106 protein-coding genes and 4 tRNA genes (2 of these 110 only partly in view) are annotated in these 115,343 nt (G+C 71.6%); 61 read left to right on the forward strand and 49 right to left on the reverse strand.

From position 1 onward, the window contains the following. The 3 genes in view from IEY98_RS05915 to IEY98_RS05925 are tightly spaced (each overlapping or abutting the next) and all read left to right on the forward strand, a layout consistent with a single transcriptional unit that may run on beyond the window. Positions 1-824, forward strand: partial view of a Bug family tripartite tricarboxylate transporter substrate binding protein gene (locus IEY98_RS05915; RefSeq protein ID WP_229786622.1) — the 3' portion only. 160 nt of this gene lie to the left of the window's left edge; the window shows 824 of its 984 coding nt (coding positions 161-984); the start codon falls outside the window, past its left edge; its stop codon occupies positions 822-824. After that, positions 821-1,312 (forward strand): tripartite tricarboxylate transporter TctB family protein, encoded by a 492-nt coding sequence (locus tag IEY98_RS05920; protein ID WP_189209221.1) that lies wholly within the window; start codon positions 821-823, stop codon positions 1,310-1,312. Before IEY98_RS05915 ends, IEY98_RS05920 begins: the two co-directional genes overlap by 4 nt. Further along, entirely contained in the window at positions 1,313-2,785 is a 1,473-nt protein-coding gene (locus tag IEY98_RS05925) for a tripartite tricarboxylate transporter permease (protein ID WP_189209222.1), read from the forward strand. It abuts the gene before it with no gap. 181 nt (positions 2,786-2,966) lie between these two features. Here IEY98_RS05925 and IEY98_RS05930 read toward each other — a convergent pair whose 3' ends face one another. Next, the gene (locus IEY98_RS05930) at positions 2,967-3,155 is read right to left on the reverse strand and encodes a DUF3073 domain-containing protein (protein WP_189209223.1); all 189 of its coding nucleotides are present in this window, start codon (positions 3,153-3,155) and stop codon (positions 2,967-2,969) included. 195 nt (positions 3,156-3,350) lie between these two features. On the opposite strand from IEY98_RS05930, the gene IEY98_RS05935 reads away from it, so the two are divergent. Next, complete coding sequence (locus IEY98_RS05935; RefSeq protein WP_189209224.1) at positions 3,351-4,199, forward strand: DUF8083 family protein; 849 nt, start codon at positions 3,351-3,353, stop codon at positions 4,197-4,199. A 1-nt stretch (position 4,200) separates the two neighbouring features. On the opposite strand, the gene IEY98_RS05940 is transcribed toward IEY98_RS05935, so the two are convergent. Genes IEY98_RS05940 through IEY98_RS05960 form a run of 5 tightly spaced genes read right to left on the reverse strand, consistent with a single transcriptional unit; the run spans position 4,201 to position 8,127 of the window. Continuing rightward, positions 4,201-5,142: an asparaginase gene (locus IEY98_RS05940; protein ID WP_229786623.1), complete on the reverse strand. Its 942-nt coding sequence runs from the start codon at positions 5,140-5,142 to the stop codon at positions 4,201-4,203. Between the two features lie 17 nt (positions 5,143-5,159). Next, a complete protein-coding gene (locus IEY98_RS05945; RefSeq protein WP_189209225.1) occupies positions 5,160-5,738 on the reverse strand; it encodes an RsiG family protein in 579 nt (192 codons plus the stop codon). A 37-nt stretch (positions 5,739-5,775) separates the two neighbouring features. Then, the gene (locus IEY98_RS05950; RefSeq protein WP_189209226.1) at positions 5,776-6,618 is read right to left on the reverse strand and encodes a beta-keto acid cleavage family enzyme; all 843 of its coding nucleotides are present in this window, start codon (positions 6,616-6,618) and stop codon (positions 5,776-5,778) included. Between the two features lie 10 nt (positions 6,619-6,628). Next, complete coding sequence (ygfZ, locus tag IEY98_RS05955; RefSeq protein ID WP_229786624.1) at positions 6,629-7,732, reverse strand: CAF17-like 4Fe-4S cluster assembly/insertion protein YgfZ; 1,104 nt, start codon at positions 7,730-7,732, stop codon at positions 6,629-6,631. Continuing rightward, entirely contained in the window at positions 7,729-8,127 is a 399-nt protein-coding gene (locus IEY98_RS05960; RefSeq protein WP_189210085.1) for a Fur family transcriptional regulator, read from the reverse strand. The genes ygfZ and IEY98_RS05960 overlap by 4 nt, the downstream gene beginning before the upstream one ends. A 77-nt stretch (positions 8,128-8,204) precedes the next feature. On the opposite strand from IEY98_RS05960, the gene IEY98_RS05965 reads away from it, so the two are divergent. Beyond that, entirely contained in the window at positions 8,205-9,050 is an 846-nt protein-coding gene (locus tag IEY98_RS05965) for an aminodeoxychorismate lyase (RefSeq protein WP_189209227.1), read from the forward strand. Here IEY98_RS05965 and IEY98_RS05970 read toward each other — a convergent pair. The 8 genes from IEY98_RS05970 to IEY98_RS06005 form a co-directional block, all read right to left on the reverse strand. Beyond that, a complete protein-coding gene (locus tag IEY98_RS05970; protein WP_189209228.1) occupies positions 9,029-9,898 on the reverse strand; it encodes a 5-oxoprolinase subunit C family protein in 870 nt (289 codons plus the stop codon). The genes IEY98_RS05965 and IEY98_RS05970 overlap by 22 nt on opposite strands. Beyond that, positions 9,886-10,503 carry a 5-oxoprolinase subunit B family protein gene (locus tag IEY98_RS05975; protein ID WP_189209229.1) on the reverse strand — a complete coding sequence of 206 codons (618 nt, stop codon included), beginning with the start codon at positions 10,501-10,503 and terminating at the stop codon, positions 9,886-9,888. The genes IEY98_RS05970 and IEY98_RS05975 overlap by 13 nt, the downstream gene beginning before the upstream one ends. Positions 10,504-10,514: 11 nt before the next feature. Beyond that, positions 10,515-11,147 carry a heme-binding beta-barrel domain-containing protein gene (locus IEY98_RS05980; RefSeq protein WP_189209230.1) on the reverse strand — a complete coding sequence of 211 codons (633 nt, stop codon included), beginning with the start codon at positions 11,145-11,147 and terminating at the stop codon, positions 10,515-10,517. Between the two features lie 199 nt (positions 11,148-11,346). Continuing rightward, entirely contained in the window at positions 11,347-11,652 is a 306-nt protein-coding gene (locus tag IEY98_RS05985) for a DUF1416 domain-containing protein (RefSeq protein ID WP_189209231.1), read from the reverse strand. An 11-nt stretch (positions 11,653-11,663) separates the two neighbouring features. Next, on the reverse strand, positions 11,664-12,497 hold the full coding sequence (locus IEY98_RS05990; protein WP_189209232.1) for a sulfurtransferase: 834 nt from the start codon (positions 12,495-12,497) through the stop codon (positions 11,664-11,666). After that, positions 12,494-12,928, reverse strand: coding sequence for a DUF4395 domain-containing protein (locus IEY98_RS05995; protein WP_189209233.1), 435 nt, complete (start codon positions 12,926-12,928; stop codon positions 12,494-12,496). Before IEY98_RS05995 ends, IEY98_RS05990 begins: the two co-directional genes overlap by 4 nt. A 205-nt stretch (positions 12,929-13,133) precedes the next feature. Next, a complete protein-coding gene (locus tag IEY98_RS06000; RefSeq protein ID WP_189209234.1) occupies positions 13,134-13,583 on the reverse strand; it encodes a TlpA family protein disulfide reductase in 450 nt (149 codons plus the stop codon). Then, positions 13,580-14,449, reverse strand: a complete 870-nt coding sequence (locus IEY98_RS06005) for an LmeA family phospholipid-binding protein (protein WP_189209235.1) — start codon at positions 14,447-14,449, stop codon at positions 13,580-13,582. The genes IEY98_RS06000 and IEY98_RS06005 overlap by 4 nt, the downstream gene beginning before the upstream one ends. A gap of 360 nt (positions 14,450-14,809) precedes the next feature. Here IEY98_RS06005 and IEY98_RS06010 point away from each other — a divergent pair, with 360 nt between their 5' ends. From IEY98_RS06010 to phoU, 15 genes are all read left to right on the forward strand, one after another. Further along, on the forward strand, positions 14,810-15,520 hold the full coding sequence (locus IEY98_RS06010; RefSeq protein ID WP_189209236.1) for a winged helix-turn-helix transcriptional regulator: 711 nt from the start codon (positions 14,810-14,812) through the stop codon (positions 15,518-15,520). Between the two features lie 27 nt (positions 15,521-15,547). Further along, positions 15,548-16,432 (forward strand): mycothiol synthase, encoded by an 885-nt coding sequence (gene mshD, locus IEY98_RS06015; RefSeq protein ID WP_189209237.1) that lies wholly within the window; start codon positions 15,548-15,550, stop codon positions 16,430-16,432. A gap of 204 nt (positions 16,433-16,636) precedes the next feature. Continuing rightward, positions 16,637-17,767 carry a phosphate ABC transporter substrate-binding protein PstS gene (pstS, locus tag IEY98_RS06020; RefSeq protein WP_229786625.1) on the forward strand — a complete coding sequence of 377 codons (1,131 nt, stop codon included), beginning with the start codon at positions 16,637-16,639 and terminating at the stop codon, positions 17,765-17,767. Between the two features lie 100 nt (positions 17,768-17,867). Then, positions 17,868-18,821, forward strand: a complete 954-nt coding sequence (gene pstC / locus IEY98_RS06025; RefSeq protein ID WP_229786760.1) for a phosphate ABC transporter permease subunit PstC — start codon at positions 17,868-17,870, stop codon at positions 18,819-18,821. After that, on the forward strand, positions 18,818-19,729 hold the full coding sequence (gene pstA, locus IEY98_RS06030) for a phosphate ABC transporter permease PstA (protein ID WP_189209238.1): 912 nt from the start codon (positions 18,818-18,820) through the stop codon (positions 19,727-19,729). Before pstC ends, pstA begins: the two co-directional genes overlap by 4 nt. 10 nt (positions 19,730-19,739) lie before the next feature. After that, positions 19,740-20,516 carry a phosphate ABC transporter ATP-binding protein PstB gene (pstB, locus tag IEY98_RS06035; RefSeq protein ID WP_189209239.1) on the forward strand — a complete coding sequence of 259 codons (777 nt, stop codon included), beginning with the start codon at positions 19,740-19,742 and terminating at the stop codon, positions 20,514-20,516. Between the two features lie 158 nt (positions 20,517-20,674). Further along, entirely contained in the window at positions 20,675-21,061 is a 387-nt protein-coding gene (locus tag IEY98_RS06040; RefSeq protein WP_229786626.1) for a hypothetical protein, read from the forward strand. Between the two features lie 23 nt (positions 21,062-21,084). After that, positions 21,085-21,639 (forward strand): DUF3558 domain-containing protein, encoded by a 555-nt coding sequence (locus tag IEY98_RS06045; RefSeq protein ID WP_189209240.1) that lies wholly within the window; start codon positions 21,085-21,087, stop codon positions 21,637-21,639. 9 nt (positions 21,640-21,648) lie between these two features. Further along, entirely contained in the window at positions 21,649-23,046 is a 1,398-nt protein-coding gene (locus tag IEY98_RS06050) for a hypothetical protein (protein ID WP_189209241.1), read from the forward strand. After that, positions 23,046-23,795 (forward strand): ESX secretion-associated protein EspG, encoded by a 750-nt coding sequence (locus IEY98_RS06055; protein WP_189209242.1) that lies wholly within the window; start codon positions 23,046-23,048, stop codon positions 23,793-23,795. The genes IEY98_RS06050 and IEY98_RS06055 overlap by 1 nt, the downstream gene beginning before the upstream one ends. A gap of 23 nt (positions 23,796-23,818) precedes the next feature. After that, positions 23,819-24,952 (forward strand): tRNA dihydrouridine synthase DusB, encoded by a 1,134-nt coding sequence (gene dusB, locus IEY98_RS06060; RefSeq protein WP_229786627.1) that lies wholly within the window; start codon positions 23,819-23,821, stop codon positions 24,950-24,952. 1 nt (position 24,953) lies between these two features. Next, positions 24,954-25,397 (forward strand): hypothetical protein, encoded by a 444-nt coding sequence (locus IEY98_RS06065; RefSeq protein ID WP_189209243.1) that lies wholly within the window; start codon positions 24,954-24,956, stop codon positions 25,395-25,397. A 164-nt stretch (positions 25,398-25,561) separates the two neighbouring features. Then, positions 25,562-26,479: a GGDEF domain-containing protein gene (locus IEY98_RS06070; RefSeq protein ID WP_373292331.1), complete on the forward strand. Its 918-nt coding sequence runs from the start codon at positions 25,562-25,564 to the stop codon at positions 26,477-26,479. Positions 26,480-26,700: 221 nt separating this feature from the next. Continuing rightward, entirely contained in the window at positions 26,701-31,329 is a 4,629-nt protein-coding gene (locus IEY98_RS33030; protein ID WP_189209245.1) for an LCP family protein, read from the forward strand. A 73-nt stretch (positions 31,330-31,402) separates the two neighbouring features. Then, a complete protein-coding gene (gene phoU / locus IEY98_RS06080) occupies positions 31,403-32,068 on the forward strand; it encodes a phosphate signaling complex protein PhoU (RefSeq protein ID WP_189209246.1) in 666 nt (221 codons plus the stop codon). Positions 32,069-32,130: 62 nt separating this feature from the next. Here the strand turns inward: phoU and IEY98_RS06085 are convergent, their stop codons facing one another. Further along, positions 32,131-32,982 (reverse strand): hypothetical protein, encoded by an 852-nt coding sequence (locus tag IEY98_RS06085; RefSeq protein WP_189209247.1) that lies wholly within the window; start codon positions 32,980-32,982, stop codon positions 32,131-32,133. Positions 32,983-33,085: 103 nt separating this feature from the next. Here IEY98_RS06085 and IEY98_RS06090 point away from each other — a divergent pair, with 103 nt between their 5' ends. After that, a complete protein-coding gene (locus IEY98_RS06090; RefSeq protein ID WP_189209248.1) occupies positions 33,086-33,805 on the forward strand; it encodes an inositol monophosphatase family protein in 720 nt (239 codons plus the stop codon). On the opposite strand, the gene IEY98_RS06095 is transcribed toward IEY98_RS06090, so the two are convergent. Continuing rightward, entirely contained in the window at positions 33,777-34,676 is a 900-nt protein-coding gene (locus tag IEY98_RS06095; RefSeq protein WP_189209249.1) for a phosphotransferase, read from the reverse strand. The two genes, IEY98_RS06090 and IEY98_RS06095, sit on opposite strands and share 29 nt — an antisense overlap. Positions 34,677-34,789: 113 nt before the next feature. On the opposite strand from IEY98_RS06095, the gene IEY98_RS06100 reads away from it, so the two are divergent. After that, the gene (locus IEY98_RS06100; protein WP_189209250.1) at positions 34,790-36,790 is read left to right on the forward strand and encodes a DUF6541 family protein; all 2,001 of its coding nucleotides are present in this window, start codon (positions 34,790-34,792) and stop codon (positions 36,788-36,790) included. A 3-nt stretch (positions 36,791-36,793) separates the two neighbouring features. On the opposite strand, the gene IEY98_RS06105 is transcribed toward IEY98_RS06100, so the two are convergent. Genes IEY98_RS06105 through IEY98_RS06115 form a run of 3 tightly spaced genes read right to left on the reverse strand, consistent with a single transcriptional unit; the run spans position 36,794 to position 40,010 of the window. Next, complete coding sequence (locus IEY98_RS06105) at positions 36,794-37,927, reverse strand: glycosyltransferase family 4 protein (protein WP_189209251.1); 1,134 nt, start codon at positions 37,925-37,927, stop codon at positions 36,794-36,796. Positions 37,928-37,932: 5 nt separating this feature from the next. Further along, on the reverse strand, positions 37,933-38,916 hold the full coding sequence (locus IEY98_RS06110; protein ID WP_189209252.1) for a Gfo/Idh/MocA family protein: 984 nt from the start codon (positions 38,914-38,916) through the stop codon (positions 37,933-37,935). A gap of 2 nt (positions 38,917-38,918) precedes the next feature. Then, positions 38,919-40,010: a DegT/DnrJ/EryC1/StrS family aminotransferase gene (locus IEY98_RS06115; RefSeq protein WP_189209253.1), complete on the reverse strand. Its 1,092-nt coding sequence runs from the start codon at positions 40,008-40,010 to the stop codon at positions 38,919-38,921. Positions 40,011-40,134: 124 nt separating this feature from the next. Here IEY98_RS06115 and IEY98_RS06120 point away from each other — a divergent pair, with 124 nt between their 5' ends. Further along, positions 40,135-41,295 (forward strand): glycosyltransferase, encoded by a 1,161-nt coding sequence (locus tag IEY98_RS06120; RefSeq protein WP_189209254.1) that lies wholly within the window; start codon positions 40,135-40,137, stop codon positions 41,293-41,295. Positions 41,296-41,350: 55 nt separating this feature from the next. Beyond that, a complete protein-coding gene (locus IEY98_RS06125) occupies positions 41,351-42,817 on the forward strand; it encodes a lipopolysaccharide biosynthesis protein (protein ID WP_189209255.1) in 1,467 nt (488 codons plus the stop codon). Here IEY98_RS06125 and IEY98_RS06130 read toward each other — a convergent pair. The 5 genes from IEY98_RS06130 to IEY98_RS06150 all read right to left on the reverse strand — a co-directional run bounded on the left by IEY98_RS06130 (position 42,814) and on the right by IEY98_RS06150 (position 47,353). Then, positions 42,814-43,476, reverse strand: a complete 663-nt coding sequence (locus IEY98_RS06130) for a class I SAM-dependent methyltransferase (protein WP_189209256.1) — start codon at positions 43,474-43,476, stop codon at positions 42,814-42,816. The genes IEY98_RS06125 and IEY98_RS06130 overlap by 4 nt on opposite strands. Before the next feature lie 76 nt (positions 43,477-43,552). Then, complete coding sequence (locus IEY98_RS06135) at positions 43,553-44,140, reverse strand: acyltransferase (protein WP_189209257.1); 588 nt, start codon at positions 44,138-44,140, stop codon at positions 43,553-43,555. A 6-nt stretch (positions 44,141-44,146) separates the two neighbouring features. Beyond that, positions 44,147-45,217: a glycosyltransferase gene (locus tag IEY98_RS06140; protein ID WP_189209258.1), complete on the reverse strand. Its 1,071-nt coding sequence runs from the start codon at positions 45,215-45,217 to the stop codon at positions 44,147-44,149. 4 nt (positions 45,218-45,221) lie between these two features. After that, positions 45,222-46,511, reverse strand: a complete 1,290-nt coding sequence (locus tag IEY98_RS06145) for a nucleotide sugar dehydrogenase (protein WP_189209259.1) — start codon at positions 46,509-46,511, stop codon at positions 45,222-45,224. A gap of 44 nt (positions 46,512-46,555) precedes the next feature. Next, positions 46,556-47,353, reverse strand: coding sequence for an isocitrate lyase/PEP mutase family protein (locus tag IEY98_RS06150; RefSeq protein ID WP_189209260.1), 798 nt, complete (start codon positions 47,351-47,353; stop codon positions 46,556-46,558). A gap of 386 nt (positions 47,354-47,739) precedes the next feature. On the opposite strand from IEY98_RS06150, the gene IEY98_RS06155 reads away from it, so the two are divergent. Beyond that, positions 47,740-48,198: a hypothetical protein gene (locus tag IEY98_RS06155; protein WP_189209261.1), complete on the forward strand. Its 459-nt coding sequence runs from the start codon at positions 47,740-47,742 to the stop codon at positions 48,196-48,198. Positions 48,199-48,402: 204 nt separating this feature from the next. On the opposite strand, the gene IEY98_RS06160 is transcribed toward IEY98_RS06155, so the two are convergent. Together IEY98_RS06160 and IEY98_RS06165 are read right to left on the reverse strand one after the other, a co-directional pair. Next, on the reverse strand, positions 48,403-48,915 hold the full coding sequence (locus IEY98_RS06160; protein ID WP_189209262.1) for a ricin-type beta-trefoil lectin domain protein: 513 nt from the start codon (positions 48,913-48,915) through the stop codon (positions 48,403-48,405). A 121-nt stretch (positions 48,916-49,036) separates the two neighbouring features. Next, on the reverse strand, positions 49,037-49,525 hold the full coding sequence (locus tag IEY98_RS06165) for a cupin domain-containing protein (RefSeq protein ID WP_229786628.1): 489 nt from the start codon (positions 49,523-49,525) through the stop codon (positions 49,037-49,039). 75 nt (positions 49,526-49,600) lie between these two features. Here IEY98_RS06165 and IEY98_RS06170 point away from each other — a divergent pair, with 75 nt between their 5' ends. From IEY98_RS06170 to IEY98_RS06185, 4 genes are all read left to right on the forward strand, one after another. Beyond that, positions 49,601-50,047: a MarR family winged helix-turn-helix transcriptional regulator gene (locus IEY98_RS06170; RefSeq protein ID WP_189209263.1), complete on the forward strand. Its 447-nt coding sequence runs from the start codon at positions 49,601-49,603 to the stop codon at positions 50,045-50,047. A 905-nt stretch (positions 50,048-50,952) separates the two neighbouring features. Continuing rightward, positions 50,953-51,936, forward strand: a complete 984-nt coding sequence (locus IEY98_RS06175) for a hypothetical protein (protein WP_189209264.1) — start codon at positions 50,953-50,955, stop codon at positions 51,934-51,936. Next, entirely contained in the window at positions 51,929-52,435 is a 507-nt protein-coding gene (locus IEY98_RS06180; protein WP_189209265.1) for a hypothetical protein, read from the forward strand. The genes IEY98_RS06175 and IEY98_RS06180 overlap by 8 nt, the downstream gene beginning before the upstream one ends. 140 nt (positions 52,436-52,575) lie before the next feature. Continuing rightward, the gene (locus IEY98_RS06185) at positions 52,576-53,154 is read left to right on the forward strand and encodes an HD domain-containing protein (protein WP_189209266.1); all 579 of its coding nucleotides are present in this window, start codon (positions 52,576-52,578) and stop codon (positions 53,152-53,154) included. On the opposite strand, the gene IEY98_RS06190 is transcribed toward IEY98_RS06185, so the two are convergent. Beyond that, positions 53,151-53,627 (reverse strand): NUDIX hydrolase, encoded by a 477-nt coding sequence (locus tag IEY98_RS06190; protein WP_189209267.1) that lies wholly within the window; start codon positions 53,625-53,627, stop codon positions 53,151-53,153. The two genes, IEY98_RS06185 and IEY98_RS06190, sit on opposite strands and share 4 nt — an antisense overlap. Next, positions 53,628-54,464, reverse strand: a complete 837-nt coding sequence (locus IEY98_RS32420; protein ID WP_229786629.1) for an XRE family transcriptional regulator — start codon at positions 54,462-54,464, stop codon at positions 53,628-53,630. Positions 54,465-54,647: 183 nt separating this feature from the next. Between IEY98_RS32420 and IEY98_RS06200 the strand changes: the two genes are divergently transcribed. The 7 genes from IEY98_RS06200 (at position 54,648) to IEY98_RS06230 (ending at position 61,802) form a co-directional block, all read left to right on the forward strand. Beyond that, the gene (locus tag IEY98_RS06200) at positions 54,648-55,118 is read left to right on the forward strand and encodes a hypothetical protein (protein ID WP_189209268.1); all 471 of its coding nucleotides are present in this window, start codon (positions 54,648-54,650) and stop codon (positions 55,116-55,118) included. Between the two features lie 418 nt (positions 55,119-55,536). Next, complete coding sequence (locus IEY98_RS06205; protein ID WP_189209269.1) at positions 55,537-56,202, forward strand: Scr1 family TA system antitoxin-like transcriptional regulator; 666 nt, start codon at positions 55,537-55,539, stop codon at positions 56,200-56,202. Between the two features lie 449 nt (positions 56,203-56,651). Beyond that, positions 56,652-56,972, forward strand: a complete 321-nt coding sequence (locus IEY98_RS32425) for a hypothetical protein (RefSeq protein WP_229786630.1) — start codon at positions 56,652-56,654, stop codon at positions 56,970-56,972. A 378-nt stretch (positions 56,973-57,350) separates the two neighbouring features. Continuing rightward, positions 57,351-58,823 carry an FtsK/SpoIIIE domain-containing protein gene (locus IEY98_RS06215; RefSeq protein WP_189209271.1) on the forward strand — a complete coding sequence of 491 codons (1,473 nt, stop codon included), beginning with the start codon at positions 57,351-57,353 and terminating at the stop codon, positions 58,821-58,823. 2 nt (positions 58,824-58,825) lie between these two features. Further along, positions 58,826-60,427, forward strand: coding sequence for a replication initiator (locus tag IEY98_RS06220; protein ID WP_373292352.1), 1,602 nt, complete (start codon positions 58,826-58,828; stop codon positions 60,425-60,427). Between the two features lie 14 nt (positions 60,428-60,441). Next, positions 60,442-60,633, forward strand: coding sequence for a helix-turn-helix transcriptional regulator (locus IEY98_RS06225; RefSeq protein ID WP_189209272.1), 192 nt, complete (start codon positions 60,442-60,444; stop codon positions 60,631-60,633). A gap of 233 nt (positions 60,634-60,866) precedes the next feature. Further along, a complete protein-coding gene (locus IEY98_RS06230) occupies positions 60,867-61,802 on the forward strand; it encodes a site-specific integrase (protein ID WP_229786632.1) in 936 nt (311 codons plus the stop codon). A gap of 54 nt (positions 61,803-61,856) precedes the next feature. Here the strand turns inward: IEY98_RS06230 and IEY98_RS06235 are convergent. Together IEY98_RS06235 and IEY98_RS06240 are read right to left on the reverse strand one after the other, a co-directional pair. Beyond that, a tRNA-Lys gene (locus tag IEY98_RS06235) sits at positions 61,857-61,929 on the reverse strand. 11 nt (positions 61,930-61,940) lie between these two features. Beyond that, complete coding sequence (locus tag IEY98_RS06240; protein WP_189209274.1) at positions 61,941-65,336, reverse strand: indolepyruvate ferredoxin oxidoreductase family protein; 3,396 nt, start codon at positions 65,334-65,336, stop codon at positions 61,941-61,943. 137 nt (positions 65,337-65,473) lie between these two features. Between IEY98_RS06240 and IEY98_RS06245 the strand changes: the two genes are divergently transcribed. From IEY98_RS06245 to IEY98_RS06260, 4 genes are all read left to right on the forward strand, one after another. Next, a complete protein-coding gene (locus IEY98_RS06245) occupies positions 65,474-65,959 on the forward strand; it encodes an Lrp/AsnC family transcriptional regulator (RefSeq protein ID WP_189209275.1) in 486 nt (161 codons plus the stop codon). A 73-nt stretch (positions 65,960-66,032) separates the two neighbouring features. After that, entirely contained in the window at positions 66,033-66,620 is a 588-nt protein-coding gene (locus IEY98_RS06250) for a hypothetical protein (protein WP_189209276.1), read from the forward strand. Positions 66,621-66,623: 3 nt separating this feature from the next. Continuing rightward, on the forward strand, positions 66,624-68,627 hold the full coding sequence (locus IEY98_RS06255) for an SPFH domain-containing protein (RefSeq protein WP_189209277.1): 2,004 nt from the start codon (positions 66,624-66,626) through the stop codon (positions 68,625-68,627). After that, positions 68,624-73,453, forward strand: coding sequence for a DNA repair ATPase (locus IEY98_RS06260; RefSeq protein WP_189209278.1), 4,830 nt, complete (start codon positions 68,624-68,626; stop codon positions 73,451-73,453). The genes IEY98_RS06255 and IEY98_RS06260 overlap by 4 nt, the downstream gene beginning before the upstream one ends. Here IEY98_RS06260 and IEY98_RS06265 read toward each other — a convergent pair. From IEY98_RS06265 to IEY98_RS06275, 3 genes are read right to left on the reverse strand one after another with little or no spacing between them, the layout of a single operon-like run. Beyond that, a complete protein-coding gene (locus IEY98_RS06265) occupies positions 73,425-73,808 on the reverse strand; it encodes a VOC family protein (RefSeq protein ID WP_189209279.1) in 384 nt (127 codons plus the stop codon). The genes IEY98_RS06260 and IEY98_RS06265 overlap by 29 nt on opposite strands. Before the next feature lies 1 nt (position 73,809). After that, the gene (locus IEY98_RS06270; protein WP_189209280.1) at positions 73,810-74,301 is read right to left on the reverse strand and encodes a hypothetical protein; all 492 of its coding nucleotides are present in this window, start codon (positions 74,299-74,301) and stop codon (positions 73,810-73,812) included. A 50-nt stretch (positions 74,302-74,351) separates the two neighbouring features. Further along, the gene (locus IEY98_RS06275; RefSeq protein ID WP_189209281.1) at positions 74,352-75,494 is read right to left on the reverse strand and encodes an FAD-dependent oxidoreductase; all 1,143 of its coding nucleotides are present in this window, start codon (positions 75,492-75,494) and stop codon (positions 74,352-74,354) included. 53 nt (positions 75,495-75,547) lie between these two features. On the opposite strand from IEY98_RS06275, the gene IEY98_RS06280 reads away from it, so the two are divergent. Then, positions 75,548-76,114 carry a PadR family transcriptional regulator gene (locus IEY98_RS06280; RefSeq protein WP_189209282.1) on the forward strand — a complete coding sequence of 189 codons (567 nt, stop codon included), beginning with the start codon at positions 75,548-75,550 and terminating at the stop codon, positions 76,112-76,114. Here IEY98_RS06280 and IEY98_RS06285 read toward each other — a convergent pair. Further along, positions 76,111-76,773 (reverse strand): DUF5134 domain-containing protein, encoded by a 663-nt coding sequence (locus IEY98_RS06285; RefSeq protein WP_189209283.1) that lies wholly within the window; start codon positions 76,771-76,773, stop codon positions 76,111-76,113. The genes IEY98_RS06280 and IEY98_RS06285 overlap by 4 nt on opposite strands. Positions 76,774-76,893: 120 nt before the next feature. Here IEY98_RS06285 and IEY98_RS06290 point away from each other — a divergent pair, with 120 nt between their 5' ends. Continuing rightward, the gene (locus IEY98_RS06290; RefSeq protein WP_229786633.1) at positions 76,894-78,222 is read left to right on the forward strand and encodes a GlnX family signal transduction membrane protein; all 1,329 of its coding nucleotides are present in this window, start codon (positions 76,894-76,896) and stop codon (positions 78,220-78,222) included. Beyond that, on the forward strand, positions 78,219-79,187 hold the full coding sequence (locus IEY98_RS06295) for a glutamate ABC transporter substrate-binding protein (protein ID WP_189209284.1): 969 nt from the start codon (positions 78,219-78,221) through the stop codon (positions 79,185-79,187). The genes IEY98_RS06290 and IEY98_RS06295 overlap by 4 nt, the downstream gene beginning before the upstream one ends. A 341-nt stretch (positions 79,188-79,528) precedes the next feature. On the opposite strand, the gene IEY98_RS06300 is transcribed toward IEY98_RS06295, so the two are convergent. Further along, complete coding sequence (locus IEY98_RS06300; RefSeq protein WP_189209285.1) at positions 79,529-79,711, reverse strand: hypothetical protein; 183 nt, start codon at positions 79,709-79,711, stop codon at positions 79,529-79,531. Positions 79,712-80,476: 765 nt separating this feature from the next. Between IEY98_RS06300 and IEY98_RS06305 the strand changes: the two genes are divergently transcribed. Beyond that, positions 80,477-82,657 (forward strand): serine/threonine-protein kinase, encoded by a 2,181-nt coding sequence (locus IEY98_RS06305; RefSeq protein ID WP_229786634.1) that lies wholly within the window; start codon positions 80,477-80,479, stop codon positions 82,655-82,657. Between the two features lie 809 nt (positions 82,658-83,466). Further along, positions 83,467-84,168: an SDR family NAD(P)-dependent oxidoreductase gene (locus IEY98_RS06310; RefSeq protein WP_189209287.1), complete on the forward strand. Its 702-nt coding sequence runs from the start codon at positions 83,467-83,469 to the stop codon at positions 84,166-84,168. Here IEY98_RS06310 and IEY98_RS06315 read toward each other — a convergent pair. The 4 genes from IEY98_RS06315 to IEY98_RS06330 form a co-directional block, all read right to left on the reverse strand. Beyond that, entirely contained in the window at positions 84,158-85,285 is a 1,128-nt protein-coding gene (locus IEY98_RS06315; RefSeq protein WP_189209288.1) for a metallophosphoesterase, read from the reverse strand. The genes IEY98_RS06310 and IEY98_RS06315 overlap by 11 nt on opposite strands. Before the next feature lie 26 nt (positions 85,286-85,311). After that, positions 85,312-85,878: a PaaI family thioesterase gene (locus tag IEY98_RS06320; RefSeq protein WP_189209289.1), complete on the reverse strand. Its 567-nt coding sequence runs from the start codon at positions 85,876-85,878 to the stop codon at positions 85,312-85,314. Between the two features lie 19 nt (positions 85,879-85,897). After that, positions 85,898-87,160 (reverse strand): MFS transporter, encoded by a 1,263-nt coding sequence (locus IEY98_RS06325; protein ID WP_189210093.1) that lies wholly within the window; start codon positions 87,158-87,160, stop codon positions 85,898-85,900. Between the two features lie 111 nt (positions 87,161-87,271). After that, on the reverse strand, positions 87,272-88,456 hold the full coding sequence (locus IEY98_RS06330) for a L,D-transpeptidase (RefSeq protein ID WP_189209290.1): 1,185 nt from the start codon (positions 88,454-88,456) through the stop codon (positions 87,272-87,274). Between the two features lie 378 nt (positions 88,457-88,834). Between IEY98_RS06330 and IEY98_RS06335 the strand changes: the two genes are divergently transcribed. Beyond that, positions 88,835-89,038 (forward strand): cold-shock protein, encoded by a 204-nt coding sequence (locus IEY98_RS06335; protein ID WP_189209291.1) that lies wholly within the window; start codon positions 88,835-88,837, stop codon positions 89,036-89,038. 83 nt (positions 89,039-89,121) lie between these two features. Here IEY98_RS06335 and IEY98_RS06340 read toward each other — a convergent pair whose 3' ends face one another. Beyond that, positions 89,122-89,475 carry a hypothetical protein gene (locus IEY98_RS06340; protein WP_189209292.1) on the reverse strand — a complete coding sequence of 118 codons (354 nt, stop codon included), beginning with the start codon at positions 89,473-89,475 and terminating at the stop codon, positions 89,122-89,124. 588 nt (positions 89,476-90,063) lie between these two features. Between IEY98_RS06340 and IEY98_RS06345 the strand changes: the two genes are divergently transcribed. The 15 genes from IEY98_RS06345 to IEY98_RS06415 all read left to right on the forward strand — a co-directional run bounded on the left by IEY98_RS06345 (position 90,064) and on the right by IEY98_RS06415 (position 107,960). Next, positions 90,064-90,309, forward strand: a complete 246-nt coding sequence (locus tag IEY98_RS06345; RefSeq protein WP_189209293.1) for a hypothetical protein — start codon at positions 90,064-90,066, stop codon at positions 90,307-90,309. 309 nt (positions 90,310-90,618) lie between these two features. Then, positions 90,619-90,691, forward strand: a tRNA-Glu gene (locus IEY98_RS06350). Between the two features lie 14 nt (positions 90,692-90,705). Continuing rightward, positions 90,706-90,779 (forward strand) — tRNA-Asp (locus IEY98_RS06355). A 28-nt stretch (positions 90,780-90,807) separates the two neighbouring features. Continuing rightward, positions 90,808-90,881, forward strand: a tRNA-Phe gene (locus tag IEY98_RS06360). 1,021 nt (positions 90,882-91,902) lie between these two features. After that, a complete protein-coding gene (locus IEY98_RS06365; protein WP_189209294.1) occupies positions 91,903-93,417 on the forward strand; it encodes a sugar transferase in 1,515 nt (504 codons plus the stop codon). A 27-nt stretch (positions 93,418-93,444) separates the two neighbouring features. After that, positions 93,445-94,503 (forward strand): Gfo/Idh/MocA family protein, encoded by a 1,059-nt coding sequence (locus IEY98_RS06370; protein WP_189209295.1) that lies wholly within the window; start codon positions 93,445-93,447, stop codon positions 94,501-94,503. Continuing rightward, a complete protein-coding gene (locus IEY98_RS06375; protein ID WP_189209296.1) occupies positions 94,500-95,504 on the forward strand; it encodes an SDR family NAD(P)-dependent oxidoreductase in 1,005 nt (334 codons plus the stop codon). Before IEY98_RS06370 ends, IEY98_RS06375 begins: the two co-directional genes overlap by 4 nt. Further along, on the forward strand, positions 95,504-96,622 hold the full coding sequence (locus IEY98_RS06380; RefSeq protein ID WP_229786635.1) for a DegT/DnrJ/EryC1/StrS family aminotransferase: 1,119 nt from the start codon (positions 95,504-95,506) through the stop codon (positions 96,620-96,622). The genes IEY98_RS06375 and IEY98_RS06380 overlap by 1 nt, the downstream gene beginning before the upstream one ends. Further along, positions 96,619-98,658 (forward strand): glycosyltransferase, encoded by a 2,040-nt coding sequence (locus tag IEY98_RS06385; protein WP_189209297.1) that lies wholly within the window; start codon positions 96,619-96,621, stop codon positions 98,656-98,658. Before IEY98_RS06380 ends, IEY98_RS06385 begins: the two co-directional genes overlap by 4 nt. Before the next feature lie 2 nt (positions 98,659-98,660). Next, a complete protein-coding gene (gene asnB, locus IEY98_RS06390) occupies positions 98,661-100,481 on the forward strand; it encodes an asparagine synthase (glutamine-hydrolyzing) (protein ID WP_189209298.1) in 1,821 nt (606 codons plus the stop codon). Next, the gene (locus tag IEY98_RS06395; protein WP_189209299.1) at positions 100,478-101,116 is read left to right on the forward strand and encodes an acetyltransferase; all 639 of its coding nucleotides are present in this window, start codon (positions 100,478-100,480) and stop codon (positions 101,114-101,116) included. The genes asnB and IEY98_RS06395 overlap by 4 nt, the downstream gene beginning before the upstream one ends. Beyond that, positions 101,113-102,216, forward strand: coding sequence for a DegT/DnrJ/EryC1/StrS family aminotransferase (locus tag IEY98_RS06400; protein WP_189209300.1), 1,104 nt, complete (start codon positions 101,113-101,115; stop codon positions 102,214-102,216). The genes IEY98_RS06395 and IEY98_RS06400 overlap by 4 nt, the downstream gene beginning before the upstream one ends. Before the next feature lie 287 nt (positions 102,217-102,503). Next, positions 102,504-106,517, forward strand: a complete 4,014-nt coding sequence (locus tag IEY98_RS06405) for a DUF4082 domain-containing protein (protein ID WP_189209301.1) — start codon at positions 102,504-102,506, stop codon at positions 106,515-106,517. Positions 106,518-106,533: 16 nt separating this feature from the next. After that, the gene (locus IEY98_RS06410) at positions 106,534-107,577 is read left to right on the forward strand and encodes a glycosyltransferase family 2 protein (protein ID WP_189209302.1); all 1,044 of its coding nucleotides are present in this window, start codon (positions 106,534-106,536) and stop codon (positions 107,575-107,577) included. Positions 107,578-107,579: 2 nt separating this feature from the next. Further along, positions 107,580-107,960, forward strand: coding sequence for a hypothetical protein (locus tag IEY98_RS06415; protein ID WP_189209303.1), 381 nt, complete (start codon positions 107,580-107,582; stop codon positions 107,958-107,960). 21 nt (positions 107,961-107,981) lie between these two features. On the opposite strand, the gene IEY98_RS06420 is transcribed toward IEY98_RS06415, so the two are convergent. From IEY98_RS06420 to IEY98_RS06460, 9 genes are all read right to left on the reverse strand, one after another. After that, complete coding sequence (locus IEY98_RS06420; protein WP_189209304.1) at positions 107,982-108,143, reverse strand: DUF397 domain-containing protein; 162 nt, start codon at positions 108,141-108,143, stop codon at positions 107,982-107,984. Next, positions 108,106-108,981 (reverse strand): helix-turn-helix domain-containing protein, encoded by an 876-nt coding sequence (locus tag IEY98_RS06425; RefSeq protein WP_189209305.1) that lies wholly within the window; start codon positions 108,979-108,981, stop codon positions 108,106-108,108. The genes IEY98_RS06420 and IEY98_RS06425 overlap by 38 nt, the downstream gene beginning before the upstream one ends. Positions 108,982-109,087: 106 nt before the next feature. Further along, entirely contained in the window at positions 109,088-109,993 is a 906-nt protein-coding gene (locus IEY98_RS06430; protein WP_189209306.1) for a hypothetical protein, read from the reverse strand. An 8-nt stretch (positions 109,994-110,001) separates the two neighbouring features. Next, a complete protein-coding gene (locus tag IEY98_RS06435; RefSeq protein ID WP_189209307.1) occupies positions 110,002-110,487 on the reverse strand; it encodes a SigE family RNA polymerase sigma factor in 486 nt (161 codons plus the stop codon). Between the two features lie 64 nt (positions 110,488-110,551). Then, the gene (locus IEY98_RS06440; RefSeq protein WP_189209308.1) at positions 110,552-111,349 is read right to left on the reverse strand and encodes a glycosyltransferase family 2 protein; all 798 of its coding nucleotides are present in this window, start codon (positions 111,347-111,349) and stop codon (positions 110,552-110,554) included. Further along, a complete protein-coding gene (locus IEY98_RS06445) occupies positions 111,346-112,779 on the reverse strand; it encodes a lipopolysaccharide biosynthesis protein (protein WP_189209309.1) in 1,434 nt (477 codons plus the stop codon). The genes IEY98_RS06440 and IEY98_RS06445 overlap by 4 nt, the downstream gene beginning before the upstream one ends. After that, positions 112,776-114,101, reverse strand: coding sequence for an O-antigen ligase family protein (locus tag IEY98_RS06450; protein WP_189209310.1), 1,326 nt, complete (start codon positions 114,099-114,101; stop codon positions 112,776-112,778). The genes IEY98_RS06445 and IEY98_RS06450 overlap by 4 nt, the downstream gene beginning before the upstream one ends. Positions 114,102-114,104: 3 nt before the next feature. Next, positions 114,105-114,989, reverse strand: coding sequence for a YveK family protein (locus IEY98_RS06455; protein WP_189209311.1), 885 nt, complete (start codon positions 114,987-114,989; stop codon positions 114,105-114,107). Between the two features lie 106 nt (positions 114,990-115,095). Beyond that, a protein-coding gene (locus IEY98_RS06460; RefSeq protein WP_189209312.1) for a hypothetical protein crosses the window boundary here: on the reverse strand, positions 115,096-115,343 show its end. 1,363 nt of this gene lie beyond the right edge of the window; only the last 248 of its 1,611 coding nucleotides appear in the window; the start codon falls outside the window, past its right edge; its stop codon occupies positions 115,096-115,098.

Raw genomic sequence — 115,343 nt, forward strand, 5'->3', positions numbered from 1 at the left:
GCACGGCGGCCAAGGCGATGGAGGACGCCGGGCTCGCCAGCGCGGTCGAGGTGTTCAACCTGCCGGGCGCGGGCGGCACCGTCGGCCTGGGGCGGCTGGTCAACGAGCGGGGCAACGGGAAGCTCGTCATGTCGATGGGGCTGGGCGTGGTCGGCAGCGTCTACACCAACAAGTCGCCGTCGTCGCTGGCCGACACCACGCCGATCGCGAAGCTCATCGAGGAGCCCGACATCGTCGTCGTCGGGAAGGACTCGCCCTACCGGGACATCGCGGGCCTGCTCACGGCGTGGAAGGCGGACCCCGGCGGGGTGCCGGTCGGCGGGGGCTCGTCGCCCGGCGGACCCGACCACCTCGCCCCGATGCTGATGGCCAAGGCGGCCGGACTCGCGCCCAGGTCGGTCAACTACGTGCCCTTCGACGGCGGCGGCGAGCTGCTGGCCTCCGTGCTCGGCGGCAAGGTCGCCTTCGGCGTCTCCGGGGTCGGCGAGTACCGCGACCAGATCCAGGCGGGCGAGCTGCGGGTCCTCGCCGTGACCGGCCCCGAGCGCATCGCCGGGATCGACGCGCCCACCCTGCGCGAGGCGGGCCTGGACGTGTCCTTCACCAACTGGCGGGGCATCGTCGCCCCGCCCGGGATCTCCGACACCGACCGCGAGCGGCTCATCGCCGCGTTCGCCCGGCTGCACTCCTCGCCGCAGTGGCGCGACGCGCTGGCCCGCAACGGCTGGACCGACGCCTTCCAGGCCGGTCCGGGGTTCGGGGAGTTCCTGGCCGGGGAGAACCGCCGCGTCGCCGAGGTGCTGAAGGAGTTGGGGCTGGCATGACGTGGTTGCGTGAGCGGTCCGAGCTGGGCGTGTGCGCGGTGCTGGCGGTCCTCGGCGCCCTGGTGCTCGTCGACGCCCTCACCATCCCCACCGACTTCGCCACGCGCGGGCCCATCGGGCCGAAGGCGGTGCCGGTGCTCGTCGGGGCCGCGCTGCTGGTCGTGGCCGTCGTGCTGGCCCGCGACGTGCTGCGCGGCGGGCGGGGCGCGGCCGAGGGCGGCGAGGACGTCGACCTGAGCGCGCCCGGCGACTGGCGGACGGTCCTGCTGCTGTGCGGGGCGTTCCTGGCCGCCACCGCGCTCATCGGGACCGCCGGGTTCCCGGTCGCGGGCTTCGTCCTGTTCTGGGGAGCCGCGTACGCGCTCGGCAGCCGGGGGCACGTCCGCGACCCGCTGATCGCGGCCGCCGTGTCGGTGCTGACCTACGTCGTGTTCGACGTCCTGCTCGGGGTGCCGCTCCCCGGCGGCCCGCTGATGGGAGTGCTCTAGATGGACCAACTCTGGGACGGGTTCGCCACCGCGCTGACCCCCACCCACCTGCTGCTCGCCGCCGTCGGCGTCATCCTGGGCACGGCCATCGGCGTGCTGCCCGGCATCGGCCCGGCCATGGCCGTCGCGCTGCTGCTGCCGGTCACCTACGGGCTGGAGCCCACCGGGGCGTTCATCATGTTCGCGGGCATCTACTACGGCGGCATGTTCGGCGGCTCCACCACGTCCATCCTGCTCAACACCCCCGGCGAGAGCGCGGCGGTGGTGGCCGCGATCGACGGCAACCCGATGGCCAGGTCCGGCCGGGGCGCGCAGGCGCTGGCCGCGGCGGCCATCGGGCACTTCGTCGGCGGCATGGTCGGCACCACCCTGCTGGTCGTGCTGGCGCCCACGGTGGCGGGCCTGGCCGTCGGCCTCGGCGCGCCGGACTTCTTCGCGATCATGGTGCTGGCCTTCGCCGCGGTGACGACGGTGCTCGGCGACTCGCGGGTGCGCGGCGTCGCCTCGCTGCTGATCGGGCTGACGATCGGCCTGATCGGCCTGGACGAGATGACCGGCCAGCAGCGGCTGACCTTCGGCTCGCTCGAACTGGCCGACGGCATCGACGTCGTGATCGTCGCCGTCGGGCTCTTCGCGGTCGGCGAGTCGCTGTGGGTCGCCGCGCACCTGCGCCGCAACCCGGCCCGGCCGATCCCGGTGGGCACGCCCTGGCTCGGCCGCGCCGACCTGCGGCGGGCGTGGAAGCCGTGGCTGCGCGGACCGCTGATCGGGTTCCCGTTCGGCGCGCTGCCCGCTGGCGGGGCCGAGATCCCGACCTTCCTGTCCTACGCGACGGAGAAGCGGCTGTCCAAGCACCGCGACGAGTTCGGCAAGGGCGCCATCGAGGGCGTCGCCGGGCCGGAGGCGACCGCGAGCGCGTCCGCGGCGGGCACGCTGGTGTCGATGCTCACCCTCGGCCTGCCGACCACGGCGGTCGCCGCGGTCATGCTGGCGGCGTTCCAGCAGTACGGCATCCAGCCCGGCCCGCTGCTGTTTGAGCGCGAGTCGACCCTGGTGTGGGGCCTGATCGCCAGCCTGTTCGTCGGGACGGTGCTGCTGCTGGTGCTGAACCTGCCGCTGGCGCCGCTGTGGGCCAGGATGCTGCGCATCCCCCGGCCGTACCTGTACGCGGGGATCCTGTTCTTCGCGATGGTCGGCGCGTACGCCGTCAGCGGGCAGGCCGCCGACCTGCTGGTGCTGTTCGCCATCGGGGTCATCGGGCTGGTCATGCGCCGCTACGGCCTGCCGGTGCTGCCCGCCATCCTCGGCGTCATCCTCGGCCCGGCCGCCGAGCTGCAGATGCGTCGCGCGCTGCAGCTCTCGGACGGCGCGCTGACCGGCCTGGTGAACACGACGTTCTCCATCACCGTGTACGCGGTCGTCGCGCTCCTCGTGCTGTGGCCCCTGGTGCGCAAAGCGCGCTCACGGACCTGACGAGGCGTGGACTGGTCGCCGCGCCGGAGCTCGACCGGGCGCGGCGGCCACGTGCCCATCGCCAGGCCGCGCGAGCGCGCTCGGCTGAGTCGCGTCGCGAAGGCCACCCCGCCGGTCGCGGGGTGGCCTTGTCGGCATTGCGAGGGAGTCCCGGCGCCGCGGAGGGCGCCGGGGCCTTGCGTCAACGGCGGTAGTCGTCGTACCCGTCGTCGTCGTATTCGTCGGACTCGATTCGCTCGAAGTCGGAGCCGTCGCCTGGCTTGTCGCCCGACAGCTCGCGCTGCAGGGCGTCCAAGTCCATTCGATGGCTGCTGTACTTGAGCTCCCGGGCCACCTTCGTCTGCTTGGCCTTGGCTCGGCCGCGCCCCATGGCTCGACCCCCTCGCACAGGTGACGGGGCGGCCGGGGGAATCGGCGGCCCCGTAGATGTCGACAGTTGATTCCTGCTAACTACCGTACCGTGCCGAAGGGGTTCGATGCGACGCGGCTCGGTGTGCAGAACCCGACACCCCCGGACCGCCCGCCCTGGCGGGGCCCGGCGACCGGTTCATGACACGATGTGCGGGTGCCTCGACCGTTCGTCGCCTACCTGCGGGTGTACGAACCCTTGTCAGCTTTCCCGCCCGCGTCCCGTGATCGACTCCGGCACATGGCGGAGAACTCGCCGCTGGACCGGGCCGACGTGGGCGTCCACGAGCAGCTGATGTGGCTGAAGTCACAAGAGGTGGGCGCGGCCACGCGGCTGCCGGGCGAGCGCCCCGACGGCTCCCCGCTGCCCACCCGCGACGTCATGGCCGTGCGCGCCGAGTCGGGCGAGCTGCTGGTCTGCCCGCTCGACCTGCGCGCCCGCTCGGCCGCGGCGGTCGTGGGCTTCCTCTCGACGGCGGCGAACCCGCTGCGCGAGGCCACCCTGGGCGAGTCGGCCGACCGCCTGCGGCACAAGGCGGGCACCGTCCTCGCCGACATGCCCGGCGGGGCCGTCCACGTCGTGTCGACCACCTGGACCGTGCCGCTGCCGTGGTTCGTCCTGGTGCAGCCGTCCGAGCGGGTGGTCACCGGCGAGGGCGCGACCCGCACGGTCTACTGGCTGATCCCCATGCGCACCGCCCGCAAGCGCGTCCAGCGCGCCTTCGAGCTGGCCGAGGCCACCTTCGGCGAGTCCGGCCCGACCAAGGTGCTCCAGGACACCGGGCGCTGGCTGGCGCACTTCCACGAGGACTCGATGGTCGAGCTCGACTACGGCGGCCTCGTCCAGCTCATGGCCGACGACGACATCGACGCCGACACCTCGGCCGAGGACGTCAACGCCATCCTCGACGCCATCGAGCAGCCCGACCCGGGCGCCGTCGCCGAGCGCTTCGAGCGCCTGCGCGAGTTCTGGAGCGAACTGGCAGTGCGCGAGCGGATGCAGTAGCTCAGGCCAGCCCGTCCAGCAGGCCCTCGCGCAGCCGGGCCGCGCCGACCGGGACGCCGCCGCCGAGGATGTCCCGCTCGGCCTTGTCGTCGAGCTCCGGGGCGTCGTAGCCCAGGGCGCGCAGGACGCCGACCAGGATCGGGGTGCGCGGGCGCGGGGCGCCGTCGTCGATCTTCATGGCCATCGCCGTGCCGTCGGGCAGGACCATGGCGTGCACGCCCTCCGCGCCGCCCTTGACCAGCAGGCCCGGGATGGCCTGCATCAGCTCCGTGTCGTCGCGGTGGGTGCCGCCGACGAGGTGGGCGTGGGTCCGCATCGCGTCGGCCACCCGGCTCTCCAGCGTGCCGTCGGCGGCCTTGATCAGCGCCGAGTAGCCCGTGGCCAGCCCGGTCAGGGTCAGCGCGAACAGCGGGGCCCCGCAGCCGTCGACGCCGATGGTGGCGATGTCCTCGCCGGTCATCTCGGTGACGGTCGCGGCGATGGCCAGCTGGGCGGGGTGCTCGGGGTCGAGGTAGCCGATGATGTCCCAGGCCTGCTGCACGCTCGTGGCCAGCATCATCGCGTGCTTGCCCGAGCAGTTCATCGCCGCGCGGCGCTTGCCGCCGCCCGCGGCGATGACCCGGTTGCGGGCGGCCTCGTCCATCGGCCAGTCGGGCGGGCAGCCCAGGTCGGCCTCGGTGAGCCCGGCCTTGGCGAGGATGCCCAGGACCTGCCGCACGTGCTCGGGCTCGCCGCTGTGCGACCCGCAGCCGACGGCCAGGTCGGCGTCGTCGGGCAGGTCGAGGCCCGTGCGGAGCAGGCCGAGCGCCTGGAGCGGCTTGTTGCACGAGCGGGTGAAGACCGGCTCGTTGACCTCGCCCAGCGCGAGGCGGACCGTGCCGTCGGGGGCCAGCACGACGACGGAGCCCCGGTGCACCGACTCGACGAAGCCGGACCGGAGCACCTCGACCAGGACGGGGTTCAGCGCGCCTCCCCCGGGTCGGTGCGGGCGCTCTCGGCGGCCAGCAGGTCGTCCACCGACGCGGTGCCCGTGCGGTACCGGCTCGCGATCTGCTCGTTGAGCAGGTCCATCACGACCTGGACCTCGCGGCGGCGGGTGGACACCGACGCCTCCTCGGCCTCGTACGTGCGCAGGGCCAGGGCCAGCCGCTCGTCCGGCAGGGAGGCGACGTCGGAGAGGTCGGCGTCGGAGACCAGCGCCTCGACGTGGCGGCGGTGCGCCTCGGCGCGCGATGGCTCCATGTTCTGGTGGCGGCCGGACCCCATCGCCGGGCCCACGGCGTTGTCGGCGAGGATCGATGCCAGCTGCGCGACGATGGACTCCGCGCCGCCGGTCTCCCGCCTGCGCAACTCGGCCCGCACGATGTCGATCCGGCCGTGCAGGAGTCTGCGCAGGTAGGACAGGTCGGTCTCCTCCTGGGCGGCGTCATCGCGGCGGGCGCGGACCTCGGCGAGGTCCAGGCGGTCCAGATCGGCGACGTAGTCCGGGGCCAGGACCCGGTCGATGCGCCTGCGCCCACCCGGGCGGACTTCGATCACCAGGCCATCCTCCGTCAAAGAGTGCTCGATCGCCAGATCATGCCGACGCGGACGGGCGGGCCGCCACCCCCAGCAGCGTCCGTGCCTCGTCCGGCGTAACCGGCGGGCGCTGCGCGATGCGGGCCAGACCGGACGCGCGGGCCACCAGTTGGGCGTTGTCCTTGACCCGCTCACCTCGGGCGTAGTTGACGGTGTCCTCCATCCCGACGCGGACGTGGCCGCCCGCGGACAGGGCGCCGAACAACACCGGGAGAGTGGCGCGGCCCACACCCGTGGCCGAGAAGGTGGCCCCCTCGGGGATCAGCCGCAGCGCGGCGGCGAGGGTCTCGGTGTCGCCCGCCATGCCGCCCGGCACGCCCATCACCAGGTCGACGTGGACGTGGCCGCCCGAGGGCAGCCCGTGCTTGTCGAGCAGCCGGTGCAGGGTGGTCAGCTGGCCGAGGTCGAAGATCTCGTACTCCGGCAGGATCCCGCGCTCCTGCATCCGCTTGTGCAGCTCGACGATGAACCCCCAGCGGTTCATGAACACGTCGTCGCCGAAGTTGACCGTGCCCATCGAGCACGACGCCGAGTCGGGCATGGCGTCGAGCACGCGCAGCCGGTCCTCCTCCGGGTCGGTCACCGAGCCGCCGGTGGAGAGCTGGACGATCAGGCTGGTCTGCTCGCGCACCGCGGCGACGGTGTCGGTCAGCCGCTTGATGTCCAGAGTCGGCCGGGCGTCGTCGTCGCGGATGTGGATGTGGATCATGGCGGCGCCGACGCGCTCGCAGTCGCGCGCCGTCTCCACCAGTTCCTCCAGGGTCACCGGGAGGTTGGGGACATCGGCCTTGCTGTGCTCCGCCCCGGTCGGGGCGACGGTGATGAGGGTGCCGGTCGACATGGCGCCGACCCTAGCCCCGCAACCCCTGCGCGGCCGCACGCCCCGCTCCGCCGATCTCGGCCGGGACCGAGTCCGGGTCGACGGCCGCGGCCGCCGCGCCCGCCGTCAGCGGGGTCGCCGGGTCCACCGACCGCTTGAGCAGGGCCAGCGCGACCGGGCCCAGCTCGTGGTGCTGCACGGCCGAGCCGACCCGGCCCACGACCCGCTCGCCCGCCAGCACGGGGGCGCCGGTCTCGGGCAGCTCGTCGGCCGCCCCGTCGAGGTGCAGCAGGACCATCCGGCGCGGCGGGCGGCCGATGTTGTGCACCTTCGACACCGTCTCCTGGCCGCGGTAGCAGCCCTTGGCCACGTGCGCGGCCGACGGCACCCACGACACCTCGTGCGGGATGGTCTTCTCGTCGGTGTCCACGCCCATCCTCGGCCGCAGGGCCTCGACCCGCAGCGCCTCGAACGCGAGGCTGCCCATCGGGCGGGCGCCCGCGTCGGTGATCCGGGCCCACCAGTCCGCCAGGTCGGCGCGGGGCACGAGCAGGTCGGCGGCGTCCGGGCCGGGCCACGGCATCCGCCGGACCACGACCCCGTCGCGCTCGGCGGAGGCGTACTGGCCCTCGGGCGCTGGCAGGCCCAGCCGGGCCAGCACCTGCGGCGCCTCCGGGCCGACGATGGTCAGCACGGCCTTCTCCGCCGTGGCGTCGCGGGGCTCGACCTTGGACCAGAAGCGCATCTGCTCCAGGTACTCCAGCAGCGGCACCCGGCCCCCGCGCGCGCCGACCGTGGAGGCGCCCGCCTCGGTGTCCAGCCACACCACGTCGTCGACGTGGGAGAGGACCATGTGCGCGTCGACGCGGCCCTGGCTGTCCAGGATCAGCGCCTCGCTGCCCGCGCCCGCGGGCAGGGCGGAGACGTGCTGGGAGATGACCAGGTGCAGCCACGACAGCCGCTCCACGCCGGGGACGGCGATCACCTCGCGGTGCGAGCGGTCGACCACGGCCGCCGACCGGGTCGCGGTGCGCTGCTCGGCGAACGGGTCGCCGAAGTGCCACGGCACCCCGGGGTCGGCGGTCTCCTCGGGCGGGGGCACCGCGCCGGGCACGGACAGGATGGGCGAGGTCACGGTGTCTCCCTGGTGCGGTCGGTCTCCCTGGTGCAGTCGCGGCAGGTGCCCGACAGCGCGAGGTGGGCGGCGTCCAGTACGAACCCGTGCGCGTCCCGCAGTGTTCCGCACAGCTGGTCCATGACCTCCCGGGGCGACTCGTCGACCCGGCCGCAGCGGTGGCAGACCAGGTGGACGTGCTCGTGCTCGTGCAGGGAGTAGGTGGGCGCGCCGTGGCCCAGGTGCGTGTGCCGGACCAGGCCGAGCTCTTCCAGCAGCTCCAGGGTCCGGTAGATCGTGGTGATGTTGACCGACGGCGTCGTCTCCTGCACGCGCTTGCACACCTGTTCCGGTGTCGCGTGCTCCAGCGCTTGCAGGGCGTCGAGCACCAGTTGCCGCTGCGGGGTCATCCGCATGCCACGCCGGTGCAGCGTGCTGCGCAGGTCGTCCACCCCGCCGATAGTAGGCCGAGCCCGCGCGTAGGGTGCTGGGCATGCGCCTGCTCGCCCTGCCGGACGGCACCACCGCCGACCCCGACGCCCCGCACATCCGGGTGGACGACCTCGGCCTCACCCGGGGCGACGGCGTGTTCGAGACCGTGCTCGTGGTCGACGGCAGGCCCCGCGAGCTGACCGCGCACCTGGACCGGCTGGAGCGCTCGGCCCGGATGCTCGACCTGCCCGTGCCCGCGCGCGACACGCTGGAGCGGCTGTTCGCCACGGTCGTGGCCGCGTGGCCGTCGCCGGGGGAGATGGCCGTGAAGGTGGTGTGCACCCGCGGCGCGGAGTACGGCGACGGCACGCCGACGGTGTTCGCCCTGGCGTTCTCCATCGAGCCGCACACGGTCGAGCGGCGGCGGCGCGGCGCGTCCGTCGTGGTGCTGGACCGCGGGTTCGACCCGGAGGTCGTGGAGCGCGCGCCGTGGCTGCTCCTGGGCGCGAAGACCCTGTCGTACGCGGTGAACATGGCCGCCCAGCGGCACGCGGCCGCGCTCGGGGCCGACGAGGTGATCTTCCGCGCGGCCGACGGCTCGGTGCTGGAGGGCCCGACGTCGACGGTGGTCGTCGCCGAGGGCCGCACCCTGCGCACCCCGCCCGCGAGCAGCGGCATCCTGCCCGGCACCACCCAGTCCGCGCTGTTCCGCGCCGCCGAGCGGGCAGGCTGGGCGACCAAGGTCGAGCCGCTGCGCGTCGGCGAGCTGGCCGAGGCCGACGGCGTGTTCCTGGTGTCGAGCATCCGCAAGATCGTGCGCGTGCACACGCTGGACGGCGTCGTCCTGCCGGACGCGACCGCGCTGTGGTCGGAGCTGACCGGCCTCTACGAGGCCGAGTACGCCTGAAGCCGCACCCGGACACCCGGCCGGGCCTGCGCCAGCGCGGGCAGCCGGTCCGGGGGCACCACCCCGACCACCGGATAGCCGCCGGTCGTCGGGTGGTCGGCCAGGAAGACCACCGGGCGCCCGCTCGCCGGGACCTGCACCGCGCCGGTCACCACGCCCTCGCTCGGCAGCTCGCGCCCGACGAGGTCCGGGGCGCGGGTCAGCGCCGGGCCGAGCAGGCGCAGGCCGACCCGGTTGCTCTCCGGCGACACCGACCACTCCGCCGCCGCGAGCTGGGCGGCCGGGTCGGTGAACCAGTCGTCCCTCGGGCCGAGCAGCACGGGCACCGTCAGCCGGTCGCCCGCCGACAGCGGGGCCACCACGTCCGCCCCGACCGGGGGCCCGGTCACCGGGCCGAGCGGCAGGACATCGCCGGCCCGCAGCGGAGCCGGGCCGATCCCGGACAGCACGTCCGTCGACCGCGACCCCAGCTGTTCGGGCACCGCCAGGCCGCCGGAGACGGCCAGGTAGACGCGCAGACCGGACAGCGGCGTCCCCACCGCCACCTCCTGGCCTGCGCGCAGGTGCACGGGGGTGTGCGAGCCCGCGTCCCGGCCGTCCACCGACACCGGAGCCGCCGGGCCCGTCACCGCCACCGTGCACGACGCGCTCGCGCGCAGCAGCAGGCCGCCCAGGACGCACTCCACGCCCGCGGCGCCCTCCGGGTTGCCGACGAGCCGGTTCGCCAGGCGCAGGGACGGCGGGTCCAGCGCGCCCGACGGCGGCACCCCCAGGTGCGCGTTGCCGGGCCTGCCGAGGTCCTGGACCAGGGCGAGCGGGCCGGTGGCGAGCACGGTCACGGCGCGCATGACACCGCCGCGAAGCGGACGCGCAGGCCGGGGGCCAGCAGGGCGGGCGGGTCGCGGTCGGCGTCGAACAGGGCGGGCGCGTCGTCGGCCAGCCTGCCCAGCAGCCGCCACCCGCCCGGGGACGGGCGCGGGTACACCCCGGTGAACTCGCCCGCGACGCCGATCGCGCCCGAGGGCACGCGGGTGCGGGGCGAGTCGAGGCGGGGCTGGCGCAGCGGGGCAGGCAGCCCGGTCAGGTAGCCGAAGCCGGGGGCGAACCCGGTGAACGCCACCGTGTACTCCGCGCCCGCGTGCAGCGCGATCACCTCGTCCACCGACACGTCCGCCGTCGCCGCCACCAGCTCAAGGTCGGGACCGTCGTACACGGCGGGCAGGACGACGGTCTCGCCGGACGGCGGCGGCGCGGCCGAGAGATCGGCAGCGCTCAGCACGTCGGCCAGCTCGCGGGGGACGTCGGCGGCGAAGGTGACCAGCACGGTCCGGGCGGCCGGGACGAGGTCCACCACGCCGGGCAGACCCGCGAGCACGGCCCGGGCGGCGCTCACCTCGGTCAGCGAGTCCAGCTCCACCAGGACCGCGTGCGCGCCGCAGCGCCGCAGACGCACCGGCCGACGACCTAGCCGACGACGCGGCGCAGGTACGCCGAGGTGTGCGGCTGCATCGGCTGGCCCACCATGGCCCGCTCCTCGACGTAGGCGAGGTCGCCGTTGTTCACCAGGCCGTACAGCCGCTTGGCCGCGTTGACCTCCTTGGCGCTCGCCGTGCGCCCGACCAGGTCGGTGGCCAGCTCCCAGGACGTGGAGTTGCGCGGCTTGCCGTAGAAGATCTCCACCACGCCGGTCGCGTGCGAGAGCAGCAGCTCGATCGTGTCGTCCGCCATGATGCGCCACCAGCCGGACTCGCGCGCGGCCGGGCGGATGACCCTGCCGTCGTCGTCGAGCAGCCAGGTCCGGGACTCGTAGGCCAGGAACGGGCGGCCGTCGTGGGCGAAGGTGAGCTGCTGGCCGAACTTCACCGGCCCGTCGATGGTCGGGTAGACGACCTCGCCCTCGCCGCGCCACACGCCGACCAGCGGCAGCAGGCCCAGGAGGTCGTCGTGCAGGGCAGGGCCCTCGCGCAGGTTCGCGGTGTCGGCCGGGATCGGCAGGTCGTCGAACTGCGGCAGGTTGCGGTGCCGGGTCTGCTCGGCCCGCTCGGCGGCCGCCTGGATCGCGGCGTCGCCACTGCCGGGGATGGGGCCGTCGGTCATCCGCGCTGGTCGCTGAACAGCCGGTACACCACGTACGCGGCGAACCACACGGTCGCGATGCCCACCAGCACGAGAAGGCCCGTGAAGAAGATTTCCACGAAGGCAGAGGATAGTCCCCGGGAAGGCGGGCGGCCGGGCGGGCGTGGCGCAAAGCACGAGAGCCCCCAGGTGGTCCCTGGGGGCTCTCGCGGAAGAAGCGTCAGGCCACGGCGATGGCGACCGGGTGCACGCCCGGGCCGTCGGCGGACACGGTGGCCTCGCCGTTGCCGTCGCGGTGCAGGGCGCGCACGGTCCAGCTGCCGGGGGCCGCGTAGAACCGGAACACGCCGTCGGGCGAGGAGACGACCTCGGCGGTGAACTCGCCGGAGGCGTCCAGCAGCCGCACGAACGCGCCGCCGACCGGCGTGCCCGCGCTGGTCACGGTGCCGTCCAGCACGATCTCCTTGCCGGGGTCGACGTTGGCCGGAAGGGCCGCGGTCTGCTCGGGGGCTCCGCAGGAACTCATGTCTCGTCCTCTCAGCTGCCGGTCTCGACGGGCACGCCCACGAGCGAGCCGTACTCGGTCCACGAACCGTCGTAGTTCTTCACGTCCTCGTACCCGAGCAGCTCCCGCAGCACGAACCAGGTGTGCGAGGAGCGCTCGCCGATGCGGCAGTAGGCGATGGTGGCCTTGCCCTCGTCGAGGCCCGCGTCCTTGTAGAGCTCGCGCAGCTCGTCGTCGGAGCGGAAGGTGCCGTCCTCGTTGGCCGCCTTGCTCCACGGCACGTTGATCGCGCTCGGGATGTGGCCCTTGACCTGCGCCTGCTCCTGCGGCAGGTGCGCGGGGGCGGCGAGCTTGCCGGAGAACTCGTCGGGCGAGCGCACGTCCACCAGGTTCTTGGTGTTGATCGCGTCGACGACCTCGTCGCGGAAGGCGCGCAGCGCCTTGTCCTGCGGCTTGGCCGAGTAGCTCGTCTCCGGGCGGGAGGGCACCTCGGTGTCCAGCGGGCGCCCGTCGAGCTCCCACTTCTTGCGGCCGCCGTCGAGCAGCTTGACGTCCTGGTGGCCGTAGAGCTTGAAGTACCAGTAGGCGTACGCGGCGAACCAGTTGTTGTTGCCGCCGTAGAGGATCACGGTGTCGTCGTTGCCGATGCCGCGCGCGGACAGCAGCTTCTCGAAGCCCGCCTGGTCGACGAAGTCGCGGCGGACCGGGTCCTGCAGGTCCTTCTTCCAGTCGACCTTGACCGCGCCGGGGATGTGGCCCGCGTCGTAGGCGCTGGCGTCCTCATCGACCTCGACGAACACCACCCCGGGCGCGGTGAGGTTCTCCTCTGCCCACGCGGCAGAAACAAGCACGTCTTCGCGGCTCATCGGGCGGTTCCCACTTCCTTGTTAGAGAGACGGTTGATCAACAGGTACACCTGGCAGCCGAGGCAGAAGCCGAAGGCGGCGTTGAGGAAGGCGGCGGCCAGCGCCAGCGCGGTGGCCGCCATGCCGAGCACGGGGGCGCCCAGCGCGTAGCCGAGGGTCCCGGCCAGCGCGAACGCCAGGCCCACGCCCTGGGCGAAGCGCAGCGGCGCCTCGTCCTCGCGCTCCTCGGTCGGCCGGAGCCGGGGCGCGACGACGGCCCGGAACACCGGCGTCCACGGCGAGAAGCGCGGTCCGAGGATGGCGCCCACGGCGAAGACGGCGGCCTGCGCCGCGAGCAGCGGCCACCAGCCGGTGACAAGCACGGCCACCAGCACCGCGCTGGTGGCCCAGGCGGTGAAGCGGGGACCGCGCGGGTCTACGCCTGTGGGCATGGGGGGACCTCCTGACCGGGGGACGTGCGTACCGTGCGGCGTCAGGCCGCCATGGCGCGCTGTCCCCGACAAAGGCTGCTGTCGACGCGGCAGAAGTCCACCGCGCGCCGCCTGGTCAGGTACTTGGTCACGGCGGCGAGCCTACCGCCGTTCCTGGTGCTGGGAACGGCCCGTCCACAGGGTGGGACGGGCCAGCGCCGCGGGATCACCGCAGGTCGGACGCCTGCGCCGGAAGCCGCTCGCGCAGCGCCGCCAGCAGCTCGTCGCGGCGGGGCACGCCCGAGACCCGCAGGATCTCCGCGCCCGCCGGGTCGACCGCGACGGTCGTCGGGGTGCGCAGCACGGCCATCCGCCGGGCCAGCTCGGGGCGGTCGGTGAGGTCGATGTCGGCGTGCGCCAGACCGGGCGTGCGCTCGGCGAGGTCGGCCAGCAGCACGCGCGTGTGGCGGCAGGGCGCGCAGAACGTGGTGGAGAACTGGACCAGGGTGACCGCGGCCGCCGGGTCGAGCGCGGCCAGCACCTCGGCGGGCGGACCCGCCGCGTCCCGGCCAGCGGTGTCCCGGCCCGCCCTGACCCGGCCGGACCGCGCCTTGATCAACAGGCCCGCGGCCGCGGCGACCACGAGCGCGCCCAGCGCGACCAGCGCGCCCGTCATTGCTGGCCCAGCACGATGTCCTTCGCCGTGCCCTGCACGGCCAGCACGCCCGCCTCGACCTTGACCTCGGTCGGCGTGACGGCGAACGGCAGCTCGCCCGGGTCCAGCTCGACGGCGAACAGCGGCAGCACCTTCTTCTGGATGGCCGCGGGCAGCTCGGCGCTGCTGATCTTGTTCTTCAGCTCCATCCGCTTGGGCTGCACGGCGATGCCGCCGTTGTTGAGCGCGATCAGCGAGAACACGCACAGCTCGGTGTTCTGCCCGGCCACCGCCACCGTGCCGCACAGCTTGACGCCCGCGGTCTTGCCCGCGCGGTCGGCGATCTCGGCCTCGGTCTCGGTGACCTCGGCGTCCGGGTCGGCGACCAGCTCCTCGGCGGCGGGCGCGATCGTCAGGTTGGTGATGGAGGCCAGCACGGGCTGGGCGTTGGCCTGGATGGCCCGGTTCACGTCCGTGGCCTTGACCCGCAGCTGCCCGCGCACCTCGCGCACCGGCACCCCGGTCAGCGTGCCGCCGATGACGTCGGACAGCGGGGCCTGCACCCCGCGCAGCTCGGCGTGCACCTCGAGGTCGCGCAGGGTGTTCACCGGCACGCCCTGCGCGTCGACGGTCACCGACTCGTACTCGCCGGAGAAGGCCTGCAGCAGGAAGGAGAACCCGCCGATCTTCACCGCGGGGTGGTCGCGCAGGCCGAACTGCTGCTGCGCCTTCTTGGACACCTCGTGCTCGACGATCGCCGCCGCGCCGAAGTCGGCGGCCACCAGCAGACCGGCCAGCACGACCAGGGTCACCGCCGTGCGGCGCAGCGCCTTCGAGCGGCGCTTCCTCGGGGCGGCCTGGGGTGCCGGGTTGGTCATCGTGGTCATCCGCCGTCCTCTGTGCCTCGCCCACCGCGGTCGCACCCAGGGTAGTCACGGTTCGGCCGTCCGGTGGGACGACCGGGCAGGTCGCGTTACCCGGTGTTCACAAAATCATTTCGCGAGGCCGGATCGGGGCGGTAGATCTTGCGTAATCGCCGGTCGCCGCTGCGGATTTACCCCGCTGTAACATGACGCATCCGCCCTGGTCGAAGGCCGTCTGTCGGCTCGCTCAAGATGTGACAGAGACGTCACGCGGGCGACAATTGCCTTGTTCACGGTTTATTCTCCTGGGCATCGTCTTTACCGATCCCTCGCGGGACCGCACCCCAACGACGCGGAGCGGGCGCTCAACGTCAGGAGGCGTCGATGAGCCTGGATCTGCTGCTGCTCACCGCGGACCCCGAGCCGGGGTCGGTGCTCCCCTCGCTGATGCTGCTGCCGCACTCGGTGCGCACCCAGGCCCCCGAGGTCACCGCGCTGCTGGAGGCGGGCTCCCGGGACGCGGTCATCGTGGACGCGCGCACCGACCTCGCCGCCGCCAAGAGCCTGTGCAGGCTGCTGACCAGCGGCGGTGACAACGCCCCCGTCATCGCGGTGGTCAACGAGGGCGGCCTGGTCGCCATCACCGCCGACTGGCGCGTCGACGAGATCCTGCTGCCCGGCGCGGGCCCGGCCGAGGTCGACGCCCGGCTGCGGCTGCTGGGCTCGCGCGGCCCGGCGGGCGGCGTCGACGGCGCGCTGCGCCTGGGCGAGCTGGTCATCGACGAGGCGACCTACGCGGCCAAGCTGCGCGGCCGCCCGCTCGACCTCACCTACAAGGAGTTCGAGCTGCTCAAGTACCTCGCCCAGCACGCGGGCCGGGTGTTCACCCGCGCGCAGCTGCTGCAGGAGGTCTGGGGCTACGACTTCTTCGGCGGCACCCGCACCGTGGACGTGCACGTCCGGCGGCTGCGCGCCAAGCTCGGCACCGAGCACGAGCAGATGATCGGCACCGTGCGCAACGTCGGCTACAAGTTCGTCCAGCCGCCGAAGGCGGGCCAGCGCCGCGACGCCGAGGAGCGGTCCTACGCCCGGTAGTCCGATCGCGCCGGTAGTTTCGACCGCGTGGACCTGACCTGGCTCGACGAGATCGACCCCGCCCTGCTCCGGGAGTTCCTGCGCGCCGTGCGCGCCGCCGACGGCCGACCCCGCGTCGACCCCGACGCCGCGCTGCCGCACGAGTTCCGCGGCGGGCGGCACGTGGTGGCCGCCGATGGCGACCGGCTGCTCGGGTACGGCCACCTGGACACCGGGGGCGACGCCTTCGGCAGGCAGGTCGCCGAGGTCCTGGTCCACCCCGAGGCCCGCGGCCGCGGGCTGGGCACGGCCCTGGTGGCCGAGATCCGCGCGCACGCGCCCGCCGACGTCCGGTTCTGGGCGCACGGCGACCACCCGGGGGCGGCCCGGATCGCCGAGCGGCTCGGCCTGTCCCGGGTGCGCGAGCTGTGGCAGATGCGGATGGAGTTCGGCGAGCCGCTGCCCGCGCCGGTCTGGCCCGACGGCGTGTCCGTGCGGGCGTTCGTGCCCGGTCAGGACGAGGACGCCGTCGTGGCGGTCAACAAGCGCGCCTTCGACTGGCACCCCGAGCAGGGGGCGCTGACCGCGGCCGACGTCATCGCCACGGAGGCGGAGGCGTGGTTCGACCCCGCCGGGTTCTTCCTCGCCGTCGACAGCGCCGACCGGGTGCTCGGCTTCCACTGGACCAAGGTGCACCCGGACGGCGCGGGCGAGGTCTACGTCGTCGGGGTCGACCCGGCCGCGCAGGGCGGCGGGCTCGGCCGGGCGCTGACGCTGGCCGGTCTCGCCCACCTCCGGGAGCAGGGGCGACGCACCGTGATCCTGTACGTGGAGTCGGACAACGCGCCCGCCGTGGCCGTGTACCGGCGGCTCGGATTCACCCGTTCGGACGCTGACATCCAGTACGCCGCTGTCCCCCCGAATGGCGCATAGCCGATTACGTCCGGCAAACGCGCAGGTCACGAGCGGGACACGGGAAACGGCCCCGGGCGTTGACCCGGTCACATGAGCTGCCTTGTTCATGCTGCGTTCACCTCTAGAGGGGCATCCGTCCACCACTGCTGCCTAGCGTCCGGGGCGACGGCGCACAGAGCGTGACGCCGCGCCTTTCCCGATGCTCCTGCTGGAGGAACACCAGTGAAGATCAAGCGGTACGCCAACGTGCTGGGCATGGTGGCGGCAGGCGCACTGGCGCTGTCCGCCTGCGGCTCCGACGCCAACGCCCCCCAGGGCGGCGGCCAGAACTCCGGCGCCCCGGCGCCGACCGGCACCGCCCCCGTCGAGTGCGGCGGCAAGCAGGCGCTGACGGCCGAGGGCTCCTCGGCGCAGAAGGGCGCGATGGAGGCCTTCATCGCCGCCTACCGGCAGCAGTGCCAGGGCCAGCAGCTGGCCTACACCCCGTCCGGCTCCGGCAACGGCGTCAAGCAGTTCATCGCCGCCCAGGTCGACATCGGCGGCAGCGACTCCGCCCTGAAGGAGGACAAGGGCGAGGTCGAGAAGGCCGCCGAGCGCTGCGGCGGCAACCCGGCGTGGAACCTGCCGCTGGTCTTCGGCCCGATCGCCGTCGTGCACAAGGTCGAGGGCGTCACCGACCTCGCCCTCAACGGCGAGGTGCTGGCCAAGATCTTCTCCGGCGGCATCAAGAAGTGGAACGACCCGGCGATCGCCGCGCTGAACAGCGGCGTGACCCTGCCCGACACCGACATCACCGTCGTCTACCGCGCCGACGAGTCGGGCACCACCGACAACTTCCAGAAGTACCTCGTCGCCGCGGGCAAGGGCGCGTGGACCAAGGACGACGGCAAGACCTTCAACGGCGGCGTCGGCCAGGGCGCGCAGGGCTCCGCGGGTGTCGCCGAGGCCGTCGCGGCGGGCAACGGCGCCATCGGCTACGTCGAGTGGTCCTACGCCCAGGACAAGAACCTGGCCATGGCCAAGCTGGACAGCGGCTCCGGCCCGGTCGAGCTGACCGCCGAGTCCGGCGGCAAGGCCATCGACGCGGCCACCATCTCCGGCGAGGGCAACGACCTGCGCCTGGACCTGGAGGCCCTCTACGCCAGCAACGCCCCCGGCGCCTATCCGCTGGTGCTGGCGACCTACGAGATCGTGTGCTCCAAGGGCTACGACGCCGACACCACCAAGGCGGTCAAGGCGTTCCTGACCACGGCGGCCACCACCGGCCAGGCCAGCCTGGTCGAGGCGGGCTACCTGCCGCTGCCGCAGGAGTTCCAGACCAAGCTGCTGACCGCCATCAAGGCCATCGCCTGACGGCAGTGGCAGACTGCCCACACGGATAATCGGACGCCCCGCGCACCCGCCGAACGGGTGCCGGGGCGGCTCCGCGTCCACCACCTCGACGGAGGCGACGATTACATCCACCGAGCACACCCCGACCGTCACCCGGCCGGGTGACCGCATCTTCAAGGCGCTGACCGTCGGCTCCGGCGGGTTCGTCGTCGTCATGATCGCGCTGATCGGCGTGTTCCTGCTGATCCAGGCGATCCCCTCGCTCGCGCAGAACAACTCCAGCTTCCTGTTCAGCCGCTCATGGGACACCGGGGACCCGGCGAACCTGGCCTTCGGCGTGCTCGACCTGCTGCTGGTGACGGTGTTCAGCTCCGTGTTCGCGCTGGTCATCGCGATGCCGGTGTCGCTGGGCATCGCGCTGTTCCTCACCCAGTACGCGCCCAGGAACCTGGCCCGCCCCTTCGCCTACCTGGTCGACCTGCTGGCCGCGGTGCCGTCGATCATCTACGGCCTGTGGGGCGCCTACGTGCTCGCGCCCGCGCTGGAGCCCATCAGCACCTGGCTGAACGAGAACCTCGGCTGGATCCCGGTCTTCGCCGAGGGCAACACCAGCCTGGTGATCGGCCAGACCATCTTCACCGCGGGCATCGTCCTGGCGGTCATGGTGCTGCCGATCATCACCGCGATCACCCGCGAGGTGTTCGACCGCACGCCGCCCATGCAGATCGAGGGCGCGCTCGCGCTCGGCGCCACCAAGTGGGAGGTCGTGCGCACGACCGTGCTGCCCTTCGGCCGCGCGGGCTACGTCAGCGCCTCCATGCTCGGCCTCGGCCGCGCGCTCGGCGAGACCATCGCCGTCATGATCATCCTGGCCTCGACGTCGGACGTCTTCGGCTGGTCGCTGTTCGACGGCGGCGACACGATCGCCTCCAAGATCGCCCGCGCCGCCCCGGAGTTCAACGACCCGCGCGGGGCGGGCGCCTACATCGCCGCCGGTCTCGTGCTGTTCGTCCTGACGTTCGTGGTCAACGCGATCGCCCGCTCCATCGTGGCCGGGCGCAAGGAGTACCGATGACGACCGCGACCGACCTGGACCGGCCCGCAGCCCCGCCCGCCTTCCAGGAGATCACCCCCGGGCGGCGGATGAAGAACCGCGTCGCGGGCACGCTGATCACCGGCACGTTCCTGCTGGCGCTCGCCCCGCTGGTGTGGGTGCTGCTCACCGTCGTCGTCAAGGGCTTCGAGCACGTCCTGACCGCGGAGTGGTGGACGCACTCGCTCGCGGGCCTGACGTCGCGGCAGTTCGGCGGCGGCGTCTACCACGCCATCTACGGCACGCTGATCCAAGGGCTCATCTGCGCGATCATCGCGGTGCCGATCGCGATCCTGGTCGCGGTGTACCTGGTCGAGTACGGCCGGGGCAGCAGGCTCGCCCGCGCGGTGACCTTCACCGTCGACATCCTCTCCGGCGTCCCGTCGATCGTGGCCGCGCTGTTCATCTACGCCCTGTGGATCACCACGTTCGGCCTGCCGCGCAGCGCGTTCGCCGTGGCGCTCGCCTTGGTGCTGCTGATGATCCCGGTCGTGGTGCGCACCACGGAGGAACTGCTCAAGATCGTCCCGGACGAGCTGCGCGAGGCCGCGTACGCGCTGGGCATCCCCAAGTGGAAGACGATCGTCAAGATCGTCATCCCGACCGCGATGTCGGGCATCATCACCGGCATCAGCCTGGCGATCGCCCGCGTCATGGGCGAGACCGCGCCCGTGCTGGTCCTGGTCGGCTACAACTCGTTCATCAACATGGACCCGTTCGAGGGCAACATGGCCTCGCTGCCGCTGCTGATGAACTCCGAGCGGCTGACCATCAACGAGGTCGGCGAGGCGCGCGTCTGGGGCGCCGCGGTCACCCTCATCCTCATCATCACCGTGTTCAACCTGCTGGGATCGCTGATCTCGCGGATGACGTCCCTGAAGACCAAGTGAGCGGGTAACGATGGCCAAGCGCATCGAAGTCAAGGACCTGAACCTGTACTACGGCAAGTTCCACGCCGTCGACGGGGTCTCGCTGACCGTGCCCCCGCGCAGCGTCACCGCGTTCATCGGCCCGTCCGGCTGCGGCAAGTCCACCGTGCTGCGCTCGCTCAACCGCATGCACGAGGTCATCCCGGGCGCGCGCGCCGAGGGCTGCGTGCTGCTCGACGGCGAGGACATCTACGGCAGCTCCGTCGACCCGGTGTCGGTGCGGCGCACGATCGGCATGGTGTTCCAGCGCCCCAACCCGTTCCCCACGATGTCCATCAGGGACAACGTGGTCGCCGGGCTGAAGCTGGCCGGGGAGAAGGACAAGCGCAAGCTCGACGAGATCGCCGAGCGCGCGCTGCGCGGGGCCAACCTCTGGACCGAGGTCAAGGACCGGCTCAACCGCCCCGGCGGCGGCCTCTCCGGCGGTCAGCAGCAGCGGCTGTGCATCGCCAGGGCGATCGCCGTGCAGCCGGACGTGCTGCTGATGGACGAGCCCTGCTCGGCCCTGGACCCGATCTCCACCCTGGCGATCGAGGACCTGATCCAGGAGCTGAAGAAGGACTACACGATCGTGATCGTCACCCACAACATGCAGCAGGCGGCCCGGGTGAGCGACCAGACGGCGTTCTTCAACCTCGCGGGCGTCGGGCAGCCGGGTCGGCTCGTCGAGATCGACGACACCGAGCGGATCTTCTCCAACCCGGCCCAGAAGGCCACCGAGGACTACATCTCCGGCCGCTTCGGCTGATCGATCCTGCCAACGACAGGCCCCCGACTACTCCGGTCGGGGGCCTGTTCGCACTGCGCGGGAACGGGCAACCAAGTGATCACGTCTCACCCCGCGACGACCACCCAGGGTGATTGGTACGGTGCGCAGAGGGATCGGACCCGGGTCGGAGGGCAGCGATGTACGTCGACGACGCAGGCGGCGCGCGCATCGGCACCACCATCGGCGAGTCCATGGCGGGTTTCGCCGCCACCGCCCAGGAAGGCGGCTTCGCCGTCAGCGGCGAGGGCGGCGAGGCGCTCCTCAGGGCCGTCTACGCCATGGCCGACTGGGTCGACAGCCAGCGCACCTCGCTCGCCTTTCTCCAGCAGGAAGCACCGCTCGGCAGCACGCACGGCGCGATGACGATGAAGCCGTACCTGCAACAGGTCGCCTCCGACGGCGCGGGCTTCGTCACCCAGCTGGAGCAGTTCCGCGAGGCGCTGATCCAGGCCGAGCAGGGGATCAAGCAGGCGATGGCCAACTACCAGGACACCGACAAGCTCAACGCCGACAAGCTCCGCTGACCGTGAGGTGAAAGGTGCTGCCCGTGCGGACCTCCCCGCTGGTCGCCTCGCTCGCCACCGCGCTGCTGGTGGTCGGGGCCTGCGCGACGACGACGGCAGGCCAGCCGGAGTCCGCGGGCCCGGCGAGCCGGACGCAGGCGGAGCCGACGCGCGGGACGACCACCGAGCCCGCCCAGGAGACGCCCCTGGCCGCGGTCGAGCCGTGTGACCTGCTGACCGCGGCGGGACAGTCCGCGATGGCCGTGACCGGCGAGGGACAGAGCAGGAAGGTGGGCAGCGCGCGCTATTGCGAGTGGCGCGTGCGCAAGGGCAGCGTCCGCGACAGCTACACCATCTCGGTCGGCGTCTGGGAGGGCCTCAGCATCGACGGGGCCGTGTCCGAGCGCCCGGTGCGGCCCCTGCGGGTCAACTCCCGCGCGGCCGTGGAGGGCATCGGCGTCCAGGGCGGGAGCTGCTTCGTCGCCCTGGCCGTGACCGACTCCTCCCGGGTGGACGCCGCCGTCGTGGGCGACGACGGGGAGAAGCTGTGCCCGCTGGCGCTGGAACTGGCCGAACTCGTGGAGCCCGAGTTGCCCTAGGGAGTGGCGATGACCGATCCGACCCGTGACCCGAACCAGCCGCCGCACGTCGAGCGGCGGGACGCCGCGCGAACCCGCGACGAGGTGCACACCGACGCGGAGCGGCACGTCGACCGGGACATCGAGGAGTCGGGCTGGCTCATGGGGCTCGTCCGGCGGTTCAGCCGCAACAGCGAGGTCGAGCAGCGCTTCACCGAGCAGCTGGCCGCGCAGGCGGGCGACCTCGCCGCCGGGGTGTCCATGCGGACGCCGCCCGCGATGCCGTGCGCGAACTACCTGAGCTACCCGCACGCCCAGCTCAAGCCGATGGTGACCCAGGACGTCAGCCCCGAGGACGTCGGCGCCATGAGCGACCTCTACACCGAGGCCGGGAACGCCATGGTCAGGTTCCAGAACGAGGTGGCCGCGGCGATCGCGAACAGCCAGACCCAATGGGAGGGGCCCGCGGGGGACGCGGCGCGGCGGTTCCTGGCCGACACCGGCGACTGGATCGGCCAGGCGGGGCAGAGCGCGCAGTACGCGGGCACGCAGCTGGCGCTGCACTCGGCCGCGCTCGCCGAGGCGAAGAACTCGATGCCCGAGGAGCGCCCGTTCGACCTCGGCGCCGCCATGCGGGACCTGCAGGCGACCACGGACCCGCTCGCGTTCGCCACCAAGGCGGCGGGCTACCTCGACGAGTACCGGGCGAGCCAGGCCGCGCACGAGGAGGCCGCCCGCGTCGTCGGCGCGTACGACGGCAGGCTCAGCGCGGCGGCGGCCATGCCCGCGTTCGCCCCGCCGCCCGCGATGTCCGACGCCAGGAGCGACGAGCCGGTCCGCGCGCACGACGCCCGCGCGGTCGACAGGGACACCGACGTCAGCGTCAGGGACACCCAGACCGGCCCCAGCGGTGTGGAGGACGTGCCGCAGGGCCACCAGCGCGACAGTTGCACCCCGCCGTCCACGGTCACGTCCGGCCAGTCGTCGGAGGGCGGGTCCGTCCCCGCGCCGCGCGACCCGGCCTCGGCCACCGCCCCCGGACAGCGCGGCCCCGGGACCACGCCCGGCGGCTACGACCCGGGCCTGCCCGCCGGAGCGGGTCCGCTGGCCGGTCCCGTCGGGCCGAGTGGAAGCCAGCCCGCCCCGGCGCCGGTCGGCGGACCGCCGCCGCTGGGCGGTCCCGGCGGCCTTCCCGGAAGCGAGGCCGTGCGCGGCGCCGGACGCGCTCCGGCCAGCGCCCTCGCCGCCCAGCAGGCCGCGGGCCGCGCGTCCGGGGTGGGAGCGCGTACCGCGGCGGGCATGGTGGGCGCGCCCGTGGCCGGGGGCGCGGAGGACGATGAGCACGAGCGGCCGACCTACCTCGTCGAGCCCGACCCGGACGAGGTGTTCGGCGCGGGTGGGTCCGCGTCCCCGCCGGTGATCGGCTGATGGGCACGCCGTTCACCCTGTCGCTGGCCGCGGTCGACGTGCTCTCGCAGCTGCTCGGGATCACCTGCAGGCACTACCCGTTCGAGATCCCCAGCGTCGGCCAGTACGCCGAGGACCGCGCCCGCATCGCCCGCGCCGTGTTCACCGACCTGGCCCATCGCGGCCTGATGGGTCCCGATGGCCCGCATCCGCGCGTGGAGCGCGCGCTGCGGCTCCTGGCGGACCCCGACGTCGGCATCGCCGCGTCCGGCGTGCCCCGGCCCGACACGCTGCTCCGGGCGCGGGGGGCGGTGCGGGGCGACTCGGGCGTGCTCGCCGTCCAAGAAGGACAGTCGGTGCGGTTCGCCGGCGTGGGCGCGACCGGCATGGCCCGCGCCATGGTCGCCCTGCTGCCGCCCGCGGCCGCGGGCCCCGGCCAGTCCGTCCACGTCGAGCAGCCCGCCCCCGAGCAGGCCCCCGCGGGCTTCGCCACGCCCGTCCGCCCCCCGCGCACGGCCGCCCAGACCCAGCTGCGGGTCGCGGCGGGCATCCTCGAACGCCCCCGCACCGGCTTCGGCTTCTTCACCCTCACCACCCGCGACAACCTCGGCTGGATCGACACCGACGCGGGCCGCTACCTCACCCTGACCACGGCCACCGACGACGGCGCCGTGCGCGCCACCTACTCGCCCGCCGACGGCGCCCGCCTGGCCAGGCAACTCGACGAGCTCATCCGGTCGGCCCGGGACTCGGCCCCGTCCGCCCGATAGAGGCCATCGGTAACAATGGGTGGGTGACCCCGCGACTCCCGGCCCTGCGGATCGGCCCCTACCCGGTCGACCCGGCGGTCGTGCTCGCCCCGATGGCGGGGATCACCAACGTCGCCTTCCGCACCCTCTGCCGCGAGTTCGGCAGCCCGACCTCGCTGTACGTCTGCGAGATGATCACGGCGAGGGCCATCGTCGAGCGCGACGCCAAGACCATGGAGATGATCACCTTCGGGGCGGACGAGCACCCGCGCTCCATGCAGCTCTACACCGTCGACCCGGCCACCACCGCCGAGGCGGTGCGGATCATCGTCGGCGAGGACCGCGCCGACCACATCGACATGAACTTCGGCTGCCCGGTGCCCAAGGTGACCCGCAAGGGCGGCGGCGCGGCCCTGCCGTACAAGCGCGGCCTGTTCCGCAACATCGTCTCCGCCGCCGTCCGGGCAGCGGGGGACGTCCCGGTGACCGTCAAATTCCGCGTCGGGATCGACGAAGAGCACATCACCTATCTGGACGCAGGCCGCATCGCGGAGGGTGAGGGCGCGCGGGCCGTCGCGCTGCACGCGCGCACCGCCGCCCAGCGGTACTCCGGGGAGGCCGACTGGTCGCGGATCGCGCGGCTCAAGGAGGCCGTGACGTCGATCCCGGTGCTGGGCAACGGCGACATCTTCAGCGCCGCCGACGCGCTCAAGATGGTCGAGCAGACCGGCTGCGACGGGGTCGTGGTCGGCCGGGGGTGCCTCGGCAGGCCGTGGCTGTTCCGCGAGCTGCACGCCGCCTTCACCGGGGCGCCGATCCCCGACGGGCCGTCGCTGGGCGAGGTGGGCCGCATCCTCACCCGGCACGCCGAACTGCTCGCCGACCACCTCGGCGAGGACAAGGGACTGCGCGACCTGCGCAAACACATGGCCTGGTACCTGCGCGGGTTCCCGATCGGCGCGAGCCTGCGGCAGCGGTTCGCGCTGGTCTCCGGGCTGGCCGAGCTGGCCGACCTGGTGGGCGAGCTGGAGCCCGATGTGCCGTACCCGGCCGACGCCGAGGGCCCGCGCGGGCGGCAGGGCTCGCCGGGCCGGGTCGTGCTGCCCGATGGCTGGCTCGACGACCCCGAGGACACCGCGGTGCCCGTCGGGGCGGAACTGATGCATTCCGGGGGATGACGTGCGGCGATTGGCGGTGCTGGCGGCGTTCGCGGCCGCTGGCTGTTCGACGGCGGTGGCCGGGCAGCCGGTGCCCGCGGCGGGCGGCGACGAGGACGACGACCGGGTCCTCGCCTACTTCGCCGCGCTGAACGACGCGGGCGAGGAGGGGCCGGGCAGCCAGTCGGACTTCCTGCGCCGCACCCAGCACCCGGACTTCACCGACCGGTTCTGCGACCTCGACGACCTGGTCCTGCGCATGGCCCCGGTCGAGTCGACGCTGCGGCCGGACCCGCAGTGGCGGCCGGAGAAGTCGGCCAAGGCCCCCAGGGGCGAGGTCTACGTGGTCGCGGTGACGGTGACCATCCGGCGGGACAGCACCACCCTGGGGGAGCAGATCGGGTCCCAGCGGGTCGTCCTGCTCGACGGCGAGGCCTACGGCTTCTCGCCGTGTCCCGCCGAATGAGTGACACCCGAATGTCGCAGTGATCGGCCCACGGTCGGCGACGCGGCGGAGTGCCCCGCGACCGCGTATCCACCGGTAGGGGGAATTACCCCGCCCAAGCGTCCCGTCGGCTCAAGCGGACCTTCATTCCGGACGACACACTCGTACGTAGGGAGGTGACCGCGGTGTCCGCACTGGGACGAGGAGTGGCCGAGCCGGAGCCCGACCAGCGCACGGCCAACTGGCGGGACCGCAGGGTCAACGAGCCCACCGTGCCGCTGCGCCGTCCGGAGCGGCCCGAGCCCGCTGAGGCCGACCCGCCCGTCGACGCCGCCAACCTCGTCAGCCTGCACGAATCGATCGCCACCCTGCTGGCCTCGCGCGGGCAGTACCGGCAGGCCTACCAGCACCTGCGGTCCGCGCTGGACCTCATGTCGGAGCTGACCGCGCCGCCGCCGATCCCCGAGCAGTTCCGCCGCGAGGTCGACCGCCTGCGCCGCGAGCACGCCGAGGCGCAGGAGCAGAGCATCCGCGACAGCCTCACCGCCAGCTACAACCGCCGCTACCTCGACCGCAGACTCATCGAGGTCCTCGCCGAGCGCGGCGGGGCGGGCGGGCTGGCCGTGGCCCTGGTCGACCTGGACTGGTTCAAGCAGGTCAACGACACCTTCGGCCACCTCGTCGGCGACCGCGTCCTGCAGCGGGTCGTCGAACTGCTCCAGCAGGACCTTCCCGAGGGCGCCTTCTGCGCCCGCTACGGCGGCGAGGAGTTCGTCCTCGTGCTGCCCGACGTGGACGGCCCCACGGCCGTCGACGTCGCCGAGGCGGCCCGCGCGCGGGTCGAGTGCCACCCGTGGTCGACCCTCGTGCTCGGCCTGCGCGTCACCGTCAGCGTCGGCCTGGCCCACGCGCCCGCCGCGGACGTGGCGGAGGACACACCGGCATCCGCGGAGCGGCAACTTCGCGAGGCGGACGGATTGCTTTACACCGCCAAGCAATCCGGACGAAACGCCGTGGCGTACCTTTCGGGCGGCAAGCCCCACCTGGCCGGACCGGCGGCGGGCAGGCGCGCCGTCGCCCCGCCGCGCGTGGCCGCTCGCTGAGCGCGTTCGCCCGCGCCACAGTCGCCCGATCGGGGTAATCCCGTGGGCGGTTCTGCGTACGGTCTGTGGTTAATCGCCGGGCGGTGGTCGTCAGGGATCGCGGTCATCCGTACTATCGCCTCCGCGAGACTGACACGATCGGGTAAGTAACCGAGTGCGGCATCGCAACGTGTTGATAACCAACCTGCAACGCTTGACGCGGTCGTAAGGAAGGAGCCTGGGTGCCCGACGACTACGACGGCGACGGCGCCCCGCCCTCCGGCCCAGGTGGCAAGCGCCGCGCCCCCGACCCCGCCGACCAGCCCCGCCGCAGACGCCGCTCCCTCGACGACGGCGACGGCGTGAGCGTCTCGGACCTGGTCGAGCGGCACACCGCCTCCCGCGCCGACCTCCCGGCCCCCGGCCGCCGCCGCGCCGACGAGTCCCGCCACGCCGCCCCCGAGTCCCCCCGCCCGAAACGCGGCGGCGTGGAAGACCTCGGCGCCGCCATGCAGGGCCGCCGCGCCGCGGCCGAGCAGGCCGACACCCCTCCGGGCAGGCACGGCCGCAGGCAGGCCCCCGAACAGCCCCCCGGCCGCCTCCCGGACCACTCGGCCCCCGCCGCCTACCCGCAGCAGCCCTACCGCGAGTCCACCCCACCCGCCCACCGCGGCGCCCCCGACCCCACCCCCCGCGGCGCCGTCGACCCCGCCCACCGCGCGGCCGCCGAACACCACCCCCCCGCCCACCGCGCCGCCCCGGACCTGCCGTCCGCGCACCACGTGGGCCCGGACCATCAGTCGTCCGGTTACCGCGGTGCCCCGGACCTGCCGTCGGCCCATCACGTGGACCCGGACCACCAGCCGTCCGCTTACCGCAGTGCCCCGGACCAGCCGTCGGCCCACCACGTCGGTCCGGACCACCACGCGGCTGCCGAGCCCTCCCCCCGGCGCGCCCCCACCCGCCGCGCCACCCCCGACCCCCTCCCGCGTCGGGCAGGCGCCGACCCCGAGCTGCCGAACCACCGTGCCAGCGACCATCAGCCGCCGGACTACCGCGCTGGCCACGAGTCGCTGCCGCGCCGTGCCGCCGCCGACCACCAGCTGCCGGACCACCCGGCCGCCGCAGGCCCCGAGCCGCTCCCGCGCCGCCCTGGCACCGACCGCCAGCCGCCGGGCCACCGGGTTCCCGGCCACGAGTCGCTTCCGCGTCGTGCTGATGAAGACCAGCTGCCGGACCACCGGGTTCCGGGCCACGAGTCGCTTCCGCGGCGCGGTGGTGGTGACCGTCAGGTGTCGGACCACCGGGCCGCTGGGGAGCAGCCGCTCCCGCGCCGTGGTGCCGTCGACCACGAGGTGCCGGGTCACCGCGGCGTCGAGCAGCCGACCGCCCATCGGGTCGAGCCTGCCGTTCGGGACGGGTTGCCGCCCAACCCGCCGGAGGCGAACCACCGCCCGCGTCCCCGTCGTGCGCCGCGGGGGCCCGTGGTGGACCCGGTGGCGCCGCCCGTCGAGCCGGGGGGACCGCAGCGCGCGTCCATTCCCGCCGATGTCGTGCGCCAGGCCACCGGAGCCCACCGCATCCCGGCCGACGCCGGACTGGACTTCGACCAGTACGTCCCGCCCGAGCCCCCGCGCAGGCCCGCCCCACCCCGCCCGGCCCGCCCCCTCCCCGAACCCACGCGCACCGGCGACCTCCCCGAGGACGACCGCCCGAGCGCGCACTACCCCCCGCGCCACGAGCCGTTCCCGCGCGACCACCACGAGCCCCCCACCCCCGACGACCACTTCCCGGTCGACCACCGAGCCCCGGACGCGGACCGCAGGCCCTCCGGCCCCCACCCCCGCCCGACGGCCCGCCACCCCCTACCCCGCCCCACCGAAGACCACCCGGCGACCGGCAGGCACCCCCTCCCCAGCCCACCCGCGACCTTCGCCGACACCCCCCACCCGTCCCGCAGGCAACCGACCGGCCAGCACCCCCTCGCCCCCGAGGACCCAGCCTTCCCGGACGCCCCGCGCCCGGCCCGCAGGCAGCCCACGAGCCAGCCGATCGCCGCGGAGGACCCGGCCTTCGCCGACGCCCCGCGCCCGGGCCGCAGGCAGCCGACGGGCCAGCACCCGATTGCCGCTGAGGACCCGACTTTCGCCGATGGTCCGCGTCCCGGTCGTAGGCAGCCGACGGGCCAGCACCCGATCGCCCCGGAGGACCCAACCTTCGCCGACGGCCCGCGTCCTGGTCGTAGGCAGCCGACTGGCCAGCACCCGATCGCCGCTGAGGACCCAACCTTCGCCGACGGCCCGCGTCCGGGCCGTAGGCAGCCGACTGGCCAGCACCCGATCGCCGCTGAGGACCCAACCTTCGCCGACGGTCCGCGTCCGGGTCGTAGGCAGCCGACTGGCCAGCACCCCCTAGGCCCGGAGGACCCGGCTTTCGTCGAGGGGCCCCATCGTCGGCAGCCGTCCGGTCACCCGATGCCCCCCGAGGACGCCTTCGCGGACGCCCCTCGCCCGGGGCGCAGGCAGCCGACCGGTCAGCACCCGATCGCCCCGGAGGACCCGGCCTTCGCCGATGGGCCGCATCCCGGCCGTCGGCAGGGGCCGGGGCGCCCGGTGTCGGCTGAGGACTATGTGGACGGTCCCCTCCCGGGCCGTCGGCCGATTCCCGCCGAGGACGCGGCTTTCGCGGACGGTCCGCATCCCGGCCGTCGGCAGGCTCCCAGCCACCCCGTGCCCGCCGAGGACTTCGCGGACGGCCCCCAGCCCAGCCGCAGGCAGCACCCCGCCGACGACGGTTTCGGGCAGCGGAGGCCGCAGCCCCCCGGCCGGTTCCCGGCCGACGCCGAAGGACCCCACCCCTCCGGCCGGTTCCCCGTCGACGCAGATGGCCCGCAGCCTTCCGGTCGCTTCCCCATCGACACCGACGGCCCGCAGCCTTCCGGTCGCTTCCCCGTCGACGCCGACGGCCCGCAGCCGTCCGGCCGGTTCCCCGTCGACCCCGCCGCCGACATCGCCGCCAGGCTCGATGGGGAAGGCAAGCCGCGGATTCCCCGGCAGCAGCCGCCCGGGCAGTCGTCGATGCCCAACCCGGCCCACCCCGAGGAGACGCAGAAGGTCGCCCTCACCCCGCCTCCAGGCGTCTCCGCCGCCGACGCGGTCGGGATGACGACCGAGATGGAGCCGATCGGGGAGGCCACGCAGAAGCGCAGGCGGGTCGACCAGACGCTCGCGCGGTTCTCCAAGGTGCACGACGAGCTCAAGGCCGAGGAGAAGGCCAAGCGGGCCAAGCGGCGGCTGCCGTGGAACGCCGAGGACGACGAGCTCGAGGAGCAGCTCGAGGAGCTCGCCAAGCCGCCGGGCGAGGCGGGCGCCGACGCCGAGGAGAAGCCGAAGCCGAAGAAGCGCGGCCTGTTCGCCCGGGTGTTCGCGGGCACGACCGCGATCCTGGTGTTCACCGCGACCGGCGTCGGCTGGGGCTTCCTCAAGCACACCGGCGACAGCATCGACAAGGTCCGCGCCCTGGACCCGAACTCCGACGCCATCCAGAACGCCGAGGCGCAGCACGGGGACGAGAACTTCCTGCTCATCGGCTCGGACTCCCGCGAAGGCGCGGAGGCCGAGGACGGCGTCGGCGACGCGGGCCAGGTGCCCGGGGCGCGCGCGGACACCACGATGATCGCCCACGTGCCCGCCGACCGCAGCCGGGTCGTGATCGTGTCGTTCCCCCGCGACCTGGAGATCCAGCGGCCCGAATGCGAGCGGTTCGACCCCGCGACCAACGACTACACCGGCGAGACCGTGGCGGGCCAGCAGGCCGCCAAGCTGAACACCGCCTACCAGGTCGGCGGCCCGCTGTGCGCGACCAAGGTCGTGCAGGAGCTGTCCGGCCTGCGCATCACCCGCTTCATCGGCATCGACTTCCACGGCTTCAAGGACATGGTGGACGCCGTCGACGGCGTCTCCGTCTGCGTCGAGGAGCCGATGTACGACACGTACATGAAGAAGTGGATCGTGCAGAAGGCGGGCACCGCCGTCGAGCTGCGCGGCGACCAGGCGCTGGACTTCGTCCGCGCGCGGCACGTGCGCGGCGACCCGACGTCGGACTACGGGCGCATCAAGCGGCAGCAGCGCTTCCTGTCCTCCCTGCTGCGCAAGTCCATGTCCGGCCAGGTGCTGCTCGACCCGGGCAAGCTCACCGGCTTCACCGAGGCGTTCACCAAGTCCACCTTCGGCGACAACATCACCGTCGAGTCGCTGTTCTCCCTCGGCCAGTCGCTGCAGGGCCTGGAGGCCGGGCGGGTCACCTTCCTGACCGTGCCCACCGTCGGCCTGCCCAACGACCGCGGCAACGAGGAACTGCGGGTCGAGGACAACGCCGCGCTGTTCCGGGCGATCGTGAACAACCAGCCGCTGCCCGGCGAGAAGCCCGCGGAGAAGGCCGATACCCAGCAGCGCGCGCTGCCGCAGTCCTCGCCGCTGCGCGCCCGCCAGCAGCAGGTCGACCCCAAGACGCTCAAGATCCAGGTGCTCAACGGCGGCAACACCACCGGCCGGATCGCCCGCGACACCGGCGAGAAGCTCGCCGAGTACGGCTACGACGTCATGATGGTCAGCTCCGCGCCGAAGGTCGCCCACACGGTCATCTACTACGGCACGGGCAACGAGGCCGCCGCGCGCACGCTCGCCTCCTCCATCCCCGGCGTGCACCTCAAGGCCGACGCGTCGATGGGCAAGGCGCTGGTGCTGGTCATCGGCCCGGAGTACGACGGCGAGGTGGTCGCCCCCGGCACCGCCAAGGTCACCGAGCCCGAGCCGGAGAAGCTGCCGGAGGACCTGTCCGCCATCAACGGCGGAGACGTCACCTGCGCCTGATGGTCGTCATGGGTTCACCGCTCATTCACGCTCCGATAGGTGCGTCCGGCGCGGTTGCGTCTAGGCTTTGGCCATGCGCGAGGCTTACCACAGTGAACTAGGACAGCTTGCCGACCAGCTCGCCGCGATGTGCGCGATGGTCGGCGATGCGATGGAACTCGCCACGCGCGCGCTGCTGGAGACCAACCTCTCGCTGGCCGAACAGGTGATCAGCGGCGACGAGAAGATCGACGACGCGCGCTCGGCCTGCGAGGAGCACGCCTACTCGCTGCTGGCGCTGCAGGCTCCCGTCGCAACCGACCTGCGCACCGTCCTCGCGGCGATCCACGCCGCGGAGAGCCTGGAGCGGATGGGCGACCTGGCGCTGCACGTGGCCAAGGCGGCCCGGCGCAGGCACCCCAACCCGGTGCTGCCCGACGGCGTGCGGGAGAGCTTCGCCGAGATGGGCCGCATCGCCGTCAGCCTGGCCCGCGGCACGGAGTCCGTCATCCGCAGCCAGGACGTCGCCGCGGCGCGCGCCCTGGACGACGCCGACGACGAGATGGACGACCTGCACCGCGGCCTGTTCTCGGTGATCATGGCCAAGGACTGGCCGCACGGCGTCGCCGCGGCCGTGGACGTGACCCTGCTGGGCCGCTTCTACGAGCGCTACGCCGACCACGCGGTCTCCGTCGCCAAGCGCGTGGTGTTCGTGGTGACCGGCCGGATGCCGGGCGCCTCGGACGACCTGGAGCCCTAGCCCTCAAAACGACCGTGAGGCGGGGCCGGACAGCTGTCCGGCCCCGCCTCACGCGCGTTCGGCTACCAGTTCGACAGGCCGGACGGCTCGTCGCCGCACGAGCCGTCGGTGGTGTCGGTGGCGTCGGTGGTGTCGGTTATGTCGTCCATGGGCTTGAGGTCGTCGTACCAGTCCGACAGCGCCGGGTCCCCGGTGGCGTCGGCGGGGTCGTCCTCGACGGCGGAGTCCGTGGGCTCGGCGTCCTTCGGGTCCCCGTCGGTCGAGCCGGCGTCGGCGGCGGGTTCGAGGCTGGAGTACCAGTCCTCCAGCGTGGGCTCGCCGGACTCGGCGTTGTCGGCGACCGGCTCCTGCTCGGGGGTGTCGTCGCCGGGCTTGAGGTCGTCGAACCAGTCGGTCAGCGACGGGCCGTCGGCCTCGCTCGGCTGCTCGGTCGGCTCCGGCTCCTCGGTGGGAGTCGGCTCCTCGGTAGGCGTCGGCTCCTCCGTGGGAGCCGGTTCCGTGGTCGTCGGCTCCTCGGCGGGCTGCTCCGTAGGCTCCTCGGCGGGCTCCGGCTCCTCGGACGTCGCCTCCGGCGGCTGGTTCTCGAACTCGCTCTCGGGGTTGTCCACGGTCTGCGTCGGCTCGTCGGCCTGCTCCGGCTGGCCGCCCTCGCCCTTGGCGTTCCAGGTGCCCTCGCCGCTGGGGTCGTGGTAGGCGGACTCGGCCACGCCGTCGTCGTTGAGGTCGAGCAGGGCGGTGTCGGCGACGCCGTCGCCGTCGGAGTCCCACATGGCGTCGTCGTAGCGGCCGTCGCCGTCGAAGTCGACCGCGATGGCGTCGGTGGCCCCGTCCCCGTCGACGTCCACGTTGGTCTGTCCGTGGTGGACGTTCGGGTCGCCGTCGCCGGTGCCGAAGTGGTACTGGATGTCCGCCATGTCGAGGTGCCCCCTGAATTCGGTGTCCGACGGGTAGACGCGGGGCGAGCACGCCCGGTTCCGCGAGCGTAATGCACCGATCGGGGCTGTTACGGTCGTTTCCGTGGACGATGCCGCGGTCGCGGAGGCGGCGGCGGGCCGGGCGGCGGCCCTGCTCACCGCACTCCGCGCGGACAACCCGCCCGACGTGGGCGCCCTCGCCGACGCCGAGGCCAACGCCGCGATCCTGGGCATGCTCGCCGACCTGCGCCCGCGCGACGCCGTGCTCTCCGAGGAGTCCCCCGACGACCCCGCCCGCCCGCAAGCCGACCGGGTGTGGATCATCGACCCGCTCGACGGCACCCGCGAGTACGCGGCGGGCGTCCCCGAGTGGGCCGTGCACGTCGCGCTCTGGGAGCGCGGCGCGGGCATCACCGCGGCCGCCGTCGCCCTGCCCGACAGGGTCCACGTCCGCGGCGACCTCGCGGTCCCGCCCACCCGGTCCGACCTGCGGATCGTGATCAGCGCAAGCCGCCCCCCGGACGGCGTGGCCGACCTGGCCGAGCGGGTGGGCGCGCGGCTGGTCCCCATGGGCTCGGCGGGTGTCAAGACCATGGCCGTGCTGCGCGGCGACGCCGACGCCTACTTCCACACCGGCGGCCAGTGGGAGTGGGACTCCGCCGCGCCGGTCGGCGTCGCCGTGGCCGCAGGCCTGCACGCCTCCCGCGTCGACGGCTCGCCGCTGCGCTACAACCAGCCCCGCCCCTACCTGCCCGACCTGCTCGTCTGCCGCCCGGAGCTGGCCGACCGGCTGCTCACGGCCTGGGCTCGTCGAGCAGGCTGAGCAGCGTCAGCCGGGGCGCGTCGGCGAACTCCGGCGCGGCGCCAGCGGCCCGCGCCCAGGTCAGGGTCCGGGCGACGATGCCGAGCCTGCGCGCCAGCGCCAGCTCGCGGCGCAGCCGCCCGATCGGCGCGAAGTCGGTGAACTCGGCAAGGTACCGCTCGCCTGCCTCGACCGCCGCGGCCTCGCCGAGCCCGTCGCCGATCACGCTCAGCGGCAGCATCGCGGCTGCGAACGGGTGCGCGACGACGCTGTCGCCCCAGTCGTAGAACCGCGGCCCGGTCAGGACGTTGTCCGGGTGCAGGTCGTTGTGGTCCAGCGACGCGGGCAGCGCCGACGCTGCCAGCTCGGCCGCCCACTCGGCCACCCACCGCGCGGCGGTCCCGTCCGCGAACTCCGCGGGGAGTCCCCCGCCCACAACCGCGACAGCCTCAGACAGCCGCCGCGGCAACACCTCCGGCCGCATGTCGGCGACCCCGGCCGCGAGCAACCGGTCGACGTGCGGCATCAGGCGCCGCTGCATCCGCGCGTACGCCACCAGAGCGTCCCCGAGCCCCGACACGTCCCCCAACGACGCCCCGCCGTCAGGCAACACCACCCACCCGCGCTCCGCGTCCACGGCCAGCGGTTCGAGCACCGACTCGGGCACGACCTCGTGCAACACCAGGTAAAGGCCCGCCTCGAACGCCGTCTCCGCCCCGGAAGCCTTGAGCCACACCCGCCCCGCGCTCGTCTCGGCGCACAGCACGGTCGCCCACGGCCGCACCCTCGGCTGCTCGACCTCCCCACACCGCACGACCCCCCGCCGCGCGAGCGCGTCGTCCAACCACGCCACCGCCTCCGCCCGCCATCCCGCGGTCGACCACTCCGCCACGCGGACCTCCCCATCGTTATCCGCAGGTTATGTGAGGTCCCGGCCGCCGGGGTCGGGATTTACGATTGCTAGTCTGCGACCGCCCGTGCGCGCGTCCGCCGAGGAGCACTCCCATGAGTTGGTGGCAGTTGGTTCCAGCCCTGCTGTTGACCGCGGCCATCGTCTTCCTACCCGGCTACCTGATCCTGCGCTGCTGGGCCGTGACCGGCCTGGTGGCCGTCGGCGCCGCCGCTCCCGTGTCGATCAGCCTGGTCGCCGTCACCGCCGTGGTCGGCCCGTTCCTCGGCCTGCGGTGGAACGTGCTGCACGTCGTGGTGCCCGCAGTCGCCATCGCCGCGATCGGCCTGGTGCTGCGCAGGGCCACCCCGAAGGCGCTGGGCATCCACGGCCGCATCCGCCGCTCGCCGCGCTCCCGCTGGACCCTGCTGGCCCACCTCGGCGCCCTGCTCATCCCCGCCGCGCTGCTGACCCGCGGCCTCACCCGGATGATCGGCGGCCCGGAGAACATCTCCCAGACCTGGGACAACGTCTTCCACCTCAACGCGATCCGCTACATCATCGACAGCGGGTCCGCGTCCTCGCTCACCGTCGGCGGGATGTACAGCGGCGGGGCCAAGGTGTCGGCGTACCCGGCCGCCTGGCACGACCTGGTCAGCCTGGTCGTGCAGGTCTCGGGCGTGTCCATCCCGGCAGCGGTCAACGCGGTCACCCTGGTGATCGGCGCCCTGGTCTGGCCGATCTCGGCGATCTTCCTGACCACCCGGGTCACCGGCACCCGGCCCGTCCCGGTCCTGTTCGCCGGGGCGCTCTCCGCGGCGTTCGGCGCGTTCCCGTACATCATCCTGGACTTCGGCGTCCTCTACCCGTACTTCATGTCGCTGGCGCTGCTGCCCGCCGCGCTCGCCCTGATCAGCATGGTCACCGGCGTCGGCGACCGCAGCGGCACGCCGCGCTGGCTCGCGACCCTCCTCTTCATCGCCGTGACGCCGGGCATCGCCCTGGCGCACCCGAGCACGTTCCTCACGCTGCTGCTGTTCGCCCTGCCGATCTTCGTCGTCGCGGTGGTCCGCTACCGGCGGATCCTGGCCGGACGCGCGGGCCAGAGCCGCTATTGGCTGCTGGTGATGCTCCTGGCGGCCTACCTCGGCGCGGGCATCGCGCTGTGGCTGCGGGTGCGCCCCTCGAGCGAGAACTCGGGCTGGCAGCCGATCCAGCGGGTGCCGCAGGCGATCGGCCAGGTGCTCAGCGGCGGCGTCATGCAGCAGGGCGCCTCGTGGGTCGTCCTGCTGTTCAGCCTGGTCGCCGTCGGCCTGGTGATGCGCAGGCAGTTCAGCCAGTGGGTCCTCGGCGTCTACCTGATCGCCGCGGTGCTGTTCATCGTGGTGTCCGCGATGCGGAAGCCGGGACTGCGGAACTTCATCACCGGCGTTTGGTACAACGACTCCTACCGGCTCGCCTCGCTGCTGCCCACGATCACCGTGGTGGTGTGCACGATCTCGGCGACCTGGCTGTTCTTCCGCACCAGGGACGCGCTCGTCGAACGCCGTCCCCGCCTCGCCAGCATGCGGTTCACCAGGGAGTCCACGCCCGCGGCTGCGGCGGTGGCCTTCGTCGTCGCGGCGATCATCGGCGTCGCCGGGCAGTTCAGCTCGGTCAACTACGCCGTGGGCTCGGGCGCGGGCAACTACCGCGCCTCCGACAACGCGCCGCTGCTGTCCTCCGCGGAGGAGGCCCTGCTGACCCGGGTCGACGAGCACGTCCCGGAGAGCGCCACCATCATCGGCGACCCCTGGACGGGAACCGCGTTCTCCTACGCCATCAGCGGCAGGCGCACGCTCACGCCGCACGTCGGCGACGACAAGATGCCGCCGGACGTGCTGATGCTGATGAACAACCTGAACGCCATCGGCGAGGACCCCAGGATCTGCGAGCTGATCGAGAAGTACGACAGCTACTACGTCCTGGATTTCAACGGACGGCGCTACATGAACTGGCCCACCGTGTACCCCGGCATGGAGACCGTCGAGACGAACCCGCACCTCGAGGTCGTCGACCGCGAAGGGGACGCGGCCACGCTGTACCGGATCACCACCTGCGACGGGCAGTCCAGCTGACCGTCAGCGGGCCCGGTCGACGACGTCGGCCGCCTTGCCTGCGACGGATTCCAGGCTGTGGTTCTCCCGCACCCACCGCGACAGGGCGGCCCTGCGCTCCGGCGCGGGGTGGTCGGCCAGCGCCTTCTCCATGGCCTCGGACACCGCGTCCACGTCCCAGTCGACCGCCCAGCCCAGGCCGTTCTCGCGGACGAGCGGACCGAGCGGGCCCACACCGGCGTAGATGACCGGCGCGCCGGACGACAGACCAGCCAGCGCCTTGGTCGCGAAGGCGAAGTCGTACCCCACCCCCGGCCGCACCGACGCGAGCGAGGCCGCCGCGGCGGCGAACTCGCCGCTGAGGTGCTCCGCGGGCTGGGGCGTGCGGAACTCGACCCGCCCGGGCGCCAGCCGCTGCGCGAGGTCCTTGAGCATCGGCACGTCGGTGCCCTGGCCGATCATCAGCAGGCGGGCTTCCGGGTGCCGGTCGGCGACCTTGGCGAAGGCGCGGACGAAGACCTCGGCGCCGTGGATCTCCGACATCGTTCCGCCGTAGACCAGGGTCGGTGTGGACGGCCGCTCGGCGTAGGCGAACCGCGTGGTGTCGATGCCGACCCCGACGACGGTGACCAGCTCGGCGGGCACGCCCAGGTCCTCCAGATCGCGCAGCACGCCGTCGGACACGGCGATGACCGCCCGGGAGCCGCGCAGCACCCACCGCTCCAGCACCTTGAGCACCCGGACGACGGTCCGGTTGACGCCGATCCCCTCCGCCGCGGTGGACACCACGTCGGCCGAGAAGTGCACGTAGGGGGTGCGGCGCAGCATGCAGGCGACCCGGCTGGACACGCCCGTCGTGGTCGGCGGCTCGACGACCACCACGTCGCTGCGGGTGAGCAGGAGCCGGAAGAACAGCGGGATGTCGTAGCTGAGGTACTGCACGTACCCGCGGACGTTCCCGCCCTTGTCGCGCAGCACCGGCCAGCGCCGCACGTCGAGACCGGCGTCCTCGATCCGGGCGCCGCGTGGCGGCACCGTGGTCAGGACGCGGACCTGGTGGCCGCGAGCGGCCAGCTCGTCGGCCAGGGCGCCGAGCCGGTAGGCGGCTGCCCCGGTCTCCGGGCGGAAGAGCCGGGAGACGATCGTGATGCGCGCCATCGGCTTCAGCAGGCGCCCAGCTGCTGGCTCGCGGTGGCCAGCACCTTCTCGGCCGTGCGCAGGGTGTTGAGGCCCTCCTGCAGCGTGACGATCTCCTGCGACTCGCCCAGCACCGCGTCGCGGAACTTCTCGTGCTCGGTGCGCAGGGGCTCGCGCTTGACGATCGCGTAGCGGGTCATGTCGCCCTCGGAGACGCCGCGGAAGTTGGCCACGGAGTCCCACTCGGTGGTGACCACGCCGTTGGCGTAGAAGGTCAGGTCGGCGGTGAGGGTGTCGGCGACGAACGCGCCCTTCTCGCCGGTCACCACGGTCAGCCGCTCCTTCATCGGGGACAGCCAGTTCACCAGGTGGTTGGTGATCGTGCCGTTGGCCAGCCGCCCGGTGGCGGCCACCATGTCCTCGTGCGCGCGGCCCGAGCGCAGCGCGACCTGGGCGGTCACGTGCGTGTACTCCGACTGCGCCAGCCACGCGGTCAGGTCGATGTCGTGGGTGGCGAGGTCCTTGACCACGCCGACGTCGGCGATCCGCGCCGGGAACGGGCCCTGGCGGCGGGTGGCGATCTGGTAGACGTCGCCGAGGTCGCCGTTGGCGATGCGCTCGCGCAGCGACTGCAGCGCCGGGTTGTACCGCTCGATGTGCCCGACCGCGCCGATCACGCCGTTCGCCGCGAACGCCTCGACCAGCTTGGTCCCGGCCTCGACGCTGTGCGCGATCGGCTTCTCGATCAGCGTGTGCACCCCGGCCTCGGCCAGCGCGAGGCCGACCTCCTCGTGCATGCCGGTCGGCACGGCGCAGACCGCCATGTCGATGCCCGCGTCGATCAGCTCGGCCACGTTCTGCAGCACCGGCAGGCCCTGCGCCACGCCGTGCGGGTCGCCGTTGGCGTCGGCGACGGCGACCAGCGTCAGCCCGTCCACCTCGCGCACGACCCGCGCGTGGTGGCGGCCCATCATGCCCAGGCCGATGAGGCCCACTCGCAGCTCAGCCATGCTCACGCACCCGCCTTCGCCAGGGTGTTCACCGCGTTCACGATGCGCTCGCGGTCCTCGTCGTCCAGCGACGGGTGCACCGGCAGCGACACCACGACGGCGGCGGCCTTCTCGGTGTTCGGCAGGTCCTCGACGCGGTCGAAGGAGGGCAGCCGGTGGTTCGGGATCGGGTAGTAGACGCCCGAGCCGATCTGGTGCTCGTCCTTGAGCGCCTTGACGAAGCCGTCGCGGTCCTCGGGCACCGTGATCGTGTACTGGTGGTAGACGTGCACCGCGCCGTCGGCGACCGCGGGCACCCCGACGCCGGTCAGGTTCGCGTCGAAGAACGCGGCGTTGGCCCGCCGGGTCTCGGTCCAGCCGCCGACCTTGGTCAGCTGCACGCGGCCGATGGCGGCGTGCAGGTTGGTCATGCGGGCGTTGAAGCCGACGAGCTCGTTCTCGTACTGGCGCTCCATGCCCTGGTTGCGCAGCAGACGCAGGGTCCGCTCGACGTCGGCGTCCCCGGTGGAGACCATGCCGCCCTCGCCGGACGTCATGTTCTTGGTCGGGTACAGGCTGAACATGGCGAACGTGCCGAACGTGCCGACCCGCCTGCCGTCGAGGCTCGCGCCGTGCGCCTGCGCGGCGTCCTCGTACAGCGCGATCCCGTGCTTCTCGGCGATCGCGGCCAGGGCGGGCATGTTCGCCGGGTGCCCGTACAGGTGCACCGGCATGATCCCCTTGGTCCGCTCGGTCACCAGCGAGGCGACGTGCTCGGGGGACAGGCAGTAGTGGTCGAGCTCGATGTCGGCGAAGACCGGGGTCGCCCCGGTCAGCGCGACCGAGTTCGCCGTCGCCGCGAAGGTGAAGGACGGCACGATGACCTCGTCGCCGGGGCCGACGCCCGCGGCCAGCAGGCCCAGGTGCAGGCCGGCGGTGCCGGAGTTCACCGCGACGGCCGCCCTGCCGTCCAGCAGAACCTGGCTGAACTCCTGCTCGAACGCGGCGACCTCGGCGCCCTGGGCGAGCATGCCGGAGCGCAGCACCGCGTCCACCGCCGCCCGCTCCTCGTCGCCGATGATCGGCTTGGCCGCCGGGATGAAGTCCTTGCTCACGTCTCGCCTCGATGCGGGGTCGGGAACCGGTCGCCCCACCTTAGAACCCACCCGGTCGGGTCCCCTGCCGGGGTCGCGGCGGGCGGCGGTGGGTGCCGATGGCGCGCGGTTAGACTGCCCGACCATGGCGAACGACCCGATTCGCGGGCGCATCCTCTGCATCTCCTTCTCCGACATCAACCGGGACGCCCGGGTTCTCCGCCAACTGGACGTGCTCGCCGAACTGGGCGAGGTCACCACGGTCGGTTACGGGGACCGGCCGGAGAAGGCGACCGAGCACCTGGCCGTCGACGAGACCCTGCCCTCGCTGCCGCAGACCCCCGCCGGGGTGGCCATGCTCGCGCTGCGCCGCTTCGACCAGGTCGAGTTCGCCGCTCCCGCCGTGCAGGCGGCGCGGACGCTGCTGGCGGGCAGGCGCTTCGACGTCGTGGTCGCCAACGAGGCCCGGGCCATGGGGTTGGCGCACGAGGTCGCCCAGGGCGCGCCGGTGGTGGCCGACATGCACGAGTGGGCGCCGGAGGAGCGGGCGCACGTGCGGTCGTGGCGCCTGCTGGTCAAGCCGTTCATGACCCACCAGTGCGCGAAGTACCTGCCGAGGATGACCGCGGTCACCGTCGTCAACGACTCGATCGGCGAGCTCTACCGCGAGCGGTTCGGTGTGCGGGCCGCGACGGTGCGCAACGCGGGCCCCTACCGGGAGCTGTCGCCCAGCCAGGTCTCCGACGACGTGATCCGGCTCGTGCACAGCGGCGCCGCCGTGCCCGGCCGCAACGTCGAGACCCTGATCGAGGCGGTGCGCGGGCTGGACGAGGGCTACACCCTCGACCTCTACCTGGTGCCCGCCCGCGATGGCGGCAAGTACCTGGGCCAGCTGCGCGAGCTGATCGGCGACGACCGGCGGATCACGCTGCACCCGCCGGTCAAGCCCGAGGAGCTGCCCGCCACGCTCAACCGGTACGACGTGGGCGTCTTCAGCCTCCCGCCGCTCACGCCCAACCACCACTTCATGCTCCCCAACAAGATCTTCGACTTCATCCAGGCCCGGCTGGCCGTCGTGTTCAGCTCGGCGCCGGAGACCAACCGCCTGATCACCGAGCACGAGTTGGGCGCGATCGCCGCCGACGCCTCGCCGGAGGCGCTGCGCGAGACCCTGGCCGCGCTCGACGCGGACCAGGTCCGCCGCTTCAAGCGGAACGCGGACAAGGCGGCCGCGGTCCTCAACTCCGCCGAAGACGCCGAGGTGACCCGGACGATCGTGGGAGACTTGCTCGCGAGGAAGTCGTGACCGTGGCGGCCGACGGCCGCCGTGCCGCGGCCCGCAGGGGGAGGGGGCCGCGGCGTTGGGGGCGTTGAAGGGGATGCTGCGGCCGGTGCGGCTGGACGCCCCCGTCCGCACCTCGCTCGCTCGCGGCGGCGCGCTCAGCACGCTCGGGCTGCTGGCCCAGGGCCTCCTCCGGTTCGCGACGGCGGTGCTCGTCGGCCGGGTCGCCGGACGCGCCGAACTCGGCGTCGTCGCCTCCGCGATCGCCACGGCGTCGATCCTCGCCCTGCTCTGGCCGACGACGTCCGGCAGCGCGGCCTCGAAGTTCCTGGCCGCGGCGCGCGGGTCCGACGATCCGGCAGACACCCGGGCGATCGCCGCGCACCTGCGCCTGCGCACCCTGCAGACGTCCGGGCTGCTCGGCCTGGCGAGCATGGCGCTCTGGCTGCTCATCGATGACCGGACCTGGCCCGGCGCGGTGTGCGTGGCCGCGCTGACCGTGGCCTACTCCGCCTACAGCTTCACCCGCGGCGTGCAGTTCGGGGCGGGGCAGGTGCTGCGCGCGACCGCGTGGGACGTGACGAGCGTGCTGATCGGCCTGGCCGGGCTCGTCGCCCTGCTGGTCGCGGGCGCCCGGGGGCCGGTGCTGATCCTGCCGCTGGTGGCCGCGTACGGCATCTACGCGCTGGCCGGGTGGCCCATCGGCCTGCGCGGCGGCACGCCCCGGGAGCGCCGCCGCGAGCTGGACGTGTTCGTGCTGCTCGGCACGGCGGGCACCATCGCGAGCACCGGTTTCCTGCAGCTGTCGCAGATCTCGGCCAAGCTGGTCGGCGGGGACGAGGGAGCGGGCCAGTACGGGGCCGCGCTCAACCTGGCCACCCCGGCGTCGATGCTGGCCGCGTCCCTGAGCCTGGTGCTCCTGCCGTCGCTGGCCGAGGCGTGGGGCCGGGGCGACGAGGCCGAGTTCCACGCCCAGACCAACCGCGCCACGCGCGCGCTCGCGGTCGTCATGGTCGCGATCTTCGGGTCGATCATCGTCGGCAGCAGGCTGCTCGTGGAGCTGATCTGGGGGCCGAGGTTCGCCGGGGTCGAGGACATCCTGCCCGTGCTCGTCGTCGCCATCCTCGCGACCAACCTCGGGGTGGCCAGCGTCAACGCGCTGATCACCCGGTCCCGCCGGGGCATGCTGGTGACGACGGGGTCGAGCCTGCTCGGGATGGCCGTGGGCGTCGCGGTCTGGCTCGTCGTCGCGCCGAGGATGGGGATTGCGGGCGTGGCGCTCGGATACCTCTGCGGCACGCTGGTGATCGCGGCCATCCCCGTCGTCGTCGCGTGGCGGGCGGGCGGGCACCGGTGGGGCGGTGTCTTCCTCCGCGTCGCCGCGGGCCTGGCGGCGATCGGCGCGCTGTTGGCCGTGCAGCGGGTCGCGGACCTGCCCACGATCCTGGACCCGGTGCTGGTCCTGGTCTTCCTCGCGGGCTGGTGGGCGATGAACCGCGGGGACATCGCCCGGCTCCCGATCCCCCGGCCGTGGCGGCGCGGCTAGTCGGCGCGCTTGTAGAGGAAGAACGACGACATCAGGTCGACGTCCTCGGGCGGGTCGACGCGACGGTCGAGCGTCCACTCCGGACGCTTCTGCCCGACCCATTTGGTGAACTCGCGGTGCTTCTCGTGGGGCGCCTGCTCGGTGCCGACCGAGTCGTTGGAGCAGATGACCACGAACCGCTCGGCGCAGTCGAACAGCCGCGACATGTAGTCGTCGAACACCTCGTCCTCGACCAGGTGGAAGATCACTTCCATGGAGAGGGCGAGATCGCCGCGCAGCCAGCCCGCCGGGTCCCACAGGTCTTCCGGGTCGTAGCGCAGGAAGCTCTTGGTGGGGTCGTCGCTGAAGCGCTCGATGCACTTCCACACCGCCGTGCTCGACCGGTCCAGGCCGAGGTAGCGCGGGTAGCGCGCGAGGCTGAGCTGGTTGCCGTCGCCGCAGCCGAGGTCGATGACCGAGGTGACCCCGAGCTCGCTCACCCAGGCGTTGACGATCTCGGCCTTCCACTCGGCCTGCTTGCCGTAGGAGCCCGCGCCCGACGTGCCGCCCTTGGCGTAGCGCTCCTCCCAGTAGGTCTTGCTGCCTTTGAAGAGACGCCGCCGCAGGCGGAGCCCCGCCGCGCTGTGGGCGAAGTTGTCGACCGCTGACCGGAGTATCACGGTGAGCACTCTAGTCCAGGATGGTCAGAGCGGCGGCACGGAGCGTGCCCGATTCATCTCGCTGGGCGACGGGCGATCATCCCACCTCGACGAGGCCGCCGTCGCTCTCGCGGTACTTCGCGCCGGTCTGCGGGCAGACCCACTCGTCGCCGTCCTGGCTCAGGGGGGCGCCCGACCTGCCGACCCAGCCGATGCGACGGGCGGGGACGCCTGCGACCAGGGCGTGGTCCGGCACGTCCTTGGTGACCACCGCGCCCGCGGCGACGGTCGCCCACGCGCCGATGCGCACGGGGGCGACGCACACCGCGCGCGCGCCGATGGCGGCGCCCTCGGCGATGGTCACGCCCACCGGGTCCCAGTCGGACGCCGACTTGAGCGTGCCGTCGGGGTTGACCGCGCGCGGGTAGGTGTCGTTGGTCAGCACCACCGCGGGGCCGATGAACACGCCGTCGGCCAGGGCCGCGGGCTCGTACACCAGGGCGTGGTTCTGGACCTTGCAGTTGTCGCCCAGCACCACGCCGGGGCCGATGTAGGCGCCGCGGCCGACGATGCAGTTCGCCCCGATCCTGGCGTTCTCGCGCACCTGCGCGAGATGCCAGATCTTGGATCCCTCACCGATCTGCGCGGCGTCCGCGACATCGGCGCCATCAGCCACGAACGCCACGGCTGCTCACGCTCCCAGTCCAGAGTAGAAACTGTCGAAGTGCTTCCCGACGCTCTCCGCGTCGAACCGCGGGATCACCGTCGAGCGGATCTCCTCGGCGGACCGGTCGCGGAAGGCCTTGGCCGCCTCCGTGATCGCCGCGGCGAACGCCGCCGCGTCGGCGCCGTCGACCAGCACGCCGTTCTGCTCGGTCACGTAGTCCAGGCAGGCCAGCCGGGGCAGCACGACGGGCCTGCCGCCCGCGATCGCCTCGGCCGCGGCGACGAGGAAGGTCTCGCCCGCGGTCGGGAGGAAGAAGAGGTTGGCCGCGCTCAGGTGCCCGGCGACCTCCGGCGCGGGCACCGCGCCGACGAGGTGGACGCGCTCGGCGACGCCCAGCTCGGCCGCGCGCGTCCGCACGTCGTCCATCAGCGGTCCGTCGCCGACCCAGGTCAGCGTGGTGTCCTGGCCGCCGCGCACAAGCTCCGCGACGGTCTCGACGGCGAGCAGCGGCCGCTTGCGCTCGATCAGCATCCCGACCGCCACGAGCTTCAGCGGGTCCCAGGACGGCTGCTCGACCGCGGTGAAGTGGTCGGCGATCACGTTCGGGATCACGGTGATCTCACCGTCCCCGGTGAACGGCAGAAGCGCTTCCCGCAGCGCGTTGCTCACAGTGGACACCCGGCGCGGCAGCCGCATCGACTTGCGCACCCGGGGCGGGATGATCGCCTGGTTGCTCACGAACGCGCTCCAGTGCTCGGTGTGCACCCAGCGCTTCTTGATCAGCGGGTAGAGCGGGGCCAGCACGGTCACCGCGTCGTAGGCCAGCGTGTGCACGATGTCCGCGCCCTTGACCAGCTTGCGTAGCTCGTTGAGCCCGCGCACGGTGGCCAGCGGGTCGGCGGGGTTCACCGACACCGTGGTCAGCGGCAGTCCACTCGGATCGATGGTGTCCCGGCGCGGCTCGACCTTGCGCTGCACGCGGACCACGCGCACGTCGTGGTGGCGCGCGATCGCCTTCGCGTGGGCGACGTTGAACGGCGCCATCCCCGGCTGGTCGTCGTTCGGCCACCAGGTGGTGACGATCACCACGCGCATGGGGTCAGGCCTTGCCGATGACGCGGTAGGCCACGCCCGGCCAGCGGTCCGCGGAGCTGACCCGCCTGCCGTCGATGAAGGTGCGCACGCCGGGCAGCTGGTCCGGGCCGAACTCGCGGTACTCGGCGTGGTCGGCCTGCACGACGGCGGCGTCGACCTCCTCGCCGGGGTGGTACGGCTCGAAGCCGAGCTTGCGCAGCTCGTCGTCGCTGTAGAGCGGGTCGTGCACCAGCGCGGTCGCGCCCCGAGCGGTCAGCGCCGCGACGGTCGCGAACACGCCGGAGAACGCCGTCTCCTTGACCCCGCCGCGGTAGGCGGCGCCGAGGACGGCCACCCGCGCGCCGTCGAGCGGACCGTGCGCGCCCTCCAGCAGGCCGATCGTGTAGTCGGGCATGCCCGCGTTGGTCTCCCGCGCCGCGCGCACGACGGTGGCGTCCGGGTCGTTCCACAGGTACAGCCGCGGGTACACCGGGATGCAGTGCCCGCCGACGGCGATGCCGGGCTGGTGGATGTGGCTGTACGGCTGGGAGTTCGACGCCTCGATGACCTGGTAGATGTCCACGCCCGCGGTCGCGGCGAAGCGGGCGAACTGGTTGGCCAGGCCGATGTTGACGTCGCGGTAGGTCGTCTCGGCCAGCTTGGCCAGCTCGCTGGCCTCGGCCGAGCCGAGGTCCCAGACGCCGTTGCCGCGCGGCAGGTCGGGGCGCTCGTCGAAGTCGAGCACGGCCTCGTAGAACGCGACCGCCTTGGCCGCGCCCTCCGGCGACAGGCCGCCGACGAGCTTGGGGTACTTGCGCAGGTCGGCGAAGACCCGGCCGGTGAGCACCCGCTCGGGGGAGAACACCAGGTGGAAGTCGACGCCCTCGGTGAGCCCCGAGCCCTTCTCCAGCATCGGCTTCCACCGGTTGCGGGTGGTGCCGACGGGCAGCGTGGTCTCGTAGGACACCAGGGTGCCGGGGGTCAGGTGCCGGGCCAGCTCCTCGGTGGCCGCGTCCATCCAGCCGAAGTCGGGACGGGCCTCGTCGTCGACGAACAGCGGCACGACCAGCACCACCGCGTCCGCGCCGGGCACGGCGTCGCCGTAGTCGGTGGTCGCGCGCAGCTTGCCCGCGGGCACGAGCGCGGACAGCTTCTCCTGCAGGTGCGCCTCGCCGGGGAACGGCTCGACGCCCTGGTTGACCTGCGCCACCAGGTCGGCGTTCACGTCGACGCCGACGACCTCGTGCCCCTTGTCGGCGAACTGGACGGCGAGCGGGAGCCCGATCTTGCCGAGGGCGATGACTGCGATCTTCACCGAAGACGGTTCCTATCCTGACGACGCACGGCGGTGCCGCGAGACTACCTGCCGCCCATGAGCCGGTTCAGGTCGCCGTAGGGCTGGGCGGCGGCGATCGCCTCGAACGTGCCCGCGTCCCGCATGCGCGTCGCCGCCTCGGTCACCGCGCCGAGCGCGGCCCTGGCCAGTCCCGAGCCGGTGCTGATCCGGCGGGCGCCGAGTCGGCCCAGTTCGGCCAGGGTGAGCTGGGCGGCGGCGCCCGCAACGAGCACGTTCACCGGCTTGTCGACGGCCTGGCAGACCGCGGCGATGGCGTCGGCGTCGGGGAGGGCGGGGGCGTAGAGCACGTCGGCGCCCGCCTGCTCGTAGGCCTTCAGCCGGGCGATCGTGTCGTCGAGGTCGGGGCGGCCGCAGAGGAAGTTCTCGGCCCGCGCGGTGAGCAGGAACGGGAGCCCTTTGGCGGCCTCGGCCGCGGCGGCCACCCGCTCGACGGCCACGTCGACGGGGAGGACCTCGCCGTGCCTGGCGTCCTCGACCGACCCGCCGACCAGGCCGACCGCCGCCGCCCGCCGGACGGTCTCGGCCGGGTCGTCGAACCCGTCGCCGAGGTCCGCGGTCACCGGCAGGTCGGTGGCGGCCACGATCTCGGCGGCGTTGGCCAGCGTGTCGTCGAGCCCGCACGCGCCGTCGGGCACTCCTCGGGCGAAGGCGAGCCCGGCGCTGGTGGTGGCCAGCGCCGGGAAGCCCAGCGCCGTCAGCAGGCGGGCCGTGCCCGCGTCCCACGGATTGGGGATGACGAACGGCTCGTCGGCCTCGTGAAGGGCCTTGAACGCGAGGTGCTTGCTGTGTTGGTCGGCCACCACACCAACCTATCGCCGCGGTGGTTCCCACTGCCCTCCGCACGGGGCCGACCCGGCGTGCTCCACACCTGCGGAGTTCACGCACGTGTCACCCTTTATCGGCCGGTTCTTCAATGGTCTTCATCCCGGTGGAAGCCGCCTGTTGCCGTGATTTCCGTCTCCTCCGGCGGTAACCCGGACGGGCCACCGTTGATCGTCCGATCAGAAGAAGGGGTAACACAACTCCATGGAATCCGGACATCCAGCCCGTGCGAATTGGTACCCGTTCGGCGGATGTCCGGCATCCGGGGCTCCCATAAGGTTTCAGTGGAAGCAAGCTCAGTCACCGCTGCGAAGATGGATTCTCTTTTTTTGAGTCTCCCGCGGCGAATAAGAATGGGGGCTTTGTGGCACGCGTGCTGAAAGCGTTGCTGGCACTGTCGACGCTCGTCGGGTCGTTCATGCTGCTCACCAGCGGGCCTGCGAGCGCCGACCCGTACTGGGAGCCGGTCTCGAAGACCAGCAAGTTCCACTGCTCGGGGCAGCGACTGCACCCGACCCACGACGTCACGGTGCAGACGTGCGTTGTCGTCAACTCCACCGCGACGCAGGCCGTGGCGATCGTCGCGAATTTCGGCGGATCCGCGGTCTCTATCGAGGCGCCGAACGTGGCGCTGTACGTGAACGGGCCCATCAGCTACGACCGGAATTGCCTTGCGAGCACCCTCAGCGCGGGTGAGACGAGGGCTTGCTTCGGTCCGACGCAGCAGCGCCCCTGCAGCGCGACGGTGACCGCGTGGGCGCAATACATCATCCAGGGTTGGGTCACCGACCTCTGGTCGCCCAGCCGACAGATGTGCACCTGACCGGATAGATAGGGCCCAGCCGGTGCCGCGGCGGGAATACTGCCGCGGCACCGGCTTGGGCTGTCCCCATTCCTGTGGAGGGTGTCTGCAACGGCGTTCTTGTGCTGGTCGACGTAGTGCCATTCGTGGTCGAGCCAACGCCTTCGACATCGGCCTGACCCGCATCCCGACGGCATCGGCCTCTACCTCACCGAGGCGGGCTGATCACCACCAGTGCTGATCGGCGGCCTGCTCGTCGCAGGGGGCGGTGACCGCCTGGACCTCCTGGTCGCCCCGGACGGCGAGGCAGAGGTCCGACTTGTAGTTCTGATAGCGGAAGGCGTCCCATTTGTCGATGTATTCGATGCGCCAGATGCCGTCCGCGTACAGATAGCCGTTCGCGGGGCCGCATACGGTCGCGATCACGGTTGTCGGCTCGTATCCGCGCGCCACGACGCACAGTCGTGTCAGGACGTTCTGAACGCGCCAGAGATTGGCGTCCTCGTCGACGGGGATCAGCCGCCAGTATTGGTCCTCCCAGACCGTGCCCGCGCTGTAGTCGCAGGTGGACTGGATGACCGGGCGCTCGCCCGCGCCCTGACGGGACACGAGGCAGAGATGGGAGTCCATGTTGCGGATGTGGTGGCCCTGGGTGTCGACGCCCTGCGCGGGAGCGGCGGTCAGACCGGTCGCCACCAGGGCCGCGAGGACACCGACCGCGAGTTGACGAAGTCTCATGAAATGCTCTCCTTTCACCGTTAGCGGCCGGTGGGGATAAGGGCTCATTTCACGGCTCGTCTGCAGATGTGCCGAGCCGGAGTTTAATTGCCGCAGGCGCGCCTGTCCGGTTCCGATCGCGCTAAGCACCCGAACGGGACCGGCGGTCCGCGTCCCATTCCGGGCGGTCGACGAAGTGCACGTCGAAGCGCTGGTGGATGCGGGCGACCTCGTCCTCGGGCAGGGTGCCGTTCAGGATCTCCGGCAGCATCCGGAAGTACGCGAACCGCTCGACGCCGGGCGCCAGCGTGATGAGGACGTCCGCGGGAGAGTCCGGCGCGGCGGCGAAGGCGTGCGGCGTGCCCGGCGGGATGACGACGTAGCCGCCCTGGCCCACGGTGACGAGTTCGGTGCCGATCAGCATCCGCAAGGCCCCGCTGATCACGTAGAACGCCTCCGCGGACCGCTGGTGGAAGTGCGGCTTCGCCCCCGCCGCCCCGGCCTCCAACGAAAGCCGGTTCGCGCCCAGCATCCCGCCGGTGTGACTGCTGTCGGCCAGCAGGCACAGGTCCGGCTCGGTCACCCGCTCGACATCCTCGGCCTGAACCACCCACGCGTTGTCGACCACCACGTCCCCCCTGATAGTTGAAGTCTTCAACCACGCTAGGTCGAGATGGTTGAAGGTGTCAACTGTTACCCTCCCCGGATGACCGACTGGCTCGACGCGGACCAACAACGCGACTGGCGGGCGTTCATCGAGGGGTCGATCCGCCTGATCGACCTCATGGACCGCACCCTGCGCGAGCGCCACGGCCTCACCCTGGCCGAGTTCGAGATCCTGGTCCGCCTCTCCGAGGCCGAGAACCAGTCGATGCGCATGGCCGACCTGGCCGAACGCGCGTATTACTCCCGCAGCCGCCTCTCCCACCGCATCCGCACCATGGAAGCCCGCGACCTGGTGACCCGAACCCAAACCCCCGAAGACAAACGCGGCGTCATCGCCCGCCTCACCGAAACCGGCGCCGCGACCCTCCACCAAGCCGCCCCCACCAACCTCCACACGGTCCGCACCCACTTCATCGACCTGCTCGACCCCGCCGACCTGCAAGCAGTCGGCCGAGCCATGAGAGCCGTCACCGCCAACCTGGACTGACGGGAGCCACGTTGGCACCGCTACCTGACGGCGTGGAGGGACGACGCGCGCACGCCCTCACCGATTTCGTCGACGATCTCGCCGCCGGTTCGCCCGCGACCAACGACAGGTTCGCGGAATGGCTGTGGCGACTCCTGCCTGGGCTGCAAGACCCGCAGAACCGGGCGCCGCTGGCGTGCTCGAAGCGCTGCGCAGCCACGGTCAGAAACCGTGAGCCGATCTTGACACCACAAAGCCCCAGGTCGTTGACCTGAGGCTTTGTGGGCCGCCTGGGGCTCGAACCCAGAACCTACGGAGTCCCTGAGGACACTTAGCACTGTCTGTCATGGATAGTTGACACTACCCATGACCTGCGCCGATGCCGCACCGCTGCACTCGACACTTCTCGTCGCTTGCCACTTCTTGGCACCCAATTCCGTGGGTAAACCGTGGCTGCCCCAGTCTCCACGCACTTCGCCAACTCCCCGAGCCTGGCACAAGCCCTCGCACCCGCAGTGCGATCCGCGCCAACCTCCCGGCACCCCACGCCAAGCATGGCGCGGATCGTGCTGTGGGCACCAGGGGTCCAGGGGCGCGGCGCCCCTGGTACCAAGCAAGGCAGCCACGCATCACCAGCCCCCGGCCCCGACTATGCACCAGCTCGCCCGACCGCTGGTCGACAAGTCCGCGGTAGCTCCCCTGCCTCTACCTCTCCCCGTGCCGCCTGCGCGGCGTGGCGCACCCACCCAAGCCGCCAGGCCGTGCCGCGCGCCCGCGCGGGCGTGAGCGAAGCGGGAGCCCGCGCCGAGGCGCGATGGAAACGGATCGCCCTGCCAGCGCGATGGGCATACAGCGCCGCGCCGCGCAGGCGGCGCGGCCTTGATTCTATAGAGCGGATTTCCGCAGATCTCCGATAGGATGACCAGATGGCGAAACAAGCTTACTCGATACACCTGATGCAGGTTGCTAGGAATCGAAAGCCTGAATATCCGTTCGACATGGGTAACTTGGACGGCACCAATCTAGACTTCCTGACACTCTTCCATGGATTCTTGATGGACGTCCAAGGAACGCCATTGGTTAACCGCAGGAGTAACCTGTATCTAACTGTGGAAAGCGTGGAGCCAAAAGGTAGGACTATAGCATTCACCGCCGATCAGGGAAGATTCGGCACCGAAGGCAAGCTAGTTGACGTCCAGAGTGGCAGCATGACCAAGACGATCAGCGAGAACGAATCTGCAGTGACGACGACTCGCAACTTGGTGGTGGCATCAGATGGAGGCCCTTTTGCGTTGCTGCTCGGTGAGCGGTACGGAAACCACAGTTCTGTCGGCACGGTACTTTCAACCTTCTATCGCGCATTCGTTCATCGCTTTAGGGAACAAGGATTCGTTTTTCGGGGCGAAGGATACGTAGATCAAGAGGCATGGGACGCGTACCTGCAGGAAGCCGAGATGAAGACAATTCAAGTCAATAAGTACGAGGCATCCTCAGATATTGCCGATGGTTTTATTCGGCGATCAATCGGCAAGATTGTGTGCGAAGTTCGCCCCAAGAGAGGCGAAGGAAGCTTTACGCGAAAGGTGAGAGATCAGTTACTTGGTGGAGAACTGAAAGCGCATAGCATCATTGGTATTGAGGAGGATCCTAGCGATGAAGTGGAACTGACCTTGAACGATGGAAGGCAGCAGAAACGATTGCTGATTGGTAAGAGCAAGGTCCCTGTTCTCCTGTATCCTCTTACAGAGGGAGATGAGGAGCGGCTGTCGGATCAGCAAGTGCTCGATACGATGCTCGCCAAAGTGTCGGACCTTCAGACTAGGGTCGGTATGAACCTCCCGGCAACCTGGAAGACGGAAGAATGGACACTCGATCAACTGGATGTAAAGATGGCGGCGTATCGTGAGTAGCAAGTGGTCAATCACTGCGACATTGCGAGATCAGTTCAAAACCCTTCGAGACGCTCGTTCCAGTAAAACTATGGTGTTTGACGTTGGATTCTTTTACGTCGTTCCACTAGCACTGGGTGTGGCGGCGGGAGTGTCGAGGTTCCAACTCCGTGGGCTTGAAGGCATTCTCAGCGGAGTGTCGATCTATACGGCTTTTCTCTTTGGCCTGCTGGTTCACGTCTTTCAACTTCGAGCGCGTGTGACAGATGAGGACACTCGTAGACATAGTTTTATCGACTTGATCGACGAGCTTGAAGCGAACGTTTCATACGCTGTCCTCGTTGGCGTCGCCACTACGGCTCTATTGATGACGACTGTTGCGCTTACTATTAAAGATACTCCTGCTTCTTGGGGATGGTCTGCCCCTGTTGTCGTCCTGGTTTCTCATATGGTGCTAGCACTGCTAATGATTCTTAAAAGAACTCGTGCGGTCTATCGGCGGCTTCCGCAAACCTACTAGCGTGGCACGGGATCGTAGGATGAAGGAGGTCGGGTAGGAGGTCATACCTGCGCTAGGGCCGCCTTTGAGGTGGTGGTGAACTAAGCATGCGATATTAGCGCTCGTGGTCACGAAGACTGGAAAGTGTAAGGAGCTAAGACGTGTTGCCTGCTGGTGGTGCCGACTCGGCTGCTTTTGTGGCTCAGGCCGAAGAGTTGGCACGGCGGTTTCTAACGCCCTTGGAGCGCCGGTGGAAGCACGTGCAAGCTGTCGCAATGCGGGCGGATGAGTTGCGACGATCGGTAGCTTCACTGGGGCGAGCCGCGGAGCACGTGTTGGTTGCTGCGGCTTGGCTTCACGATATCGGCTATGCCCCTGAAGTTGGCATGACAGGATTTCATCCGCTAGACGGAGCACGTTATTTGGAGCGGCTTGGCTACCCCAGACAAATTGTATGCCTGGTTGCGCATCATTCGGGAGCACGTTACGAGGCGGAGGAACGCGGGCTCTCTGCGGAGCTGGCTGCCTTCGAGTTGGAGGACAGCCCGATCATGGATGCCCTTGTTACGGCAGACATGACCACTGGGCCGGACGGCACGCGGCTCGCCTACCGAGAGCGCATCGCCGAGATCCTGACCCGGTATCCGACGGACAGCCCAGTACACGCGGCTTGGCTGCGGGCAGACAGTGAGATCGGTCTGTGCGTTGAGCGCACGGAAGCGCGGATGCGGCAGAGCTAGCCCAGATAGGGAGATGTGCGGCTGTCGTCTAGGGCGTGATCGATCCGTAGACGCATTGAGGGGTGAATGTTGAGGCGGTCTAGCTCGCTTGGCTCTACCCATTTGACGGCCTTGGTTTCGGACCCGTCTTCTCTGGGGTTGCCGTCAATCCACTTCGCCTCGAAGCACAGTGAGAACTGTTGGCGCACTTCGCCGTCGTCGTACGCTATGACGTGCTGAGGGTTGGTGTAGGTACCGACCAGGCGCACGACCTCGACTGTGAGGCCAGTTTCCTCCTGCGTCTCGCGGACTGCTGTGTCGATGATCCGCTCCCCGGGGTCGTGGCCGCCTCCTGGTAGCGCCCACAAGTCGTTGTCCACCTTGTGAATCAGCAGGATTCTTCCGGATTCATCCCTGACCGCGACCGTGACGGAGGGGACGACGCTGTTCACTTCAGGCGCGTCGGGGTCGTTGAAGTAGTCGATTCGAGCCATCTAGCGCGCCTCCTCGGTTGCGACGGCCCACACGCGGTCGAATGACTCCATGTAGTGCCGCCACATCGTGCCGCCTTCGGTCCGCCGCAGGTGCAGGATCGGGTTCTGTCCGGCCATTGAGCCGAATGCGTGTCCGTTGATCAGGGCTTGGTCATCGAAGCGGTAGATCGAGTTGTAAAGGATCGTTCCGTGTGTCCGGACCTCGACGCCGGGTAAGTCGGCAACGTCTCTGAGGTAGCGGCGCATCATCTGGATACGGCCCTCTAGGCCGCCGGTGGTGCCTTCCTCGGCCGCTCGCTGGATGACTGCTGGTGAGGTCTCGTCGCCGACGACGAACCTGAACCTCACGCCAGCGCCGACCTTTGCTCGGATGACGGGCAGGATGTTGAACTGCTCCACTAGGAACTGGCCGGAGAACACCAGAACGTCCATCTGCGTTGTCACGCCGTGGATCAGGTCAGTCCACAGCGGGTACGGCACGGCGGATCTTGTGGGGTAGACCTGCACCAGCTCTTGGTTCGGGTCGGGTGTGGGCGGCCTTCCCGCGGTTGATGCGGGTTCCGGCACGAACTCGATGTTGTCGGCGTACGGCTCGAACAACTGCTCCGCTGTCCAGCTCGGGAACATCGTCTCAAGCACTCGGCAATGATCGCCGTACGGAAGCGTGACGACTTCCCCGGACAGCCACCGGTAAAACTGAGCTTTGCTCGGATAGGCGCGCTTTAACGATGCGTCCGTAGCTTCTGCCGCCTTCGCATACTCGCGACAGAACGCGCTGTACCCGTTGATTCGTCGCTGCCTGAGCAGGACGCCCAGCAACACGGTCTTGTCCCCCACGCCGCGCTCCCTCCGTGGCTTGTGAGACCGAACGTACCACGAAGACGAGACAAGATGAGACTCTGCGAGTCCAAGCGGTTCCAGGCGAGACCCAAACGCGGTCGAGAAGGGACGCTGACCAGGCCGAATGTGTAGGTAGCGGCTCGTGAGACGACGCGGCCGACACGACGGAAGGTCATCAGCGTGGCTATCAGCAAGGGGCACCGATTCCCCATCGCCTTTGAAGAGGCATTTCCCAGTGGCTTGGTCATGACGGGCGTGGTGATGCCGGACAACGAGTTCCAGAGCAGGGAGGACAAGGCGAAGAACCGCCCGGTCAGGCAGCGGATGGACGAAGCGACGGGTCTTCGGCAGTGGAAGGCCGTGATGACGGACCCGGGGGAGCCCAACGCCAAGCGGGCGTCCTTCGAGGTGACGTTCCTGGCGGAGGTCCAGCCGGTGCCGACCACGGCGGAAGCGCTGCCGGGCATGAGGCCGGTGGAGCTGGACGGGTTGACCGCTGAGCCCCGGATCGCCGGCAACGGGGAGTTCAAGTACCTGTCGTACGTCTACCGCGCGTCCGGCTTCCGGGCCGCCGGGACGGTGGGTGGTCAGCAGCGCAGGACCGCGACGTCGGAGACGGCGGGCAAGTCTGAGACCGGCAAGGCCGCGTGACCTTCGAGATGAGCGCAGCGGGTGAGGAGCTGACCGGGCAGGCTCGTGCGGAGTCGGGCCTGCCGGGTTCAGCCTCCCCCAAGCCGCTGGGAGAGGCGTGGGTGATGGTGTCGGACGAGTTGGATGAGCGCTGGCAGAACGCGTACAAGGCGTACGGGGCGGCCTCTGAGAACGTGGCCCGTCTCGGTCCGAGTGCTCCTGGTGCCGCTGCCCGGATGGTGTCGGCGTCCTGGGACGTCGCTGCGATCTGGCGGGAGATGGCCGCTGCGGGTGGGCTTCCCTGGTGGGCGTTGGCGGCGGTGCACGCTGCGGCTGAGGCGTTCGAGGCGCAGTCTCGTGAGTGGGCTGCGCGGTCGAGCGCTGAGCACGACAGACAGTCGGGTCGGGGAAGGCGCCCACGGACCCAACGGGATTCCCGATGAACGGTGTCCGAAACGCTGTTGAGGCGGTGCCTGCACCGGAGTTGGACGGGCAGGTGGCTCGAAGGCTGCTGTGCTTCGAGCTGTCGAAGTTGTTGACCACGCAGAAGGTCACGCACGCGCAAGCGGGTGCGTGGTTGGGCGTGTCCCGTGCGTCGTTCAGCCAGGCCATCGCGGGTAAGAACCTGCTGACCATGCCCGCTCTTGAGGTGCTTCTCGGTCACCTCGGCGCGGAGCAGGCTTCGGCTCGGCTGCTGCATCTGCACAAGCTCGCACGCAAGTCGTCGTCTCTGACCGGGGGTCGCGGTTCTGAGCTGGCGGTGGGCCTGGAGGCGTACGCCTCTCTCATCGAGCTGTACGACTTGACTCGGTTCGGTGACCTCATCGCGGACGACCGCTATCAAGCACTGACTCGGGCCAACGCTCCTGCGTTGGTGTGGCTGGCGGAGGAACACCTCACCCGGCGGTCTCGACCCGCTAACGTTCGTGCCCAGGTTCGAAGGGTGCTTGAGCTGCCGAACGTGACCATTCAGGTGGTCCCGTACGAGGTGGACCAAGGCTTGGCGTTGTCGGGCTGGTTCGAGGTCGTTCACGGCCTGCCGGTGCGGTCGTATGTGAAGCAGCGCGGCGCTCCTATCTCTACCACGAGAGCAGCACCGCTATAGCCGACTACCGGGCGGTGTTCGCGGCGTTGCGAACCGCTGCTTACCCGCCGGGGCGTTCACGGTCCTTTCTGGACTGGCAATGACGATCGTTCATGACCTCGGTCAGACAGGGAAGGAGGTTTCTTTTGACTGCTTACATGTCAAGCAAGACGTCGGTAAACAACACTCGCGCGAGCCTGGTCCCCTACATTGCGATGTGGAGCGGTGAACGAAAGCTGCCCGCAGTCGTAGTAACCGTGCCGCGAGGCGGTGTCGGTTATCTGGACGAATCTGTCAGTGATCGTGACAGCAACGGAGTCTTGTGGATGCGGTACGAGTCCCGACCCGGGGCAGGGAAACCGGTCTTCGGTGACGTTCACTCGTTGCGGCAACGTCGGGTCATGCGGCGTCTGCTGTGCCAGGTGTGCGCAGGCGAGCCAGACCGGAACTCGGACGGGATTCTATGGGTGATGACGGACTACCGGAACGATTGGCCCGGCTGGCCCGATGGCATGGCCACCCATGACGCTCCGGTCTGCCTTCCCTGTGCTCGCGCGGCGGCTCGGCGGTGTCCGGCGCTGCGGGGACGCCCGGTGTTCTTCCGCTCGAAGGCACACCCCATCGTCGTCGTGCGAGGGGCGCGCTACACACCCTCGCCACAAGGGCCGGTCCCGCTCGGAGACATCACGGTGGGGTTCGACGATCCTGCGATCCGCTGGACCATCGCACATCAGTTGATCAGGAAGTTGACTGACTGCATGATCATCGGCTCAAGCCCCGAACAGCTCTGATCGTCTCACGGAACTCGACATCCGAATAGAGCTGGATCGACAGGAACACGTGGGCGTTCAAGGCGCTCTCGTGATTCCTGCTTACCCGTAAGTCTCTTTACCGGTATCAGAAGTAGGTGGGAGCGGCCGTCATGGTTGGTCGCCGGTTTGGCCGCTCCCCCTGTCCTACAACGGAAGTTGATAAGACATGGCAAGCGTAAGGCATACGGGTGCCTCCCGCGCAAGGGGAGCCCCCCGGACAGGAAACCGCTGTGCCGAGTGCAAGCGGTTCGCTCGACTCCTTCCCGGCGAAACTAAGTGCGCACGGTGCACAGGTGCCCTGGGGCTGGAATTCGGCGTCATCACCACCAACGACGTCACGGTGCGGGGTGGTTGGTGATGGCGCGGGAGAACCGGTGGGTCGACCCTGCACCCCTGGAGGTGGCACGTCCGCGGCTTCCGTGGTGGACCTTGCTGCCGTGGAAAGCGAAGCTCCTGCTCGCCCCGCTGGCTGCCGTGTGGGTGGTGCTGTGGCTGGTGGGCAGGGGTGTTCGATTGGTGTGGTTCTACCCGCTGACCTCGGTGCTATTCGTGGTCGGTGGGGTGGCGTACTGGGTGGCGCGGATCTGGGTACTTGGCGGCCTGGCGCTCGTCGTGGTGGGCGGGCTGGTGTGGTGGCACCGGGACCCGCTCGGGTTCCAACGGCGGGTGCGGTGGCTGCGGACAGAGGCGCGCCGGGCATGCCTGTACGCGGCGAACTGGCGGACGGTCACGCGGTTGGCCGGGCTGACCGGGGAGGCGAAGGGGCGTGAGTACCTGCCCACGCTCAGGCGGACGCGGTCGGAGTGGTGGCGGGACCGGGTGCGGGTTCGCATGATCCCTGGTCAGGCCCCGGAGCAGTGGGAGCTGCGCGCGTCCGGATTGGCGCACTCGTTCCGGGCTCGCTCGTGCCGGGTTCGCCAGGTCAAGCCGGGGATGATCGAACTGGACTTCGGGCACGCCGATCCGTTGGCGGCATCCCTGCCGGTTCCTGAGCTGGCGGCGGCTGACTCGACGGTGGACCTGCGTCGGGTGGTCATCGGTCAGACCGAGACCGGCAAGCCGTGGGCGCTGCGGCTGCTCGGCGGCCAGTACCTCGGCGTGGGGGTGCAGGGTGCGGGCAAGGCGTCGGTGCTCTGGTCGCTGCTCTGGGCGCTCGCCCCGGCGATCAGGTCCGGCGCGGTGCAGGTGCTCGGCATCGACCCCAAGGGCGGGATGGAGCTGGGCCAGGCCCCGGAGCTGTTCCACGGCGGGCCGGTCTACGGCAATGGCGCGGCGGCGGTGGAACTGCTGGAGTCGGTCGCTGAGGAGGTGCGGGCTCGGGCGGTTCGGTTCCGGGGCATCCGGCGGGGTTGGTCGGCCGATAGTGGAGAACCGTTCTTGCTCCTGGTGCTCGATGAGCTGGCGGACGTGATCGCCTACCAAACCGATCGCAAGCTCAAGGAGCGTGCACAGCTCGCGTTGCAGACGATCACCTCGCAAGGGCGGGCTCCGGGCGTGGCTGTGCTGGCCCTGGTGCAGGACCCGCGCAAGGAGATCGTGCCCTTCCGCAACCTGTTCACCACCCGCATCGCCCTGCGCCTGGACGAGGCGGCACAGGTGGACATGGTTCTTGGTGATGGCGTGCGGGCTCGTGGAGCCAACGCGCATGAGATCCCGGAAGCCACGCCCGGCGTCGCGTGGATCAAGGAAGACGGCAAGCGTGACCCGGTGCGGGCGCGGGCCTTCCACATCACCGACACCAACATCATCGAGCTGCGGCACTACGTCACTGGAGGCTCGGCGGTCGTTCTGCCGTTCTCCCTGCGTCCGGACGGGGGTGCTGCGGCGTGAGCATTGCACCGACACCGGTCACCAAGATTCGCGCCCCGCTCGCCGCTGACGTCATCACCGCCACCGCAGAGCAGTACGGCGTGTGCATCCGGCCCTTCACGATGGAAGTCGGCGACACCTCGACCGGGGCACTGCGCTACGTCGGCATCCCGTGCGGGTCGACGGTCGAGAGCGTCTGCGGGCCTTGTGCGCGGAAGGCTCGGGCACTGCGGATGACTCAGTGCCGCGAGGGCTGGCACATGGCCGTTGAGCCCGTCGACGTGCGTCGTGACCCCTCGGATGAGCAGAAGGCGCTGTTGGAGCGGCGGGCTGATCTCGTCTCGGCTTACCAGCGGGCCGACGCAGCGGGGGATGTTGCCGCCGATGATCTGCGGGAGGACATCCGGGCGGTTGACGAGGAACTGCACGCCACGGGGGTCACCGGTCGGCTACCCCACCCGGACGGGCCTGGGGCGAAGACGGCTCCGAAGCGCTCGACCAGGCGAAGGCAGGACACCCCGAATCTGCCTCGGCGGCGGGTAGAGAAGCGCACGGTTGGCCGCGAGTACGCCGGGGGCTACCGGCCCTCGATGTTCGTCACCCTCACTTGCGACACCTACGGCCCAGTGCGTGAGGATGGCACGCCCCGCGACTTCGCCACCTATGACTATCGGCGGGCGGCTCGGGATGCGGTGCACTTCGCCTCGCTGGTCGATCGGTGGTGGCAGAACCTCCGGCGGGTCGTGAGCTGGGATGTGCAGTACTTCGCCACCGTGGAGCCTCAGAAGCGGGCTGCTCCGCATCTGCACACCGCGATCCGGGGCTCGGTGCCCCATGAAGTCATCCGGCAGGTCACTGCGGCCACCTACCTCCAAGTCTGGTGGCCTGCTCATGATCAGCTCACTTACGGCGACGGATGCCTTCCGGTCTGGGACGGAGAGCGGTTCGTGGACCCTGACGACCGGCGCCCGCTGACCCCGTGGGGTGAGGCTCTGGAGGCAGTGGAGGAACCGGCCCATGTCGCAAGGTTCGGGGCTCAGGTGCACTCCAAGGGCATCCTCGGCGGCACTGAAGAGGCCGGACGCCATATCGGTTACCTGACCAAGTACCTCACCAAGTCGACCGGTGAGGTCGTCACCGCCGCGACCGGCCGGCAGCGCGAACACCACGAGCGCCTGCACGCCGAACTCGCGGTGACTCCCTGCTCGCCTCGGTGCGCGGTCTGGCTGCTCTACGGAGTCCAGCCGCTTGGGGTGACCTCGCGGACGACCCCAGGGCACTGCAAGGGCCGCGCCCACCGACGCTCGACACTCGGGTTGCCCGGTAAGCGGGTGCTGGTCTCGCGGAGGTGGTCCGGGAAGACGGTGGCTGAGCACAAGGCCGACCGGCGGGCGTTCGTGCTCTCGATGCTCGAAGGGGTCGGCATCAAGCCGACAGAGCGTGACCCGGCCCAGCTCGTCTGGCGCAAGCTCGCGCCAGGGGACACCAACGCACCGCCCAGGGCGCATCTGCTCATGCACGCGATCTCGGAGCGGATCAGGTGGAGAGCTGAGTACGACTCCGCACTTCTTGCGGCCGGGGTAGCTCGGCCAGATGTTTCAGCAACTCAACCGCTAGCAGCCTGACCAGGGGGAACGTGATGAGGGAATCACTGAGCAAGCTGCTCACGATCGAAGAGCTGTCCGAGTACCTGAAGGTGCCAGTGCCGACGCTGTACCGGTGGCGGACTCAGGGCTACGGGCCGGTGGGGCGGCGGATGGGTCGGCATCTGCGGTACCGGGAGGACGACGTTCGCGCTTGGGTTGATGGGCTCGAACAGGCGGCGGCCTGATGGGGCGACCTTCGCTGCCGGTGGGCACGCATGGGGCTATCCGCTGCTATCGGCTCGGGCCGAAGCGGTACCGGGCGGTGACGGACTATCGGGACTATGACGGGAGGACTCGCCGGGTTGAGCGGACGGCGGCGTCTCGGACTGGGGCTGAGCAGCGCTTGAAGGAGGCTTTGCGGGATCGGGGCAGGACTTCCGGTGGTTCGGAGATCACGGCTGAGTCGAAGGTGGCCGTGGTGGCTGAGCAGTGGATGGCCAACATCCTTGAGGCGGTGGAGGACGGGCGGCGGTCTCCGGGGACGGCGGATGTGTACCGGGCTCGGTTGGACAAGCAAGTCCTTCCGGCCATCGGGGCTTTGCGGCTGCGGGAAGTCACCGTGTCACGGCTTGATCGGCTGGTGTCGGAGGTGCAGAAGCGGCATGGGAAGTCGACCGCCAAGACGACTCGGACCGTGTTGAGCGGGGTGCTCAAGCTGGCGGTGCGGCATGACGCGCTGTCGGTGAACCTTGTGGCCGGGGTGGGGCGCATCGAGGGCCAGGAGCAGGGCGTGGCCCAAGCGCTCACGCTGGAGCAGGCGGTGGAGCTGCGGGCCAAGATCGCGGCGCATCCGAAGGCGCGGATCTGGGACCTGCCGGACTTCACGGACATGATGTTGGCGACCGGGTTGCGCATCGGTGAGGCGTCGGCGGTGACGTGGGATGCGTTGGACCTGGTCAAGGGCACTGTTGAGGTTCGTGGGACGGTGATCCGGGAGAGGGGCAAGGGCTTGCGGATCAAGCCCAAGCCGAAGACCAAGAGCGGGTGGCGGACGCTGGAGCTGCCCTCCTGGGCCGTGGCGATGCTCAAGGCCCGGATGCCGGAGGACGCCAAGCCGGATGACCCGGTGTTCCCGGCTCCGCTGGGCGGGCTGCGCGATCCGTCGAACAGCAACCATGACCTGCGGGTCGTGTTCGATCACGCCGGGTACAAGTGGGTGACCAGCCACGTCTACCGCAAGACCGTCGCCACGCTGATGGATGAGTCCGGTCTGCCGGTGCGGGTGATCGCCGACCAGCTCGGGCACGCCAAGGTGTCCATGACCCAAGACGTCTACCTTGGGCGGAAGACTCGCAAAACGGGCGCGGCCAGCGTGCTGGAGGCCATCGAGAGTTCGGATCAATTCCGAGGGTAAACCGAGGGTGGCCTCGGTGAACACAAAGCCCCAGGTCGTTGACCTGGGGCTTTGTGGGCCGCCTGGGGCTCGAACCCAGAACCTACGGATTAAAAGTCCGCAGCTCTACCAATTGAGCTAACGGCCCGCGCCCTCATCCTAACGGGGTGCCGTGGCCAGCTCCGGGGCGGCTTGCAGGGTGGACTGGAGGGCGGTCGTCGTCTCGCGGTAGCGGGTGATGGCGGCCTCCTTGATGTGCTCGTAGCCGCGGATCTCCTCCGGGGCCGCTGCCAGGGCGAGGACCGTTGGCCGCGTCGACGGGGTCAGGTGGGTCAGGGCGTCGCGCATCATCGTCTTGTACTCGGTGATCAGGGCGCGCTCGGTCTTGCGGAGGGTGGCGTGGCCGAAGGGGTCGTACCACTTGCCTCGGACGGCCCGCATCGCGCGGAGGGTGCGGAAGGCGGGGCGGGCGGTGCGGCGGAGGGTGATCTTGCGGCGGAGGCCCATCGCGCGCAGCAGGGGTGGGTGGAGGGCGTAGGCGACCTGGGTGCCGGGGCCGAACACCGTCTCCGCCGAGGTGTCCGCCAGGTGCAGGCGGGCGACCTCGTACTCGTCCTTGTACGCCATCAGCTTGTGCAGGCTCCGCGCGACCGCGGTGGCGATGTCCGGGTCGACGGCGGCCACCTCGCGGACGAAGGCCAGGTAGTCCTCGGCGTACGCCAGGTCCTGGTAGCCGACCAGGTCCGGCACGCGGATCTCCAGCAGGCGGCGGAGCTCGCCGGTGAAGTCGTCCAGCGGCAGGGGCTGGGGGACGGCTGCAGGCTCCGGCTCCGCGCCCGCCAGCCACGACGGGTCGGCGACCGCGGCTCGGCCCGCGTGGAAGGCGGTGATGGACATCTCGACGCCCGTGCCGTTGAGGCGGATGGCCTCCTCGATCGCCGCCGCGGTGAGCGGGATCAGGCCCGACTGGTACGCCGCGCCGACGACCAGGAAGTTCGCCGCGACCGTGGTGCCGAACAGGCGCTCGGCCAGGTCGAGCGCGTCGAACGCCTGCAGGGACGCCGTGCGCGCGGAGATCGCCGACAGGAGTTCGTCGCGGCCGGGGTAGCGGGCGCCGGTGTCGACGACCATCCGGCCGGTCGGCACCTCCGAGGTCGACACGACCGCCGCGGTCCGGGTCGGCGAGCAGCGGCCCAGGTTGACCGGGGACGTCGCCGCCAGCGCGTCGAACACCAGGTACGCCGACGCGCCGGCTGCCGGGATCAGGCCCGGGTGGCCGGTCGGCTCCGCGGTGATCCGCAGGTGCGACACCACCGCGCCCGCCTTCTGCGACAGCCCGGTCTGGTCCAGCGCCCGCGCGTCGAGACCGCTGAGCAGGGCGGCGGTGGCCAGGACCTGGTTGACGGTCACCACGCCCGTCCCGCCGATGCCGACCATCACCAGCTCGGCCGACGACGGCAGCGCGGGCTCGGGGACCGAGGGCACCGCCGCCAGCGACCGCCGCACCGGCTTGCCCGGGGTCACCGTCATGAACGACGGGCAGTCGCCCAGCAGGCAGGAGTAGTCCTTGTTGCAGGAGGTCTGGTCGATCTGCGTCTTGCGCCCGAACTCGGTATCCACCGGCTCGACGCTCAGGCAGTTCGACTTGCGCCCGCAGTCGCCGCAGCCCTCGCACACGGCCTCGTTGATGTAGACCCTGGTCACCGGGTCGGGGGCCGTGCCGCGCTTGCGCTTGCGCCGCTTCTCCGCCGCGCACTCCTGGTCGTAGAGGATCACCGTCACGCCCGGCACCTCGCGCAGCTCGCGCTGGATCTCGTCCAGCCGGTCGCGGTGCGCGACGCGGACGCCGGGCGCCCACTTGACCCCGCGCGGGTACTTGCCGGGCTCGTCGGTGACCACGACCGTCCGCACGACGCCCTCGGCGTGCAGGAGGCGGGTGACGGCGGCCGGGTCGATGGAGCCGTCCGCGTGCTGGCCGCCCGTCATCGCGACGGCGGCGTTGTAGAGCAGCTTGAACGTGATGTTCGTGCCCGCCGCGACGGCCTGGCGCACGGCGAGGCTGCCGGAGTGGAAGAACGTGCCGTCGCCGAGGTTCTGGAAGAAGTGCCGGGTGCCGGTGAACGGCGCCGCGCCGACGAAGCTGACGCCCTCGCCGCCCATCTGCGTGAACCCGACGCTGCGGTCCATGAACGTGGTCATCGCGTGGCAGCCGATGCCCGCGCCCGCCAGCGACCCCTCGGGCAGCTCGGTCGAGCGGTTGTGCGGGCAGCCGGAGCAGAAGAACGGCGTGCGGTTGACCGGCGTCAGCGTGAGCGCGGGCGGCCGGGGCCGCTCGGGCAGCTCCGCGCCGACCCGCTCGGCCAGGAACCGGCCGAGGCCGGTGATCAGCCGGTCGGCCTCCAGCGCGCCGTGGACCGGGATCAGCGCGGAACCCCCCGGTCCCCGCTTCCCGTACACCGCTGGCCGGGACGCGCGGTCGAACAGCGCCTCCTTGACCAGCGTCTCGACGAACGCGCGCTTGTCCTCGACGACCACGATCTCGTCGAGGCCGTCGGCGAACTCGAACAGCGTCTCCCGGTCGATCGGGTGCACCATGCCCAGGCACAGCAGCCGCACGCCGCGCCGCTCCAGCTCGGGCCCGGTCAGGCCCATGCGGTCGAGGGCGTCGCGCAGGGAGGCGTAGTTGTGGCCCGCCGCGATCAGCCCGAGCCGCGCGCCGTCGCCCGCGCCGCTGATCCGGTTGAGTCCGTTGGCCCGCGCGAACACCTCCGCCGCCGCGAGCCTGCCCTCCAGCACCTCGTGCTCCAGCGCGATGGCCTCGGGGATGCCGACGCCGGGCTTGTGCGTGGGCCGCCACGGCCGCCCGTTCCACTCGAACTCGGGAACGACCACCGACGGTCGGGCGGACAGGTCGACGATCTCGTACGCGTCGCCGATGTTGGTCACCACGGTGAACCCGACCCAGCTCCCGCAGAACCGGGACAGCTCGAACCCGTAGCGGCCCAGCCGGATCACGTCGGCGACGTCGACCGGGGAGAGCACCGGAAGGTACGACTCCGCCAGCGCCATCGCCGAGTTCGACGGCAGCGACGAGGACTTGCACGCCGGGTCGTCACCGGCCACCACGAGGACGCCGCCGCGCGGGGTCGTGCCCATCCACGTGCCGTGCTTGAACGCGTCCACCGAGCGGTCCACGCCCGGCGCCTTGCCGTACCAGAGGCCGAACACGCCCTCGTACGACGGGTCCGGCAGCTGCGGGGCCAGCTGCGAGCCGTAGACCACGGTCGCGCCCAGCTCCTCGTTCACCCCGGGGATGAACTTGATGTCGTGCTCGGACAGCAGCGCGGCGTTGCGCTCCAGCACGAGGTCGAGCCCGGCCAGCGGGGAGCCGCGGTAGCCGGAGACCAGCCCGGCCGTCTTCCAGCCGCGGGCGGCGTCGGCCCTGCGCTGCTCGACCAGCAGCCGACCGAGCGCCTGCACGCCGGTCATCGCGCCCACGCCGTCGGCCCGGCCCAGCACCTCCGCAGGGTGGTAGCCCGCCAGGAGCTGCGTCATCGACCTCACACCTCTCCACAAACACCGCACGCTTCCGGACAGACAATGCGACCTGCTGAGCGAAATGCAATACTCCGGCAGAGTAACTGAGCGGTTTGCTCAAAAGCGCGTCGACCAGCGCCCGGAGGTTGAGCAGGATGGCCGACTGGAACCGCCTCGACCTGCGGGTCATCCGCGAGCTCGTGGCCAGCCCCCGGGTCGGCGTCACCGAACTGGCCCAGCGCCTCGGCGTCGCCCGCAACACCGCGCACGCCCGGGTCGCCCGGCTGGAGCGGCGCGGCGTCGTCGGCCAGCGCGGCCGCTCGGTCGACTACACCGCTCTCGGCGTCGAGGTGACCGCCTTCGTCACCATCCAGGTCGCCCAGGGCAGGCTCAAGGGCGCCGTGGAGGACCTGGCCGCCCTGCCGTACGTGCTGGAGGCGCACGGCATCGCGGGCGACGGCGACCTGCTCGTCCGGGTGGCCGCGCGCAACACCCGCCACCTGCACGAGGTGATCAACGGCGTGCTCGCCTGCCGGGGCGTCATCCGCAGCACCACGGCCGTCGCCATGACCGAGCAGATCGCCTACCGCGTTGCCCCGCTGCTCGACGACCTGGAGCGGACGTCGCCGGAGCCCGAGTGAGTTTCACGAAAACCCCACACGCGCGCCCGCGCGGCGGGTAACCTCCGCCGCAACAGGGGCGGAAGGGAAGCGGATGGGCGAATTCGTCGACACGGTGCTGCGCTTCCCCGTGGTCGTGTTGACGTTCGCGCTCGTCGTGGTGGTCTGCTTCTGGCTGCTCGTCCTGTTCGGAGCGTCCGATGTGGAGGCGCTGGAGCCGGTCGACGCGCTCGGCCTCGGCGGGGTCCCGGCCACCGTCGCCCTGTCCATCACCATCATCGTCGCCTGGTTCACGAGTCTGGTGGTCACCGTGCTGCTCGATGGGCTCGACCCGACGCTGGTCACCGTGCTCGGGATCGCCGGTCTCGCCATCGCGGTGGTCGTGGGCCTGCTGGTGACGCGCCTGATCCTCATCCCGCTGCGCAAGGTGCTGCCGGACGCCCCGGCCGCGTCCCGCCACGACTTCGTCGGCCTGGTCTGCGTGGTGCGCACCGGGCGGGTCGACACGACCTTCGGCCAGGCCGAGGTCACCGCGGCCGACGGATCGTCGGCCATCGTGCAGGTCCGGATGGCGGGCGAGGACCCGCTGCCCTCGGGCCGCACGGCCGTCATCTACGACTACGACGCCGACGGCGAGTTCTTCTGGATCGCCCCGGTCGATCTCGATTCCACAAGGGACTGATTCATGGAACCGATCTCCATCGGCGCGGGCATCGCCATCGCCGCGCTGCTGCTGCTCGCCGTCGTCGGGCTGTTCGTGGTCAGCAGGCTGTTCCGCAAGGTCGAGCAGGGCAAGGCGCTGATCGTCTCCAAGGTGCGCAAGGTCGACGTGACCTTCACCGGCGCCGTCGTGCTGCCCGTGCTGCACAAGGCCGAGCTGATGGACATCTCGGTCAAGACGATGGAGATCCACCGCGCCGGACGCGACGGGCTGATCTGCCGGGACAACATCCGCGCCGACATCCGCATCACGTTCTTCGTGCGGGTCAACAAGACCGTCGAGGACGTCATCAAGGTCGCCCAGGCGATCGGCACCGCGCGGGCCAGCGACGAGACCACGCTGCAGGCGCTGTTCAACGCCAAGTTCTCCGAGGCGCTCAAGACCGTCGGCAAGCACCTGGACTTCGTCGACCTCTACACCAAGCGCGACGAGTTCCGCGACCAGATCATCCGGGTGATCGGCACCGACCTCAACGGCTACAGCCTCGAGGACGCCGCGATCGACTACCTGGAGCAGACCCCGCTGTCCTCCCTCGACCCGGCCAACATCCTCGACGCGCAGGGCATCCGCAAGATCACCGAGCTGACGGCGATCGAGCACGTGCGGACCAACGAGTACCAGCGCAACGAGGAGAAGGAGATCACCAGGCAGAACGTGGACGCCAAGGAGGCGATCCTCGAACTGCAGCGCCGCCAGGCCGACGCCGAGATCAAGCAGAAGCGCGAGATCGAGACCATGCGCGCCCGCGAGGAGGCCGAGATCGCCAAGGTCCAGGCCGAGGAGCGGCTCAAGGCCAACACCGCGCACCTGCGCACCGACGAGTCGCTGGGCATCCAGACCGAGAACCAGCAGCGCGAGATCGCCGTGGCGGCCAAGAACCGCGAGCGGGTCATCGCCATCGAGTCCGAGCGCATCGAGAAGGACCGGCTGCTGGAGGTCATCGCCCGCGAGCGGGAGACCGAGCTGTCGCGGATCGCGGCCAGCAAGGAGGTCGAGGTCGAGAAGCGCTCGGTCGCCGAGGTGGTCCGCGAGCGCATCGCCGTGGACAAGACCGTCGCCGAGCAGGAGGAGACGATCAAGCGGCTGCGCGCGGTCGAGGAGGCCGAGCGCAAGCGCCAGGCGCTGGTGATCCAGGCCGAGGCCGAGGCGCAGGAGAACCTGGTCAAGGACATCAAGGCCGCCGAGGCCGCCGAGGTGGCCGCCAAGCACCGGGCCCGCGAGGAGCTGACCCTCGCCGAGGCCCGCCAGCAGGCCGCCGAGCTCGACGCCCGGGCCAAGATCCGCCTCGCCGAGGGCGAGCAGGCGCAGGCGGCGGCCGAGGGGCTGGCCGCGGTGCAGGTCCGCGAGCGCGACGCCGCGGCCATCGAGAAGGTCGGCCGGGCCGAGGCCGCCGTCGCCAGGGAGAAGGCGCTGGTCGAGGCCGAGGCGATCAAGGAGAAGCTCAAGGGCGAGGCCGAGGGCCTCACCGACAAGGCGGGCGCGCTGGCCGCGATGGACCAGGTCACCCGCGAGCACGAGGAGTACCGGCTGCGGCTGGAGGCGGAGAAGGAGATCCGGCTGCGCGGCATCGACGTGCACAAGGAGGTCGCCGAGGCGCAGGCCATGGTGCTCGCCGCCGGGCTGGAGAAGGCCGACATCGACATCGTCGGCGGCGACACGATGTTCTTCGACCGGCTCGTCGGCGCGGTCGGCATGGGCAAGGCAGTCGACGGGTTCATGGACCACTCCGACACAGCCCGCACGCTGGCAGGCCCGTGGCTCAACGGCCAGGCCAGCTTCACCGACGACCTCAAGGGCATGCTCGGCGCGTTCTCCAGCGAGGACCTGAAGAACCTGTCGGTGTCGGCGCTGCTGCTCAAGATGATCAACTCCGGCGGTGGGGACGCGGCCAAGCTGCAGGAGCTGCTGGGCCACGCCCAGCGGCTCGGGGTGGCCGACGCGCCGGTGGCGACGCTGGCCGCGCGGTGAGTGCCCCGACCCTGGACGCGGGCACCTACGAGGTCCTGCGGGCCCGGCTCGGCGAGCAGGCCGCCGAGCTGGCCCGCCGGGCCGACGCGCTGAACACCCGGCGGCTGGCGGTCTTCGGCGGCGCGGAGATGCGGCTGGTCGGCACCGACCGCATCCGCACCGAGCACAACTGCGTGCCGCGCGACATCGTGCAGGTCGGCGGGCTGATGCTGTTCGGCTACAACGTGTTCATCGGGCTGAAGCCGGAGACCGCGGTGGCCGACGTGTTCGGCCTGTACCGCTTCGCCCGTGACGGGGACGCGTTCCGGTTCGAGCAGGCAGACCCCGGCGAGCTGCCCGGGCTGCTGGCCGATTCGGGGTTCGCCCGTGACTTCGGCGAGCTGTACCGGTACTACCGCGAGACGCGGCTGCTGCAGCTGCGCAACCTCGACGGGAAGCTGCTGGCGGTGTTCCAGACCGGTCCGCGCACCTCCGACGCGAAGGTGCTGCGCTGGTCGACGAACCCCGTCGCCTACCTGGACAACCGAGGCGAGCGCGACCACGTCTTCCCGCCAGCGCACGACTTCGAGTGGGTGGAGACGACCCGCGAGGACCACGTGCTCGGCCGGTTCCCGCACATCTCGATCCTGGGGAAGGTGTTCGTCGAGACCGTCGGCGGGAACCTGACGGTCAAGGTCGAGGACAACACCGAGACCGGCGAGGGCGTCTACACCGAGCCGGTCGTGGAGAAGCTGCAGAGCCTGGCCGACGCCGACGTGCACTACGCCGAGGTCGGGTCGCTGATCCTGATCCGCGTGCGCCCGTACAACGAGCCGGAGTGGCGCCACCTGGTGTTCAACACCCACACCCGGTCGGTGGTGCGGCTCGACGGGATCGGGCAGGCCTGCCAGCGGCTGCCCGAGGACCAGGGGATCATCTTCCCCGGCGGGTACTACCTGGCCACGGGCGTGCACCGGACGTTCGACACCGACGTGGCCGACCTGGAGTACGAGCGGGTCATCCGCTCCCCCAACGGCGAGGACGTGCTCTACGCCTTCCACGCCCGCGCCGACGGGCGCACGCTGCTGCTGCCGTACAACGTGATCCGCAAGGAGGTCGCCGCGCCGCTGGTCTGCCACGGGTACTCGCTGTTCGAGGACGGCACCCTGGTGGCGTTCCGGGCGACGTCGGAGGAGCCGACGCGGGTCCACCCGATGCAGGTCTGGCAGACGCCGTACCAGTCCGACACCTACGCGGCGGGGCAGCCGGTCGGGTCCGGCCCGCTGGAGCGCGTGGGCAACCCGGACCTGGTGCGCGGCATCTCCGACTGCCTGTCGGTGGCGCGGATGGTCGCGGAGATGGCGCCGTCGGTGCCGGTGTACGAGGCGCTGATCGCCGCGTGCGCCCGGGTGTTCGACCACTACCACTGGCTCGGCGACACCGAGCTGGGCGACCTGCGCGAGCCGCTGACCGCGATGCGGGCCACGGCGGAGCAGGTGCTCGACGAGTTCGAGACCGTGCAGGCGCTGACGTCGCAGGCGGCGGCCGCGCTGGCCGAGGTGTCGGAGTCGGTCGCGTCGCTGGTGCGCACGTCCCGGGGCGAGGCCCCGAAGACCGCCGACGACTGGGTGGCCCAGCTCGCCTCGCTGCGCCGCGCGCAGGGCCGCGTGGTCACCCTGCGGGACCTGCGCTACGTCGACCTCGCGGCCGTGGACGGCCTGGAGGAGTCGCTGACCGGCGAGCTGGCCTCGGCGGGCAGGCGCGCGGTGGAGTTCCTGCGCGGGCCCGACGCGTTCGCCGCCTACCACGAGCAGGTCGACGCGCTGACCGCGCAGGCGGCCGGGCTCGCGACGGTCGCCGAGGCCGAGCCGGTCGCCGAGCGGCTGACCGCGCAGGCCGAGGGGCTGGAGATCGTCACCGAGGTGGTCGGCTCGCTCGACATCGCCGACGCGACCGTGCGCACCGGCATCCTGGAGCGGGTCGGCGAGGTGCTGGCCGGGGTCAACCGGGCCAGGGCCACGCTGCGCTCCCGGCGCGGCGAGCTGCTGGCGCTGGAGGGCCGCGCCGAGTTCGCCGCCGAGTTCGCGCTGCTCGGGCAGGCCATCACCGCCGCCATCGCGGCCGCGGACACCCCCGCGCGCTGCGACGAGCAGCTCGGGCGGCTGATGCTGCAGGTGGAGAACCTGGAGTCGCGCTTCGCCGAGTTCGACGACTTCCTCGCCCAGCTCGTCGACAAGCGCACCGACGTCTACGAGGCGTTCTCCGCGCGCAAACAGGCCCTCATGGACGAGCGGGCGCGCCGCGCGGACCGCCTGGCGGCCTCCGCCGAGCGGGTGCTGGCCTCGGTCCAGCGGCGGCTGGCGGCGCTGTCCTCAGCAGACGAGATCAACGCCTACTTCGCGGGCGACCCGATGATCGCCAAGCTGCGGTCGGTCGCCGACGAGCTGCGCGCGCTGGACGACCAGGTCCGCGCCGAGGAGCTGGAGGGCAGGGTCAAGACGGCCCGCCAGGAGGCCGGGCGGTCGCTGCGGGACCGCCAGGACCTCTACGGCGCCGACGGCGAGACCCTGCGCCTGGGGCGGCACACGTTCGCGGTGAACACCCAGCCGATCGACCTGACGCTGGTGCCGCACGACGACGGCCTCGCGTTCGCGGTCACCGGCACCGACTACCGCTCCCCGGTGCGCTCGCCGGAGTTCGCCGCCACCCGCGAGTTCTGGGACCAGCTGCTGGTGTCGGAGTCCGCCGAGGTCTACCGCGCCGAGCACCTGGCGGCGTCCCTGCTCCACGCCGAGCGCACGGGCCCGCTCGCCGACGTGGTGCGCGCGGCCGCGGAGTCGCGCTACGACGAGGGCTACGAGCGCGGCGTCCACGACCACGACGCCGTGCTGATCCTGGAGGCGCTGCTGCGCCTGCACGCGGGCGCCGGGCTGCTGCGGTACCCGCCCGCCGAGCGCGCCGCGGCGCAGCTGTTCTGGACGTTCGGCGCCGACGACGACGCGCGGGCGCGCTGGGCGGTGCGCGCGTCGTCGCTGGCCAGGGCGCGGGCGGCGTTCGGCAGCGCGCCCGCGCTGGCGCACCTGGTCGCCGCGCTCGCCGAAGTGATGCGCGGCTTCCTCGACCTGCCCGTGGACTTCGACCTCGCCGCGGAGTACCTGGTGGAGGAGCTGGCCGACGGGCCGACCGGGTTCGTCACCGGGGCGTCCGCGCGGTCGCTGGTCGAGCGCTTCCACGCGTCGCTGAGCGCGGAGGACGAGCGCCGCTTCGCCGAGGACGTGCGGGCGCTGACCGACTTCCCGACCCGGCACCAGCTGGTGGCGGCCTGGTACGAGGCGTTCGCCGGGGACGCGCCGGACGTGGCCGAGGCGGTCGCCATCGAGCTGTGCGGCGACCTCGTCACGCGGCACGACTCGTCGGCGGCGCTGTCGGAGCAGGTGACCGGCCTGCTGGGGACGCACCCGAGGATCGCCGACCGGACGCTGACCGTGCGGCTGGACGAGTTCCTGGTGCGGACCTCGCGGTTCCGCGAGAAGCGCATCCCGGCCTACCGGGCGTATCAGAAGACGCGCGCGGCGCTGGTGGAGGCGGAGAAGCGGCGGCTGCGGCTGCCGGAGTTCCGGCCGAAGGTCATGAGCGCGTTCGTCCGCAACCGCCTGCTCGACGAGGTCTACCTGCCGCTGATCGGCGACAACCTGGCCAAGCAGCTGGGCGCGGCGGGCGCGGGCAAGCGGACCGACCAGATGGGCCTGCTGCTGCTCATCTCCCCGCCCGGCTACGGCAAGACGACGCTGATGGAGTACGTCGCCGACCGGCTCGGCCTGGTGTTCGTCAAGGTCAACGGCCCGGCCCTGGGGCACGCGGTCACCTCCATCGACCCGGCCGAGGCGCCCAACGCGACCGCGCGACAGGAGATCGAGAAGATCAACTTCGCGTTGGAGCTGGGCAGCAACGTCCTGCTGTACCTCGACGACATCCAGCACACCAACCCCGAGCTGCTGCAGAAGTTCATCCCGCTGTGCGACGCGCAGCGCCGGATGGAGGGCGTGTGGGACGGCGTCACCCGGACCTACGACCTGCGCGGCAAGCGCTTCGCGGTGTGCATGGCAGGCAACCCGTACACCGAGGCGGGCCAGCGCTTCCGCGTCCCGGACATGCTGGCCAACCGCGCCGACGTGTGGAACCTCGGCGACGTGCTGTCCGGGCGCGAGGAGCTGTTCGCGCTGAGCTACATCGAGAACTCGCTGACCTCGAACCCGGTGCTGGCCCCGCTGTCCACCCGCGACCGCGCCGACATCGGCCTGTTCGTCCGCCTCGCCCGCGGCGACGAGTCCGCCCGCGCCGACCAGCTCGCGCACCCGTACTCCGCGGTCGAGGTCGAGCAGATCGTGTCCGTGCTGCGGAAGCTGCTGCGCGTGCAGGAGGTCGTGCTGGCGAACAACAAGGCGTACATCGCCTCCGCCGCCCAGTCGGACGCGGCGCGCACCGAGCCGCCGTTCGGCCTGCAGGGCTCCTACCGCAACATGAACAAGCTCGCCGAGCGGATCGTCCCGGTCATGAACGACGCCGAGCTGGAGGCCGTCATCGACGACCACTACCTCGGCGAGGCGCAGACGCTGGCCGCGGGCGCGGAGGCCAACCTGCTGAAACTGGCCGAGCTCCGCGGCCGCCTCGACCCGGCGTCGGCCGCCCGCTGGGCCGACGTCAAGGCCGCCTACCTGCGCACCCAGGCCCTCGGCGGCGCCGACGACGACCCGATGACCCGCGCCGTCGGCGCCATGGGCCTGCTCGCCGACCGCGTGGGCGCCATCGAGGCCGCCATCACCCGCGCGAGTCGGCGGGAGCCATGAACTCCAACCGGTTCCCGACGCCGTCGGTGGTGTAGAAGCGGCGGAACCCGGGGAAGCCGTCGTCCCACTCGACGGCGACCCCGGCCGCCGCCAGCCGCGCCGCCACGGCGTCCACATCGGACACGAGGATGCCGGGGTGGGCCTTGCGCGCTGGCCGGAAGTCCGCCTCGACGCCGAGGTGGATCTCCAGCCGGTCCAGCCGCACCCACAGCCCGCCCCGCGCCGCCAGCGCGGGCGGCTTCGCCACCTCGCGCATCCCCAGCACGCCGACGTAGAAGGCGCGGCACTCGTCCTCCGCGCCCGGTGGGATCGCCAACTGCACGTGGTGCAGTCCGAACTCGACCCGCTCGTCCACGTCAGTACCTCGGCGGGTAGGGCATGGGGGCCGGGTAGGCGGGGAAGCGGGGCTTCGAGCGGGTCCAGGCGAAGGTCGGCGGCAGCAGGGACATGACCAGCGTGACCAGCGCGAGGACCAGGCCGACGAGCGTCAGCACGTGCAGGTAGAAGCCCGACAGGATGAGGTACATCAGCTGCAGGGCCAGCAGCAGGAACGCGCCGATGGCGGTCAGGATGGGCCCGGCGACCGCCCTCGCGAAGATCACGATCGCGCCGATCAGCAGGAGCAGCGCGGCCAGCGGGAGCACGACGACCGGGATCATGTGGATGCCGACCAGGCAGGCGATGCCGCAGCCCTCCAGCAGCCACCAGACCTGCATGTAGATGTTGTAACCGCAGTAGACCAGCAACAACAGGGCGAAGACGCCCGCGGTGACGGCCGCGCCGCCGCTGGGCGACCGCGGCGGCATCGGCGGCGGCCACGCGCCGGGGGGCTGCGGGTAGTAGGTCACGGCGGTCATTGTGCACGGGAGCGCGCCCGCGCCGGACCCGAACGGGTGGATCAGACGCGGTGGTCCAGCAGCCAGGACATGTCCCGGGTCGGCAGCATCCGGATGGCCAGCGGCAGCAGCAGGCGGCCGAAGACGCCGGGCGCCTTGGCGTCGCCGTTGCGCTTGCCCATGCGCACGACCTTCTCCACCCGGGGGCGGCGCAGTCGCTCGTACTCGGCGAACGCGGTGGGCCGGTCCGACCGCAGGCAGCGGGCGAGGGTGACCGCGTCCTCGACGGCCATCGACGCGCCCTGGCCCGCCGCGGGCGAGGTCGCGTGCGCGGCGTCGCCCACGATGATCATCCGGTCCCGGTGCCAGGTCGGGACGGTGGGGAAGTCGTAGGTGGGGTACGGCGCGACGATGTCGGCGGTGGCGTCGATCAGGGCCTGCGCCGGGAGGTCGTCGCCCGCGTAGACCTCGCGCAGCCGCCCGCGCCAGTCGGTGATCGCGGCGAGGTCGGCGCGGGTGGGCTCGGTCCTGCTGGGCACGTTGGCGAACCACCAGACCGAGCCGTCGGGGTGCGGGAGGTAGGCGAAGAACGCCCGCCTGCCGAATCCCATGTAGGCGGTCCCCGGCTCGCCGGGCACGCGCACGCCGCGGGCGTAGCCGCCGGTGTTGAGCAGCGGGACGTAGCGCGGGGCGGGCGCGGCCGGATCGATGACCGTGCGCACGGTCGAGCGCAGGCCGTCCGCGCCGATGAGGAGGTCTCCGGTGGCCGTCGTGCCGTCGGCGAAGCGGGCCGTGACGCCCCTGGCGTCGGATTCGGCGGCGGTCATGCGCTTGCCGTACTCGACCGGGATGCCCTGGCGCCGCACCTCCTCGCGCAGCACCCGGTAAAGCGCGGCGCGGGTGATGGTGACCGTGCTCGGGACGGCCGGATCGGTGCTGGACATCGGGAACCAGCCCAGCTCGCGCGCGCCGAGGCTCAGCCGCATGCGCGGGGTGACGAAGCCCGCGGCGGCCACCGGCTCGGCGAGGCCGAGCGTTTCCAGGGCCGACAGGCCGTTGCTCGCCAGGGTGAGGAACGCGCCCACGCCGTCGGCGGACTCGTCGTACGCCTCGTGGACCACCGGGTCGAAGCCCGCCTGCCGCAGGGCCAGCGCGGTCACCGGTCCGGCGATGCCGCCGCCGATGACGAGGATTCGCTTAGTCATGACATCACTATACATAAAATGACTAGGCCGTCGAGGCCGTTAAGGTCCTCGGTATGGGAAGGTCGCGCTCGCCGCTGGCGCTCGTGCTGCTGGTGCTGCTCGCCGAGGAGCCCGCGCACCCGTACCGGATGCACGAGCTGATCCGCGCCCGCGGCAAGGACCGGGTGGCCAACGTGGCCTCGCGCAACAGCGTCTACCAGGCCGTCGAGCGGCTGGAGCGGCTCGGGCTGATCGCGGTGCGCGGCGTCGACCGGGACGCCGGGCGCCCGGAGCGCACCGTCTACGAGCTGACCCCCGACGGCACCGCCACGATGCTCGACTGGCTGCGCGGCATGCTGTCCGAGCCCGCCGTCGAGTACCCGGAGTTCCCTGCCGCCCTGGCCTCGCTGCTGATCCTGCCGCCCGCCGAGGTCGCCGACCTGCTCGACCGGCGCGCCGACGCCGTGGAGAGCGCGCTCGACGCGGCGAAGGCCGAAGTGGACGGTCTGGGCCTCGCCCGGCCGTTCCTGCTGGAGGAGGAGTACGCCCAGACCGTGGGCCGCGCCGAGGTCGCCTGGCTGCGCGGCGTCGTCGCCGACCTGCGCTCCGGAGTGCTCACCTGGCCTGCCGACTGGACCTAGAGGAGCGTGGCGAGCATGGCCGCCATCCCGGCCGACATCGCCAGCTGCGCCCACGCCGCCCGGCGCCCGCACGTCAGGATGTCCCGCGCGCACGGGGTCCGCAGCGCGGCGCGCAGCAGCGGCAGCGCCGTCACGACCAGGGCCGCGATCAGCGCCCAGCCCAGCAGCGGGAGCGCCGCGCGGCCGGTGTGCGGGCCCGGCGTCCACGCGGCGGCCATCGCCGAGGGCGAGTGCGGCACGGCCGTCAGCATGTAGACCATCGCCGCGGCGCCCAGCGCGTGGTGCAGGGCGGACCCGTGCCAGCCGACCCGGTCGACCGGGTGCCGCAGCCGGTAGGCCCACGCGCCGAGGAACCACGCGGTGATCAGCACGAACGCGGTCTGCCACGCGGCCATCGGCAGCGGTCCGCCGACGGGGGACGCCATCACCGCCATCCCGACGCCCATGAGCACGTGGGCGACGTCGACCGCGCGGTGGCAGCCCGGGTAGCCGGGCCGCGACGCCGCCGCGACCAGCCGCGCGACGCCGTAGCCGCCGACGGCCAGGAAGCCCGCGACGCCGGTCCAGGCCAGGATCAGCACACCGGAACTGTCCCAGCGCGCCAGGGTGACGCGCCAGAGCGCGACGAGGCGATCGCGCAGCGCAGCGGCGTCACGCACGGTGGCGGCGGGACCCGGCGAGGGGCTAGGTTCACCGGGTGAAGGTCCTGGCATAACGGGCGGATAACGCCAGGGGGAAGCGGGCGTCGTGCGGGTGATCGTGCTGTTGACTGGGACCCCGTGGGAGCACCCGTGGTGACCGAGGCCCCGCCCGAGGGGGCGCGGTCCGCCGGGCTGCGCTCCGTGACGAGGACGGCGACCACCACGCCGGGCAGGCTGTCGGTCGCCGCCGTCGGGCTGGTCCTGCTCACCGCGGTCACCGGGCTGTTCGCCGCGCTCACCCTGCAGGACAAGAAGGACACCCTCGACGACCTCGTCAGCCACCGCGAGCCGCTGGCCGCCGCGGCGCAGCTGATCTTCCGGTCGCTGTCGGACGCCGACGCGACCGCGGCGAGCGCCTTCCTCTCCGGTGGAGCCGAACCCGACGAGCTGCGCGCCCGCTACGAGTTCGACATCGCCCAGGCGGGCGCCGCGCTGGGCAAGGCGTCCTCCGACGTCGGCGCGGACTCCATGGCCGCCCAGCAGGTCGACATCCTGTCCCGCCAGCTGCCCGTCTACACCGGCCTGGTCGAGACCGCGCGGACCAACAAACGGCAGGGCTTCCCCGCGGGCGCGGCGTACCTGCGCGAGGCGTCCGGCCTGATGCGCTCGCAGATCCTGCCCGCTGCCGAGAAGCTCTACGAGATCAACTACCAGCGGCTCACCAGCGAGCAGGAGGACGCGCGGTCGTTCCCGTGGATCACCGCACTGCTCACCCTCGCCCTGATCGCCGCGCTCGTCGTCACCCAGCTGTGGCTGACCCGCAAGACCAACCGGCTGATCAACATCGGGCTCGCCGCGGCCACGGCGGCGGTCGCGCTGGCGCTGATCTGGGGCACGGTCGCGCTGCTGGTGGAGTCGACGTACGTGCGCGGCGCCGAGCGCGACGGCTCCCAGCAGGTGGACCTGCTCGTGCAGGCCAGGATCAACTCGCTCAAGTGCCGCGCCGACGAGACGCTGACGCTGGTCGCCCGCGGCGACGGCGCTGCCTACGAGAAGGAGTGGGCCGAGCTGGCCCCGACGCTGGCGGGCGAGGGCAACCTGCTCAGCCGCGCCGCGGCCGCCGCGCCGACCCCCGAGCTGGCCGCCCCGATCACCGAGGCGGTCGCGAACGCCGAGGCGTGGGTGGCCGCGCACGGCAAGATCCGCGAGCTGGACGGCACCGGCCAGTACCAGGAGGCCGTCGCGATGGCGATCGGCGACGCCCCGGACAGCGCGGCGGTCGCGTTCGCCGCGCTCGACCGCAACCTGATCGCCGCGCTGGACGCCGGGCGCGGCGAGTTCGTCGCCCAGACCAGCCGCGCGGCCAACGCCCTGACCGGCCTGGTCCCGGGCGTCGTCGTGCTCGCCATGGTGGCGGGCGTCGGCGCCACCCTGGGCATCCGGGCCCGACTGCGGGAGTACCGATGAGGCGCGTCGCGGCGGCCGTTGCCGCCCTGGTCATGGTCAGCGGCTGTGCGACCGCGGGCACACCCGTCAACCTGGCCACGGTCACCGCGGGCGACCGGCCGCTGCCGGTCGGGGTCGAGGTCAACCCGCCCGCGACCACCGGGGCGGCGCAGCCGTCGGACTGCGACCCGACCGCCAGCCTGCGCCCCGGCGCGCTGCCGCCCCCTCGGCAGATGCCGTCGGGGTCGACCATGCAGAAGATCCTCCAGCGCGGCAGGCTCATCGCGGGCGTCGACCAGAACACCTACCTGTTCGGCTTCCGCGACCCGACGACGAACGCCCTCGAGGGCTTCGACATCGACCGGGCCAGGGAGATCGCCGCTGCCATCTTCGGCGACCCGAACAAGGTGCAGTTCCGCGTCCTGACCTCCGCCCAGCGCATCGACGCCCTGAAGAACGGCGACGTCGACGTCGTCGTCCGCACGATGACCGCGACCTGCGCGCGCTGGGACGAGATCAACTTCTCGGCGATCTACTACGTGGCCGCCCAGCGGCTGCTGGTGGACAAGTCCTCGGAGATCAGCGACATCGACCAGCTCGGCGGCCAGCGGGTGTGCGCGGCGAAGGGCTCGACGTCGCTGGCCAGGATGCGCGAGTTCCCGTCGCCGCCGGAGCTGGTCGCGGTGGACAACTGGAGCGACTGCCTGGTGCTGATGCAGCAGGGCCAGGTCGTCGGCGTGTCCACGGACGACACCATTCTGGCCGGGATGGTCGCCCAGGACCCCAACCTGAAGATGGTGGGCCCGCGCATCCACGAGGAGCCGTACGGCATCGGCATCCCCAAGGAGAACGTGGACATGGTCCGCTTCGTCAACGCGGTGCTGACCAAGTCCATCAGCAGCGGCGCGTGGCAGGCGAGCTGGAACCGCTGGCTCGCCCAAGCAGGCGGCCGAGCCACCCCCCCGACGCTGAGGTACCGCGACTGATGAACCAGTGGACCCCGCCGGGGGAACCCGAGGACCAGCGGTGGACCCCACCGCCCACCCAGTCGCAGCCCGAGCGCCCACCCGCGCCCCCCGGGAGCCACCCGCCCGCCTCCCCCCACCGCCCAGGCGCCCAGCCGCCACGCCACCCCGGCCCTCCGACGGGTGCGCCGGGTGCGCAGCACCCGGGGCAGCAGGGACCGCAGCAGTCAGGTCCGGGGCAGTCGGGTCCGGGGCAGTCGGGGCCGGGGCAGCCGGGCTCGGGGCAGCCGGGAACTCAGCAGTCCGGTCCGCAGCAGCCCGCGTCCGGGCAGTCGGGACCGGGGCAGTCAGGACCGGGGCAGTCAGGACCGCAGCAACCGGGGCCAGGGCAGCCGGGACCGCAGCAATCGGGACAGCAGCAATCGGGACCTGGGCAGGCTGGACCGCAGCAGTCCGGTCCGCAGCAGCCGGGAGGGCATCAGTCCGGGGCGCAGCAGTCGGGCGCGCGGCGGCCTGGTGAGCAGTCCCAGCCCGGCATGCCGCACCCGGGGTCAGGGCAGCATCGGCCCGGCCCAGGGCAGTCGGGCTCCACCCCGCACCCAGGCCAGCCCGGCTCGGGCGGTCGGCCGGGCCAGACGGGCTCGACCGGCCACCCCGGCCCAGGAGCACGCCCGGCCGGACCCGGCCACCCAGGCCACGGCCAGCCCGGAACATCGAGTCATCCCGCGCCAGGACACAGTGGACACCCCGCGTCGGGCCAGCCCGGTGCCCCCGGCCACCACGGGCCTGCGCAGGCCGGACATTCGGCGCCGGGGCAGCCCGGTGCCGCTGGCTTCCCTGGCCCTGGCACGGGTTCGGCAGGCCACCCGGGCCCCGGCACCGCCAGCCACCCCGGCCCAGGGACGGGAACGGCTAGCCACCCGGGCCCTGGCACGGGTTCCGCCAGCCACCCTGGCCAAGGAGCCGGTATCGCTGGCCGCTCCGGCCAAGGGGCCGGTGCCGCTGGTCACCCCGGCCAAGGAGCGGATACCGCGAGCCACCCCGGTCCGGGCTCGGGGTCTGCCAACCACCCCGGCCAGCCGGGGTCCGCCGGTCATCCCGGCCCGGCCCAGCACGCCGGGCGGACCGGGTCCGCTGGTCACCCCGGTGCCCCCGGGCACCCCGGTCCTGGGCAATCCGGTCCCGGGCAGCCCGGTCCTGGGCAGCCCGGTGGGTGGGCGCACGGGCAGCGGCCGCAGGTCGCGCCGCAGCGGCAGACGGCGCCGCCTGCGTTGGCGGCGAATGAGCCGTTGCCCACCAGTGTGCTCAACATGACCACGGTGACGCAGTACATCGTGCCGCCGAAGCCGGAGGAGCCCGCGGGCACGGGCTCCGACAGCAACCCGGTCACCGGGACCGGCGCGTTCCCCGGCACCGGCAGGCGGACGTCCTCGCGGGCGGCGGGGCGCGGAAGCCTGGGGGCCGGGCTGGTCGAGGTGCCGGTCGTGCCGGTGCGCGATCCGGCGTCGGCGGTGTTGGAAGACCCGGTCGTCGCCGAGAACAAGCGGTACTGCACCAACTGCGGTGAGAAGGTCGGTCGCGGCACCGACGGCGAGAAGGGGTCGCCGGAGGGCGTGTGCCCCAAGTGCGGGCAGGCGTTCAACTTCCGGCCCCGGCTGTACCAGGGCGACCTCGTCGCCGGGCAGTACGAGGTGCTGGGGTGCATCGCCTACGGCGGGCTGGGCTGGATCTACCTGGCCAAGGACCACAACGTCAGCGATCGCTGGGTCGTGCTCAAGGGCATGATCGACACCGGGGACGCCACCTCGATGGCCGCCGCGGTCAACGAGCGGCGGTTCCTGGCCGAGGTCGAGCACCCGAACGTCGTCAAGATCTACAACTTCGTGCAGCACCCGGACCCGTTCACCAAGGCGATGAACGGCTACATCGTCATGGAGTACGTGGGTGGGCAGTCGCTGCGCCAGCTCGCCCTGCAGCACCACCGCGACGTCGGCCGGGCCGAGCCGCTGCCGATCGGGCAGGTGATCGCCTACGGCCTGGAGATCCTGCCCGCCATGGGCTACCTGCACAGCGTCGACATGCTGTACTGCGACCTCAAGCCGGACAACGTGATCCAGTCCGGCGAGCAGCTCAAGCTCATCGACCTCGGCGCCGTGCGCCGCGTCGACGACTACGAGAGCCCGCTGTTCTTCACCGCGGGCTACGCGGCCCCCGAGTTGGCCCGCGAGGGCGCGTCGGTGGCGTCCGACATCTACACCGTCGGGCGGACGCTGGCGGTGCTCTCGATCGAGTTCGCCGGGTACACCTCGCGCTACAAGCACACGCTGCCCGGGCCGGACGTCGAGCCGCTGTTCGCGCTGTTCGGCAGCTACTACCGCGTCCTGAAGCGCGCCACGCACGCCGACCCGGCCAAGCGGTTCACCTCGTGCGGGGAGATGGCCGACCAGCTGACCGGCGTCCTGCGCGAGGTCATGGCGCTGGGCACCGGCAAGCCCCGGCCCGGCGTGTCGACCGTGTTCGGCGTGGAGACCCGCAGCTTCGGCGCCGGGCTCACCGCCGAGGGCGAGCCCGCGCTGCCCGCGCCGGACCCGCTGGAGGTGGCCACGATCCTGCCGCTGCCGCTGGTCGACACCACCGACCACGCCGCGGCCGCGCTGGCCAGCATCACCGCCACCGAGCCCGCGGAACTGGTCGCGGCCCTGTCCGCGGCGCCCCAGGACTCCGTCGAGGTGCGGCTGCGCCTGGTGAAGGCCCGGATCGAGCAGGGCGACCTGCGCGCGGCGTCGGCGGAGCTCGGCTCGGCCCGGCGGCTGGTGGTCGACCCGGCGGACTGGCGGCCGGACTGGTTCCACGGCCTCATCGCCCTGGCCGGACGCGCGCCCCAGGCCGCCCGCGAGGCGTTCGACCGCGTGTACGACGCGGTCCCGGGCGAGTTGGCCCCCAAGCTCGCCTTGGCGGTAAGCGCCGAACTGGCGGGCGACATGTTCGCCGCGGCGCGGACGTATGAGCTGGTGTGGCGGACCGACCGGTCGTATGTCAGCGCGGCCTTCGGGCTGGCGCGGGTCTACATGGCACAGGGGGCGCGGGCGAGCGCCATCGAGGTGCTGGAGGCCGTGCCGGAGACGTCCAGCCATCACGTCGCCGCCCAGGTGGCCGCCATCAAGATCAAGGCGCGGCGGGGGGAGACCGGGGTAGCCGAACAGGACCTGCACGACGCCGCAGGCCGGTTGGAGCGCCTGGCCTTGGACGCTGAGCGGCGGACGCGGCTGTCGGCGGAGGTGCTGGAGGCTGCTTACACCTGGGTGAAGTCCGGTCGTCCTGGCGGAGGACCGCCTGGGCGGAAGGTGTTGGGGTGCGAGCTGTCGGAGAGGGAGCTGCGGTTCGGGTTGGAGCGGTGCTACCGGGCGTTGGCGCGGTTGGCGGCTACGGCTGAGCAGCGGCATGCGTTGGTGGACAAGGCGAACGCTATTCGTCCTCGGACGTTGACGTAGTTCCGCTCCGCGCGGTTTGCTTCGCGGGGTGTCCGATGGTTGACGCGTTTTGTTTCGCGGGCGTCCGAGGGTTGACGCGTTTTGTTTCGTGGATGTCCGAGGGCTGAGGTAACGCGACTTTCTTCGTGGGTGTCCGATGGGGTGAACTCGCATTCGCGGGGCCCCTAAGCGAAGCGGCGCGGCGCGGATTAGGGGCGGAGCGGCGAAGCCGTCCGCGCCGAGCGAGGGTAGCACCGCTTCGCTCCCCACGAATACGAGTCCACCCCATCGGACAGTTGGTTGAGGCGTGTTGCGTTTGGTGGGTGGTTGCGCCGCCTCTTGCCCCTTGCCCCTTGCCCCTTGCCCCTTGCCCCTCGCCCTCGCCCGTTGCCCTTGCTCGTGCCCGTTGCCCCTTGCCCTCGCCCTTGCCCTCGCCATTCTCTCTCTCCCGCTTCCGCTTCCGCTTCCCACCTCCTGCTCCCTCTCCCGCTCCTGCCGCTTCCTCCCGCTCCCTGCCGCTTCCCCCCGCTCCCTCCGTCTCTCTCGCTTCCTCGCCTCTCTCCCTTCCACTCCCCCTTTCCTTCCCTCCCTTCTCTCGTCCTCTCTCGCTCTCTCTACCTTCTTGTCCACTTCGTCTCTCCTCGCGCCTCTCCCTTCTTGGCCCCCTCCTCGGTTCCCTTCCCCTTCCCCTTCCCGCTCTCCCATCTCCCTGCCATCCCTTCGCCCTCGCTCGGCCGGGTTGTCTGGCTTCCTTTCCTGCTGTCCTTCCCGCCGAAATCGGTGGCCGATAGGTGCCGGCGGGTTGTTCGCCGGGCGGCGAAGCTACCTCCATGAACACTTTGGATGGCAAGGTCGCGCTGGTCACCGGAGGTAGTCGGGGGATTGGGGCGACGATCGCGGTGGTGCTGGCCGAGCACGGGGCCGATGTGGCGGTGACCTACCGGCAGGACGCGTCGGCTGTTGTGGAGGCGGTGAAGGGGACCGGGCGGCGGGTGTTGGCTCTGCGGGCCGATGCCGCGGACGCCGACGCCATGGTCCAGGCCGTCGATGACGTCGTCGACCACTTTGGACGGATCGACATCCTGGTCAACAACGCCGGTGTCGTCGGGGATCTGGACGACATGTGGGCGGTGAACGTCAAAGGCGCGTGGGTGGCGGCGGAGGCGGCTGTTCGGCATCTGCCGAGGGGTGGGAGGATCGTGAACATCGGGAGCAACCTCGCCGAGCGGGTGCCGATGGCGGGGATCACGGCCTACGCCATGACCAAGTCCGCGCTCAACAGCATGACCCACGGGCTCGCCAGGGATCTGGCCCAGCGCGGCATCAACGTCACGCAGGTCAACCCCGGTTCCACCGACACCGACATGAATCCCGCCGACGGGCCCAACGCGCCCGGGCAGCTGGGGCTGATCCCGCTGGGGCGCTTCGGTGCGCCGCGGGAGATCGCGTTGACCGTCGCCCACCTGGCCGGGCCGGGCGGGGACTACATCACCGGGACGTCCGTGCTCGTCGACGGTGGGGTCAACGCCTGACCAGTTCCAGGATCGAGATGTCCGGCGGGGCGCCCACCCGCACCGGTGGGCCCCAGAAGCCCGCGCCGTTCGTCACGTAGAGCCAAGTGTCGTCCACTTTGGACAAGCCGGACACCGCGGGCTGGGCCAGGGCGACGATGTGGTGGAACGGGTAGAGCTGACCGCCGTGGGTGTGGCCGGACAGCTGCAGGTCCACCCCGGCCTCCGCCGCCGACGCCACCTGGACCGGCTGGTGGGCCATCAGCACGACCGGAGCGGCCCCGTCCCTCCCCGCCAGGGCGGCGGGGAGGTCGGGGTCGTCGTCGAACGCCTGCCCCGTCACGTCCGGGATGCCCGCGAGGTCCAGCCTGCCGCCGCCGCGGGTCAGGGTCGTGCGGGTGTTGTGGAGGTAGTGCAGGCCGAGCCGCTCCAGTTCGGTCACCCACTGCTGGTGGCCGGAGTAGTACTCGTGGTTGCCCGTGACGAAGAACGTGCCCTCGCGGGACACCAGGTCGCGCAGGGGCTCGGCGGCGTGGCCGAGTTCGGCGACCGTGCCGTCGGCCAGGTCGCCGACCATGGCGACCAGGTCGGCGTCCGCCTCGTTGATCATGCGGACCAGTCGTTCGGTGTGGCCGCGGCCGAGCAGCGGGCCGAGGTGGATGTCGCTGACCACCGCGATGCGGAAGCCGGAGAACGCCGGGTCGAGACGGCGGATCGGGACCGTGAGCCTGCGGACCTCCGGCGCGCTCAGCGCCGAGACCACGCCCGTCGCGGTGATGCCGCTCGCCGCGACGCCCGCCACCACCGCTGCCGAGCGGGCCAGGAACAGCCGACGGCTCTCATCCGTGGCCACCGTCCTGCGCACGGCGAACCGCGGCAGCTCCAGCACGGCCAGGACCACGACCAGATAGAACATCAACCCGAACCACAGGTACCCGGGCCAGGCGAACCACCGCGCCACGTCGACGCCGACCCGGCGGGGCAGCGCGAGCGTCGCCAGGACCAGCACCGCCAACGCCGCCAGCGCCACCGTCCCCACCCGACGCCACCGCGCCGTGCGGGTGGTGTCCTTGACCACACGCTTCCATAAATACAGGTGCAGCAGGACGATCACGGCCGCAGCGACCACCAGGAACATGCGACCAGCCTACGGACGCGGCGCGGTCAGGGGTTCAGGTCCACGGACCGCCCGAGCAGGCCCGGGTCCTCCGCGACCTTCCGCAGATCCTCCCGCCGCCCGTGGTCGATGAAGTGCTTCAGTTCCACCAACACGAACAGCGCACGCGCGCGTACGGCGATGTCGCCGACGACGCTGTTCATGCGGCCCTCCGCGCTCACGTACACCTTGCGACCGGCGACGCCGTCGATGTGGGCGTCGATGTGCAGCACCGTGCCCACCGGGACCGGCCGCACGAAGTCGGTCTCCAGCCGCCCGGTCACCGCGGGACGGCGCAGCAGGTGGCCGACCGCCGTGCCGAGCGCCTCGTCGAACGCGCACGCGAGCAGGCCGCCGTGCGCCAGGCCCGGCGCGCCCTGGTGGGTCTCGGTCACCAGGAAGCGCGAGCGGACGGTCAGGTCATCGCCCGCCGTGGCGCGCAGGTGCAGGCCGTGCTCCACCTCGGACCCGCAGCCGAAGCAGTACGCGTAGTGCTCGGGCAGCTCGGTGTCGGGCGCGGGCGCGTCCGGGTGGCGCGCGGGCGGTTCAGTGGGGACGGGAGGCCAGCTGTTCACTACCGCAGAGTAAGCACGGCTAGGCGGGCGCGAGGGACCGGGTGCTCGACGTGATGTGCCGCAGCGAGCGGCCCGCGGTCTCCGGCAGCAGGTAGATCGGCACCGCGGCGATGATCGCCGCGCCCATCAGGTAGTAGGCCGGGATCAGGTCGTTTCCGGTGGAGGACACCAGCTTCGTCACGATGTACGGGGCCGTCCCGGCGAACAGCGCGGTCGACAGGTTGTACCCGATGGCGAACGCGCCGTAGCGGACCTCTGTGGGGAACATCGCGGGCAGCACGGACGGGATCGTGGCCAGCAGGAAGGTCAGCAGCACGCCGATGATGGCCAGGCCGACCGTGAGCAGCGCGACATTCCCCGTGCCCATGAGCGTGAACGCCGGGATCGGCAGCAGGATGAACCCGGCCGCCGACGCGTACAGGAACGGCTTGCGCCCCACCCGGTCCGTCAGCGCCCCGATGGGCGTGATGATGAGCATCATTCCGAGGATGACGCCCATGATGACCAGCAGCGGCGTGTGCCCCTCCAGGCCCAGGGCGTTCGTCAGGTAGCTCTCCATGTAGGTCAACATCACGTAGTCGGCGATGTTGAGCAGCACGATGTAGCCGATCAGGTGCAGGATCGCCCGCCACTGCGTGCGGAGCACGGTCTTCAGCGGCGACCGGCTCACCTCGTGCTTGGCCGACAGCTCGCGGAACAGCGGCGTGTCCTCCAGCTTGACCCGCAGGTAGAGCCCGATGAGGCCGAGCGGGCCCGCGAGCAGGAACGGGATGCGCCAGCCCCAGTCGCGCATGGTCTCGTCGCCCAGCAGGACCGTGCACGTGGTGACCACGCCCGCGCCGAGGAAGAAGCCGGTCAGGGTGCCGAACTCCAGCCAGCTGCCGAGGAACCCGCGCCTGCGGTCGGGCGCGTACTCGGCGATGAACGTCGCCGCGCCGCCGTACTCCCCGCCCGCGGAGAAGCCCTGCAGCAGCCGGGCGAGGATGACCAGGATCGGGGCCAGCACGCCGACCGAGGCGTACGACGGGAACAGCCCGATCGCGAAGGTGGAGCCCGACATCAGGATGATCGTGGTGGCCAGCACCTTCTGCCGCCCGATCCGGTCGCCGAGCGGGCCGAAGACGAAGCCGCCGAACGGCCGGGCGACGAAGGCCACGGCGAGCACCGCGAAGGTGCCCAGCGTGTTGGCCGTCGGCGAGCCCGCGGCGAAGAACACCGCGCCCAGCACCGCGGGCATGAAGCCGAAGACGCCGAAGTCGTACCACTCGATGCAGTTGCCCATCGCCGACGCCGCGACGGCCTTCTTCACCGCCGTCTGGTCCGGTTCGGGCGCCTTGCCGGGTTCCACCGTGTCCACCGACCGAACGTAACGCCGGCCGGGGGAAACCGCCGGTTAGGACGCCAGCGCCGACTTGGCCTCCCACTGGGGCCAGGGGATGGTCCAGTCGTAGTAGTCGCTGTAGTCGGTGTCGAACTCGCCCAGCTTGACCGAGCTGTTGACGACCTCGACCGGGTCGCCCACCAGCACCGAGTTGAAGTAGATCTCGGCGTTGGCCGGGGACAGGTTGATGCACCCGTGGGAGACGTTCTCCCGGCCCTGCGACGGGATCGAGGGCGCGTAGCCGTGGATGAACTCGCCGTTGTTGTGGATGCGGACCGCGAACGGGACCTCGACGTTGGCGTAGTCGAAGGTGGGGTTGTTCATCTCGTAGGTTCGGTGCTTGGACATCACCACGTGAATGCCGCTGCGGGTCACCCTGCGGCGGTCGGACTCCAGGCCGTAGCTGGCGGGGAAGTCGTGCACCTTCTTTCCGTCCCGGATGACGATCATCCGGTGCGACTGCGTGTCGGCCTTGACGATCTGGCTGCGGCCGATGGTGAAGGACGCGCTGACGTCGTCGCGGCCGTAGGCGCCGCCGCCGAGGTCGTGGCCGTAGACGGCCGCGGTGACGGTGACCTCGGTGTGCGGCTTCCAGTACTCCTTGGGCCGCCAGTGCGCCGCCGAGTCCGACAGCCACGCCCACCCGCCCTCGGTGGGCACCGAGGTCTCCACGGTCAGCAGGCGCTCGGCTGCGGCCCGGTCGGTCACCGGCGGCGTGAAGGTGACCTTGATCGGCATGGCGATGCCGTAGGTCTTGTCGTCGCCGACGTTGAGCTGGGCCCGGACCGTGGTCTTGGGGGTCACGGTGGTGAACTTGCCCGCGATGGGCACCCGCGCGCCGTCCTCGCCGACGGCGCTGCCCGCCCAGGTGTAGGTCTTGCCGTAGCCCAGCGGCTCGGTGACCGTCCAGGAGCTGCCGTCGGCGGCCATGGCGCCCTTGACCTGCTTGCCAGCCGGGTTGGTCAGCGTGACCGACTCCAGCCGCCCGTCCGCGACCGACACCGAGATCGGCCCGGCCGGGCCGACGCCGGTCGAGCCCATCGCGGGCGTCGCCGTCACCACGGCGGGCGCGGGCGCCTCCTCGTCAGCCGCGATCGGCGCGGGCCCGCGACCGGCCGCCTGGTCCGTGCCGCCCGTGCACCCGCCCAGCGCGAGCACCGCGACGAGACCCAGGGCCGCCCGCCTGATTGTGATCATGTTCTCCCCCACCAGCTCCACCCGAACCGCTACCGGTACGACGCCACGGCGGAGCGCCGCGTTGGCTCGGCGGACCTGTGATTCAGGTCACTAGCGGTGGACAGAGAGGATCTTCATGTTTTGTTCCGGAAGCAATTCCGGAGAGTGCCCATTGACTTCACTCGCTTGGCCTAGTCCAAAGCCCGCAAGGCAGTAGAAGAGACCCCGTGCAGCCGATACTCTTTGGCTTGCTGGCCGTGGTTTCTGTGTTCGTGTTTCCACGCTCGCGGAACAAAACGCGGGCGGGCTGTTTCCGCTGAACTGGGGCGGGGGCGCCGCCCGAAGGCGGCCCGGGGTTGCACGGTGCAACCCCAAGCTCCTGCGATGGAGGCAGGTTTTATGGCACAGGGCACTGTCAAGTGGTTCAACGCCGAGAAGGGCTACGGATTCATCGCGCAGGACAACGGCGGCGCCGATGTCTTCGTGCACTACTCGGAGATTCAGTCGAAGGGCTTCCGGACGCTGGAGGAGAACCAGCGGGTGGAGTTCGAGGTCGGCCAGGGCACCAAGGGCCCGCAGGCGACCAACGTCATCCCGCTGTAGGGCCGTCACACAACGGTGAGCCCCCCTCGGCCTCGGCCGAGGGGGGCTCACCGCCGTCTGGGGTCATCGCACCGGGCCGGGCCTCAGCGCTGCATCTGGTACTGCTCCTGCTGGCGGGCCTCCCAGTCCAGGCGCTGCATGATCCATTCCTGGGCCAGGGCCATCGGGGAGGTGCGGCGGAAGGCGGCCAGCTCGCGCAGCTTCTCGTTGGCCGCCAGCGGCAGCCGCAGCTGGTGGACCTCTGCGGTGCCGAAGCGCCTGCCGGTCGCGGTGGTCTCGGCGTCGGACTCGGGGGCCAGGGCCGCCAGGTACGACTCAAGCTCGTGGTCGGGCAGCAGCTCGTCGGACTGCTCGCGCACCGGGGTGCGGTGGCGGCCGGTCGACTCGCCGACCGGCTTGAGGTCCGACCGGCTGCGGCCGAAGGAGGGGAAAGGCACCCGGACACGATAACGGTTCGGTTGCGGAGGCGGGCGCACTGTGAGCGCCGTCACCGCCCGCGCCTGCCCCGGACATGGAGAGGCCCCCGCGCCAGGGGGAGGAACGCGGGGGCCGGAGGGGATCTCCACAGGCGCTGACCGGGGGTGTGTCAGCACGTCGATTGTTGCACGTGCACGCGCCGTCCGGGAGGGGCCGAGACGGGAAAATTCGAGAGAAATGTTCACCTGACGTTCGTCTTGTCAGACAGGCCTTGATGCGCTATCGGTCACCCGACCTGCCCCGGAGCCGCCGCGCGGCCCGGGCGCCGGGCCTGCTCCATCGGCGGCCGCGGGCCGCCGCCCGGCTGTGACCGGGACCACGAACCGGCCACAAGTCAGCTCTCCGTGACCCCGCTGTGGCGGTCCACGGCCGCCTAGCGGCCGAATGGGTGACACGGTTGCCGGTTGACCACTATCCACTCCAGACGTCAACTGGGAACCGGGTTACACACGGCTACCCAGCGGGTAGTCCGGTTCACTCCCCAGGGGGCTGTGACCTGGGCGAGATCTCTCATAGCCTCACGCCAAACAAAAAGCCGGGGAGGCGGGATGAGCGGGTCTTTGGAAGTTCGTTCGTTTTTGCTACGCCAGGACAGCCTGGGCGGATCGGGGAATTTCTCCACGGGCGTGCCCGCGCCCCGTTCCGGCGAGGGCTCCCGGGTGACGGAGGAGCAGGTCCGACGCGCCCGACTGGCCGTGGCCTGCGGCGCGCAGGATACCGAAGACTGCCGCGAGCTGCTCGAAATGCTGGGGCTCATCGACGGGGAAGACGGCGTTCCACCCGTTCGCCGATAGCGAAATCAGGTGGCCGACCTATTTCGATCATGCGGTGTTCCCGGGCTCCGGCGGAATTGCCCGCCGGAGCCGACCGCGGGCGTTCCTCGGGGCAATTCCGGCCTGCCGTGACGCCCGCCGGTCGATCACCCGTCCGACGGAAGGCCGCGCCCGGCCGCGCCCGCCCCGCTGCCGGGCCGACCGGCCTTGGGGGCGCTGCGGGGCTTGTTTCCGCAGGTAGAGCGGTTTAGGGGGGTCCCGTTTTGGTCTTGGCGGGGACGTGTCATAAGCTATGCGTGCTCCCAGCGAACACCGGACGAGCATAGGTCGGCTCCCATCGTCTAGCGGCCTAGGACTCCGCCCTTTCAAGGCGGCAGCGCGGGTTCGAATCCCGTTGGGAGCACGGAAGTACAGCAAGGCCCTGTGGCGCAGTTGGTTAGCGCGTCGCCCTGTCACGGCGAAGGTCGCGGGTTCGAGTCCCGTCAGGGTCGCAAGTTCTGGTGTCTGTGGCCGGAGCTAGGCCAGGTAGCTCAGTTGGTACGAGCGACCGCCTGAAAAGCGGTAGGTCGGCGGTTCGACCCCGCCCCTGGCCACGTCCTCGGGCGACCTGTGTCCACGGAATGCGTGGACCTGGTCGTCCGTCGTCGTTTCTGGGGGCCGAGCCCCCAGGCCCCCACGGTGCGGTCGGTGGCCGACCCGGCGTGGTTGCGGGTCGGGGTGGGTCGTTGGTCTGCCTGGTGCGGTGGGTGGTGGGTCTCGCGGCTTGGCTGGCTGGCGGCGGTGGTGGGTGATGGCTGGTAGTTGGGGGCCTGTCTGCTTGGTGTGAGTCGGGTTCCGTCGTTCGGTTGATTGCTTCCAGTCTTGGCTGGTGTTTCCGGCTCGGGTCTGGCGCCTCTGCTTGGGGGCCGGAGACCGCTGCCGATGGGCGCGGCTGCTCTCCGGGGGTGGCCTCCTGCCTCTGGGCGTCTCCTCCGGCTCGTCTTTGGGGCTGGCCTGTCCCCCTGGTCGTCTTGTCGCGGTCAACCGTCTCGTGGCTCGGTTGCTGGTATCTGCCGTCCTGGCTGTTCGTGGTCCGTCTGCCGTCGTGGATCCTGCTGCGTGCCCTGGTCGCTCGGTTTCCCTGCTCGTCTCCCTTTGTGTTGCACGTCACATCTATTGAGGGAGGGGCAGAGCAATTTGCGAAGTGCGGGTGTCCTAGTGGGGGTGGGGCCGGGTGGCGGGGGTGCGGGGTGGGCCGACGGGGGGTGTGACGTAGTCGGCTTTGCGGGTGGGTGACGGAAAGTGATTGCTTTGTCCGTCCTGTGGAGACTGTCGTTTGTGGTCCGGCTGACTACCGTGAGCAGCCGGTTTCGTGGCTTCGGTGACGGTTCGGTGAATGGCGAAGCTACTCAGGGTGTAGCAAAGCGGGTACCGAAAGTTTTGTTGGGGGATGGAGTCGGCTGGTTCCTGACTCTGTGTGTAACGGCGCTGGGTGGGGGAGCGAATCAGGTAGCGCGACCCGAGATCGACGGAGACCGTCGGGAGCTGGGTCGACCCAAGAGATTTGCCTGGTTCGGGACTTCGGGGAGCCGCCCGCGCCAGCGCGCCCACACCGGCCTAACCGGGGGATGAACAATGCGTGACCAAGTTGGGTTCCCGCGTCGAAGACCAGTCACCTGGCCCGCGCCGCCGCAGCCTCGGCGGGCGCGCGGGTCCGGTCTTCCCGCGGGCGAGCCCTCGTTCCCGCCCGTCGCGGGGTGGGAGCCGCGGTATCGGGCGGGAGTCCTGCTCGCCGATCTGGCTGCCATCGCCACCGGCGCACTCGTCGTCGGCGGCGCCGTCACCGCCTACGCGCGGCCAGGCGAGCCGCTGGTGCATCCAGTGACCTTCGTCACCTTCTTCGTGCTGCTCGGCGCCCTCGCCGTGAACCGGGTCTGGAACTCGGCCGTGCTCGGGCACGGCGTCGAGGAGTTCCGGCGGGTCGGACGGGCGTTCGTGGCGGGCGCGGTCGTCCTCGCCCTCGCCGGGCTGCTGTTCGACGTCGACCGCATGCGGCCGTGGGTCTTCGTGGTCGTCCCCGCGACCGCGATGCTGGTGTTCCCCCTGCGGTACGCGCTGCGGCAGCTGCTGCACCGCAGACGACGCGAGGGCCGCTGCCTGCTCCCGGTCATGGCCGCGGGCAGCACCGAGACGCTGCGCGACCTGATCACCCGCACCCGCAACACCCCGTACCTGGGCTGGCGCGTCGACGCCGTCTGCACCACCGACGGCCGCGGCGACGACGACAACGAGCTGGAAGGCGTCTCCGTCGTCGGACGCCTGCACGACCTGGCCACCCACGCCCGCCGCGGCGGCTACCGGATCGTCGCGGTCACCCCGGACCAGTACTGGACGCCCAAGCGGCTGCAGCAGCTGGCCTGGAACCTGGAGGGCAGCGGCGCGGAGATGGTCGTCGCGCCCGTCCTGATGGAGGTCGCCGGGCCGCGCCTGCACGTCGACGCGGTGCTCGGCATGCCGCTGCTGCGCGTGTCCGCCCCGTCGTTCACCGGCGTGCGGCGCGTGATCAAGGACGTGTTCGACAAGGTCGGCTCGTTCGTGCTGCTGGCCCTGCTGGCCCCCGTCATGGTGGCGGTCGCGCTGGCGATCAAGCTCGACAGCCGCGGCCCGGTGTTCTACAAGCAGCGGCGCGTGGGCAAGGACGGCCGCGAGTTCACCATCGTCAAGTTCCGCACGATGGTCGTCGACGCCCACCGGATGGTCGCCCAGCTCGCCGACCGCAACGAGGGCCACGGCCTGCTGTTCAAGATGCGGCACGACCCGAGGATCACCCGCGTGGGCGCGGTGCTGCGCCGCTACTCCATCGACGAGCTGCCGCAGCTGTTCAACGTGCTCGCGGGCCCGATGTCCCTCGTGGGACCCCGGCCGCCGCTGCCGGAGGAGACCGCTCGCTACGCCCCCGACGTGCGGCGCAGGCTGCTGGTCAAGCCCGGCCTGACCGGCCTGTGGCAGGTCAGCGGCCGCAGCGACCTGCCGTGGGAGGAGGCGGTCCGGCTCGACCTGCGCTACGTCGAGGACTGGTCGCTCGCCCTCGACGCGGTGATCCTCTGGAAGACCATCCGGGCCGTGTTCTCCGGCCAAGGCGCTTACTGACCGCTTCTGTTGATAGGGGATCTCACCGTGGGAACCATCGGCCTCGCCGTGATCGGCGCCGGGTACTGGGGACCGAACCTGGTCCGCAACGCCCAGGCCACACCGGGTCTGCGCCTGGAGTACCTGTGCGACCTCGACGCCGACCGCGCGCGCCGGGTCCTGGGCGGCTACTCGACCGTGCGGGTGTCGGACTCGCTCGACGAGGTGCTCGCCGACCCGGCCGTGCACGCCGTCGCGATCGCCACGCCCGCCAAGACGCACCTGCCGGTGGCCATGGCCGCCCTGGAGGCGGGCAAGCACGTGCTGGTGGAGAAGCCGCTGGCCGCCACCTACGCCGAGGGCCGCGAGCTGGTCGAGGCCGCCGAGCGCCGGGGCCTGACCCTGATGCTCGACCACACCTACTGCTACACCCCGGCCGTGGCGCACCTGCGGGAGCAGATCCGCTCCGGGGCGCTGGGCGACATCCAGTACCTGGACTCCGTGCGCATCAACCTCGGCCTCGTGCAGCCGGACGTGGACGTGCTGTGGGACCTGGCCCCGCACGACCTGTCGATCTTCCTGTCGATCCTGCCCGACGGCGTGGTGCCGCTGTCGGTGGCCGCGCACGGGTCCGACCCGATCGGCGCGGGCCGGGCCTGCGTGGCGCACCTGACGCTGCAGCTGTCCGGCGGCGTGATGGCGCACGTGCACGTGAACTGGCTGTCCCCGACCAAGATCCGCACGATGGTGATCGGCGGGTCGGCCCGCACGATCGTCTGGGACGACCTCAACCCGAGCCAGCGCCTGGCGGTCTACGACCGGGGCGTGGACCGGGTGGCCGACGACATCGGCCCGGAGACCAAGGCGCAGACGCTGGTGTCGTACCGGACCGGCGACATGGTCGCGCCCGCGCTGCCCGAGCGGGAGGCGCTGCGGGCGGTGATGGCGGAGTTCCAGGCATCCATCGCGGAGAGCCGTCCGCCGCTGACGGACGGACGACAGGGGTTGAGGGTGTTGTCGATCTTGGAAGCCGCCTCGGCGTCGCTGGCGCAGGGCGGGGCGTTCATGCCGGTCCTCGGCGAGCTGGTCGCGGAGGTGTCGGCGTGAGCGGGTACGCACAGCCGATCGAGGGCCAGCGGGCGCTGGTGACCGGCGGCGCGGGGACGATCGGGTCGGCAGTGGTGGACCGGCTGGTCGCCGCGGGCGCGGCCGAGGTCGTCGTGCTGGACAACTTCGTGCGCGGCCGCAGGGCGAACCTGGCCGCGGCGAGCGAGGCCGCGGGCGACCGGCTGCGCGTGGTCGACGGCGACATCAACGACCGCGCGCTGGTCGGCGAGCTGACCCGGGGCATGGACCTGGTGTTCCACCTGGCCGCCATCCGGATCACCCAGTGCGCCGAGGAGCCGAGGCTGGCCCTGGAGTGCCTGGTGGACGGCACGTTCACCGTCATCGAGGCGGCGGCGGAGCACGGGGTCAAGAAGCTGGTCGCCTCCTCGTCTGCCTCGGTGTACGGGCTGGCCGAGGAGTTCCCCACGACCGAGCGGCACCACCCGTACAACAACGACACCTTCTACGGCGCCGCCAAGGCGTTCAACGAGGGCATGCTGCGCAGCTTCAAGGCCATGAAGGACCTGGACTACGTGGCGCTGCGCTACTTCAACGTCTACGGCCCGCGCATGGACGTCCACGGCCTCTACACCGAGGTGCTGATCCGCTGGATGGAGCGCATCGCCGACGGAAAGGCGCCGCTGATCTTCGGCGACGGCGCGCAGACGATGGACTTCGTGCACGTGCACGACATCGCCCGCGCCAACCTACTGGCCGCCCAGGCGGACGTGACGGACACGGTCTACAACATCGCCTCCGCTGAGGAGACCAGCCTGCTGGGGCTCGCGCAGGCGCTGCTGTCGGCGATGGACTCCGACCTCGGCGTCGAGCACGGCCCGGAGCGCAAGGTCAACGGCGTGACCCGCAGGCTGGCCGACATCTCCGCTGCCGACCGCGAGCTGGGCTGGCGCCCGGAGATCAAGATGGCCGACGGGCTGCGCGACCTCGTGGCCTGGTGGCGTGCGGAGAAGGCCGCGGCCGAGAACGGGGCGGCGGGCTGATGGCCATCCCGGTGATGAAGCCGCTGCTCGGCGAGGCCGAGGCGGCGGCGGTCGCCGAGGCCGTGCGGTCGGGCTGGGTGGCGCAGGGGCCGAGGGTGGCCGCCTTCGAGAAGGCGTTCGCCGAGCGGGTCGGCGCGGGCCACGGCGTTGCCGTGTCCAGCTGCACGACCGGCCTGCACCTGTGCCTGCACCTGCTGGGCGTCGGCCCGGGCGACGACGTGGTGGTGCCGTCGCTGTCGTTCATCGCCTCGGCGAACGCGGTGCGGTACTGCGGGGCGAACCCGGTGTTCGCCGACGTCGACCCGGTGACCGGCAACCTGACGGCCGAGACGGTCAAGGCGGCGCTGACCGAGCGGACCAAGGCCGTCATGGTCGTGCACCAGGCGGGCGTCCCCGCCGACATCCCGGCGATCCGGGCGGTCGCTGGCGAGGTCCCGGTGGTCGAGGACGCCGCGTGCGCGGCGGGGTCGACGCTGCACGGGCGGCCGGTCGGCAGCGGCGCGCTGCTGGCGGCGTGGTCCTTCCACCCGCGCAAGCTGATCACCACCGGCGAGGGCGGCATGGTGACCACCGACGACGCCGAGTGGGCCACGCGCCTGCGCAGGCTGCGCGAGCACGGCATGAGCGTCTCCGCCGCCGACCGGCACGCCTCCGGCGGCGCGGTCGTCGAGTCCTATGTGGAGACCGCGTTCAACTACCGGATGACCGACGTGCAGGCCGCGATGGGCCTGGTGCAGCTGGACCGGCTCGACGGGATCGTCAAGCAGCGGCGCGAGCTGGCCGCCAGCTACCACGACCTGCTCGCGCCGCACGGCCTGTCCGCGGTGACCGACCCGGCGCACGGCACGACCAACTTCCAGTCGTTCTGGGTGATGCTGCCCGAGTCCGCGCCCGGCCTGCCCGAGGTGCTGGCCGCGCTGGCCGCGCGGGGCGTATCGGCCCGGCGCGGGATCATGGCCGCGCACCTGGAGCCCGCCTACGAGGGCCACCCGCACGGCCCGCTGGCCGTCACCGAGCGGATCGCGTTGCGGTCGGTGATCCTGCCGCTGCACCACGAGCTGACCGACGACGACCAGCGGCTGGTCGTGTCGGCGCTGGTCGAGGCGGTGGGCGGGTGAGGCCCGTCGCGGTGGTCATCGTGACCTACAACAGCGCCGACGTCATCGCCGACTGCCTCGCCTCGCTGCCCGCCGCGCTCGACGGCGTGGACGCGCGGGTCGTCGTGGTGGACAACGCCTCCACCGACGGCACCGCCGAGGTCGCCGCCGCTGCCGACCCGGCCGCCAAGATCGTGCACCGGGCGGACAACGACGGCTTCGGCGCGGGCGTCAACGCGGGCATCGGCCACGCCGACGGCTGCGACGTGCTCGTGCTCAACGCCGACGTGCGGCTGGCGCCCGGCTCTGTCGCGGTGTTGCAGCGCGCGCTGCGCCCGGCGGGCATCGCCGTGCCCAAGCTGACCGACGAGGAGGGCCGCGTCCAGCACTCGCTGCGACGAGCCCCCACCAGCCTGCGCACGCTCGGCGAGGCCGTGCTCGGCGGCACGCGCGCGGGCCGCTGGCGGCTGCTCGGCGAGACGGTCACCCACCCGAGGGCCTACGAGCGCGCGGGCGAGCACGACTGGGCGACCGGCGCGGCCTGGCTGGTCTCCCGGGAGTGCCTGGACGCGGTCGGGCCGCTGGAGGAGCGGTTCCTGCTGTACTCCGAGGAGACCGACTTCATGCTGCGCGCGGGCCGGGCGGGCTTCGCCACCCGGTACGAGCCCGCCGCGACCGCCGTGCACCTCGGCGGGGAGTCCACGACCTCGGCGCGGCTGTGGTCGCTGGTCGTGACGAACAAGGTGCGGCTGCACCGGGAGCGGTTCGGCGCGCTGGCCGCCGCGGGCATGTGGCTGGCGGCGATGGCCGACAGCCTGATCCGCGCCGCGCGCGGCTCGGCCCGGCACCGGCAGGCGGCGCGGGCGCTGCTGACCATGCCCCGCTGGCCCGCGCCGCTGGACGGCGACGGCCCGCCCTACCTCTGCTTCTCCGCGCAGGACTGGTGGTACCACAACCAGGCGCACTCGGACTTCCAGCTGCTCACCCGCATCGCCGAGCACCGGAAGGTGCTGCTGGTCAACAGCATCGGACTGCGGATGCCGACGCCCGGCCGGAGCACGCAGGTCCTGCGCCGGATCGCGCGCAAGGCCGCGAGCGTGGCCAAGCTGGTGCGGCGGCCGCTGCCGGACGTGTCCAACTACCACGTGATGACGCCGCTGCCGCTGCCGTTCTACGGCAACCCGGCGCTGCGGAAGCTCAACGCGGTCCTGGTGCGCGCCCAGGTGCGGGCGGTGTCGCTGGCGCTGGGCATCCGCAACCCGGTCATCGTGGCGACCATCCCGACCGCGTGGGACGTGGTGGAGCCGATGAAGCGCCGCTCGCTGGTGTTCAACCGCTCCGACCGGCACTCGGCGTTCCCCGAGGCCGACCAGCGGGCCATCGCCGCGCTGGAGGCCAAGCTGCTCGCGGGCGCCGACCACGTGCTCTACGTCAGCCGGTCGCTGCAAGCCGAGGACTCGCCGGTCACCGGAGAGCGGGCGCACTTCCTCGACCACGGCGTGGACCTCCAGCACTTCCGGCGCCGCGACACCCTGCCCGCCGACCTGGCGGCCATCCCCGGCCCGCGCATCGGCTTCTTCGGCGGCCTCGACGACTACCTGGTCGACTTCGACCTGCTGGAGCGGCTGGCCGAGGACATCCCGGAGGCCTCGCTGGTGCTGGTCGGGGACACCTCGATCTCGATGGAGCGGTTCGAGCGCCACCCCAACATCCACTGGCTCGGCTTCAAGCCCTACGCCGAGATCCCCGCCTACGGGTCGGGCTTCGACGTGGCGATCATGCCGTGGCTGGACAACGACTGGATCACCCACGCCAACCCGATCAAGCTCAAGGAGTACCTGGCGCTCGGGCTGGCCACGGTGAGCACGGACTTCCCCGAGGTCCGCCACTACGCCGACCGGATCACCGTCGTGCAGGGCCACGACGCGTTCGTCAAGGCCGTGCGGGACGTGCTGGAGACCGGCGGGCTGTCGACGCCGGAGGGGCGCAGGGCCTCGGTGCTGTCGGCGTCGTGGGACTCCCGCGCCCGCCAGCTCATGGACCTGGCGGAGGGATAGCCATGTGCGGCATCGCCGGATACCGGCGCCTCGACGGCGCCCCGGCCGACCCCGGGGTGCTGGCCGAGATGGCCAAGGTCCTGCACCACCGCGGCCCGGACGACGCGGGCACGTGGGCCGATGGCCCGGTCGGGTTCGCCCACACCCGGCTGTCGATCATCGACCTGGGCGCGTCCCGGCAGCCCATGTCGGCCGGGGACGTGCACCTGGCGTTCAACGGCGAGATCCTCAACTACCGCGAGCTGCGGTCCGGTGTGGACTACCCGTTCCGGACGTCCGGCGACACCGAGACGCTGCTGGCGGTGTACCTGCGCGACGGCGTCGACGGCGTGCGCCACCTGCGCGGTCAGTTCGCGTACGCGGTGTTCGACGGGCGCACGCAGGAGCTGCACCTCGTGCGCGACCGGCTGGGCATCCTGCCGCTGTACTACTACCGCGACGACAAGGTGTTCGCGTTCGCCTCGGAGATCAAGGCGCTGTTCCCGGTGATCGGGCGGCCCGGGGTGGACCGGGCGAGCCTGCACGACTACCTCGCGCACCGGTCGGTGCCCGCGCCGTACACGCTGGTCGAGGGCGTGCGGAAGGTCCCGCAGGGGCACCGGCTGACGCTGGGCCGCGACGGGCAGGTGCGGCTGCGCGCGTACTGGGAGCTGCCGGTCTCCGGCACCCGCCCCACGCCCCCTGACGAGGCCGTCCGGCTGGTGTCGGAGGCGTTGGACGCCTCGATCGCCGACGCTCTGGTCGCGGACGTGCCGGTCGGCGCCTACCTCTCCGGTGGCATTGACTCCAGCCTGATCACCGCGCTGGTGTCCAAGGCAAGGCAGGGCGAAGGACTGCACACCTTCAGCGCCGGGTTCGGCGACGAGCGGGTGGACGAGGTCGCGTGGGCGCGCAGGGTCGCCGGGATCGTCGGCAGCGAGCACCACGAGGTCACCGTCACCGCCGAGGACTTCCGCGACTCCTGGGCGCGGCTGAGCTGGCACCGCGACGCGCCGCTGTCCGAGCCCGCCGACGTGGCGGTGTTCCGGCTGGCCGAACTGGCCCGCCAGCACGTGAAGGTGGTGCTGTCCGGCGAGGGCAGCGACGAGCTGTTCGGCGGATACCCCAAGTACCGGTACGCGGGCGTCACCCGGTGGGCGGGGCTCGCCGCCGGCCGCGGGCTCGTCCTGCCGAGGGTCGAGCGGTCGCTGCCCGCGTCCAGGGCCCGGCTGGGGGTGGCCGTGCGGGCGCTGGCCGAGCCGTCGGCGGCCGAGCGGATGCGCGGCTGGTTCGCCCCGTTCACCACCGCCGAGCGCACGGCGCTGCTCGGCGGCCCGGCCACCCGGCCTGCGCCCGAGGCGTACCGCCGCGGCCGGGGCGACGCGCTGCGCCGCATGCTCTACGCCGACTCGCACGCCTGGCTGGCCGACAACCTGCTGGAGCGCGGCGACCGGATGTCGATGGCCGCGTCGCTGGAGCTGCGCCCGCCGTTCCTGGACCACCGGCTGGTCGAGCTGGCGTTCGCGCTCCCGTCCGCGGTCAAGGTGCGGGGCGGGGTGACCAAGTGGGTGGTCAAGGAGGTCGCCCGCAGGCACCTGCCCGACGACGTGGTGGACCGGCCCAAGTCCGGGTTCAAGGTCCCGCTGGACGCCTGGTTCCGCGGCGGCCTGCGCGACATGGCCGCCGACCTGCTGACCGGCCCGTCGTCCTTCGTCGCCGACGTGCTCGACGCGGCCGCCGTCCGCAGGCTCGTCGACGACCACAACTCCGGCGACCGCAACGAGCAGCCCAGGCTCTGGACGCTGCTGTCCCTTGAGGTCTGGCACCGGGAACTGACCCGATGACCCGCCCCCTGCTGCTGGTCGGGGCGGGCGGGCTGGCGCGGGAGGTCCTGGCCGCAGCCCGCGCGCTCGGCGCCCCCGTCCTCGGCATGCTCGACGACGACGCCGCCCGCCACGGGACCACTGTGGACGGCGTGCCGGTGCTCGGCGGGCTCGACCTCGTGCACGACCACAGCGACGCCGCCGTGCTGCTCTGCGTCGCCAACCCCGCCCGGCCCTCGGGCCGGGCCGCGGTGGCCGCCCGGCTCGGGCTCCCCGACGAGCGCTACGCCACGCTGGTCCACCCGGCCGCCTCGGTCGCCCACGGCGTCGAGCTCGGCGCGGGCACGGTCCTGCTGGCGGGCGCGGTCATCACCGCGCCGCAGCGCGTCGGCAGGCACGTGCTGGCCATGCCGCACGTCCTCATGACCCACGACGACGAGGTCGGCGACCACGCCACCCTCGCGGGCCGGGCCACCCTCGCCGGGAACGTCACCGTCGGCGAGTCGGCCTACCTGGGCGCGGGCGCGCTGGTGCGCCAGGGCGTCCACATCGGAACCGAAGCGGTCGTCGGCATGGGCGCGGTCGTGCTCGCCGACGTGCCCGCGCGCCAGACCTGGGCGGGAGTCCCGGCCCGGCTACTCAAGGAGAACCCATGACCATCCCGCTTGTCGACCTCGCCGCCCAGCACGCCGCCGTGGCCGACGAGGTCGCCGAGGGCTGGGCGGCCGTGCTGGCCAGGACCGCGTTCGTCGGCGGCCCGCAGGTCGCCGAGTTCGAGGCCGAGTACGCCCGGTTCGCGGGCGTGGACCACTGCGTGGGCGTCGGCAACGGCACCGACGCCATCGAACTCGCGCTGCGCGCGCTCGGGATCGGCCCCGGCGACGAGTGCGTGCTGCCCGCCAACACCTTCATCGCCACCGCCGAGGCCGTCGCCCGCACCGGCGCGACACCCGTGCTGGTCGACTGCGACCCCGACACCCTGCTCATCGACGTCGAGGCAGCCGCCGCGGCGGTCACCACCCGCACCCGCGCGGTGCTGCCGGTGGACCTCTACGGTCAGGCAGCGCCGGTCGAGCAGCTGCGCGTGCTGCTGCCCGCCAACGTGGCCGTCGTCGAGGACGCCGCGCAGTCGCAGGGCGCGACCCGGCACGGCGCTGTCTGCGGCTCGCTGGGCGACATCGCCGCCACCAGCTTCTACCCGGGCAAGAACCTCGGCGCCTACGGCGACGCGGGCGCGGTGACCACCGCGCGCGCCGACCTCGCCGAGCGGGTCCGGCTGCTGGGCGCGCACGGCTCGCCGCGCAAGTACGAGCACCCCGTGCTCGGGTTCAACAGCAGGCTCGACACCCTGCAGGCCGTCGTGCTCTCGGCGAAGCTGCGCAGGCTCGACGGCTGGAACGCCGCGCGCCGGGCCGCCGCCGAGCGCTACACCGCGCTGCTGTCCGATGTGCCCGGTGTGGTCACCCCGGTCGTCGCCGACGGCAACGTGCCCGTGTGGCACCTGTACGTCGTGCGCGTGGCCGACCGCGACACCGTGCTCGGCAAGCTGCACGCGGCCGGGATCGGCGCGGGCATCCACTACCCGACCCCGGTGCACCTGACCGGCGCGTTCGCCGGGCTGTGCTACGGCAGGGGCGACTTCCCGGTCAGCGAGCGGGCCGCGGGGGAGATCCTGTCGCTGCCGCTGTTCCCGGAGATCACCGTCGAGCAGCAGGAACGGGTCGTCGCCGAACTGGCCGACGCGGTGCGGGCCTGACCATCCGGGGAATTGTCCCGTTGTTCACCAACCAGTCGTCTTATTAGGACAGTGAGGGGAAACCGCAGGTCAGAGCCGGTATGGCTACCGACCGTGAGCGGCCGGAGACGCGAAATCCCTCGTCGGTCGCGACACTTCGGACAATCCGCGGCGCCGGACCACATCTCCTTCCCCCAATGGGGGTAACGGGATGGGATGGACCGGCGATGTCCAGACGAGGCGCAGTGACGGCCCGGTCGAGGCCGCCCCGCTCCAATTACAGAAGGTAACTAGCCGTGGAGGCTCCCATGGACCGGGCGACTGGTCGGGCGCGGACGATCCGGATCGTCCTCTCGGGTTTGCTCGTGGCGGTGGGGCTGCCGCTGCTCGTCGCCACGCCCGCGTCCGCGGGGCCGTGCGACGCGCCGACGAACCCGATCGTGTGCGAGAACTCCAAGGCGGGCACGCCGAAGGACAACTGGTTCATCGAGTCGCCCTACGGCGACATCGAGGGCTTCGCCACCGCGGCCAGCGTGCAGCCCGGCCAGCGGCTGGACTTCAAGATCAAGACGCCGAGCACGAACTACGTGGTCGACATCGTGCGCCTCGGCTGGTACCAGGGCCACGGCGGGCGCAGGGTCGCCACGCTGAACCCGTCGGTGCCGCTGCCGCAGCACCAGCCGCAGTGCTCCTACGACGGCGCCACCGGCCTGGTCGACTGCGGCAACTGGGGCGTGTCGGCGAGCTGGTTCGTGCCCTCGACGGCGGTCTCGGGCTTCTACGTCGCCAACTTCATCCGCAACGACGGCGCGGGCGCGAGCCAGTACCCGTTCGTCGTGCGCAACGACTCGTCCACATCGGACATCGTCGTGCAGACGTCCGACCAGACCTGGCAGGCCTACAACAAGTACGGCGACCGGCCCGGCGTCAACGAGTTCAACCTCTACGAGGGCGGCTTCTCCGGCTCCCCCGACGGCCGCGCGTTCAAGGTCAGCTACAACCGGCCGTACCGCAACGCGGGCACGTCGAACTTCCTCAACGCCGAGTACCCGATGGTGCGGTTCCTGGAGCGCAACGGCTACGACGTCAGCTACCTGTCGGGTGTGGACGTCACCCGCAACCCCGCCCTGCTGAAGAACCACAAGATCTACCTCTCCAGCGGCCACGACGAGTACGCCAACAACGCCCAGTGGAACGGCGTCGAGGCCGCCCGCGACGCCGGGGTCGACCTGTTCTTCTCCTCGGGCAACACCTGGTTCTGGAAGACCCGGTTCGAGAACTCCATCGACGGCTCGAACACCGCCTACCGCACGATGGTCTGCTACAAGGAGACCAAGGCCCCGGGCGGGGCCAAGATCGACCCGAGCCCGGAGTGGACCGGCACCTGGCGCGACCCGCGCTCCTCGCCGCCCTCGGACGGCGGCAGGCCGGAGAACCAGCTGATCGGCGCGCTGTTCATGGTCAACGGCTACCGCGCCGACGCCCTGCAGGTGCCCGCGTCCTTCGGCCGCAACCGGTTCTGGCGCAACACCCCGGTCGCCACCGCGACGGGCACCACGACGTTCCCGGCGGGCACGCTCGGCTACGAGTGGGACACCGACCCGGACAACGGCTACCGCCCCGCGGGCTCCATCCGGCTCTCGCACACCACCGTCAACGTCGACTTCGGCATGCTGCTGCTCGACCACGGCAACACCTACGGCGCGGGCCCCGCCGACCACAACATCACGCTGTACCGCGACCCGGAGAGCAAGGCGCTGGTGTTCAACGCGGCGACCGTGCAGTGGGCGTGGGGCCTCGACGACGACCACACCTTCCCCTACGGCGCCCCGCCGACCGCGCCGACCAGCCCGGCGATGCAGCAGGCGACGGTCAACATGCTCGCCGACATGGGCGCGCAGCCGCGCACGCTGATGCCCGGCCTGGTCGCCGCCACGCCGAGCACCGACCTGGTCGGGCCCGTGGTCACGGTGAACGGGCTGACCGAGGGCCAGACCATCCCGGCGGGCACCAACGTCAACATCAACGGCACCGCGATCGATGTCGGCGGCGGCGTGGTGGCGGGCGTCGAGGTCTCCGTCGACGGCGGCGCGACGTTCAAGCGGGCGAACGGGCTGGACACCTGGAGCTACCAGTGGACGCCGTCCGCGCTCGGCCCGGCCACGATCAAGGTCCGCGCGTCCGACGACGGCGCCACCCTGGGCGCCACGATGACGATCAACGTCACCATCGGCGCGCAGCAGTGCCCGTGCACCATCTTCGGCAACGCCACGCCCGCGACGGTGGACAGCGGCGACAACGCCTCGATCGAGGTGGGCACCAAGTTCACGACATCGGTCAACGCGACCGTCACCGGCATGCGCTTCTACAAGGCCGCCGCGAACACCGGCACCCACACCGGCTCGCTCTGGTCGCCCGGCGGCCAGCGGCTGGCCAGCGGCACCTTCGGCAACGAGACCGCGTCCGGGTGGCAGACACTGACCTTCGACCAGCCCGTGCAGATCCGCTCGGGCACCCCGTACGTGGTCTCCTACCACGCGCCGGTCGGCCGGTACTCCGTCGACGCGGGCTACTTCAACGACAAGGGCGCGGGCATCGTGCCGCTGACCGCCCCGAAGTCGAGCGCGGTGGCAGGCGGCAACGGCGTGTTCAAGTACGGCCAGGGCTTCCCGGACACCTCGTTCAACGGCGGCAACTACTGGGTCGACGTGATCGTCACGACCGACACCGCGGACAACACCCGGCCGGTGATCAACTCGGTGAGCCCGGCGGAGGGCGCCACGGGCGCGCACATCGACTCGTCGATCTCCGCGACGTTCAACGAGGACGTCGACCCCGGCAGCGTGCAGTTCACCGTGCAGGCGGGCGGCAACCCCATCCCGGGCACGGTGACCACGGACGGGCCCACGGTGACCTTCACCGCGACCGACCTGCTGCCGCCGAACGCCCAGCACTCGGTGACGCTCAACGCCACCGACGGCTTCGGCAACCCGCTGGCCGCGCCCCGGTCCTGGAGCTTCACCACCGGGACCACCCTGGCGCCCTGCCCGTGCAACCTGTTCGGGCAGCGCACCCCCGCGACGCTGGACGCCAACGACGGCGGCGACGTCGAACTGGGCGTCAAGTTCACCGTCGCCGCCAACGCGACGGTGACGGGCGTGCGGTTCTACAAGGCGGTCAACAACACCGGCACGCACACCGGCTCGGTGTGGACCTCCGGCGGCGAGCGGATCGCGCACGGCACGTTCGTCGACGAGACGGCGTCGGGCTGGCAGACGCTGGTCTTCGACGAGCCCGTGCAGATCTCGGCAGGGCAGACGTACGTGGCGTCCTACCGCGCCCCGAACGGCCGGTACTCGGTCGACCCGGGCTACTTCGCCGACAAGGGCGCCGGGCGGGGCATCCTCACCGCGCCGTCCTCGCCAGCGGCGGGCGGCCAGGGCGTCTACGTCTACGGCGGCGGCTTCCCGTCGAGCACGTTCAACCACAACAACTACTGGGTGGACGTCATCGTCGACACCGAGGGCGCGGACACCACGCCGCCGTCGGTGACCGCCACCAACCCGGCCGACGGCGCCACCGGCGTCTCCACCGGGGCGGGCGTCACGGTGACGTTCGACGAGGCGGTCAACCCGGCGAACCTGCAGTTCACCGTGTCCGAGGGCGCGAGCGCGGTGCCCGGCGCGGTGCACATGGGCGCCGACAACAAGAGCGCGACGTTCGTCTCGACCGACCCGCTGCCCGGCAGCGCGACGCTCACCGCGTCCGTGCTGGCCAGCGACCCGATGGGCAACCCGATGCCCTCGGCGCTGACCTGGTCGTTCACCACGGCGCCGTCCGGGGCGTGCCCGTGCAGCCTGTTCCGCCCGACGGACGCGCCCGCGCAGTTCGCGGTCGACTCCCCGGTCGAGCTGGGCATGCGGATCACCCCGGCCACCGACGGCGTCATCACCGGCGTCCGGTTCTACAAGGCAGCGGGCGACCCGGGCACGCACACCGGCTCGCTGTGGTCGCCGACCGGCGGCCTGCTGGCCACCGGCGCGTTCGAGGGCGAGACGTCCAGCGGGTGGCAGACCATGACCTTCGCGACACCGGTTCCGGTGACCGCGGGGCAGACCTACGTGGTCTCGTTCTGGACCTCCGCGGGCCGGTACGGGTACACGCGGGACTACTTCACCAGCGACAAGGTGAACGGCCCGCTGACCTCGCCCGCGACCGGCGCGCAGCCCAACGGCGTGTTCCAGTACGGCGGCGGCGGTGTGTTCCCGGCCGGGCCCGGTAACGGATCGAACTACTGGGTCGACGCAGTCTTCGACAACTAGATCTCGGAGGTGGAAGTTGGCCAGCGTCGATGTGGTGATCCCGTGCTACCGGTACGGGTCGGTGCTGCCGGTCGCCGTGCGCAGCGTGCTCGACCAGCCGGGCGTCGACGTCCGGGTCCTGGTCATCGACGACGCGTCCGGCGACGGCAGCGCCGACGTGGCCCGCGCGCTGGCCGACGCCGACAGCCGGGTGACGGTGTGGGAGCACGCGGAGAACCGCGGCCACATCGCCACCTACAACGAGGGCCTGCTCGACTGGGCCAAGGCCGACTACTGCGCGTTGCTGTCCGCCGACGACGCCCTCACCCCGGGCGCGCTCGGCCGGGCGGCGCGGCTGATGGACGCGCACCCGGAGGTCGGGTTCGTCTACGGCCGCCCGCTGCACTGGGACGGCAGCGACCCGCTCCCGGCGGCGCGCACGGCCGACCGCGGCTGGACCGTCTACAACGGATTCACCTGGCTGCGCAGGCGGTTCGCCCTCGGCGAGGGCTGCATCACCTCCCCCGAGGTGGTGGTGCGCACGCAGCTTCAGCACAAGCTGGGCGGCTACGACCCGGCGCTGAAGCACACCGGCGACATCGAGATGTGGATGCGCTTCGCCCTGCACGCCGACGTGGGGTACCTGAAGGGCGTGGACCAGGCGTACTACCGGGTGCACGGGGCGAACATGTCGAAGGCGTACTACGAGACGCAGGTCGGCGACCTGCGGCAGCGCCTGGCCGCCTTCGAGTCGATCGTGCGGCGCGCTGAGGGCATCCTCCCCGACCGCGTGGACCTCGACCGCCGCGTCCGCCGCGTGCTGGCCGCCGACGCCCTGCGCAGGGCGGGCCGCGCCTACGACAAGGGCCGGGCCGACACGGACCCGATCGCCGAACTGGTCGAGTTCGCCCGCGAGGCGTACCCGGCGGCGGAGCTGCTGCCGGAGTGGAAGACGCTGCGGCTGCGCCAGCGCTTGGGCGCCCGCCGGGCGAGGGCGCTGTCCCCGCTGGTCCTGACCGCGCCCGCGCGCCGGGTCCGGCAGCTGTACCGCGAGGCCCGCTGGGCCAGATTCGGGGTGTAGACGTGCGGTTGTGGGCGGACTCGCGGTCGGGTGGGCGGCTGCCCGTGGACGTCGAGCTGCTGGCCGAGCCCGACATCCGCATCCGCGCGTCCGTCGACGGCCGCGAGGCGGTCGACTACCGGGCGGGCAACTGGTTCACCTGCCTGCGCAAGCTGCGCGCCGCCCTGGAGGCCGACGGCTACCTGCTGTGCTGCCAGGGCGCGCGTCCCGACGTCCACCCGAGCGCCGAACAACTCCAGGCCGACCTCGGCCGCACCGCGTACCGCCTGGTGCCGGGGGAGCCGCGCACGGACGTGGTGGACGTGTTCGCCTCGGCCGAACCGGCGGAGGTGGGGACGGTCGAGGACCAGCGCAGGACGGTCTTCGCCTACTACGGCATCTGACCGCGCCGGGGCCCCGGACGGTTAGTCGCGCTTGACGTAGCGCACCAGCGCGGGCACGTCGGCGCGGAGGACGGGGCCGGTGTGCTTGGAGTCGCGGAGCCGGTCGAGCGAGCCCGCCACCTCGACGCAGGTCGGTCCGTTCTGGCTACGGGTGGCCTTGCGCCACGTGGTCGGGGAGGTCACGGCGGGTCTCCATTCTGCGCACCTGATGGGCGACGAACCGCATCGAGTCCCCGGGGCTCAACGCGTGCCGCAGAATGAGCTCGACGGCCTGCTTGTATGCCCTCACATCCGCTTCCTTGTGCAGCCACAGGGTTGAGCGGCGCGTCTCGACGAACACGCTGGTGATCAGGTTAACACCCTCGATCAGGTGAAAAGGACCTTCGAGACCGGGGTGCCAACCTGTGCCATGGGGCACGATCCGCAGCTCGACGTTCGCCCGCCTGCCGATCGCCAGCAGGTAGCGGAGCTGTCCCTCGGTGACTGCCGCACCGCCAATTCCCTGGTAGAGCGCGCCTTCTCCGATGATCGCCGTGAGGTGCGCCGGATGTGGGCGCAGGATCACCTCCTTGCGGTCCGCTCGCAGCCGAACCCGGTCCTCGATCTCGGCTGGCGGGACACCGGGGGCGGACATGATCGCCCGGGTGTAGTCGGTCGTCTGGAGCAGACCGGGAATCAGCAGCGGCGAGAACTCCACCAGCCGTGTGGCCTGCTGCTCGCACGAGACGAAGGCGAACATCTGCTGTTGCTGTTCCGGCAGGCTCGTCGCCACCCACTGGTCTTGGCCGGTGCCGTAGGCCAGCGTCATCAGGCCCTTGTACCGCTCGCCAGTGACGCCCAGCGCGGTGAGCATCCGGGCCACGTTCTCCGGTTGGGGGGAGCGGGCGCCGGTCTCCCAGCGGGACATCATCGCCGGGTCGACGCCCATGCGTCCGGCGAAGTCCCGCAACGTCTCCCCGTGGGCCTGCCGGGCCTGTCGGATCGCGCCGCCGAGGGCGATCGACTTGGGTGTCTTGGTCATGGCCGCACCATAAGGGCGTTCGTCGGGGACCACGACTTTTCCGGTGGGGCGTAAGCCATTGGGGCGACGCCCCCTGCGCTCCGGCAGGAGGCGTCGCCCTCGGGGGTCAGCCGATGGCGAACCGGTCGGCGATGACCAGGGTCAGGAGCTGGTCGGTGGTCAGCGGGAGCTCGGTCATGGCGGGCTCGGTGACGCCGTCGAACCGCTTGGCCTGGGCGATGGCGACCGTCGTGCCGTCCGGGTGGCGATAGGCGGCCCACTGGTCGAAGCGGCCGTCGGCCGAGGGCTTGCGCACCAGGCCGACCTGCTTGCCCTCGACGGTGACCACCGTGCAGTCGCCGCCCATGCCCCACAGGTTCGTGGTGAGCGCGCACGGCTCCGTCGGGTCGGCGTTGCCGGGGGTGTGGACCTCGATCAGCAGCTTGCCGTACCGGCCGTCCCTGCCCACCGGCATGGTGGCCATGTACTCCCAGATCTCGACACCGTTGATGGTGTCGGCGTACTGGGCCTGGTGGTACCGGGTGTCGCCGGAGTACTCCGGGCTCGCCCACTCCAGCTCCGGCGACTCCAGCCCCTCGGGCAGCGCCGCGGTGATCAGGTCGAGCAGCTCGACCCCGCGGGCGTGCTGCGGGCCGCGGCTCGCCGTGCGGTCGGTCTGGCCGTTGGGCCACGACGGCCTGGTGCTCGGCGGGACGCCCGTCGCGGGGGTGGCGATCGTCGTCGACGCCCCGGCGTCGGTCGGCTGGACCGCGGTGGTCGACTGGGCCGCGGCGGTCGGCTGGACCGCGGGCGCGGCCTGTCCGGGAGCGGCGCCGCCGGGAGCGGCGCCGGTCAGCGCGATCGCCCCCGCGGCGATGACGGCCACGGCGGCGGCCGCGCCACCGCCCATCATCGCGGTGCGCCTGCGTCGGTAGGCGGACTGGGCGCGCGCGAGCGCGGCGTCGGTGTCCATCGAGGGCGGGGTGTCGGCCATCGCCTGGTTGAAGGCGTGGCGCAGGTCGTGCTCGTCCATGTGTCCTCTCAGCGCGTGGGCGCGGGAAGCAGTGCGCGCAGGGCGGAGAGACCGCGGCTTGTCTGGCTCTTGACGGTGCCCACCGAGCACCGCATCGCGGCGGCGGTCTCCTCCACCGACAGGTCCTCCCAGAACCGCAGCACCAGCGCCGTGCGCTGGCGGGCGGGCACCCGGGCCAGGGCGGCCATCAGCACCACGCGGTCGTCCGGCCCGTACTCCGGCGCCGACCCGTCCGCGACCTGCGATGTCACCCGTTCCCGGTGGAAGAACCCCCGTCTGGTCTCGTCGAGGAAAGCACGCACCACGATCTGCCGGGTGTAGGCGTCGAGGCGGTCCCGCCGCGACACCCGGTTCCACACCCGGTAGAGCTTGACGAACGCCGTCTGCACGAGGTCCTCGGCGCGATGCCAGTCGCCGCACAGCAGGTAAGCCGTGCCGCGCATGGCGTCCGCCCGGGCCGCGAAGTAGTCGGCGAACTCGCCGTCCCGATCCATCCATCCCCCTGGGGCAGTGCGTAGCTACGCCCTAGTCACGCTCGCGGGCGCCGGGGAGGTTGCATCAGTCCCAGTCGGTGTAATAGCTGTCCGGGTTGATCAGGTAGCGCACGGTCGGCTCGGGGATGTGGCGGACGACGCGGGTGCGGGCGGCGCGGTGCACGAACTCCCAGTCCTCCTTGGGGATCGTCGTCTTGGTCCTGGGCAGGCGGCTGTAGAGCACCGTCGGGCTCCTGCGCAGGACCAGGCCGTTGGTGTCCACGTACGGGTCGGCGTCGGCCAGGGTGTGGCGGTCGAAGGGGGCGCTCAGCACGTCGACCACCGTCCCGTCGGCGCGGTGGCGTTGCACGGCCGAGTACGTCAGGTCCGCGCCTTCGCGCATCGCGGCCAGGGCGAGTTCCAGGTGGTCCGGCCGCCAGGTGTTGTCGTCGTCGAGGAAGGCCAGGTACGGCGAGTGCGACAGCCGGATCCCCACGTTGCGCACCACGCCCACCACCCCGGTGTTCCGCGACAGGCTCACCGCGACCAACCGCTCGTCCGACGGCAGCGCGGGCAGCCCGCCGCCGTCGTCGACCACCACGACCAAGTGGTCCGCAATCGTTTGCGCCAAGGCCGAATCCACCGCGTCCACCAGCATCGCTGGCCGCCGGTAGGTCGGGATCACCGTGGTCACCAGCGGGACGGGCAGCGGTCGTCGCAGGCGCGCGACCTCGGCGTCCTCGAACCGCCGCAGGGCGACGGCGTGCCGCCCGAGCAGCAGCTTCGTCTTCGCCTCGTGCATCGGCCAGATCCCGAACCGGTCCCGCAGGGCCCGGCGCACCCCCGCCGACAGCCCGCCCCGGTCCTTCAACGGCGCGCTCACGCGGACGCCCCTTCCCTCGATCGCCCAGGCAGCAGGGCGCGCATCGGATACACCACAGGCAGATAGACCAGCGCCGCGACGACGCCTCCCACGAGCAGCGTCGGCAGCGGGTCGTCGAACACCGCGTGCACCGCGACCGCCGACACCGCGATCAGCACGCCGCCGATCGCCGGACGCGCGCACACCGCCGCCGCCGGGCGCAGGCTCAGCCCGCGCCGCCGGATCACCCAGGCGAAGGCCGGGACCACCACGACCGCGGCCACCGCCACCTGCGCGATCGCCGCCCCCCGGATGCCGTCGACCCGCGTGCCGACCACCAGCGCGGGCAGCATCGTCGCCAGCCACAACCCCTGCAGCCACACCAGCGAGCGGTTGCCGTCCAGCGCGACCAGCAGGTCATAGCCGATGAACAGCAGGATGCGCACCAGCCCCAGCCCGGCGAGCACCTGCAGCACCACGGCGGCGGGGGTCCATTGCGCGCCGTAGACCACGTGCAGCATCGGGTAGGCGTAACAGGCGAGCAGGGTGCACACGGGCAGCGCCGCGGCGACCAGCAGGCCCGTGCCCCGCGCCAGCGACTGCTCCAGCCGGGGCCGGTCGTCCACCAGCCGCGCGAAGCCCGCCAGCGACACCCGGCGCGCGGCCTCGGAGAACACCTGCAGCGGCAGGCTCGACTGGTTGAACGCCATCAGGTACAGACCCAGCGCGATCTCGTCGGTGTACGCGCCGACGACGATCTTGTCCACATTGGTCACCGACAGCACCAGCAGGCTCGCCGCGGCCAGCGGCAGCCCGAAGCGCACCAGCTCCCGCGCCGTGGCCGGGTCCCACCCCGGCCGCACCCGCACCGGGCACAGCGCGAGATAGCAGACCACCGAGACGACGTTGCCCGACACCTGGCCGATCGCGAAGCTCATCGGGCCCGCGCCGGAGAGCGCCAGCGTGATCGTCAGCGACGTCACCACCACGAACGCCGCGCCGTCGCAGAAGAACCGCGTGCGCTGCAGGAACTCCCGGTTGAGGATCGTGGCGGGGACGACAGCGATGCCGTCGAGCACCACCGCCAGGCACAGCACCCGCAGCACGCCCACCGCGTCCGGGCTGCCCATGAGCTCGCAGTACACAGGCGCGGCGAAGTACACCACCGCGTACAGCGCCGCGCTGCACGACACCGCGATCGTCAGCGCCGTCGGCGCGAACTCGCGCACGTCGCGCTCCCACCGCACCAGCGCGAGCGTCACGCCCAGCTCGTTGAACGCCTGCAGCAGGGTCAGCGCGACCAGGGCGACGGCGAACACGCCGTAGTCGGCCGGGGTCAGGATGCGGGCGAGCGCGATGCCCGCGATCAGCGTGCCGAGCCGCAGCACGACGGTGTTGAGCAGGCTCCACACCGCGCCCCTGCCGACCTTCCCGCCGACGTCCACGCTCACCTGGCCACCTCGGTTCTGGGTAGCGCCGCGGGCCGCGCGGCGTCTTCTTGGACGTGCCGCCAGAGCGCCCCCGCGAGCCCGACGAGCAGGAAGGTGAATCCGGTGGCGACGGCGAAGCCGAGCAGGTCGAACGTCGCCGAGGAGATGCCGGGCACCGCGATGCACGCCGCGACCGTCACCGCCAGGTCCTTGATCCTCGGGTCCTTGGTGACCATCCGCGCCCGGAAGCAGCAGTACCAGCCCGCCGCGTAGAGGCCGATCAGCGCGAGGATGCCCAGGACCCCGTTCTGCACGAGCGTGCCCAGGTACTGGTTGTCCAGCCAGCCGTACTTCTCCGGCAGGTAGGTCCCCATGCCGCGGCCGAAGATCAAGTGCTCGGCGATCTCCGAGCCCGCCCGCTCGATCGCCCGCCGCCTGCTCTCCGCGCTCGGGTCCTCGTCGATGGAGGTGAAGAGGCTGTAGAGGGTGCCGACCAGGCCGGGCACCATGACCCGCATCGCGCCGAGGAACAGCACGATCCCGAACAGCGCGCGCACCCGGCGCTTGGGCGGCATCGCCGGGATGATGAACATCGCCGCGATCGCCAGCGCCAGCACCGCCGAGCGCGACAGCGACTGCATCGACGCCATCGCCAGGATTCCCAGGCAGAACCACCAGCGCTTGTCCGGGCCGCCGAAGTCGCGGGCGCGCATCGCGTAGTGCAGGGCGATCGGGACCGCCATCGCGCACACCACGCCGAACTCGATCGGATGCCCCGCCGTGCCCGCGGGCCTGCGGAAGTTCGACCGCTCCAGCACGAACGACACCTCGCCGTTGGCCTTGAGGATCGGCGGGGTCAGGTACTGGGTGAGATCGATGGCGAAGGAGAACTGCAGGATGCCGACGAAGGCCATGAACGTCGCGCCGACGACCATCGTCTTGAGCACGCGGTCGATCCGGTCGAGCCCGCGCACGCCGTCGACCACGGCCAGGCCGACGGCGAACACCGCGGTCAGCGTGATCAGCGTGCGGTCGGCGGCGGCGAGCTCGTCCGAGGGCAGGTACCCGTACGTCGCCACGCCGTAGGTGGCCAGCTGGGACAGGGCGAACAGGAACAGCGCCGTCCGCGCCGCGTTGCGGCCCTTGGCGACCCCGAGCGTGGTGACGAGCTGCGCGCAGAACCACAGCACACCCATGACGAAGCCGACCATCATCCCCGGCGTGACGGCCATGGGCACGCCCTTGAGCACCATGCTCGCCGGGATGACGGTCATCACCAGCGCGTACACGCAGGCGAGGGTGGCGCCGTCGGCACGCGCCTTCGGCGGGGTGGGCGCGCTCATCGGTCAGCCGTCGGACTCGGACTGCTTCGCTGCGGGGCGCACCATCCGGGTCGGCGGCTCGCGGTACTCCTCGGCAGGCCACGCCCCGGCCTGGTTGGCGCCGGGCTTCGGCAGGGGTTTCGCGGCGGGCACGCCGTTGGCTGGTTTGCCGTTGGCTGGCTGGATCGGGCGGATGCGCTGGGTGCGCTCCATCGTGTGCCGGGGCGCGGGGCGCACCGGCTCGACGGGCGCGGGCGTGGTCTCGACGGCGTCATCGGGCTCGTCCTTGCCGCGCTTGCGGTTCTGGAAGCTCTCCAGACCGAACACCGCGCCCAGGCAGGCCGAGAAGCCCAGCACCATCGCCACGCCAGCGGCGCGCAGCTTGCCGCCGGTCAGCGCCTCCGGCTCGGTCGGGGCGACGATCTCGTTGACCCCGATGAACGTGCTCGGCGCGGCGCCGAGGTCCTCCTGCCGCTTGGTCAGCTCCGCGCGGACCCGGTCGAGCACCTGCACGGCCAGCTCGCGCGCGCCCGGCTCGGACTCGCTCTCGGTGACCACGCTGATGAACGGGCCGCCCTCGTTGCCGCCGGAGAGCTCGAAGGTGTGCTCGGGCTTGTCCGCGCCCAGCTCCTTGACCACGACCGGCGTGTTGATCGTCTGGATGACGATCGATGCCGAGATCGCCAGGCTGGAGTCGAAGGCGAGCAGCGGGTTGGTCTGCCCGGTCTCCTTGTCCTCGATGCTGGTCGGACCGCTCGACGGCGAGGTCAGCACCAGCAGTCCGGTCGACTGGTAGACCATCGGGGTGGTGAGGTAGACGCCGCCCGCGGCGCCGACCGTGATCACGAACACCGGAAGCGCCACATACCAGCGCTTGAGCAGTACTAGAAGAGTCTTCCAGAAGTCCATTCGTGCCCCAACCCACGACGCAGCGCCTGCTTTACCATCGCGGCCACCGGGGCGACCGTTACTCCATGTAGTGCAGTCCCGAGGGCCGTTAGGCCGTTCGGCGGCGTCATCGCGGCGGTTCGGCGCGATAAAGCCACACGCGGTAGGACGTCCCGTCACTCAACGGGGTTGTCAGCACGAGATCACGGTCGCACACCACCAGCGTGAACTTGACGCCGCCACCCTGCTGCGGCTCGGTGAACCGGTGGCAGCCGGGCCGCTCGGGCACCGGCTCCCCGGGGTCGGCGTCGCCGCGGGCGTAGAGGGCGACGCCGCGCTCGGCGAGGAAGTCCCCGACCGTGCCCGCGCGCATGG

Source organism: Actinokineospora fastidiosa (genome assembly GCF_014648415.1).
GTDB classification, from domain to species: Bacteria; Actinomycetota; Actinomycetes; order Mycobacteriales; family Pseudonocardiaceae; genus Actinokineospora; species Actinokineospora fastidiosa.

Bases quoted from the DNA above. Each gene is read 5' to 3' on its own strand.
- IEY98_RS06170 (WP_189209263.1), top strand. From the start codon at position 49,601: ATGACCGACTGGCTCGACGCGGACCAACAACGCGACTGGCGGGCGTTC.
- IEY98_RS06140 (WP_189209258.1), bottom strand. From the start codon at position 45,217: ATGCGCGTGGTGATCGTCACCACCTGGTGGCCGAACGACGACCAGCCG.
- IEY98_RS06005 (WP_189209235.1), bottom strand. From the start codon at position 14,449: ATGACCACGATGACCAACCCGGCACCCCAGGCCGCCCCGAGGAAGCGC.
- IEY98_RS06100 (WP_189209250.1), top strand. From the start codon at position 34,790: ATGAGTTGGTGGCAGTTGGTTCCAGCCCTGCTGTTGACCGCGGCCATC.
- IEY98_RS06055 (WP_189209242.1), top strand. From the start codon at position 23,046: ATGGGCACGCCGTTCACCCTGTCGCTGGCCGCGGTCGACGTGCTCTCG.
- IEY98_RS06190 (WP_189209267.1), bottom strand. From the start codon at position 53,627: ATGGCTCGAATCGACTACTTCAACGACCCCGACGCGCCTGAAGTGAAC.
- phoU (WP_189209246.1), top strand. From the start codon at position 31,403: ATGCGCGAGGCTTACCACAGTGAACTAGGACAGCTTGCCGACCAGCTC.
- IEY98_RS05995 (WP_189209233.1), bottom strand. From the start codon at position 12,928: ATGCCCACAGGCGTAGACCCGCGCGGTCCCCGCTTCACCGCCTGGGCC.
- IEY98_RS06160 (WP_189209262.1), bottom strand. From the start codon at position 48,915: ATGAGACTTCGTCAACTCGCGGTCGGTGTCCTCGCGGCCCTGGTGGCG.
- IEY98_RS06215 (WP_189209271.1), top strand. From the start codon at position 57,351: ATGGCGCGGGAGAACCGGTGGGTCGACCCTGCACCCCTGGAGGTGGCA.
- IEY98_RS06380 (WP_229786635.1), top strand. From the start codon at position 95,504: ATGGCCATCCCGGTGATGAAGCCGCTGCTCGGCGAGGCCGAGGCGGCG.
- IEY98_RS06365 (WP_189209294.1), top strand. From the start codon at position 91,903: ATGCGTGACCAAGTTGGGTTCCCGCGTCGAAGACCAGTCACCTGGCCC.
- IEY98_RS05990 (WP_189209232.1), bottom strand. From the start codon at position 12,497: ATGAGCCGCGAAGACGTGCTTGTTTCTGCCGCGTGGGCAGAGGAGAAC.
- IEY98_RS05930 (WP_189209223.1), bottom strand. From the start codon at position 3,155: ATGGGGCGCGGCCGAGCCAAGGCCAAGCAGACGAAGGTGGCCCGGGAG.
- IEY98_RS32425 (WP_229786630.1), top strand. From the start codon at position 56,652: ATGACGGACTACCGGAACGATTGGCCCGGCTGGCCCGATGGCATGGCC.
- IEY98_RS06245 (WP_189209275.1), top strand. From the start codon at position 65,474: ATGGCCGACTGGAACCGCCTCGACCTGCGGGTCATCCGCGAGCTCGTG.
- IEY98_RS06205 (WP_189209269.1), top strand. From the start codon at position 55,537: ATGAACGGTGTCCGAAACGCTGTTGAGGCGGTGCCTGCACCGGAGTTG.
- IEY98_RS05965 (WP_189209227.1), top strand. From the start codon at position 8,205: ATGCGCCTGCTCGCCCTGCCGGACGGCACCACCGCCGACCCCGACGCC.
- IEY98_RS06325 (WP_189210093.1), bottom strand. From the start codon at position 87,160: ATGGGCAACTGCATCGAGTGGTACGACTTCGGCGTCTTCGGCTTCATG.
- IEY98_RS06430 (WP_189209306.1), bottom strand. From the start codon at position 109,993: ATGGACGAGCACGACCTGCGCCACGCCTTCAACCAGGCGATGGCCGAC.
- IEY98_RS06425 (WP_189209305.1), bottom strand. From the start codon at position 108,981: ATGACCAAGACACCCAAGTCGATCGCCCTCGGCGGCGCGATCCGACAG.
- IEY98_RS06105 (WP_189209251.1), bottom strand. From the start codon at position 37,927: ATGGCGCGCATCACGATCGTCTCCCGGCTCTTCCGCCCGGAGACCGGG.
- IEY98_RS06405 (WP_189209301.1), top strand. From the start codon at position 102,504: ATGGACCGGGCGACTGGTCGGGCGCGGACGATCCGGATCGTCCTCTCG.
- IEY98_RS06000 (WP_189209234.1), bottom strand. From the start codon at position 13,583: ATGACGGGCGCGCTGGTCGCGCTGGGCGCGCTCGTGGTCGCCGCGGCC.
- IEY98_RS06240 (WP_189209274.1), bottom strand. From the start codon at position 65,336: ATGACGCAGCTCCTGGCGGGCTACCACCCTGCGGAGGTGCTGGGCCGG.
- IEY98_RS05920 (WP_189209221.1), top strand. From the start codon at position 821: ATGACGTGGTTGCGTGAGCGGTCCGAGCTGGGCGTGTGCGCGGTGCTG.
- IEY98_RS06175 (WP_189209264.1), top strand. From the start codon at position 50,953: ATGGCGAAACAAGCTTACTCGATACACCTGATGCAGGTTGCTAGGAAT.
- IEY98_RS06450 (WP_189209310.1), bottom strand. From the start codon at position 114,101: ATGAGCGCGCCCACCCCGCCGAAGGCGCGTGCCGACGGCGCCACCCTC.
- IEY98_RS06250 (WP_189209276.1), top strand. From the start codon at position 66,033: ATGGGCGAATTCGTCGACACGGTGCTGCGCTTCCCCGTGGTCGTGTTG.
- IEY98_RS06085 (WP_189209247.1), bottom strand. From the start codon at position 32,982: ATGGCGGACATCCAGTACCACTTCGGCACCGGCGACGGCGACCCGAAC.
- IEY98_RS06040 (WP_229786626.1), top strand. From the start codon at position 20,675: ATGTACGTCGACGACGCAGGCGGCGCGCGCATCGGCACCACCATCGGC.
- IEY98_RS06455 (WP_189209311.1), bottom strand. From the start codon at position 114,989: ATGGACTTCTGGAAGACTCTTCTAGTACTGCTCAAGCGCTGGTATGTG.
- IEY98_RS06110 (WP_189209252.1), bottom strand. From the start codon at position 38,916: ATGGCTGAGCTGCGAGTGGGCCTCATCGGCCTGGGCATGATGGGCCGC.
- IEY98_RS05925 (WP_189209222.1), top strand. From the start codon at position 1,313: ATGGACCAACTCTGGGACGGGTTCGCCACCGCGCTGACCCCCACCCAC.
- IEY98_RS06310 (WP_189209287.1), top strand. From the start codon at position 83,467: ATGAACACTTTGGATGGCAAGGTCGCGCTGGTCACCGGAGGTAGTCGG.
- IEY98_RS06010 (WP_189209236.1), top strand. From the start codon at position 14,810: ATGAGCCTGGATCTGCTGCTGCTCACCGCGGACCCCGAGCCGGGGTCG.
- IEY98_RS06435 (WP_189209307.1), bottom strand. From the start codon at position 110,487: ATGGATCGGGACGGCGAGTTCGCCGACTACTTCGCGGCCCGGGCGGAC.
- IEY98_RS05950 (WP_189209226.1), bottom strand. From the start codon at position 6,618: ATGTCGACCGGCACCCTCATCACCGTCGCCCCGACCGGGGCGGAGCAC.
- IEY98_RS06225 (WP_189209272.1), top strand. From the start codon at position 60,442: ATGAGGGAATCACTGAGCAAGCTGCTCACGATCGAAGAGCTGTCCGAG.
- IEY98_RS06305 (WP_229786634.1), top strand. From the start codon at position 80,477: ATGACCACGGTGACGCAGTACATCGTGCCGCCGAAGCCGGAGGAGCCC.
- IEY98_RS06295 (WP_189209284.1), top strand. From the start codon at position 78,219: ATGAGGCGCGTCGCGGCGGCCGTTGCCGCCCTGGTCATGGTCAGCGGC.
- IEY98_RS06395 (WP_189209299.1), top strand. From the start codon at position 100,478: ATGACCCGCCCCCTGCTGCTGGTCGGGGCGGGCGGGCTGGCGCGGGAG.
- IEY98_RS05970 (WP_189209228.1), bottom strand. From the start codon at position 9,898: ATGCGCGCCGTGACCGTGCTCGCCACCGGCCCGCTCGCCCTGGTCCAG.
- IEY98_RS06330 (WP_189209290.1), bottom strand. From the start codon at position 88,456: ATGATCACAATCAGGCGGGCGGCCCTGGGTCTCGTCGCGGTGCTCGCG.
- IEY98_RS06345 (WP_189209293.1), top strand. From the start codon at position 90,064: ATGAGCGGGTCTTTGGAAGTTCGTTCGTTTTTGCTACGCCAGGACAGC.
- IEY98_RS05960 (WP_189210085.1), bottom strand. From the start codon at position 8,127: ATGCGGATGACCCCGCAGCGGCAACTGGTGCTCGACGCCCTGCAAGCG.
- pstA (WP_189209238.1), top strand. From the start codon at position 18,818: ATGACGACCGCGACCGACCTGGACCGGCCCGCAGCCCCGCCCGCCTTC.
- IEY98_RS05980 (WP_189209230.1), bottom strand. From the start codon at position 11,147: ATGACCGACGGCCCCATCCCCGGCAGTGGCGACGCCGCGATCCAGGCG.
- IEY98_RS06280 (WP_189209282.1), top strand. From the start codon at position 75,548: ATGGGAAGGTCGCGCTCGCCGCTGGCGCTCGTGCTGCTGGTGCTGCTC.
- pstB (WP_189209239.1), top strand. From the start codon at position 19,740: ATGGCCAAGCGCATCGAAGTCAAGGACCTGAACCTGTACTACGGCAAG.
- IEY98_RS06400 (WP_189209300.1), top strand. From the start codon at position 101,113: ATGACCATCCCGCTTGTCGACCTCGCCGCCCAGCACGCCGCCGTGGCC.
- asnB (WP_189209298.1), top strand. From the start codon at position 98,661: ATGTGCGGCATCGCCGGATACCGGCGCCTCGACGGCGCCCCGGCCGAC.
- IEY98_RS06050 (WP_189209241.1), top strand. From the start codon at position 21,649: ATGACCGATCCGACCCGTGACCCGAACCAGCCGCCGCACGTCGAGCGG.
- IEY98_RS06120 (WP_189209254.1), top strand. From the start codon at position 40,135: ATGGCGAACGACCCGATTCGCGGGCGCATCCTCTGCATCTCCTTCTCC.
- IEY98_RS06315 (WP_189209288.1), bottom strand. From the start codon at position 85,285: ATGTTCCTGGTGGTCGCTGCGGCCGTGATCGTCCTGCTGCACCTGTAT.
- IEY98_RS06255 (WP_189209277.1), top strand. From the start codon at position 66,624: ATGGAACCGATCTCCATCGGCGCGGGCATCGCCATCGCCGCGCTGCTG.
- IEY98_RS05985 (WP_189209231.1), bottom strand. From the start codon at position 11,652: ATGAGTTCCTGCGGAGCCCCCGAGCAGACCGCGGCCCTTCCGGCCAAC.
- IEY98_RS06335 (WP_189209291.1), top strand. From the start codon at position 88,835: ATGGCACAGGGCACTGTCAAGTGGTTCAACGCCGAGAAGGGCTACGGA.
- IEY98_RS06275 (WP_189209281.1), bottom strand. From the start codon at position 75,494: ATGACTAAGCGAATCCTCGTCATCGGCGGCGGCATCGCCGGACCGGTG.